Origin of the sequence: Flavonifractor sp. An91 (assembly GCF_002159225.1) — a bacterium.
In the GTDB taxonomy this organism is placed as follows: Bacteria; Bacillota; Clostridia; order Oscillospirales; family Oscillospiraceae; genus Flavonifractor; species Flavonifractor avicola.
Genome location: NZ_NFHA01000001.1, coordinates 226,687 through 339,084, shown reverse-complemented (window position 1 = coordinate 339,084; position 112,398 = coordinate 226,687). Strand labels below are relative to the sequence as shown.

Here is a 112,398-nt window from a genome sequence, read left to right as displayed (position 1 = left end):
GCCAGTCTCTTCTCCAATGAGGAGTTGACAGAGATTTATCGTGCAACGGATCATCTGTTGGCAGAAGACCCAAATTTGAATGACAAACAGATAAGAGCCATTCAAGAAGCCAGAATCAAAATCGAGTTCTCTGTCCCTGACCTGGACACCCAATTGGAACACAGACAGGATTATAGCCCTCAGATGGAGATGTAGGGCTCGGCATTGGAGGAATACGATGAGAATGAATGCTGTGTTATCAAATCCGAAGCATCCCGAGTACGGACAGTTTACCGTTCCCCTCCCAATCCCGCACAACCAGTATGACGGAATCATGGAGGCGCTGAATGCGATGGACATGGGAGATCCCCTGGCGAGGGACTGCCAAATGGACGAGATCCTTGGTGAGTACCCCATCCTGAAGCGACTGGAGGGAAAACCTGTAAATATCGACGAGCTGGACTATCTGGCCAAGCGGCTGGACAGCTTCTGTTATGCACAGGAGGGCGCTCAGTTCCAGGGTGCTGCAGTCAGCTACGACTATTCCGACATGACCGACCTGATCAACTTGACATTTTCCTGCCAGCAGGTCACGGTCATCACAGTTTTTTCTGATTTAGAGCAGGTCGGCAGAGATCATTACATGGTGCTGAATGGCGGCTGCGCCAGCAAAGAGGAGCTGGACGCCCTTGACGGCTATGAAACCGCCTTGCTCCTCATTGATGAGGGCAATGGAGTCATCACACCATACGGAGTACTTCTTGGACCTGGCTGAATAGAGACAGCACCAGTGATTATGACACCTATAAGCGCTATGTGGATTTGAGTGCTGAGATGGGATGGGAGTATCTTCTCCTGGATGATGGCTGGCAGCCTGAATTTGGAGAATACTATGACTGGTTTGATGACTTGCTGGAGTACGCAAAGACTAAAAATGTAAAGCTTCTGGTTTGGGTCGATCACAATAAGATCAAAGACCAGGATACTCGGCGGGCTACTTTTGAAGAGTGGGCCGATATGGGAATTGCAGGGGTAAAACCGGATTGGTTTAATAGTGATTCTCAGGAATATATGCAGCTGTATGATGGGATTATGGAAGATGCAGCCACCTATCACTTGTTGATCAATCTGCACGGCTGCCCGCAGACTCATGGTGAACGGCGTACATATCCCTTTATGCTTACGCGGGAAGGACTGCTGGGCGGCGAGACGCCGAGCCGGCTGACAGCATTCCACAATTGTATGCTGCCCTTTACAAGAATGGCTATTGGCCCTGCAGATTATACCCCGATGTTCCACATTTACAGCGATGTAGACTTCAGCGTAGCGCAGATGGCGGCGATGGCGGTCGTCTATGAATCTGGTATTCAGTGTTTGGCGGATAAGCCGGTATATTATCTCGCCAGCCCCGCCAGAGAGTATTTCCAGGATATTCCTTCCGGTTGGGACGAGTCCAAAATGTTGGCGGCTGATCCGGGCAATCTTGTTATCATGGCTAGGCGCAGTGGGGAAGAGTGGTATATCGGCGGAATGTGCGTGGAACAGCACAACGCAGAAATTGACCTGTCTTTCCTGGGCGAGGGTGATTATTATGCGGTCATCTGTAAAGATGGTGCGGATATATCTGAGTTGGTCAGTGAGAAAAAGATTGTAACAAACCGTGACGTCCTGACCGTGCCGATGCTAGAAAATGGCGGATTTGCCATTTGTATCATGCGTGAAGATCCGTCTCCGGACAGTCTGGTTTTGGATTATGCTGAACTGACGATGGAATTGAATGATTCCCAGACAATTACTGCCACAGCATATCGGGACGGCAATCCGGTTGCGGCCTCTGTTAATTGGTCGAGCAGTGATCCTACTGTTGCTACCATAAACAATGGTGAAATCAGAGCGGTAGGAGCAGGTACGGCAACCATTACTGCGACGGTTGATGCGTATGGGAAAACGTTAACAGCCAAGTGCGAGGTGAAAGTGACTCTGCCCGCGTATATTCCTGCAGAGGGGTGGACTGTAGTAAATCAGAATGAATACTGCAAGGTTGAGGCAGAAAATAAAATTCTAATTACTACACAAGTAGGCGATTTTGCAAAGAATTACCAGGAACCGAACAACTATTGGCTGTATGATGCACCGGAGGGGGATTTCACCCTGACCATTAAGGTGAGCGGCGGGCTGAATGCACATGCGCAAAAGGTAGGTGTGATGGTGTTTGACAATTGGCAGGCCATTGCATCGGTTACCAGACGCTACCATAACAGCCTTGGCAAAAACATCTTTGGAATGTTCCAGAACCTGGATGGAGTCTGGGGCGAGAATGCAGTAGCGGATACTCAGAAAGATGTGCCTGCATATCTTAAGCTGGAGAGAACCGGGAACACCTTCAAGGGTTGGTACAAATATGAAGGGGAAGAGGATTGGACTGCTGTAGGCGAGCTGACCAATGAGACGGTTGGTCAGTCTGCAGACATGAAAATCGGCGTGTTTGCAGTCAATGGCAGTACCGATGCAAATATTCCTGTTACCATCGAAGACTTTAACTGCAATGGCGAACAGATTGCTTTTGGCGCAAAGACGGTAGAGGGCGTAACGCTTAACAAATCTGCACTGATTCTCGAACAGGGGGACAATGAAGTTCTGGTTGCCACTGTGCTGCCGGAAAATGCGGTAGATAAGACGGTTACTTGGTCCTCAGATAATGATTCTATAGCTACGGTAGATCAATTTGGCAATGTCGTTGCGGTAGGCGAAGGAACAGCGGTGATCACTGTCACCACTACAAACGGAGGATATACTGCTTCGTGTGTTGTTACAGTTACAGGGAGTTCCAGCAGCAGCGCCTCCGTGACCCGCTACGACGTGACAGTTGAGGAAACATCCAACGGTACTGTGAAGGTGTCCAACAGCCGTCCTTCTGCCGGACTGACAGTCACTGTGACACTGACTCCCGACGAGGGTTACAAGGCCGATGGTGTTACCGTTACCGATGCCAAGGGGAACGCCGTTGCCGTGACTGACAAGGGCGACAGCAAGTATACCTTCAGAATGCCCAGAAGCAATGTCACCGTGAAGGCGTCCTTCACTAAGGACGATACCCCCGTGGAGACCGGCCTGCCCTTCACCGATGTGGAGAACGGTGTGTGGGTACACCGACGCTGTGAACTGGGCCGCCTCCAAGGGCATTGTCAAGGGCTACAGCGACACCGTCTTTGCTCCCAACGACACCGTGACCCGCGAACAGCTGGCTACCATCCTGTACCGCTACGCTGAGAGCAAGGGCTACGATGTGTCTGACAAGGGCGACCTGACCACCTTCGCTGACAGCACCGGTACCTCCTCCTGGGCCGCTGAGGCTATGGAGTGGGCGGTTGGTTCCGGTCTGCTCACCGGCAAGGACGGCGGTAAGCTTGACCCCACCGGTACTGCTACCCGGGCTGAGATTGCAACCATCCTTATGCGATTTGCGGAAAACGAGAAATAAGCAGCTGCCAATAGGCGTTTCTCCTCCGAAAGCGGGGCGGAAGTTTTTGACTTCCGCCCCGCTTTTATTTGAACTCCGCAATGGGATTTCGCAGAGTTTTCTTGCTGTGCGAAGAAAGGGGATAGTTGTAGAAAGGACAAAGGTGTAGTATAATAATTGACAATCTGTAAAATATCGGAAGGCCTTGTGGCGAGAATCATTTGCTGCATATTGGGTCGGGAGCAGCAACCAAATGGGAAGGAGAAGTGAGCACTCATGGAAATTGATGTATTTGTCAGCCATCATACCGCGTCCTCCTTGCATATTGTGGAAGGTATTGTCAATAAATTGGAGGCCGACGGCGTTCGCTGCTGGTATGCGCCCAGAAATACAGAGGGCGCGTATGCCTCCAGCATTGTAAAGGCGATCAACCAATGCGCAATTTTTCTCCTGATCCTGAATCGTCAGGCATCGGAGTCTGTTCATGTGCTGAACGAAATCGACATGGTGAGCCGCAGACTTACCCGGAATGAAGAAGTAAAGATTATCCCCTTCCATGTAGCCGATGATGAGATCGGTGAGGAGGCCCAGTATTACTTGGGCCGGCTGCACTGGATCGATGCTATGACGCCGCCCATGTATAAGCGCATCGATGAGCTGGTGGAGCGCCTGGAGATGCTGCTGGGCAAGAAAAAGGGAGAGCGTACACAGCAGACGCAAAGCCCCATCCGTCAATATCGACTGCTGGCCCGTATGCCCCAGGCCAGAGATGTATTTGAGGGCAGAGAGACACTTTTGGAGCAGATTCACGCCCACTTTGCTCAGGGGAAACGTTGCATCTTTCTGGAGGGGATCGGCGGCATCGGGAAGAGTGAACTAGCAAAGCAGTATGCGTTAAGATTCCAAAAGGAATACGAGCAGACGCTGTTTGTCAGCTATCAGGGCAGCCTCCAGCGCCTGGTTTGCGACGAAGAGGCGGTCTCCATTGAGAATCTGGAGCCGCAAAAGCCCACAGAAGATGAGCGGGCCTTTTTCCTGCGGAAACTGCGGGTGATGCAGAGCATTACCAGCGAGAAAACCCTGCTGATCGTAGATAATTTTGATGTGGATGGGGACCCGGACCTGGACAAATTCCTGGAGGGCAGCTACCATGTGATCTTTACCACTCGCAATGCCCATCCGGGATATCCGGCGCTCCGGGTGGAGGCCATGCAGGATTTTGATGTGCTGCTGGACATTTTCCAGAAAAACTATGGCGAGTGTGTGGAAGAGGGCGACAAGGACAGCCTGAAGAAGATTTTTGACAGGATTGCCTGCCACACTTATACGGTGGAACTGATTGCCAAGCAGATGAGCGCCAGCTTTCTCAGTGCGGACGAGATGTTGGCACTGTTGGAGCAGGGAGATATGCAAAGCGGACTGGCGGAGACCGTATCCGGCCGACAGTCTGTAAATACCGCTTTTGGGCATATCTGCTCGGTGTTCAATACCAGTAACCTGAGTGACGAGGAGAAGCAGATCCTGCGCTGCCTGTCTCTGATGGGGCACAGCGGTGTGCCTGCGGTCCGTTTTCGGGAGTGGATGGATCTGCCCTCCTTTGAACCCATCAATCAGCTGATCCGCAAGAGCTGGGTGCTGAAAGGGGCGGAAAGACGGATCTCTCTGCATCCGCTGGTGATCGAGGTGGTCCATGCGGTTTTACGGCCTGATGTGGATCAGTGCGGCAAATTCCTGGACAATATGTCCCGGTTCCTGTTCACTGCCTGGCTGCGGCCTTATCAGGAAAATCTGGCGGTTACCGACAGTGTGCTGGCTCTGGCGGATTATTTTCCGGAGCCGGATACCCGGGCAATCGATGCCTTTGAGCCGATCTCCGGCTTTCTATGGCAGGTCGGGCGTTTTGATGCATCTATTGAAAATGCCCATCGTTTTTATGATGCCTGCCGCAAACAGCTGGGAGAGGACAACCCCATGACCGGCTACGCAGCGAAAAACCTGGGAGGATGCTACTTCAACAGCCGCCGCAATAAGGAATCCATCCCCTGGTACCGACTGGGACTGGAGCTAATGCTCCGCAGCGGTATGCCAGAAAATGAGGATCTGGCTATGGCTTATGAAAAGGTGGCCCGCTGCTATACCTGGGAGTACGACCAGGACTTTGACAAGGCGCAGACCTATTTTCAACAGGCCCTTGACATTCGCCAGCGCAACATTGCAGCCCTGGAGCGGGGAGAGAAGCGGGATATGCTCATGAAAAATGAGCAGTATGACCTGGCGCTGGCCCGGGAGCGGGTGGGCGAGACCTATATGGAAATGGGACGGATGTACCAGAGACAGGGAAACTATCAGAAGGCGCTGGAATGTACCCTGCTGCATGAGCAGACACTGTCAGAGCGAAACCCGTCAGGACTTGCTTATTCGCTGTACGATCAGGGTGTATCTCATTATCACCTGGGCCTGGAAGCGGAGGCGGATGGGCGCGGAGAGGATGCGCGGGCTCAGTGGGCACAGGCGGAAGATAAACTTGTCCGGGCCCTGGAAATCAACCAGCATATGCGGGGCGCCCTTGCGGCGGATACCATTGAGAATCAGGAGATGCTTGGCGACCTGTATGCCGCGCAGGGGCGCTATGGCGAGGCCTCCAACGCCTATATGGCGGTTATTTCCATGGTAGAAAAACTGTTTGGAAAGGATTCAGACAGGATTGAGTCGGTAAAGCAGAAAATGGATTTTTTCGGGGCGGATATTTAAACTGCAAAAAGCCACCTGCGCACCAAATGCTCCGGCCGCACAAGGGTATCATCAAAAACCGTCCAGGGCAAAGGAGGACTCGCCGCTTTTAGTGGCGGGTCCTCCTAAATATTTAACTTTTATTCATACTGAGTTCATGGTATGATGTCCACGAGGTGATGTCCGTGGAACTGAACTTGGAAGGCGTTGTCGTGGGAGCCGCGTCGCTGCTGGTGATTGGCGCCTTCCATCCCCTGGTGATCTGGTGCGAGTACCGCTTCACCCAGCGAGCTTGGCCGGTGTTCCTGATCGTCGGCCTGCTGTGTCTGCTGGCGGCCCTTCTGATCCAGGGGTTTTTGTCCATCCTTTTGGGGCTTCTGGCCGCCTGCCTGGAGGAGCACTTCCCCCACTCTATGGCTAACGCCGTGGTGGAGGAGGCCCGCCGCCGGGGTCTAAACCATGAGGAGCGCCACGCCAAGGTAGAATACCTGGTGGCCCATGGCATCGCCAGTTCGGTGGACGGAGAGCAGGTGCGCATCGGCATCGCCCACTTCATCTTTGAAGACGAGAAGTGCGTAGTCCCGGAGGGGGAGCAGTCTAAGTTCGACGCCCTGTCCCCGGAGTATTCCCAGCTGTATCTGGCCATCGATGGAGTGCTCTCCGCCGTGCTCTGCATCTCCGATCCCCTGCGGGAGGAGGCGAAGGACGTGCTCTGCCCTGCGGGATCTGGGCGTGAAAAACGCCGTCATGCTCACCGGGGACAGACCCCGCACCGCTGCTGCCATTGCGGAGCAGCTGAGAGTGGACGATTTCCGGGCCGGCGTGCTCCCAGCGGACAAGGCGGAGTATGTTGCTGCTCTGCGGCGGGAAGGGCACACCGTTCTCATGGTAGGGGACGGCATCAACGACTCCCCAGCCCTCTCCGAGGCGGACGCGGGCATCGCCATCAGCGACGGGGCGGCCATCGCCCGGGAGATCGCCGACATCACCATCGCCGCCGACAGCCTGTGGGAGTTGGTGCGCCTGCGGCAGTTGTCCATGGCCCTGATGCGCCGCATCCAGAACAACTACCGCTTTGTTATCGGCTTCAATGGGGCGCTCATCGGCCTGGGCGTAGCGGGCATCCTGCCACCGGCTACCTCCGCCATGCTCCACAACTTGTCCACTCTGGGCGTGAGCCTTCACAGCATGAGCGCACTACCCCTGCCCAAAACAAAATAATGTCTCCCGACAGAGCCCGGCGCGAGTGCCCCGCCCTCACAAGGGTATCACTAAAACCGTCCAGTGCACAGGAGAACTCGCTACTAAAAGTGGTGAGTTCTCCTTAAATATTTACGGTTAGTTCTATCCACTTAAATGAATGCAGCTGTGCCTTTTAGATTTTGAAACGGATGAAACAATGAAATCGTGGAAGGTTAATTCAGATATGTGGTATCACCTTGTGTGGAGAAACCCCAAAATATTTTTTGAAGGCCTCTGAAAAATGACTGATATTTGTATATCCGACAGTAAAAGCGGCCTGACTCACATTATAATGACCATCCTGAAGCAATACATATGCTTTCTTCATTCGTTCTTCTCGAAGATACTGATAGATTGTTTTTCCGTAATACTGCTTGAAAAGACGCTTCATCTTATAGTCATTCATTCGGATTAAGTAGGAAAGTTCCTGCAGGGAAGGCGGGCAATCCAATCGACGGATGAGAATCTCGTGGGCGTTATGAAGACATTCCATATCAGCGGCTGAGAGAGGCAACGGACGATCTTCTTTCCAATCGGGGCATAAAAGCCGTTCAATATTTATGGAAAGCAGTTCCAACACTTGGCTTTCTAACAAAAGGCGATTCAACTGGCCCGTCGACATTTCCATTTCATTGTCAAGTTTGCTCAGCAGTATTTCTTCACGTGTATCATGACGAAAGGAATAATATGGGCAAGCAAAATTTTGGAAAGCAGAGAACTTTTGCCCCTTTTCCCCACAGACTGCTTCACAAAAATCATCAAAAATATGAGGCTCAACCCAAATAGAGTATGTCCTGATTTCTTCTCCGCATTGATACTCTGAACGACTTCTGGTTTCCCCTAAAAACCCAAGGTTGGAATAGCCAGGTTTGATTTCAACAGGAACATTCCCTAATTCGCTGTATAAAGAATTCTTTTGACTATATGCAAGTTCAAAGATAGGACTAGTGGTAGCTGTTACCCACTGCAGTTTTCGATCTATGATCCCGGAAGAAAAGAAAAGCTGGACACCTGGGCGAACTTCGATCTGTTTGCGCAATGGAAATCCAGATGACGATTTGAATTTCAGAGATAAGTCGGACACATTTCCCCTCCCCTTTTTCACAAACTAACTAAGTCAAAAATTGAAGTACACAGATCTCTGTAAAATAGATTATAGTTAGTTAGTGCTAACGTGTCAAGTTGCTGTTATCCCTTTGGGGGCAAAAAAAATCCCTCTTGGGGCTGAGAGTGATATGGCAATGTGCTAATATTCACATAGGTTAGTTTGTGCTAACCGATGTATATCAAACAAGGAGGACAAAACAATGAAAAAAATGTTGAGCGGATTGCTTTGTTTTGCGATGTTATTCAGCATGGTGGCTTGCTCAAGTACAACAGAAACGTCCGGCAATTTAGAATCACAGCCGGGTGAAATGGAAACTTCGCAGACGGGGCAGAACGGCGACACGATTACAGTAACAGATATGAAGGGAACAGTTGAAATCCCCGCAAATCCGCAGCGCATTGTAGATACATCCGGATCTGCCGACGAACTGATTATTTTAGAGATGCCTTTTGTCGGATCAGCCAATACCAGTATGTTTGATCCCACCACAGTTCCTGAATATCTGCAGGAATACTTTGCAGAAAACAACGTGGAAACCGTAGGTAATTATTCCGGCTCCGCCGGCGACCTGGATCTGGAAAAAATTGCAGAGTTGGAACCGGATCTGATTATTATGAATATCCGTCACGACAATGTTTATGATCAGATGTGTGAAATCGCCCCTACTGTTATGCTAGACGATGATATTAGCTATGTAAACTGGAGGGGGCGCTTCCAGCAACTGGGGGAATGGTTCGGGAAAGAAGATGTGGTCGAGGAATGGCTAGCGAACTATGATGCACAGGCTGCTGAATATGCAGACCAGCTCAAAGCGGTCACGGGAAATGACACTTTTGCTGTCATTGAGGACAACTCCGTGCGTTCTGGTACATATTATGTCTACAGTACGGGTGGCCCTGGAGAACTGATTTATGACGCTTTGGGGCTTCCGGCATCTTCCGGAGTCCCTGAGAATGTCTGGGGTGCAGAAGTAGATGCGGAATATTTTTCTCAGATAGATGCCGACCACGTTCTTTACTTCAGCGATGACGGGACAGTAGGTGATACAGCAGATCTTCCTACCTGGAAGAATTTGAAAGCTGTACAGAACGGGAACGTATACTGCGGCATCAACGAACAGCAGTATGATTTGGCCTATACGCCTAACGGTAAATTGATTTACATGGAGCGAATAGTCAATGCAATCCTCAACCACCAAAACATTGATGAGTAAAAAGCGCTTTGCGGGTGGGTCCACTGCTTCTGGGCAGTGGATCCACTCCAAGACCGGATACATCCTTTTTTTGCTGATTTTAGCTGCACTTTTAATTGTTTCTGCACTTATAGCGGTAGGCGTAGGTATTGCCGGGGGGAGCGTTTCGGAATTGATCCATGCGCTTCTACACTTGGATCTGTCCACATCGCTTTCACAGATCATGCTGGAAATGCGCTTGCCAAGAGTTGCTGCCGCCTGTATCACCGGGGCGGCTTTTGCACTGTCAGGCACTGTTATGCAAGGAATCACCCGCAACCCTCTGGCTGACGCCGGCCTTTTAGGTATCAATGCGGGGGCTTGCTTTGCTGTTACACTTTGCACTGCGTTCTTACCGACACTATCTTATAATGGGTTGATGGGTGCAGCGTTTCTGGGCGCAACTGTAGCGGCCCTAATAGTTTACGGATTCGGCGCGAAGAAGAAAAAAGCCGATCCGATTCGGCTGATTTTGGCAGGTTCGGCTGTTTCATCTTTTTTAACAGCACTCAGCCAGGGAATATCTCTTGCATTTGGCCTTTCTAAAGACCTTTCCTTTTACACGGCGGGTAGCCTTTCCGGAATACTCTGGCCTCAGGTCAAAGCAGTGACTCCCTGGCTGCTGATAGCCGTTATAATCGGACTTCTTCTTGCACCTAAACTATCCATCTTGGCGCTGGGCGATGAAAGCGCTTCAGGCCTCGGGGTAAATGTCGGCCTTGTCCGTGCATTTGGCCTCTTTGCCGTGTTGCTATTGGCCGGGGCAAGTGTATCGCTGGTTGGAGGCATATCCTTTGTCGGGATTATCATTCCTCATGTGGCACGAAAACTGGTAGGGGCAGATTATCGACGGCTAGCCCCTGCTGCCGCACTGATGGGCGCCGTTCTCTTGGTGCTTTCTGACGTTGCGGCCCGCATGCTCCAAGCACCTTTTGACACCCCGACAGGAGCGCTGGTTTCTGTGATCGGTGTGCCGATTTTCCTATTGCTGACCTATCGGAACAGGGGGACTAAGTTATGAGAAGAAAGCGCGCATGCCTGATACAATTCATCTTAGTCCTTGGCCTCATCGCCACCGTGTTGCTTTCACTTAACAGCGGATACTTACAGATCGGCCTCGCTGATCTGTGGGGGGCAATTACCGGTACGGCAGAGAAAACAAGCACACTGATTCTGTTAAAGATGCGGTTGCCAAGAATCATATTGGCCGTTTTATGCGGTATGGGACTGGCTCTGTCTGGCTGCACTTTGCAGGCCGTGACAGATAATTCTCTGGCAGATCCGGGGATCATTGGTATTAACGCTGGGGCAGGCTTTTCCGTCATGATTTTTATGTGGATGTTTCCGTCCCTGCATATTGACACCAAGTTCTATCGCCCCTTGTTTGCGATGATGGGCGGTCTGCTGACAGCATTTTTCCTTTATAACTTCGCCAAACGAGACGGCAGAATACGCCCGGCACATTTCCTTCTTGGTGGCATTGGCGCCTCAGCTGGCTTCACTTCTATGATGACCATATTGGGAACAAATATCAACAGCTCCATTTATCAAATGGTTCAGCGCTGGCTTGTGGGCAATATTTGGGGTACTGATTGGTATCAGATCAAGATCCTGTTGCCCTGTCTGCTCGTATTGGTTCCGCTTCTCTTCTGGCGGGTTAATGTTCTCGATCTTCTTTTGCTGGGAGAAGATTCAGCGTCTGCATTAGGCGTTAGAGTCGGACAAGAGCGCAGGGTGCTACTCTTTCTTTCTGCCGCACTAGCCGCAAGTTGCGTTTCGGTCAGCGGAGGAATCGGGTTTATCGGTCTGGTTGCGCCTCACATTGCCCGAAGGATTACGGGGGTGCGGCATCGCAATTTGCTTCTTACTTCTATGCTGACTGGCGGAATTCTGCTGGTGCTGGCAGATACAGTGGGGCGCGTCCTGCTTTCTGGGATAGAAGTTCCGGCAGGTATCGTCATCTCCATATTGGCAGCGCCATATTTCCTGTATCTACTGCACAAGCAAATTTAAGGGGGTGAATTTGATGCAGCAGGGAATCGTAGCGGAAAAATTGTCGGCAGGTTATGGGGACACACCTGTTTTTCAAAATCTTAATTTGAAAATATTGCCTGGCAAAATCACAACGCTGATCGGAACAAACGGTTCTGGTAAATCCACAATTCTAAAGACGCTGTCCAGATTGCTGACACCTGCAGAGGGTACTGTCTGCTTGGATGGCGATTCGATCTTTCGTATGTCAACAAGAGCAGTGGCACAAAGGCTGGCAGTGCTTCCACAAGGGGCGCAGGCCCCCAGCGGCATTACGGTGAAAGACTTGGTCGAATATGGAAGATATCCTTACCGCAAAAGACTATCTGGTCTGACAAGCAAGGATGAAGAAATTATCAAATGGGCACTGGATAGCACAAATATGCTGGATATGGCTGGCCGGGAAATGGACCAACTTTCCGGCGGGCAGAGACAGCGAGCGTGGATCGCAATGGCTTTGGCACAGAAAACAGGAATCCTTTTTCTGGATGAACCTACGACATACCTGGACATTTCTCATCAACTGGAAATCTTGCAACTGCTCAAACAATTGAACAGGAGGCAAGGTGTGACGGTGGTTATGGTGCTGCATGATTTGAATCATGCGATAATGTTTTCTGACCATTTGGTGGCGATCAAAAACGGAGAAAAATATCTGGAAGGCGCGCCGGAGCAGGTTATTACCCCGCAGATGTTGCGGGAAGTTTTTGATGTGGAGGCAGAGGTTATACAGCATCCTGTGTTAAATGTGCCAGTATGCCTGCCTTATGGTGTGCGTGGCCAGATGTTTGAAAATCACAAGGAGGAAAAGAGACTATGAAGGCAAGAAAATTTTTATCTATGGCAGTGATCTGCGCTTTTAGCAGTGTCCTGCTTCTCTCCGGATGTTCTGAATCCAGAGGTTCTGGCAGCGCGTATCAGGCGGGCACCTATACGGCCAGCGCTGAAGGGTATGGAGGGGATGTAACTGTCGAAGTAGAATTTGACAACGAAAGCATCCTGTCCGTTACAATTTTGAGTCAAAATGAGACAGAAAGTGTAGCAGGTCAGGCCCTAAAGGAAATCCCGGAACAGATTGTAGAGGCACAGACCAGCGAAGTTGACGCTATTACGAGTGCAACTATTACAAGTGATGCGATTATGACCGCCGTAGCGGATTGTATCCAGCAGGCTACACAGGGATAAGAAAGGGATGCGCAAAAGGACTTTGCAAGGGGATGGAGACTTATATGTCTGATAAGAAAAAGAAACATACTGCATTTATAGAATTTGCGAGCTCTTATCAGAATGTGTTGATCTTGGTGCGTATTCCTTTTAGTATCAGCTCTGCCCGATGCATTTAGATGGCATGACCCGTGATAATTTTGCACCTTGGAGCGGGGGCGATGCTGATCCCGCCAGGAAATGACACGACTTCACTTTGGCACGTAACCAGAATATGATCGACCTGATGCCAAATCCCGCAGTGGTCATCGATCTGACTGGTGGCCGCTTGGCGTTGATGGTACGATTAGAACGGTACGTCCCAATAGTCATAAGATTTATTGACGGGTGCGTGCAGGAGTGTTCCACATGCACCCGCCCAAAACTGTCATGTGTGAACATGGACGCCTCTTGACAAACCTCCTTGCAAGCCGTAATATAACATTGATATATAACAATGTTATAAGGAGATGCTCCATGGAAGAAAAATCTACTACCACATTGGAAAAGATCCAAGAAGCAGCCATGACGGAGTTTCTGGACAAGGGCTTTCTGGGGGCCTCCCTGCGGCAGATCGTGAAGAACGCCGGGGTGACTACCGGGGCTTTCTACGGCTACTTCTCCAGCAAAGAGGCGTTGTTTGCCTCTATCGTGGAGCCTCACGCCAAGGCGCTGATGGGCCGGTTCATGGAGGCCCAGACCACCTTTGCCGAACTGCCTGAAGAGCAGCAGCCTAACCACATGGGGGTGGAGTCCAGCGACTGCGTCCACTGGATGGTAAACTACATCTGTGCCCACCGGGAGCCGGTGAAGCTGCTCCTGTGCCGCTCGGAGGGTACCGGCTATGAGCATTTTGTCCACAACATGGTGGAAGTCGAGGTCGAGTATACGCTCCGATACATGGAGGTGCTCCGTCGTCTTGGACGAAATATCCCGGTGCTGGATCACTCGCTGTGCCATATTATTGCCAGCGGAATGTTTAGCGGCATCTTCGAGATCGTGGTCCATGATATGCCCCGAGAGCAAGCTCTTCGAGACGTAGATCAGCTGCGGGACTTCTACACCGCGGGATGGATAAAATTGATGGGGGGATAACGCCTGTCTTTTTGGGGTAATAGTTAGTTTTTGCTAACTTTTAGAAGGAGGTTTTTTCCATGAAGCAGAAGAAAAAGAGCGATATAGCGGCCCTGCTGAATTATGCGGGGAGCCACAGGGGGCTAACCTTCTTGGGTCTCGGCCTGTCGGCGTTGTCCATGCTATTGAGTATGGCGCCCTACCTCTGTATCTGGCTGGCGGCTCGGGATCTGATTGCTGTGGCGCCCGACTGGACGCAGGCACAGACCGTCGCACGGTACGGGTGGGTCGCCTTTGGAACAGCGTTCGGCGGCATTGTGCTATACTTTGGAGGACTCATGTGTACCCATCTGGCGGCCTTCCGCACAGCGGCCAACATCCGAAAGCGGGGTGTAGCACATGTAATGAACGCCCCTCTGGGCTGGTTCGACGCCAACGCCTCCGGCCTGATCCGCGGCCGGCTGGACGCGGCGGCGGCCGATACCGAGACCCTGCTGGCCCACAATCTGGCGGACATCGTGGGCACTATCGTCCTGTTTATAGCCATGCTGGTGCTGATGTTCGTCTTCGACTGGCGGATGGGCTGCGCCTGCTTGCTGGCAGCGGTAATCTCCATCCTCAGCATGTTCGCCATGATGGGCGGCAAGAACGCTCAGTTCATGGCGGAGTACCAGGCGGCCCAGGATCGAATGACCAAGGCCGGCACCGAGTATGTCCGGGGTATCCCGGTGGTGAAGATCTTCCAGCAGACGGTCTACTCCTTCAAAGCCTTCCAGCAGGCTATTGAGGAGTACAGCACCAAGGCCGAGCGCTATCAGGCGGACGTGTGCCGGGTGCCCCAGTCCATCAACCTGACCGTTACCGAGGGTGCCTTCATGTTCCTGGTGCCGGCGGCCCTGTTCCTGGCTCCAGGGGCCCTGGTCGCCGGGAGTTTCGCTGGATTCTTGACCGACTTTGCCTTTTACGCGGTGTTCTCCGCCATCATCTCCACGGCGCTGGCACGGATCATGTTCGCCTCCTCCGGCATCATGCTGGCCAGCACCGCCCTGGGCCGCATCCGCATGGTCATGGAGGCCCCGGAGCTGAAAGCACCAGAGCGCCCCAGGGCGCCTCAGGGCAGCCGGGTAGAGTTCCGGGACGTGAGCTTCACCTACGACGGGGCAGAGACGCCCGCTCTCAGCCATGTGTCTTTTACAGTAGAGCCGGGACAGACCGTGGCCCTGGTGGGCCCCTCCGGCGGCGGCAAAACCACCGCCGCCAGCCTGATCCCCCGGTTCTGGGACGTGTCCTCCGGCGCGGTGCTTGTGGGCGGCGTGGATGTGCGGGACATGGACCCCCACGCGCTCATGGATCAGATTGCCTTTGTGTTCCAGAACAGCCGGCTGTTCAAGACCTCCATCCTGGAGAACGTCCGGGCCGCAAGGCCAGAGGCCACCCGGGAGCAGGTGCTCGCCGCCCTCATGGCCGCCCAGTGCGGAGACATTCTGGAAAAGCTGCCAAAGGGCATGGACACTGTGATCGGTACAGAGGGCACCTACCTCTCCGGCGGAGAGCAGCAGCGGGTGGCCCTGGCCAGGGCCATCTTGAAAGACGCCCCCATCGTGGTGCTGGACGAGGCCACCGCCTTTGCCGACCCGGAGAACGAGGCCCTGATTCAGAAGGCCTTTGCCCAACTGACGAAGGGCCGCACGGTCATCATGATCGCCCACCGCCTGTCCACCGTGGTGGGGGCGGACAGGATCCTCGTCATGGACCAGGGGCGCATAGTGGAACAGGGCACGCACGAGGAGTTGACTGCCGCCGGCGGGCTGTATGCCAGGATGTGGGCGGACTACAACCGGGCGGTCCAGTGGAAGATCACCAGCGAACGGTGAGAAAGGGGGAAGGGAAATGTTCAGCAAAGCGTTTCAGCGCAAATACGCCCTGACCGACCAGGGCCTGAAAAACACCAAAAGCGGCGCGTTCTGGACCGTCGTCACCAACCTGGTGGTCATGGGCGGCATGGGCATCCTTTACCTGCTGATGGGGGGCTTTATGGGCACCCTGACGGACGGCGCGCCCCTGCCGGGGGCGGCGCTGCCGGCAGTCCTGACCGTGGGGTTCGTCCTGCTGTCCTTTGTGACCCACCTGCAGCAGTACCGGGCCACCTACGGCCTGGTGTACGGTGAGGTCAAGACCACCCGCCTGCGCCTGGCGGAGCGGCTGCGGAAGTTGCCCCTGGGCTACTTCGGTAAGCGGGACCTGGCGGACTTAACTGAAACCATCATGGGGGACGTAAACCGGATGGAGCACGTGTGGAGCCATGTGCTGGGATACCTGTACGGGGCCTACATCTCCACTGCCATCATCGCCCTGTGCCTGCTCTTCTACGACTGGCGGCTGATGATCGCCTGCCTTTGGGGTGTGCCGGTGGCCTTTGGGCTGCTGTTCGGCAGCCGGAAAATCGCGGCTCGGAGTTCCGAGGTCACAAAGAAAGCTGCCCTTCGGGTCTCCGACGGCATTCAGGAGGCGCTGGAGAACGTCCGGGAGATCCGGGCCGCCAACCAGGAGGAGCGGTATCTGGCCAGCCTCTATGAGAAGATCGACCAGCACGAAAAAGTCACCATCCGGGGCGAACTCACCACCGGATTGTTCGTCAACGCCGCTAGCGTCATCATGCGCCTGGGGGTGGCCACCACCATCCTAACGGGAGCCAGCCTGATCCTCTCGGGGCAGATCGACTTCATGGTGCTGTTCCTGTTCCTGCTGGTCATTACCCGGGTATACGCTCCCTTCGACCAGAGCCTGGCCCTTATCGCGGAGATGTTTGTCTCCCAGGTGTCTGCCGACCGCATCAACGAGATCTACGAAACCCCCATCGCCAAAGGAGTGGAGACCTTCCAGCCACAGGGCCACGACATCGTCTTCGACCATGTGGGCTTTGCCTACGACAAAAAGCAGGTGCTCCGGGACGTGAGTTTCACTGCCAAAGAGGGAGAAGTCACGGCTCTGGTAGGGCCCTCCGGCTCTGGAAAGAGCACCTGCGCCCGCCTGGCCGCCCGGCTGTGGGATGCCACCGAAGGGACTATCCGGGTGGGCGGCGTGGACATCGCCACCGTGGACCCGGAGGTGCTGCTCACCGACTACTCCATGGTATTCCAGGACGTGGTACTTTTTGATGACACGGTACTGGAGAACATCCGCCTTGGCAAGCGGGGCGCAACGGACGAAGAGGTACGTGCCGCTGCCAGGGCTGCCAACTGCGACGAGTTCGTCAGCCGTCTGCCCCAGGGCTACGACACGCCCATCGGGGAGAACGGAACGAAACTCTCCGGCGGGGAGAGGCAGCGGATTTCCATCGCCCGGGCCCTGCTGAAGGACGCCCCCATCGTCCTGCTGGACGAGGCCACCGCCAGCCTGGACGTGGAGAATGAGACGAAGGTGCAGGAGGCCCTGTCCCGCCTGCTTCAGGGCAAGACGGTGCTGGTCATCGCCCACCGAATGCGTACCGTGGCGGGGGCCGACCACATCGTGGTGCTGGAGGACGGCCATGTGGCCCAGCAAGGCACACCGGCGGAGCTGATGGAGCAGGGAGGCCTCTACCACCGCATGGTGGAACTTCAGAGCGAGAGCGCCCAGTGGCGGCTGAACAGATGAGTAGCATTGTATCATAAAGATATTATTATTTACAGAAATTGCATTGGTGCATTAGAAAAGTCCTTTGCACCACAAAAATCAGCGGCTAGGAGGTAATGATGAAACTTCATGCATCGGGAGAAGATTACCTGGAGGCTATCCTTGTCCTCCACAAGAAAGCGGGCATGGTGCGCTCCGTGGATGTCGCCCGGCATTTGGATGTATCCAAGCCCAGCGTGTGCCATGCGGTGGCGACCCTGCGGGACGGAGGCTTTCTGACGATGGACGGGGACTACTTCCTGCACCTGACCGACATTGGCCGGGAAGTAGCGGAACAGATCTATGAAAAGCACCGCTTTTTTACTGAGCGCCTGATCGCTGCTGGCGTAGCACCCGAGACAGCCGAGCGGGACGCCTGCCGCATTGAGCACGTAATCAGCGACGAGAGTTTCCAAAAATTAAAGAAACAACTCATGTAATCTGTGGAGATTGAACTCATTCCACCAAGAGTGTCTTTGAAATTGAGGATGACCAATATGCAAAACGCTCCGCGCTCCCGAATTCTCCTATTGCTGCAACTTCTCCTGGAGCAGACCGATGAGCACCACTACGCAACTGGCGCAGATATTCTCCATTTTTGGGAGACTCATGGCATCCAGGCCAACCGGAAAAACGTCTACAGCGATATCCAGCTGCTCATGGAATTTGGGTTGGACATCATCTGCATCAAAAGCACGCAGAACCGTTACTTTATCGGCTCCCGGCTGCTGGAGCTGCCGGAACTGAAACTGCTGGTGGACGCCGTGGAGTCCTCCCACCTCATCACGGAGAAGAAAAGCGCCGCCCTCATCGAGAAGTTGGGCCACCTCACAAGCCGGCACAACGCCGCGCTCCTGAACCGCCCCGTCTACATGGACGGCACGGCCAAGCCGGACAACGAGGCCGTGTACTACGCCATCGACGCCATCCAGACGGCGATCCACGAACAGCGGGCCATCTCCTTCCAGTATTTCGAGTACACGCCGAAAAAGGAAAAGATCCTGAAACATAAAGGTCCGGCCGCACAAGGGTATCACCTCAAACCGCCCAGAGCAAAGGGAGGACTCGCCACTAAAAGCGGCGAGTCCTCCCTGAAACATTATGGTATGCATTGCAACCATAATCATAACCACCGGCCGTGCCGGTGGTTTGCACAGGACCCCTTAGGGCCTTTTGCCTGCCAAACCTACAGGCTCATCGAAATATTTTCGCTCGCATGAGGTGCCCTACTGCTATTGAAATAGCGGTAGGGTGCTTCTTTTCCCTACTTTCTAAACCATCAGAATCCTATCCTATCGTTTTGTTGTGTTCCTCGCCTCGCTCGGATATTTTATTCCGGGCATAGCTAAAACTTTTTGGAACCACCAGCTTTGCTGGTGGTTTTCTTTACAACAAGAGTGGCTTTTGTTGTAAAATAACTCCATCGGGCCGTGAATGTCTGCTTTCCATCGGCGGAGCGGCCGTTTTCCACATTTCCATAGCGCAAAATTGCAGGATGGCATCAATGGTGCATTGCTTTTTCATGCGGGATAAGATATACTGAACATACAGGTTAGTTATTGCTAACCTATTGATTTGCTTACAAGTGAAAGGGGATGTATATGAACTGGACGCGCACCATCCTGGACGGGCTCGCCATGGCGGCCTATTTTAACCTGTTCGCCGCGGCGGTGGCACTGTATAAGCCCCGGTTGATGTTTCCCTGCTATCCGCCCGCCATCATCAAGGCGGCGAAAGAACCGCCGACAAATGCCGAAAATCATTTTTACTGGCTTTGGATCTGCTTTGGAGAATTGCTGCCCCTCCTACTTTATGGCGCGGCCAGCACTGCGGAGGGCGGCACAACAGGATTCTGGCGTCTGGCCCTGACGGGGTATATCCAGTGGATGATCGTCAATGTCTGCGACCTGTTTTTTCTGGACCTCTGGCTGATACAGAAAAAAGCAAAACCCCACTTTGTCATCCCAGGAACCGAAGGGCACCCCGGCTATGCGTTCAAAGTCTGGATGAAGGGCTACGCTCTGCCGGAGCATCTGCTTCAGTGGCCGCTCTTGCTGTGCCCGCTCATGGCGGCGGCCCAGGCGGGATTGTGTCTGCTGTTGCAAAAAATATGATAATAAGGAGATGGTTCAAATGAAGCAAAATCAAGTCCAGCAAAAAGAGATTCGCCTTGGGACGCATGGGGAGAATTACGGGAGCTGGATGTCAAACCCTGTTTTCTATGTGATGGGTGGCCTTTTGGCGCTGTCTGTGGTACTGGCGGTGCTGTCCTTTGCGGTGTTCCATATCACGGCGCTTGGTGTGGTGTTCGTGATTGCCGCAGCGATCCTGCTGGTGCTGCTCCTGTGGTGCGCCTGGATACGGCGTCAATATGCCTTTGGAGGCGGCGGTATGATGGATCGGACCCACATGGTTGTCCTCTCCCATCTGGATTTTGACGGGCAGGGGCAGCTTCTGGAAGTGGGCTGCGGCTCCGGGCCGCTGTCAATCCGGGCGGCCCTGATGTGGCCGGAGGCAAAAGTAACGGGCATTGACTATTGGGGCGCGGACTTCGGCTACAACCAGGCTATGTGCGAGAAAAATGCCGCCAGTGAGGGCGTTGGCTCCCGGTGCCGGTTCCAGCATGGGGACGCCAACAAGCTGGACTTCCCGGACGAGAGTTTCGACGCCGTGGTGAGCAACTATGTCTATCACAACATCATGGGCGCAGACAAGCGGGCGTTGCTGCTGGAGACCCTGCGGGTGCTGAAAAAGGGCGGCGTGTTCGCCCTCAACGATGAGATGAAGCCCCGCATGTACGGGGACATGGAGGCCTTCGCCCAGGAGCTGCGGGACATGGGATATGAGAATGTGCAGCTCATCGACACGGCCCAGGAGGCCTTCGGCTCCCGCCGGCGGGCGGGCATGATGATGCTGGGCGACTCCCGGATGCTGGTGGGGCGGAAGTAAGACGGAGGTTTGTCATGACCTATACATATTGTGAAAGGCTGATGTGGGCTGCCATCGCTCCTGCCGCATTTCGGTATCTGGCAAGGCAGGAGTTGGGATGGGATATTTCTGCGTTGAAGCAGCTCTCTAAGCAGATTTACCGGCAAATGGTATCCCGTACCCCGGATATTGGCTCCATGATGGAAAACCCGTTGCGGGTCTGCCTGACTGGTGGAATTCTATGGCTGTCTATCTATAAGGCGGCAGAAGAAAAAATGAGTGAAAAGCGCTTTGAGGGCATGGTAAGTGCCAGTATGCGTTCTCCTCTGGTTGTGGCTGCCTTCCGGGGCAAAGCCAAGACTGCATTTACTTTGAAGGCTCAATATAAGCGAGCAGCGACTGCATCTTTGGCGGATGCAGATAGGAACCCCTTTCAGTGGAATGCCGAGGTCATCTTCGGCCGGGATGCAGAGGAATATACGATCCTTTACCACCAGTGCGGTCTGTGTGCCTTGGGCCGACAGGAGGGCCTTCCTCATCTGGTTCCCTATCTATGCGCTCTGGACACGATGTCCGTCGACTGGATGGGTGGGCGGCTCTACCGTACCAAAACACTGGCTACCGGCGGAGACTGTTGTGACTTTTATATCTGCAAAAAGGGTTCCCGTTGGGACAAAGAACGGCAGGGAAAATAGAAAGAGGAAGATTTGATGACGCTTGCGGAGTTTCGCCGGGCCTATCTCGCCGCCACCTTCCTCCCGGCCTGCCGGGAGGACCTGATTGCCTTGATGCCGAGTCCCACGGTGATCACTGACCTGGCCGGCGGCCATCTGGCTCTGATGGTAAGATTGGAGCAGCACGTCGGCCTTGTGACAAAATTTATTCTGGAGCGGACACCATGAGGAAAGCCGGCTGGTTAATTCCAGCCGGCTTTCCTATACCATTATTCCATTTTAATGCCCCACGATCAGTCGGTAGATGGTGAGGGGCACATACCATACCGCCACCAGCAGGCGCCACACCAGAACAAGGCCCCCGATGAGACCACCAATGATGAAGTTCAGTATGAACAGCGCGGCGCCGCCGCCCAGGGAGCCGCCACCCGGCACGATCCAGACGCACATCCGATGGATGCCGAAGGGCAGGCCGCAGAGTATCCAGAGCCAGAGAAGATCCAGCTCCCCATTCCTCATACAGGCGGATTTGAAAATGCAGTACAGAAGCCCGGCGATGGCAACGGGCAAAACTGCCTTCTTGAAAAAATCCTTGATGGCCTCGGTCCTCGTCATTTGCGCCACCTCCATTCATATCACCATTATACAGGCAAAATCCAAACAAGCCCAGGGGCTTTTGAAAAGTCTGGAAAAGCGCACAACCGCCCCTATTCCAATTCGTTGCTCCGCTGCCTCTGCGGTTCCGCCTCTCTCGGCTTTTCCAGCAAGGCTTCCACATTCTGGCGAAGGGTGTCATACTCCCGCTCCTCCCGCTGGGCTTTTCGATATTCCGATTGCAGTGCGATCCTTCTGGCGGTGAGTTCATCCATTTCGGCACGGAGCCGCTGGGCGGCGGGCAGGGGTACAGCGTTCAACCGTTTCAGTTCCCTTGCTGCCGCCTCGAACAGGATGATCTCACTCTCATGTCCCCGGAGAAATTTCTCCTTGTCCCTGGACTGGCGGTATTGGTCATACAGGGGACGGAGCTGGCGATAGGTGGCGGCGTGCTTCATGGTGAGGGTCAGCCGCTCCATTTCCTTTTCAGTGGCCCGGAGATCCGCCTTTACTCTGTCGGTGGCGGCCGCTGCCCCATCGCACCGCTCGGACAGTTCCTCTAAACTTCCAATGCCATGCTCCGTCAGGAAGTTCAGCGTTTCCGCCGCCCGCTTCAAGTTCTCGATGGTTGCCCAATGCTTGTAACCGGCGCTCTGTTGGGCCTTGATATTGTTCTGGATGTCGATGAGCAGGCTGGGCTTCCCGGTGCGCTGCTTCGGCTGGCGGGAGGGGCTGGGCCTGCCGGCGATCCGGGCGGTCAGGGCCTCCTCTGCGTAGTCGGCGCCCAGGGCCTTCAATCGGGTGAACCGCTCCTGGCCCGGTGCCCTGGCGGAGATGTACTTGCCCCGTTTCAGTTCGTACCCTTCCCGCTGAAGGCGGCGGAGCAGGTCCTCCAGGCCGGCGCAGCCGGGCAGGAGCCGGTCGATGGCGGAGCGCAGCTTCGCCTTGTAGCTGGTGCCGTTCTGTTCCGCCTGGTGTTCGATGTAGCTCTTGCCCTTGTCCCGGCCTGGGACGATGACGGACAGGCCATGCTCCTTGCAGATTCGGTCGCTGGTGCGGCGGATCTCATGGTAGCTCCGCTTATTGGAGTGGTAGTGCCGGTGATCCTGGAAACTGACCGCATTGAAAATCAGGTGGTTATGGACGTGATCCCTGTCTATGTGGGTGGTGAGGACAAACTCATATTTTCCCCCCAGGACCTCCCGCGCCAGCTCCATGCCGATCCGGTGGGCCTCCTCCGGCGTGACCTCCCCAGGCTCAAACGCCTGGATGAGGTGCCGGCCCAGGTTCGTGCCCTTGTCGATGGCATGGCGGCGGGTCCATGCAAATTCAATATCGGCGGTCTCCACGGTGCAGCCGAAGGAGGACACCAGCAGCTTCCCGTCCGTCTTGTCTGGATTGCAGATATAGTCGATGGCCGCTTTCAGCATTGACTTAATAGGATGCGTCTTTGTAACTGCCATATCTGCTCCAATCTCTCCAGGATCTCCTCCATATCGGCTTGATAGGTTGGACCGCCGGCGTTCACCCGCCTGGCGATTTGATTGATGTTCCGGCCGATGGAGCCCAGGGCCTTTGTCATCTCCTTGATGTCGGTGGTGTCCACCTGAATGATGTATCCGTCAATCGCCATCTTCCGCAGATATGCCTCATACCGCTTTGTGGGGAGCTGCGCCATCTTCTCGTCAATGAGCCGCTTCTCCTCCTCCGTCACCCAGAACTTCATCTGGATGTTCCGCTTTCTGTTTACCATTCCGCTTCGCCTCCGTTTCTCATAAGGGTCTGGGATTATCCCAGCAAGCAATTTTGCGTTTAGGGGCAGGGGTCCCCCTAAACACAAAATTCGCAAGCGGGTACTCGCTTGCTGTGCTTGCTACCGTAACCCTTCCCTCGTATTTACCCTCTACTAATACTACAATTCGGAGACCGCATTTTGGCCATATCTTGACTGGAGAGCAAAAAAGTTGTATCATGGTTAGCATAAACTAACCAACTCGCTAAAGTGGGTGTTGATATGATAAAAGATAACAATTTTCTCGATAAATTATATAGCGAAATGATTGCAAATTCTCCGAGGACTTGCTCTATGAACGTGCCATCAGAAATGGGGACGGGGAGGATTACTCAAACAACGACAAAGCAAGGAGTCGTACTTTCTGACTGGCAAATGTGCTATTCATCTGATGTGAATGTGCAAGGTAGTAATAATGAAACATTTCTTCATATTATTTTTTGCTTAAATGACGGCATTTCGTGGAACTTAATGAAGGGTGAACATGCTGTTAGTATATAGCTGTGCCAGTGCGTCACAGTTTACAATATCCGGCACAGACTCGCCAGATTCCCATTTTGCCACAGCTTGACGGGAAACGCCAATCTGCTCGGCCACATCTTCTTGGGAGTATTTATTAAGCTGCCGCAATGTGGTTAAATTGCGGGCAATATTACTTTTCAGCGTTTTCATACTTTTCACACCTCCTTAGACCATTATAACCTTGGGCTTCTAGAAGTTCCACCAACCACTGCAAACAAAAAATGTTATGTTCAGTTGCAAAAGCCTATTATCGTTTGGCTGCTATTTGCTGGCTTCGATGTTTCGTATTGGCCAACTCACCGAACCAACTGTTTTAGTTCAAACAGAAACGCAGAGGCAATTACTTGCGTGCGGCTTCTCTTGAGCTTTGAGATATCAACAGCAGATAAGTTCATGTAGTATGATCTCATCTACCTGCGCCTTTAATTCGTTCATCAGCCCTACCCAGCGCATGGGATCATGGGCTTTCAGTTCCTCAGTCACACCTGCCGCCTCCATCATACGGGGCAGCATGGCGTCCATCCGTTCCCGCGCCGCCCGGTCAATCTCCAACAGGTGCGGGTACAGCTTTTCGCTTAAAATCAAGCTGCTGTAAAGGCCGGGCCGGTGTTCCTTCAGATAGCGTTGTCGCATAGCCCTGCAGGCGGCCCTCAACGGAGGGCCGCTCATCACTCGTCGTCCTCGCCGCGCTCCCGGCGTGCATAGGAGAGCTGGTGCTGGTATCGCGCGAGGCGCGTCCCGACCGGGAATCTTTTTTTGGCGTTCCAGGTTCCTTCTCCGGTTGCCGCTCCCGTTCCGGCTGCTCCTTCTGGGGGGCCTCCGGCTGCTGGTACATCATCTTCTGGAACACCAAGTTGGCCCGTTCCACCTCTGTGGCCGGCATGACAACATCTACCATGCTTTGGTGGTCATTGGGATCTCTGGAGTTTTGGATGGCCGCATAGAGCAATTTCGGTTCCCGCGCCTTGTGCCTGAACTCCCGGTATTCCTCCTGCGTCATGGGGAATACCCGCAGATCCCGTGTCTGCTGCAGCATTTTGCCCATGCGGACCTTGCCGCTGATCTTCTTGTGGTTTTTTGCTAAGGCCAGCGACATGGCCAGCAGGTTCTTGGCTGCCGAACCGCCCAGCCGGACGGCCACCTCTCCGCCGGAGAGCAGCATGCGGACCAGCTGGTCCGCAGCCTCACCGCCTCCGATATTCATCTCGTTCCACCTCCTTTGCCTTGGCCTCGGCCACATGGATGTCGTGTTCCATCTGGGGCCGGTTCCGTTCAATGGTTTCGCACAGGGAAATCTCCTTCCGTGCCTGCCGGATCTCACGGTTGACGTCCGCCAACTGCCGGTACAACTCCGCCTTTTCCGCCATGAGCTGCTCCCTATGGATCCCACACTGCTCCAGCGCGGAGACGGCGTCCATGTAGCGGGCGAAGGGTTCCTCCATGCCGGGCATGCCGGACTCATAGCAGTCCTTTGCCGGGGCGAGGGCCTCCGCGTCGGAGAGGGCGTCGTAGAGTGCCCGCCGTTTCTTCTTCCGCACGTTGAGGATGGTGCGCTGCTTGTTGAGGCTGGCCAGCGTTTCCTCTGCGCGGGCGCGGACGGCCTGCAGGTCCTCTGCCGTGGAGACGCCATGCGCCCGCAGGAAGGCGAATTGTTCCTTGTAGCTCTCAAACTTCATGATCTCCCGCCTGAGATGGGGCGTCATCTTCGGCGGGTACTGCCGCTGCCCGGCCTTGCCCAGCAGATAGAGGTAGTGGACGTACAGGGCCATAAATCCGGTGTACTTCTGGGGGTGGCGCCTGCGGTACGGCTCATACCGGGGCCGGTAGATGATGGCAGGGCGCGTGCCCGCCTCGATGGCGGTGAGGTTCCCCTCGATAGCGGCGCGGATGCCGTCCTCGGTGAACAGCGGGTTTTTTCGGCCCGGTACCATGAACCGATCTTGGCCCCGTAGGCGGAAACTGAGACGGGTGCCATGCTTTATCTCATACCCCTTGTGCTCCATGATGAGGAAGAAGTGGCCGATGTCGTTGGCGTCCTCTATGGCCTCCCGCAGATCCGCCTCCAGCATTGCCCGGAAGGTGGGCTGGCCCCTGCTCTGCCGCAGCCACTCAATGTAGCTGACGGCCTTATCTGCTTTTCCCTCCATGATGACGGACAGGCCATGTTCCCGGCACAGCCGGTCTGAGATGGCGCGAATCTGGCTGTAGTAACTGCGGGCATTGCTGTGGTACTTCTCGCCGGTATCCGCATTCACGGAATTGAAGATGGTATGGGCATGGATGTGCTCCTTGTCCACATGGACGCCGATGACCGCCTGGTAGCCGGGCAGATGCTCTGCCGCGAACTCCCTGGCGATCTCCAGCGCCAGCTCCGGGGTGACCTCGCCGGGCTTGAAGGACTGGATGATGTGATAATACTGGACGCCGTCTGTTTTGCCCATTGCACGTTTCGTATCCAGCATCTGCCTGCATGCGTGGCCGGGATCGCAATTCAGATAGGCTGTAAGAATCTGTTCGTTAGTCTTATCGCCATTGAGCACATAGTGGATGCCGACATCCAGACGACCTTTCCTGGCAAGAACTTTTGTAACAGCCATTTACTTTTTCGCCACTTGGTACATGAGTTCATAGACACGATCCAGCATATACAGCCCGTGTTTGGCATCGTCCGGTTTGGCAATTCCAGCATTGACACTGCGGGCGATTTGATTGATATTGTTGCCGATATGATGGATCTCCGTGCGGAGGGCTTTGATCTCCTGAGAAGGGAGCGCGCGAACCTCCGCCCCCAGAATGAGGCGCCGGAGGTAGGCGGTTTTGGAAAGGCCGCAACATCGGGCGCTGTTCTCCAGCAGCGTTTTTTCCTCTTGGGACAGCCGTAGGCAAATCTCGTATTTCTTCTGCATGCTCACTCCTTCCACGGCTCACAGCCGGCAATTTTCCGCCTGCAGGCGGCATTGGGGCCAGGGGGATCCCCCCTGCAAGCGCGCAAAAGATATCTTTGCGCTATGCTTGCGCCATCGCCGCCGAAGGCGGCGGTGGCCTCGCCGCGCAGGGCGCGGCCATTTTCAAGCGGTAGGTGGATTTCAATTCCCTCTCCTGCGGAAAAGAAAAATGCTCACCGCTCATGGGCCTTGAAGTCCAGGTTATCCCGCGGGACGCCGGCCAGATCCAGTTCGCGCTTGTCCCGCACATACGCCGCATAGCGGGCGTAGGTGTAACCTTCGCTGTCAACGAGGATGCCGTCCTGCCGCCTGCGGGCGGTGACCAGCAGGCAGCGGAAGCGGCCGAACTTCTCGCTGTACCCGGTGAGCTGGGTCCTTGCGGCGATGAAAGGGGCCTCGGCCAGCAGGTCCGCTTGAAAGCGGCGGTATTTGGATTCCGGCAGGATGATCTCCCGCACCACCGTAAAAGGCGCGGTCTTGATGATCGGGGTGTCGTTTTGCAAATCAGCAACAGAAGCCGCCTTTCTGAAAAATCGTGCTTGCTGCTCTTTTGCTATGGTGCAGACCTCCCTTCAATGGCAGGGCGTGTCATTGGACGTCCTTGCCGTCCACGGTTGAAAAGCAAGGGCGTGTCATTGGACGTCCTCCAGCGCCTGGCGGATCCGGCCTCTGGCCAGTGCGGCATAGGCGTCCGTGACTTCGATGCCGATGGCGGAGTAGCCCTCCAGCACAGCGGCCAGCACCGTGGTGCCGCTGCCGGCAAAGGGGTCCAGGATCCGTCCGCCCGGCTCGGTGATCTTCACGATGTCCCGCATAAGTTGCAGGGGCTTTTCCGTCAGGTGGATGCGGTTCTGGGGGTTGCCGTACTTGAACACGCCGGGCAGGCAGGGCACAGGCCGGCTGATGGGCATGTCCCCGTTGGATCCCCAGACGATGTACTCCGCCTGCTGGCGGAAGCGTCCCTTCTGGGGCCGGCTGTTGCCCTTGTCCCAGACGGCGGTGCCGCGCCAGATCCAGCCAGCCCACTGGAGGGCGTCCGTAGCTGCGGGAAGCTGCCGCCAGTCGATGAACATACACACCGGGGCGCCGGGCTTACAGATTTTTCTGGCGTCGTACAGCCACTCCGCCGCCCAGCGCGTCCATGACCGCTGGTCCTTGGCGTCCCCGTCAAAGGGCGGCGGAGCATGGTCGCCCATGTTGGAGTATTTCTTGGCCGTGGACTTGTTCTTTTCCGCCTGGGTGCGCCCGCCGGATGCGTAGGGCGGGTCTGTGATCACCGCGTCGAAGGTCCCAGGCGCAAAGCCGGACAGCACCTTCAGCGCGTCGCCTTGGATGATTTCCCACTGGGGGTTATCGCTCATAGGCAGGTTTCTCCTTCTTCTTATTCTTTTTGGGTGTTTGCAGTACAGGTTCCTGATATTCTTCCAAATGCACTGTTCCGTCTTTTTCCGTTATGATTGCAGGCCGGTGGACCCGCTGGCCGAGATCCAGCAGTGTTCCTTCGATGGCATCCGCTACTTCGCCTATATAATGCATATCCCAGGGAAATTCATCTTCCGTCTTGTTGAGGAAGGTGAGGATCGTTTGGTAAACGGCATTGTCAATCGCATCTAACTGCTCGATCTGCCTGCCTGATAATTCGATCTCCAGTTCTTCTGGCGGAATGTTGTCCACCATCACATCATCGCTCCTTCCCTTGCTTGGTTCGCCGGCGCGGGGGCTTTCCCAGCTCCTTTTGGTCTGTCAGGACAGGGATCCCCAGCCTCTCGGCGTGGTTGATCTCCGCCCACATGCCCTCCGTCCAGACGGGGCCGTAGACGTTGACCTGCTGGCAGGACTCCACCAACCGCAGGCCCATCTCCCGTGCCGCCTGATCCTGTGCCGGGTTTTCCGGGTCGGCAATGGGCGGAAACATCAAATGGGGGCAGATGGGCACGTTGCCCTCCACGAACACCTCCCGGGCTCTATCTCTGGCAAAGGCGATATTTTTCTCTACCTCGCCACGGAGCGGGGCGCAGATGTAGACGAGTCTTGGGCCATCCTGCCGGCGCTCCGTCACACGATCCCGGAACACTCCCAGGTACTCGCTCACAGCCTGCCGCATGGCGGAATAGTCCGCCGCGGATGGGCGGAAGGCGTACCACTCCGCTTTCCCGCTATCTTCCCAGATATGCGGCGCTACGCCATTACGGAAGTTGGGGTTGCCTGGCACCTGCTTGACGCCGAGGATATCCTTCAGCCGGAGGCGGAGCTTATCTACTACGCCGTCTGTGCGGTTCAGCACCGTAACGCTGATGACGTCATAGTGGTCCGCGTGGCCTGATGTCACAAACTGCACACGGGCACGGAGATCCTTTCCCAGCGTTCCCAAACAGGCCCGGCCTGTAAACTTGGGGCTGCCGATCACCGTGCCGTCTGCAAACAGTTTCCGAAGTTCCTGTTCGTAAAATGTCATCTCGCCGGCCCATCCTTGGTGCGTTTTGTTTTGGGTGGGTCCTCATGGTACTCATAGGTGCTTTTATCCGCAGAGAGATAGAGGTCAAAGTCTGCAAGGTCGATCCCCATGATATCCGACGCCAGTTCATACGCCTCTCTGGATCCGGGTTCCGGGATGCTTGCATCGATCATTTCTCCGTTTTTGTATACAGCCTCTCCCACATTGCTCCCGATGTCCTCGTCTGCCCAGCAGTAGGAGATAGTCTGATCCGGGTACTTTCTCGAAAGGGCCTCCAAAATTGTCGGGACGCTGCTCCAGGCAGTAAAGAACTCCAGGGTATCATCATCCTTACCCAGTTCCACACAGGAATACGCATTCCATTTGGTTCCCCAATTTTTATTACACCACTCGTACCAGGTGGGGGAACCGTACTGCTGAATATTCTCATACGCCTGTTTCCCAAGCGCCCATTCCTCCGGATGTTCTTTTTGGAAAGCTTCCGCGCCGGCTTTGTCACCAGTTATAAACCGGCGATATGCGTCAAGGCCGTTGGTTGTCTTGGTTCCGGATTCAATGTCTAAGGCTTTTGGCATAGGGATGAGTTTGTTAAAATCGATGCTCCCGTAAACACCATCCTTCTGGCGCAGATCCCGCAGCATTTGATGGAAAGCGGCGACCTGCTCCGGCTGATCTCCAAATGAGATCAAATTTGTGATATGATTTGGCATGAAACCTCCCTTCACCGCTATGCGGCGTTTTTCCATAGGCTGAGTTGTTCATCTTCACGCCGAAAACCTGCGTCAATTTCCGAAAATGTCGTGGTCCGGTTAAACTTCTCAGTGACCTTTCCCGGCAGGGCCTGCAGTTCCAGCATCCTGGCCCACAGATCCGGGTGGTGGTCATAGAGATGGCGGAGTTCCCGTCGCCTGGCGTTGGGGCAGAAACAGCAGCCGCCCCTGTCGGTGAAGTCATAGACAGGAGAAAGCAGCCCCGCCTCCCGGCAGAGCTGCTTTGCGTCCTGTTCCGTATAGCCATACTTGTCCAACAGGGAAACACGGCGTCCGTCCAGCCGGAGCAGCCGCTCCTGCTCATCCCTGGCGATGCCGATGTATTGGACCGTGTCCGGCGGGAGGCTTTTCTGGTACCGTAAAATCGGTTTCAGTTTGCAGTCCCGCTGGACGGCGCATCGCCCACAGATGGGAAAGGAGCGGAGCAGGCCCTTTTTCGGCCCGCGGGTGATCCGCCCGGTGAACAGCCCCACATAGGTCTGCAGCCCACGAAGAATGCGGATCTTTACGCCCATGCGCTCCAGCGCGGGGATGGCCGTGCCATAGATGAAGTCCCGGTGTTCCGGCACCTCGCCGGAGATATGGCTGTCAAACATAACTTCGCAGTACACCGCCTCATCCAGCGGTTCCCCGTAGCGGAGCGCCAGCAGGATGGTGGCGATGCTGTCCTTACCAAAAGAACAGGATGCTATATATTTCAGCCGCCACCATCTCCGTGATCCAACTGCGCACACAGCTCCGCAAACTTTCCGGCCTGACCGGTCTGCTCCCACGGCAGGTTTGCCCTGGTAAAGTGGCCATAGTTGCAGGCGTCCGCAAAAATCGGCTGGTTCAACTGCAGGGTATGGATCATACCTGCGGGCGTGAGGTCAAAGAAACAGCGGACCGCCTGTTCCAGCAGTTTGTCCGAGTATGTACCGGTGAGGTGGGTATCCACGTCGACGGCCACCGGATCGGCCCGCCCGATTGCATAGGCCAGAGCGACTGTGCATTTCTCCGCGAGGCCGGCGGCCACAATATTCTTGGCGATGCAGCGGGCCATGTAGGCGCCGCTGCGGTCCACCTTGGTCCCATCCTTGCCGGACAGCGCGCCGCCGCCGTGGGGGGCCAGCCCTCCATAGGTGTCCACCATCAGTTTGCGGCCGGTCAGGCCGGTGTCCGCCTCGATCCCACCCAGTACAAAGCGGCCGGAGGGATTGATGAAAATCTCCGTGTCCTCATCCGCGGGGAAGATGCGGAGGGCTGGCTGGATGACGACTTCCAGCAGTTCCTCCCGCAGTTGGGACAGATCCTTATCCTCCGCATGCTGGCAGGAGAGGACGATGGCGGAGATCCGCCGGGGTGCGCCGAAGACATACTCCACAGACACCTGCGCCTTTCCGTCCGGCCGCAGGCCGCTGATCCTGCCCATCGTCCGCGCACAGGTAAGCAGGGCGGTCAGGCGGTGGGCCAGCACTACCGGCAGTGGCAGGAGATTTTCTGTTTCACTGCAGGCGTAGCCGTACATGATGCCCTGATCGCCGGCACCTGCTTGGCCGCTGTCTGCGACAGCGTCTGCAATGTCCGGGCTTTGGGGGTGGATGAGAACCTCCACATCAAAGTCCCTGCAGTTGTATCCGGCCCGGCGCACCGTGTCGCGCACGATGGAAGAGATATCCGGGATCGTCAGCGCGCTAATCTCGCCGGCCACCACAAATTTGCCCGACGTCGCCAGAACTTCACAGGCGACGCGGGCGTTGGGGTCGTGTTCCAGGCAGCAGTCCAGCACAGTATCCGCTATGGTGTCGCACAGCTTGTCCGGGTGGCCCGCTGTGACAGACTCCGCTGTCAAAATGGTCTTATCTTTCATGCTCATTCTTTCTCTCTTTCTTTTTGGGGAGCGGGAACAGCATCTCCCGGCTATACAGGGATTCATATTTTCGGAGCTGCTCCGGCGTCAAAGACACAAAGGTTTCCCCACCGAGGCCAGCCAGAAAAAAGGTGCCGCACACAACATCATAGGGATCTCCGTTTTCCAGCCGGAGGAGGCGATTCGGCTGCAGACCGGTAAACTTGCCGCTGCTGTTAAATACAAGCGCCACGGGATCCTCGTAGGGATATGTGGCCTCAATGTCCCCGCCGATAATCTCCTGCATGGCATGCAGGGTGTCCTGGATCTGCCGGGGATATGGCGGTTTCCCCGGCTCTACAACGAGGACTGTCAAAAGGTTATCGCTCATGGCGGCCCTTCTTCCTGCCTGGCTTTTCGCCGGAAAACAGGTCCACCTCCTGCATGCGCTCGAAGTGCCGGACCTGCCGTACCTCGTCATGCACATTCTTCAGCGCGGCCTCCAGTTCCGGCACCGGCAGGCCGTTTTGGCGGTATCCCTCCAGAATGCCGCCATAGTAGGCGGGAGAAGGGATAGTGGGATCCCGCCATAGTTCCCCTGTCATGATGTAGGCCATGACGACCACGTCTTTGCCGTCCCCGGTGCGGACCGTGATATTCTCTTTCTCATACAGGCGCGGGTATCCCTCATAGACGTCCAAGGATCGCTCACACTCCGGCGTCAGCTTCCACAGAAGGCCGTGGACCTGGCTGCCAGGCAAAGGCTCGATGGTAGCGACGCCGGTTCCGCGCCGGTTGCCGCGGAACAGCAGTTCATAGCCATCCAGCACCGCAGGTCCAACCACTTGAGCGGCGGGACAGCGGACAGCCATCTGCTCCAGATTGATATTGCTGCCATAGGCAAAATACAACCGTTCCGCCATATCAGTCCTCCAGAATCGTGAGGACACCTACTTTCGCCAACTGGGAGAACATCATGCGGGCCTGCTGCTCCACATCCCCCTCTGGCAGTGGGAAGTCCAGGCCGGTAGTACGCACCACATTGTTTCGCAGGAACCAGATGTAACTCTCCGTGTCAGGGAACTCCGTGGGGTCAAATACACGGGCGCGCAGCTGGTCCATGATCTCCGCCCCGGTACCGGACAGGATATCTTCTTCAATGCGGATCTTCATCTCGTCACCTCTCCATCTCTCGGTTCTTTTTCTTCTTTTTGTTGACTTCGTAACTGTCCTTGTCGTAGCGCCAGGCACGGTCACCATCTAAGTTGGCCAGCAGATGGTCGCGGGTGTTCTTAAACTCCGGCCCGTTGAGGCCCAGGCGCACCAGCCATACACGGAAAGTGAATAGTTCATTGTCGCTGTGGGTTTTCCGCATGACAGTGCTGCGCTGGGCTATGGCCTGGGCCGATATGGCGAGGCACAGGTTGATGTACGCCGCGGCACGGCCTGCATGGAGGGTGGAGTTGAAACAGCGCCACTCCACCGTGCCGCGATAGAACACCGAGTGCAGGTTTAAGGCATAATAGCGTGTCCAGTTGTAATGCTCTCCTGCGCTGACCTCCCCTTCATACCAAATGCTCTCCAACTGCGTCAGATCCTTGGTTTCCTCGGCAGAGAGGGTGCGGGCCTGCAGCAGCATGGGTTCCCGCACCTTTTGGCACCAACGGGCGGCACGGGCCTCATTCACCTGCAGGGCCTTGAACAAGATATCCTCCTTGGAGTACATGATGCTCAGAAGGTTTTTCAGGCTCTGGCGGTTGTGGTTGGCCGCGTCCACATGGATGTGCAGGCCGCAGGACTCATTGACTTTGGCGCCTGCACGGCGGCCCTGCCGCACACACTCCTGGAACTTGGGCAGCTCCGCATAGGCCAATTTGGGCGAAACCATCTCTACCTTATATTGCCTGTTATTTGTCTGTTCGTAGCCATGTAATGTCTTTCGCTCTGCATGGATGCTCCCGTCGCTCATCAGTTTCCACTCTTTGTTCTCTGTATCTTTGACGACCCATGCATCATAGGTACCGCCTTTGTACCGCGGCACCGTCCCGAAATAATCTGCCAGTGCCTGCGCGGCCTGTTCGCGGGTGATGCCCGTCATCTCTACTTCGACACCGAAGCACTGGTCCTTCAGTCCGGTCATGCTGCCGCCTCCTTCCGCAGTTCTTCATCCACAGCCCGGATCCGCCGGCCGATGGCCTCGATCATTGTGACCGTGACACTGTTTCCCGACTGCTTATAGGCTTGAGCGTCCGAGTTGATGGCGAGGATCCTGTCGATCTGCTCATCTTCGAACCCTTGCAGGCGCAGGCACTCCCTGGGCATGAGGCGGCGGATGCGTCCGCCGCGCTCCACGATGCCCTGCACACTGGCGGCATCATGGGCGACCCCGGCCCCGACCCGTCCGGCGCGTGTGGTACTGCCCGGATAGCCCAAGTCCACGCTGTCGCCGGGGGCCGCCGCCTGATAGCCTTTTTGGGTGGCTTCCTTGATCAGCAGCGCCCCGGAGCGTTCCGCCTTATGATTGGACAGCGTCGTCTGCCCATAGCGGGCAGTGATGCATCGGGATTGCTGCGTCCGTTTCGGATGCCCCGCACACAGATCCACAAAAGGCGCGTCCGGCGGCAGCAGGTATAACCCGGTTTTCACACCGAGACCGCCACCACCGGCTGTCTGGGTACAGGCTACTCCTTCTGGGTCATAGACCCGGTGTCCTTGCGCCCCGCCGATGAGTTGTATAAGAGCTTTTGCACCATTTCCGAAGACAGGTAATATTTTTCCGGCGCATCGGGGATCAAGATAGCAGATAAGGAACACCCTCCTCCTTGACTGCGGGACTCCAAAATGTTTGCTGTTAAGCACAGCCCATTCGACATGGTACCCCAGGTCAGAAAGCGCGGAGAGGATGGCCGCAAACGTCCGGCCGCCGTCATGGTTAAGCAGTCCTGGCACGTTCTCGAGCAGAAGATACGAAGGCCGTCTGGTTTCAGCCAGGCGGGCAATTTCAAAGAAGAGAGTACCTCTTGCATCGTCAAATCCTTTTCTGCGGCCAGCGAGAGAAAACGCCTGGCAGGGGAATCCCCCACATAAAAGGTCGAAGTCGGGCAGGTCGTTGGGGTCAATGGCTCGGGCGTCTGGATAGTATCGCTCCTCCTTCCTGATGTCGTGGATCGCGCGGTAACTGGCTTCGGCATATTTGTCGATCTCGCAGTGTCCGACGCACTGGAAGCCGCCGGCGCGGGTCAGCCCCGCCCGAAAGCCGCCGATCCCGGCGAACATATCAAAATATCGAATCAGATGGTATCATCTCCCTCCTGCAGCGCACGGAGAAAGCCGAGGACGTCCTCATCGACGGCCCCGGCCTGCTCCTGCTGCGTAGTGGTCTTTGGGAAGGAAACGCCTGCCAGTTCCTCCCGGATAGCGCCGCGAATGGCCTCCAGCAGTTCCTGTTGTTCCATATAGCCGTTGATCATCCTGCACACGGCGTCCATGCGCTGTCCGGGCGCAACGGCGGACAGGCGCTCCCATGCGTTCCGCTGCTCCCGCTGAGTCAGGGAGAAGGAAAGACTGAGCCGTCGCTTTTCAGGCATGGGCGCCGCTCCCCGACATCTGCCGTACAAGCCGTTCATAGCCCTTGGCGTTCAGGGATACATCATCGAGGATCACGGGCCGACACAGGCCGTTTGTGGCCGAAACACGCCGCTTCATGAGCGCCGCTCCGCCGCCTATAAAAATAGTAGGCATGGCGCGGGTGTCCAGGCCGCACTCCGTGATGGTGGAGAGCAGGTTCTGCACATACAGGTCCGCCTGGGCATGGATGATGCCTTTCGCCTCGTCCGGGAGGCTGCTGGTATCACCCCGCAGGACGCACTCGATCTGCGCCGTTGTCAGAGAAAGACCCAGGACGCGTCGCACCTGTTCGCTGATCTCATCGATGCAGCGGATCATGCCCCACTCCAAGCTGCGGCAGGTGGCGGCATTGGGGAGGCGGTTGTCCAAGCGCATCAGGTCCACTGTCCAGCCACCGATGTCCGCCACGATGACGGACGGTTCATCCAGCAGCTCCGTCTGGGTCAGCACAGCGGCATAGCCCTGGGGGAACAGTTTCACATCCCGGACGGTGACGGTATAGTCCCGGCCCTCATAGCGGAAGGGCACCGGTTTGCCGTCCCGCAGCAGATAGGCACGGAACTTCTTCTTGTCCCGGCCAAAACTGGTCAGGGGCAGACCGGCGGCCAGGGTGATGGAGCAGTTCCGCCCCGCATGGCGGTATTCCAGTTCCTTTGCGATGGCCGCCAGCGTCAACAGGTAGTAATCCTCCGTCCGGGTCTTGTCTTTCTGCAGAGGCTGCCTGCCGCTGCCTACCACATAGTACGTACCGCCGTATTCCAACACATTCTTCTGGGTGTACGGCTCATGCTCATAGGCCACCAGCCCCGAGGGGAAGGAACCGTGGACAGTTTTCATGGCTGCGTAACCGTGGTCCACGCCGATGACGTATTCCTCGCTCACCGAGCGCCGCCCCCTTTCTCTTTTTTGGTAGCCATGTCCTGGACCTTGCCCTCGTCCAGCAGACGGCGGATCTCGTGTAGGTCGAAATTCCAGGTGGAAGGCGTCACCTGGAAACGCTCCGGTCCGCCGTATTTCTCACATAGCCGGGGGAGGAACCGCGGCAGGTCCTTCGGTTTTCTGGGGTATTGGATGCCGTCCTTGTAGACGATATCCTTTTTTAGCTCATCCCGTAGATTTTCCATCTTTCCCAGATCCATCTCATCGTAGGCGCTGCGGCCGGTGAGCTGCTCATAGGCGTAATCGCCCACATAGGACATACACTCGAAACAGCAATCGCCGTATGGCTCTACCTCTGCCAGCGTGTCCGGGTCCCTCAGTGCGTTCAGATATACCTCTTTCCCCTGGGCAATCAGCCAGGCGCGGAAATCGATAAAACCGTCAGCCGAACAGCCATACTCCTTGATCACGCTGGCGGCGTCCCACAGGCCGTATTGGTCCGCCAGATCCTCATAGGCGTGCAGAATGTCATGGAAATCTTTCGCCGCGGCAGGCCCCATAGACACAAGGCGCTCCCGCAGGTAGTCCTCCATCGCGTCCATATCCTGGCCGCAGGCGGTTCTCGCCTCCTGAATCAGCGCCCAGAAGGCTTCCTTGCTCATCCCGTTGTCAGGTTTCTGTTCTATCGCTCAGCACCTTCCTTCCGTTTTTCTTTTTGTTTGCCGATCCGCCGTTCCTGCTCCTGGGGCAGAAGGCCCTGAAAGCCCAAGTCACGCAGGGCCTGCGTATAGAGCTGCTTTTCAAAGGCCCGGTATTCCGGGGTGGCGGTATCCACATCCAGCAGGACAGCCTTTTCATAGGTCGTGCCGGGCACGACCTCCCACCGGACAGCATGGAACCGCAGGGCAGTCAGGTACCGCAGGAGCTGGTGTCCGTCAGCATAGTCAAAAACGCCGCAGTTGTCCTCATAGGGGAACTCGCCGGGGAGATTGGGATAGCCGGAGATCGCCAGGGCGGCGTCGTAGAGGCGGAAACCACCATCATCAAAATCCGGGGCGATGGTGTCATAGAACCGCCGGAGCTGCTCCGTGCTGTCCAGGGCCGGGCAAAAGGACGCAAGGGCTTTCTTCAGTGCTTCCACTTTCTGGCGCTCCAGATTGGCGGCATATTCCTTACCGCAGCTCTCCTGGTAGTATTCGTCGACCAGAGGTTCCAGTTCGTTGATCTTGCTCTGGAGCTGCGCGCATTCCATCCGGCTGAGATCCAATTCGGTGTTGGATTCCTCCAACGCCTGCCGCAGAGCGGGGTAGTTCCGAATCGCGGCGATCAAGTCCCTGATTTTCACGTCACGCCGCCTTTCTGAGCCGGGCGATCAGGAGGTCCAGCACAGCGATGCGGGATCTCACCTTGCCGGCGGAGGCGTTCAGGCCATGCGCCTGATTTTGGATGCGGCGGCGGATGGCCGCGAGCTGCTGACGGTCCCGGCAGCACTCCAGCACAACATACCGGCCCCGCCCGTTAGACAGAACCTCGCGCTCACCGGAGGCGTCCCGGAGGCTGGCCATGAGGCGCTGGCCCAGCTGCCTGCGGTAGCGGTCCTGCAGGACGTCAATGTCGCAGGAGACATGGTGCTTTTTCAAAATGGCCGCGATCTCATCGCCGCTGATCTCCATGTTGGCGAACAGCACCTCCAGGATCTCGGCCTTGGCTTTGGGCGGCAGCGCGGGGCGGTCGTGGGATCTCCTGGTCATCGCGTCTGCTCCTTCCTGCGCTGTGCGCGCTGCACCATGTCGGCCCTGTCCAGGGCGGGCGCCTCGCTTGGGAAAACATAGAGCATGCCGTGCTGCTCGGCCTGCTCCGCGGGGAAGCCCTGGGGGACATTCTCCAGAGAGTCCGAAACCGCGACCGTCCGGTACTTCCAGTCACGGGGGGACTGGTAGGCGAACAGGTGATCCCCCGCCCGCCGGATGCTGTAACTGCTTTTCCCCTCATGCTGCCGGACATATTCGCCCACAGCCGCTTTCTCCAGCACGAAACGAGGCTGGATCCCCTGCGCCAGCTCCGGGGCGATGGCGTTGATGTATTTCACCATGTCACGGACATTGCCGCATTCAAATTCCGGCGCGTCGTAGCCATACCGCTCTGTAACGAGCGCCCACTTCATACGCTCATGGGGGCTGTCCAAAGAAACGACAAAGTATTTCCCGTCGCGCTCCCCGGTGAGAGGCTCAAACCGGACGTCGTCGTAGAGAGGCCCGTTGACCGGACAGTTGTTCTTGAACCACACATAGTAATTGTCCAGAATGAAGGGATCCGTGATTCCCAGCACAACGCCGGAGATTTTCTTCAGGCGTCCGGCCAGGGCGTCATCCCTGCAGAACCAGTCGTACCAGCCGGCCTCACACTGCACAGCGCGATCCCGGCTGCTGAAATCCCCGGCACGGAACCGCTCCTGCCACGTCCGCACACTCATCTCATTCATAGCGTCCCCCTCTCCGGCAGGAGGCGTTCCATGAAACCGGCAATGGCGGTAAACACCCCAGCCAGCTCACGGGACTCCTTGATGGTATCCTCCATTTCTTCCCTGGTCATGCGGGTGCATTTGACCCAGATCCGCACGTTTTCCTCTGTGGGCGTCAGCAGGACAGCCTTTTCATATGCCTTGCAGAACACGCCGGCGATCTTGCTCTGGCGGTCGATCTCCGCATCCTTCTCCCGGATCTCCTTTTTCGCTTTTTCCAGCTCCACCAGGTCCAATGCCGCCTGCCCCTGCTCGTCCTCCGGCAGATCCTGTACCTGCCGGGTGATCTGATACCCTTGGTTGACGGACAGTTCCTTTTTATCCAGGGCCTCCTTCACGGCGGCGGGGGCGTGTTCGTCGATCTGCATCACCTTGCCCATCGTGCGCTCCCCGAGGCCAACGGATGCAGCCAATTCTTTGCGGGTGTCCACAGGTGCGGAACCTTCCGGCAATGTTGCCGAAAGGTCTGTACGGGCACCCTGGTTGGCCTTTGCCCTGGCCTCGATCTCCGGCCGCAGTTTCAGGGCGATCTTGCCCAACTCCCATTTGTCCAGGTTGCGGCGGCCCTTCTGGGTATCCAGCGCCCACTGCTTGGCCTCCAGCAGATCGTCAAAGGCAAACACCGCCATCTTGTAGGGCAGGTCGTGCCGGGTGCAAATCTGTTGGCGGTTGTGGCCATCTACGACAACGAGATCCTCATTGACGATGATGGGCGCATAGCAGCCGTTTTGCAGGATGTCCTTCTCCAGCGCGGCAAGCTGCTCCCCGCTGAGAGGAGGGAGCAGCTCCGCCAGATCCGGTAGAATGGTGGGGGTGCGTTCCGCACTGGTGTATTCAATGCCTGTATTACGCATGGCGCTCAGGCCGCAGCCTCATCCATACCGTCCGCAGGCATGGACACGGCGCTTTCCTCCACGCGGCGGGGAGACAGGAACTCCACCTCCGTGGCTTTGATGAGGAAACCGGGCTGACGCTCCGGCTCGTCCGCGAAAGTGATGGTTTCAAAGTCGCCGGAGGCGGCCAGCTTGCAGCCCTTCCAGGCAAACTCTGCGCAGCGTTCCGCCAGCGGGCCGCGGACCTTGATGGAGATGAAATCCGTCAGGCGGTTGCCCTCCTTGTCCCGGTAGCGGCGGTCCGAGGCGATCCGCAGGATGGCATAGGGCTTGCCAGTGGCCTCATGGACCTTCAGCTCCACGTCGTTGGTCAGGTTTCCGATTGCTACGATCTTCAGCATAGGTGCATTCTCCTTCTTTCATTTCATGTAGGGTGGATTGTGGTATAAAAGCGCCGCGGCCCACAGCGGGGCCGCGGCACGCAGATAAATCACTTCTCCCAGGTTTCGGGATTGGTGAGGTTGGCGGTGTGGGCGTTGGCGGCCTCCAGCACGTTGTAGTAGGCCCAATGGCGGGAGGACACGTCGGGGAACATCACCAGACGGCGGTGATTATCGGCAATATAGTCCTCGTCAGCCTCGCGGCCCAGCAGGCGGTTGACAATGGTGACGACTTCCGCCCGGTCAATGGGATCGTCGGCCCGGAAGGTGCCGTCGCCGTAGCCCTCTACCCAGCCGTGGATGGCGGCGTCCTTGATATACTCAGCAGCCCAGTAGCCGTCGCTCACATCGTCAAAGCCCTCGTACTGCTCCATGATTTCCTCGGCTCCATCGCCGTACACATCAAAGAACCGCGCCGCCATAGCGGTAAACTCGGCGCGGGTGATGGCCTTATCACCCCGGTAGGTGCGGTCATTGTAGCCCACGGCCACGCCGTAGCCAGTGAGATATTCCACATAGCCCGCATACCACATATCCGGGTCAATATCCTTGAACTTCACATTATTTCCGCTGGGGATGCGCTCATCCAACTTGTCAGAGAGCAGGCGGGCAAAGATGGCCGCCGCCTCGCTCCGGCTCATGCTGCGCTCCGGGCCGAAGGTGCCGTCTGTGTAGCCGACAATATAGGCCCCGTGATATTCGGTTTCGGTGACGGCGGGAACCGTGAGTTTCCCGTCCTCGTCTGTTTCGCCGGTTTCCCGCTGGCCGAGGTCGCCCTTGACGATGACGGTCACGTCCTCCTGCGGGTCGCGCTCATTGTCTGTGACCGTGACGGTGATGCGGTTGTCCTCGTCCATATCGGTGCCGTCCGGCAGGGTGACGGTAATATTGCCGCCCTTACCGATGGACACCTCTGCGTCCTCGATGGGGCGTCCGGTTTCGTAGTCCTCTACAGTGACGGTCAGTGTCCAGCGGTCGCCGTCCTCGTCCTCCCAGCCAACGGTGGTATTGCCGTCCTCATTGGTCTTGCCGCTGGTGCCGGGAACAGTGACCTGCCCATTGCTGTCAGTGTTACCGGCACAGTAGTTATCGTGCTTGTCAGTCATAGTAACGAACATACCCTCCACGGCGCTCTTATCCTTGGTGAGCAGGACAGTCACGGTAGTCTGGTCGGCATAGTCCAGCAGGCGGGAATTGGGGAGACGGATGGACAGGGTATCGTCCGCATGGAGAGTGACAATAGCATTGGAAACGGGGTCTTTAGTGTCGGTATCCGTGACAATTACCAGATAGCCGCCCACAACGGCCTCGCCCTTACTGTCCGTAGTGGCCTGATTGTAGATCTTCTCAATGGTTTCTTCCTCTAACTTCTCACCGCAGACCTCGCACTCCTTATGCTTGCTGCCCTCGCTGTCGGTGGTAGGCTCCTTGTCGATGATCCAGTCGCCGGGCTTATGGCCTGCCGCCTCGGTGTAGTCGCCCTTGTAGGCGTCGCCGCAGCGGGTGCAGGTATAGGTGGTGTAGCCCATCTCGGTGCAGGTCGGCTCGGTCACTTCCTCGGCATAGTCATGCCCCAAAGCGTTCTCAATGACGGCGCCGCAGCGGATGCAGAGTTGAGGATCGGTGCAGGTGGCCGGATCGCCGGGGATATGACCCGCGGCCTCGTCACCCTCCAGCCGGGTGGCTCCACAGCGGATGCAGGTGTACTCGGTCATGCCCTCGCCGGTGCAGGTGGCCCCGGTGATCTCCTTGCCCTCATCCCAACTATGCCCCAGCGGGTCGGTGTAGTCGGTGATGAACGAACTGCCGCAGCCCTCGCAGATATGGAGGGTGCGCCCGCCGCCCTCACAGGTGGCCGGGGTGGTCTTGCTTACATAGTTGTGAGGCAGCGCGGCGGTGATGTCCTCGATGTGGCGCTCCCCACAGACGGTACACTCCCGCAGGGTGTAGCCAGGGCTGGTACAGGTTGCCGGAATGACGGTGGTGGAGAACTCATGCTCGGTCTGGGGCAGGTCGGTTTCTTTCACATTGCCGCACCGCTCACAAATATCAATGGTCTTGCCGGGGACTTCACAGGTGGCGTCCCGGATGACCACACTCTGATAGGCGTGGCCCAGCGCGGCCTCATAGTCCCGCTTTTCAATCATGCCGCAGTCCACGCACAGATAGCGGTCATAGCCGAGGGTCAGGCAGGTGGGGTCTACGCTATCCAGCAATGTCCAGTTGCGGTTCTCGCCGCAGCCCTTGTCGTCACAACAGCAGCCGTCGCAGTCCGGGTCCTGGCAGCCACAGTCGGGATTGCCGCAGCCGCAGGTGCAGGAGCCGTCCTCGGTAGTGGTTTCATCCCTGAGATGGACATACGCCACGCCGTCCTCCACCATGTCGGTGTCGTGGTAGGTGTAGGTGATCTCGTAGTACACGGGATAGTCCCCGGCCTCGGTGTAGTTGGGGGCGCTGGTCAGGGTGCAGGCGTCCGCACTGTGGCCGTAGCGGATGGCAGTGGTCACACCGGCCTCGGACAAGTCCGACACGGTGACGGTGTGGGGCTGGCCGTCCACCACGCCGAAGTAGTCCGCAATGACGGCCTTGGCGGCGGTGTAGGAAGTTTCAGCATAGCCGCAGTCGGCGCAGGTATCCATCTCCACAAAGCGGTCATGGGCCAACTCGGGCCGGATGGCATTCTCCATGTGGTGACGCTCCAACGTGGAATTTTCCTCCTTGAATGTGCCGTAGCAGAACCCGCAGTATTCGCCGCTGGTGGTGATGACGCGGTGATACTCGCTGTCCGCTTGCTCAATGGTCTGGGTTTCCGGCAGTTCCTCGAAAAAATTGTTCGCGCAATCGTAGAGCCAATAGACGTTCTTCAGGTAGCCGTAGTCCGTCTTGGCCATGTTGGTGTTGATGCTGCCGCAGGTTTCACACACGGCTTTGGTCCAGTGATAAGCCGTGTAATAGGCGTCCTGTCCCGGTACGCCGTCCAGAATGGAACCCTTGCCGGAACCATCTACAAAGGTGCCGTCCGAGTATTTCACATTCCGGCTCATGGCCGTCTGGCCATCCCTGGTATATTCCGGGGTGCGGAACACGATAAAGGAAGTCTGCTGCTTGCAGACTTTGCAGTTAAAGGTTTCGTGGGTCACGGTGGCGTTGGCGTCCAGTTCGTTGGTGCGGTTGTTGGCCTCCTGCCAGTTCTCAGCGGGGTCGTGGTAACTGTCCTGCTGGGCGGCAAAGGCGGTGGGCACCATGCCGACGCACAGAACCACGGCCAGCAGCAGGGCCGTCATGCGCTTCAGGCCATGCCTGGTTGTCTTGCTTTTCAAGCGTTCTTTCCTCCTTTTGTGTAGAAATTGCTGGTTCAGGTTTTTATTTTCGTTTACTTGGTCACCGCCCCCTTTCCCGGAACTGCTGCACAAAGGTCAGATAGGCGTTCCAGTCCTTCCGGGAGGGAGGGGACAGCGTCTGCACGACATATCCCTCCGCCGCGTATTTCCGGCCCATGCGCTCCGCGGCCTCCTGGCCGGGGCGGTCGTGATCCAGGCACAGGACAACCTTCCGCACTGTGGGATGCTCCCGAAGAAACACCGACAGGGCGCGGTCATCCAGGCAGCACAGGGCAAGTGCATTGCTGTGGAACTCCCGGTGCAAAGTGCAGTAACTCATGAGGTCGATAGGTGCCTCGAACACATACACGCTCCTGCTGTCCGGGGCATACGGCAGTCGGAAACCGATGGATTTGTCGCTGCCGGCGGCGTCGCCCTTGAAACCGCTGCCGTCCCGGTCGTAGGTGCCCCGCAGGCTGGCGAAGGCAGCCTTGCCGTCCCTGTCATACCCTACGAACACGCAGTTGTGATGCTCGGAGTCCTCATACAGCAGTCCTGCGGAAATAAAACTCCGAATAATCTGGGGAGAAACCCCGCGCTTTTTCAGGTAGGCGTACACTCGGCGGGCATCGGTGTGCCTGGGCGGCAATGCAAACGGTTTCGGCGGTTCCGGCGCCTGCTCAGTTTGCCTGCTCCGCTCCGCGGGGGCGTCCCTGGCGCGGCCGTGGAATGCCAGCAGATCCTCCACCGCCTCCGGGAAACTTCTGCCGCAAAAATGCTGTAGGAAGGTGATGGCATCCCCGCCCACTCTCTCGGAGTAGCGATACCAGGTGCGGCGGTTCTTGATCCGCAGGCTGTCCATCTCCTTGGTGGAGTAGTAGCGGCCTATCCGCGTCACGGTGTAGCCGAGAGACGCCAGCAGGTCCGGCAGGTCCGTCCCACGGGCAATCTCCAACTCCTGTTCTGTGAAACGATTGGCTCTCTGTTCCGACGTTTTCTTACCTCCGGTTCTCTTGTGAAACAGACCGCCCGGAACGTCCCTGTCGGGCGCTCCGGGCGGTTCTGGGATCCTGATTTACTTGGTTGTTCTCTTCCTGGGTGGCCGCTCCACATAAGCTTATTGAGATGACCCACCTGAACGAGACCCTGTACTGCTGCGGCATTGCCTGCTCCGCTGAGGGCCACGCCACCGCCAGCGGTAACTACATCATCGACCTGCTGCTGGCCAACGTGTGCAAGCAGAACGTGACCCGCTTCCCCTATGAGATCGCCCGGCTGGCTGAGGACATTGCCGGCGGCGTGGTGGTCACCGCCCCCGCCGAGGCCGATCTGAAGGACCCCAAGCTGGGGCCCTATGTGGAAAAGTACTTCAAGGCGGCCCCCGGCGTGTCGGTGGAGAACCGCTTCCGCATCCTGCGCCTCATTGAGAACCTGACCCTGGGTACCGCCGCCGTGGGTTACCGAACCGAGTCCCTCCACGGCGCCGGTTCTCCCCAGGCCCAGCGCATTATGATCGCCCGCCAGGGCAACCTGCCCATGAAGAAGGAACTGGCTAAGAAGATCGCCCATGTCAAGGAGTGAGGAAACGTGTCTGAGTACAGTGAGATCCTGGACCGGATCGAAGAGGTTTTGGAGGATAAGGTGCGCCCCAACCTGGCCCTTCACGGCGGCAATATCCGCAGCCTGGACTGCAAGGACGGAGTTTACCGCTTCCAGCTCACCGGCCAGTGCGCCGGCTGCCCCTCTGCCATGCTGACCACGGAAAACCTGATCCGCTCCGCTCTGCTGGAATCCATTCCTGAGCTGAAGGATGTGGTGCTGGTGGGAGGCGTGAGCCAGGAGCTGCTGGACCAGGCCAAAGCCATTCTGCGGGGGGAGCGTCCGTGCAGATCGGAGTAAAATACTGCGGCGGCTGCAATCCCCGGTATGACCGGGTGGCCCTGGTGGAGCGCATTCAGAGGGAGCAGCCGGAGGATACCTTTGAGCGGGCGATCCCCGGAGTCTGCTACGACCAGCTGCTGGTGGTATGCGGCTGCTCCGCCCAATGCGCGGATTTGACAGGGCTGACAGGACGGGAGATCCGCAGCCTGTGGCAGGACCATCCCTGAAATTCCAATCAAACAAAAGAAAGCCTGTAACCATTGTGGTTACAGGCTTTCTTTTGTAGGCTGGTTGCTATTTTCTGCGTGGACGAAGGCCGATAATGAAGAGGACCGCCGCAGCGCACAGCAGGGCCAGCAAAGCGGGCCAGGTGCCCCGGGAGGCCTCCAGAGCCAGGCCAGGCGGGGTCAGCAGGGAGACGGTCCGCAGGGCGGGGGAGAGTTGGGACAGGTCCATAAAGCACCCACCCAGCAGGCAGAGGATCAGAGCCAGGAAGGGGGCCAGTCCGTCCACCCGCCCATCGGTATTGGTGAACCGGATGAGCATCAGGGCCAGGGCGGAGACGCACAGGGTGTAGGCCAGGGTGGCCGCGGCGGTCCATAGGTCGGTACAGCCGCCGAAGAGCAGAATGCACAGGGAAACCAGAAGCCCCAGCCCTACCAGGGCCAGACAGTCGCTGCCGTAGGACAGCACCCGGCCAAAGGGGAGGGACCACATCCGACGCTCCACCAGACGGCCGTCCCGGCCTCCGGTCCAGGCCGCCGAGGTCAGCAAAGTAAACAGAACCATCAGCGCTGTAAAGCTGATCTGGCTGGGGACGAAGGGCAGGGGAGCGGAGGCACCGTTTTGCATCTGCATCTGGTAGAGAGGCGGCATGGAGGCTTCGGCCTCATCCATCAGGGTCTGGAGCTGAGCAGATTCCTGGGCGGAAAGGGCCCGCCCCAGATGAGCCTCCGCGTTGCCGCCGGCCTGGGCCCGGCTGCGCTGGAGGGAGACCTGCCCGGCGATGATCTCCCGGGCGCCCTGGAGGGAGACGGACGCCGAAGCGCCCTCATAGCGGAGGGGGATTTGCTCCTCAGTGGTCAAAGACTGGCTATAGCCCTCTCCAATTGTGAGCAGACCTTCCACCTCTCCCAGCAGGAGCAGGTGAAGCCCCTCCTCTTTGCCGCAGCTGCGTACCGAGAGCTCGGCATGCTGTCCCAGACGCTGGACCAGCTCCTGGGACATAGCGCTTTGATCCTGGTCATAGACCGCTAGGCACAGCTGCTGCCTGCCACCAGACTGAACGGAGGAGGCGGCCATCCCGCACAGCAGCGCCACTGCCAGCAGAGCAACCAGTCCCCGCAGACCGCCGGACATGGCGGTGAGCTTGATGCCGGACAGGCTGGCCAGCCGGGCTGGGAAGGGAAGCAGGGCGGGGACAGCTGTGGGTTTGGCAGGGTTGCCGTGGGTGGTGCGGGCGGATTTGCTCCTCTTGTTGCGGTGCAGCATGAACAGGGCGAACAGAAGGCCGGCGCCTCCCATGGCCAGAATGGGCCAGAGCAGACCCAACAGCTTCACTGGCGGCAGACCGTAGGCGGCAGCCTCCAGTCCTAGTCCGGCGTAGTAGGGCAGGGTGAATTTACCCAGCAGAGGCAGGGGCATGGGGAGAAGCTGACGGGACCAGAGGGTGCCCCCCAGTACCAGGGAGAGAAAGAGCAGCAGATTGCCCCACCGCTGGACCGAGGCGGGATTGCCCAGCCATGTGGCCAGCCCCAGCAGAATCCCGAAGGCGGAAGCCAGTAGGAGAAGGGCAAGGCCTAGAAACAAAATGGGGTGTTCCGGCTGAAAGACTGCCAGCATCAGAATCTGGGTGGGCAGGGTCAGCAGATAGGCCACCAGGAATTTGGACAGTACAAAGGCTCCCGTAGAACCGCCCAAAGCCCTGTAGCGGGGGAGAATACCCAATCCCAACTCCTCGGGTAGGGTTTTGACAGCGGCAATGGAGAAGAAGAGGGCCAGTACAGACAGCACGCAGGCGGTCAGCCGCCGCTCCAGCGCTCCTTGAAGGTCGGCCTGGACTGCCTCATTTTCAAAAACATTCTGGCGGCCCAGGGCGTCATGAAGCAGATTGACGGAGGATTCCTGGTAGAGGGCCCACTGCTGCTCATTGTCCAGGTCGCCGTAGCACAGTTGATATACGGCTGTGTAGGCCACCTGATTGCCCCGAATGATGTCCATCACAGAGCCGAAGATGGAGTAGATCAGGGTGGACTCCAGCTGCATATCTCCGTTGAGGACGATGGAGACTGGGCAGTCGGTCATGGTGTACAGATCGTAGAAAAAGTCCTTGGGGATGGTGATAACCGCCGCCGCACCCTGGTCCAGAGCCTGGGCGTCACTGGTTTCCTCCTCCAGAACGGCCACATCGGAGAACAGCTCGATGCGCTTCATCTGGGCGATGAGGGAACGGGACATGATGGTATCGTCCTCATCCCGTACCGCAATGGGAAAAGGCTGCACATAACTCTGGGTGGTGAGATCGCCCAGCCCGATCCGGAAGGCCGCCAGCAGCAGGAAAGGCAGCAGTAGGGCGGCCACCCCGGCGCCGCTGAAAAACAGCTTCAGGTCTTTACAGAGGGCGGCTTTCAGTCCGGACATGGGTTTCCCTCCTCCGGGACAGGCCGGCCGGCTTCCAGGGTGAGGATCCGGCTGCATACCCGCTCCAGCTCGCCGGGCTGGTGGGAGATGATGGCGATGGCACAGCCCATGTCCCGCAGGTGCTCCACCATGGACAGGATAAGCTCCACCGAGCGGGCGTCCGCGCCTACGGTAGGTTCGTCCAGCAGCAGCACCTTAGGTGTGATCATCAAAGCGCTGGCCAGATGGAGGCGACGCTGCATCCCGCCGGAGTAGGCGGAGACCGGCTGCTTTCCCTTGTCGGTCAGGTCCAACTGCTCCAACAGCCAGCGGCTGCGGATAGAGATGGCCTGCCGGGGCAGGCCGCAGGCCCGCCCCCAGAACCGCAGGTTATCCAACCCAGTAAGGGTGTGGTAAAGGGAGAGCTCCTGGGGCACATAGGCCACCTTGCCCACGGCCTCCGGAGCCAGATGGTATTCTCCGGCGTCAGGCCGCAGTACCCCGGCCAGGATGGACAGCAGGGTGCTCTTGCCCGCGCCGTTGGAGCCACGGACGCCCAATACCTCCCCTTGGGGCAGGGTTAGGGAAATGGGACCCAGCACAGGGGCGGCATGGCGGGAGTAGCGCTTTTCCACCTGCCGCAGGGTACATAAAACCGCGTTACCATCCATAGGAAGTATCCAGCAGCGGCTCCAGATTGCGGATCAGATCCTGCTCCACAGCCATACCCAGTTCCTGGAACAGCTCATAGTAGTCCTCATAGGTGAAGTCACTGATGTCGTAGGGAGGCACATCGGGGGCTTTGACGGAAGAACCATCGGTGGTATTGATGTTGATCTCCAGAGAGCTGAACGCACCGTCAAACACATAGGAATCACCCTGGATTTGGAGGGTATGGTCCACGCTGTTGTCCTGTCCCTGGGTTACATCCAGCGTCAGGTTCACAGGCAGCATATCCGAGTATACTTGATAGGAGCCCTGGGGGATGCCCAGAGGAGATTTTTTCTCCGAATCCATATCGTACCGCATTTCCAGAGAGCCGCCGTAAGGCTGGGTAAGGCTGATGATGCCATCGGAAACGCTGCCGTTTTTGGTGTAGGAGTGAGTCAGCAGGAACTGGGGCTCACCATAGGCCTCTACATAGAAGGCCTCCTGCCGCCGGTCGGACTCCGCGCCCTGGGACTCATAGACCAGAGTGGTATCGGAATAGTCGGTATACAGACGGATCATACGGACCTGGTTGCCCTCCACATAGAGCTCCCAGGTAAAGCCGGACTCCTCCACCTCGCGGCCTGCATCGGCGGCGCTGTATTCCAGCTCATCCGCCAGAGAGAGCAGGGCATTGTCCAGCTCCTCCTCCAGGTCATAGCCGCTGAAAACATCGTAACCAAAGGCGGCGGTCAGCATATCAGGGTTGATGAGCTTCAGGATCAGCTGTCGCAGGGTTTCGTCCTCCCGGAGGGTCTGGGCCAGCTTGAGCAGCATGGCCTCCACATCCTCTGCCCGGGGCTGGAAGGTGTAGCGGGTACCCGTCATGGAGCCGCCCAGCTGAGGCAGGGTAAAGGATACGCCATCCTCCACAGTCACATTTTCTTCGTTTACTACGGTATAGACAACATCCAGATAGGACTCCAGCAGAGAACGCCACTCCTTGCCCGAAATCTCAGGCAGAGCCAGCGCACTCAGGTCTACGTCCTGACCGGTGAGGGCCTCCACAGTTTGGGAGAGATCCATGGTGTAATAGGTATCCTGGATCTCGGGCAGATAAAAGCCCAGAGTTCCTTTGTCATAAGACAGCAGGCCTGTGAGGATGGGGCTGCCCATCAGGGTGAACTCTCCGTTGGCCAGTAAGGTGTCCCGGTCCAGATCCACCTTCAGGCTGACGGAGGAGTCCTCCAGGTACTGGTTGATCTCTGCGCTGTCCGTGATGGCGGTGATCGTCAGATCGGAAGAGAACGCGCCGCTGCCGATGGTGTCCACGCCTTCCTCCAGCATACCAAGCGCGCGATCAGCAAACAGGTCCTGCTGATAAGAGACGAATTGCTTGGACGGAGCGGAAAAGAGCCGGGGGATCACCAGAATACCCGCAGCCACCACGACTACAGCGGCAATGGCGCCGGCGATTATTTTCCCTTTGGGACGGCGGGCGGCGGGGGCAGCTTTAGCCTCAGGCTGGGGTTCCTGAGATACAGCAGATGCCTGCTCTACGGGAGTGCCGCAGTTGACGCAGAATTTTGTATCCTGGGTGAGCCGCTCGCCGCAGTTTCTGCAAAAGGCGGGGGTGTTGGCGGGGGCGGGGTCCTGAGGAACCGGGGTACCGCAGTTTTGGCAAAAGGCGGCCCCGTTGTGCAGCGGATGGCCGCAGTTGAGACAATTTTTCATGGTTCTTCCTCCCTCGATAAGATGGCAGCAGTTCTGCTGCGCAATGGATATTTCCTCTTGTATCCACACATCACGATTGTACGGTCAGCAGAAACAGAAGTCAACAGGAAGTTACAAATTGTTCCATAAAAGGTAGGTGGTGATTTGATTATGATTCTGACAGTGTATCTGCCTGGGCTTCCAGTTCATCGATGCGGGCGGCCAAACGGTCCGCTTGGTCTCTCAGACGAAGAATCAGTGTCTCCTGGGAACTGTTACCGGCGGGCTCCTCCGTCAGCCGGGCCAGATCATCCTCCAGATTGTCCAGCTGTACCTGCAGTGTGCTGATTTGCCGCTCCAGGACCCGCAGCGTCTCGCTGTTGTCCGGCTCATCTTCCAGAATGGAAAAGCCGGTGGATGCCTCCAGCAGTTCGGTTTCATCTGCGTCATCCAGTTCAAAATCATGGTTCCAAGATCCATTCATATTGGCTACGTCCTTCCGGTTAGAATTGATTTGATAAGATCGACGGTATTCTTGTTTCAGTTCTATTGTAGCAGAGAGCTGCGATCATGAACAGACAGACAAAAATGAAAAAATTTTTTTGCCTGGTATAAAACCAGAGGCCATGTTGGTGGCTCTTACTATTGACATCGCGAGATGGACCGAACGACAGGAGGAAAGAAAATGAAAAAGAGAGTGGTTATGATTCTAATGGTGCTGAGCATTGCCTGTACGGCTACAGCCTGCTCTTCTGGTGGTAATCGAGTCATGGAATGGTGTGAGGAGGCCTTTTACCAGACGGATGACCAAGGGTATCAGATACTTGAAGAAATTATGACGGAAGAGGAGTCTCTGGATGGCCTGCTGGAGACGGGCCCTGTGGACGTAGATCAGCTACCTTCCATCCTGGAGCCCATCCCTGGATATTACCCCTATGTAATCCGCTTCTATGATCAAGAAGGAGAATTGGCGCGGGATTTGGTACCTGGCTTTTTGGTGGACGGAAAGCGCTATACCATCCAGAACGCGATAAAAGAGGATATCATTACAGGTGTGGCTGCCTATACGGCGGATGGGTACCCCTGCAAGGTAAGTGAATTGGCAGAAGTGGTAGATTGGGAAACAGGAGCCCACCGGGTAACCTGGAGCGCGGTCTATGTATTTTATGTGAAGGAAGGTCTGGACGTTGAGATTGTGCCCTACGCGGGTGATGATTTGCTCATGGCAGGCAGCCTGACCAGCTTCACCATGTATTGGGGAAGAGCAATGCAGGAGAAATTTGGATACGGATGGACTTATCAGGTCTGTGCTCTGGCGCCTGAGGTGGGAAGTGGATTGGCCGGTACGGTAGGCGTGATCGAGGATCATATGGACTGGATACAGGGGCCCAGTGCTACCAGTGGAGTTGTCCACTACTATTGTTATTTGGCCAGAGAGAACTTTGAAACCGTAGAAATGGGTGGCTGGTAAACTGTACCACCCCGTAAAAAACGCCTGTGGCCAAGAGGCCACAGGCGCTTTCAGAGCAAATTTTACTTGAGGTCGGGCAGAACGGAGAGGAACCCGTCCACGTCGGCCTCGGTGGTGTGGAAGCAGCACACAAAGCGGACCACGGTGTGGTCCTCATCGTAGGGACACCAGTCCTCATACTGGCATACCTCATCCAGCACCGGCTTTTTGTCATTGGGAGCAATGACGAGCACCTGGTTGGTGGGGGACTCCACCCACAGCTTCCAGCCTTTGGCCTTCAGGCCCTTCTGGAGGCGGGCGGCCATCTCGTTGGCCTGACGGCCCATCTTGAAATACAGATCATCCTCAAAGAGGGCCAGGAACTGGGCACCCTGAATCCAGCCCTTTTCCATAACAGCCAGCATACGCTTCTTCATCCGGAAGAAGCCCTTGGTCAGCTCAGGCCGGGTGATGACCAGGGCCTCGCCGAACATGGTGCCGTTCTTGGTGCCGCCGATGTAGAAGGCGTCGCACAGGTGGGCAAACTCAGGCAGGGTCAGGTCGTTGGCATCGGAGGACAGGGCGCAGCCCAGACGGGCGCCGTCGATAAAGAGGAACAAACCATTCTCACGGCAGAAGGTGTACAGCGCGGTGAGCTCTGCCTTGGTGTATACAGCGCCATTCTCGGTGGCGTTGGAGATATACACCAGACCGGGCTCGGTCAGGTGCACGTCCTGGTGGAGCTTCAGCAGGGGGATCAGCTGCTCGGGGACGATCTTACCGTCGGGAGAGGCGGGAACGGTGAGAATCTTGTGGCCGGTGGCCTCAAAAGCGCCCACCTCGTGGCCGTTCAGATGGCCGGAGTCGGGGCAGATGGCCGCCTGCCAGGGCTTGAGCAGAAAGGCGCAGGCCAGCACGTTGGCCTGGGTACCGCCCACAACAAACTCTACCATGGCGTCGGGGCAGCCGCATACCTGGCGGATGCGGTCTTTGGCCCTGGCGCTGTACTTGTCGTCGCCGTAGCCGATGTTGCCCTCCAGGTTGGCGGCGCACACCGCCTCCAGCACCTTGGGATGGGCGCCAAAGGAATAGTCGTTGCGGAACCAGTATTTCATGTCTATGACCTCCATACAGGCGGCCCGGGGTACATCAGTCCCGCCGGGCCGTCTCAAATTACACTTTAAAATTTAAAGCTGTCTTTCAGGCTCACAGAACGGTTGAACACCAGATGGCCGGGCTTGGAGTCCTTGTTGTCGGCGCAGAAATAGCCCTGGCGCAGGAACTGGAAGGAGGCGGGAGCCTCCACGTTGGCCAGACCGGCCTCCACCTTGGCGCCGGTCAGCACCTCCAGGGAGCCGGGATTGAGGCAGTCCAGGAAGTTCTTGTCGCCGGCATCGGGATCGGCATCGGTGAACAGGTTGTCGTACAGACGCACCTCGGCGTCCACGGCAGTGGCAGCGTCCACCCAGTGGATGGTGGCGCCCTTCACCTTGCGGCCGTCGGCGGGATCGCCGCCCTTGCTGTCGGGATCGTAGGTGGCAAAGATCTCGGTGACATTGCCGTTTTCATCCTTGGCGCAGCCGGTGCACTTGATGAGGTAGGCACCCTTCAGACGGCACTCGGGGCCGTCGGGATAGAGACGCTTGTACTTGGGCACCGGGGTCTCCAGGAAGTCCTCGGCCTCCACATACAGGTTGCGGGAGAAGGTGATCTCACGGCTGCCGGCGGCAGGATCGTTGGGATTGTTCTCCACGGAGAAGGTCTCGCTCTGGCCCTCGGGATAGTTGGTGATGGTGAGCTTGACAGGGCGCAGCACCGCCATCACACGCTGAGCCGTCAGGTTCAGGTCCTCCCGCAGGCAGTGCTCCAGGAAGGCATACTCCACGGTGGAGGCGGCCTTGCTCACGCCGTTGCGCTCGGAGAAGTTGCGGATGGCCCGGGGGGTGTAGCCACGGCGGCGCAGACCGCACAGGGTGGGCATACGGGGATCGTCCCAGCCGGACACCCGGCCCTCCTCCACCAGCTGGCGCAGCTTGCGCTTGCTCATGACGGTGTAGTTGATGCCCAGTCGGGCGAACTCGATCTGCCGGGGCTTGGCGGGCACGTCGCAGTTGGCGATGACCCAGTCGTACAGGGGCCGGTGATCCTCAAACTCCAGGGAGCACAGGGAGTGGGTGATCCCCTCCAGGGCGTCCTCCAGAGGATGGGCAAAGTCGTACATGGGGTAGATGCACCACTTGTCCCCCTGACGGTGATGGTGCATATGGTTGATGCGGTAGATGACGGGGTCGCGCATATTGAAGTTGCCGCTGGCCAGATCGATCTTGGCGCGCAGGGTCATGCGACCGTTCTCAAACTCGCCGGCCCGCATCCGGGCAAACAGGTCCAGGGACTCCTCGATAGGACGATCCCGGTAAGGAGAGCGGGCGGGGGTGTTCACATCGCCGCGGTATTCCTTGAACTGCTCGGGGGTGAGCTCGCACACATAGGCCAGACCCTTCTTGATGAGCTCCACGGCATACTCATACATCTTGTCAAAGTAGTCGGAGGCGAAGTAGAAGCGGTCGCCCCAGTCGTAGCCCAGCCAGTGGATGTCCTCCTGGATGGCCTCCACATACTCCACGTCCTCCTTGGTGGGGTTGGTGTCATCCATGCGGAGGTTGCAAAGACCGCCGTACTTTTCGGCAGTGCCGAAGTCTACAAAAATTGCCTTGGCATGGCCGATGTGCAGGTAGCCGTTGGGCTCCGGGGGGAACCGGGTGTGGACGGTCATGCCTTGGAACTGACCACCCTGGGCGATGTCCTCGTCGATGAAATCATGGATGAAGTTCTGCGTCATGGTGGGGTTCAGCTCTTCTGGCATTTGGTTTCACTCCTTTATCTTAATACGAACCAATATTTTACCCCGGAACTGGAAAAAAAGCAAGAGCTCAACAAAAAAGGAGGCGGGTTATTCCGCCTCCTCAAGGGACATCTGTTTTTTACGGCCAGCCAGCAGGAAACCGCTGGTGAGGGCGGTAAAGGGAGCCACCGAGACCAGACCAAAGGAGCCAACGATGGTGTGGACGATCTCGGAGGCCACATATTTATAGTTAAGGATGTTCCAGATGGGGGTGCCCTGGGCCATAAAGACCATCAGCAGGGCGATGTAGCCGCCGGAATAGGCCAGCAGCAGGGTGGTGGTCATGGTGCCCATGGCGGCCCGGCCCACATTCATGCCGGAGCGCACTGCCTCCCAGCGGGAGATGTCGGGCCGCTTTTCCACAACCTCGTGGACGGCGGAGGTAATATCCACGCTCAGATCCATCACCGCGCCGGAGGAGCCGATAAAGATGGAGGCCATAAAGATCTGGGTCAGGTTCAGATCCTGATATCCGGCATAGAGCAGGCTTTCCGAGTAGGCCATCACTGCGCCGTGGATCTGGAACAGGTCGGTAAACAGAATGCCCAGTACGCAGGTCACCAGCACACCCAGAAAGGCGCCGGATACAGCGGACAGACACCGGCGGTCAAAGCCGTAGACCAGGGCGATGATGAGCAGGGTAAGCACCAGGGTTACCAGCAGGCCCATAAAGATGGGATTCCAACCGTTGAGGTAGAGGGGGACCAGCACCTTCCACAGCATGAGCACCGTCAGCACGAAGGAGGCGATGGCCCGCACGCCGGTGCGTCCGGCAAAGAGAATGAGGAACACGGCGAAGATGCCGGCCAGGATGGCCTCCTTGCCGATGCGATAGTGGTCGGTCATGGTCACCGAGATGATCTCGTCCCCCTGGTAGCTTACCACAACCATGGCCTTGTCGCCGGGGGCAAAGAGCTTGTCCTGCTCCAGAGAGCCGTTGAGCATATTGACGCCGGTGGCAGTCTGGCCCTTGAAGCGGCCGCCCAACAGCTCCAGGGTGCAGCGCTGCTCACCGGAGCGGACCAGGCCGGTGTCGATGATGGCGGAGTCGTCCACCGCTGTTACCAGGGCGGTGCAGCGGTCGGCCTGCTGATATTGCAGGGCTCCCTCAAAGCCGGTGGGGATCAGAATCAGAAAGAGGATCAGAGCCAGACAGATGGCAAGGGGCGCGTAGTAGCGGCGCTTGTTGGAATCCAGGAGAAGGGATGTCATGAAACGGATCGGTCCTTTCGTATGGGCAAAAAGGATGCGGCATGAGCCGCACCCTTTTTGCTGTCTGTAAACAGGGGTGGGAAGGGAAGAGGAAGTTACTGCACGTTCAGCATACCGGCCAGCTTGTTGAAGATCTCGGTGTTGTCGTAGTAGCCGTTGAACTGTTCGGCGTTGACACCGTGAGCCAGCACGGCCACGGGCAGGCCGGTGTGGCTGTAGGAGGTGAAGGACACACCGGACTTGTTGTTCAGGATGTGGGTGATGGTGACGGTGAGGGGCTCGTAGGTGCCGTACATCACATACTCCTGCTGCTCATCCATGCCGGTGGCAGTCTCGTTGATGCTCTTCTCATAGGCGGTCTTGATCTGGGACAGCTCGTAGGGGGTAAGTACCAGCTTGTCGCCCTCCTCGCCCTGGGTCTTCAGTCCAAACAGGGTCTCGATGTCGGCCAGCACGTCCTCAAAGGAGGTTTTGTTCTCCTTGTAGGCGGCAACATAGTCGCTGTCATACTTGGCGAAGGAGATCTTCTGGGACTCCAGCAGGTTCAGGTAGGTGTCGTAGTCGGTGCCGGCAAAGCCGATGGTCAGACCGCCGGTCTCGTGGTCGCCGGTGACCAGGATCAGGGTCTCCTCGGGATGCTCGGAGGCGAAGTCGATGGCTACCTGCACCGCGTCAGCCAGAGCCTTGGTATCGTGAATGGAGGAGGCGGCGTCGTTGGCGTGGCAGGCCCAGTCGATCTTGCCGCCTTCGCACATCATGAAGAAGCCGTCCTCATCCTGCTCCAGCACCTCGATGCCCTTGGAGACGTGGTCGGCCAGGGACCACATATCGTCGGTGCGGTCCAGCTCGTAGGCCATGGCGTCGCCGTCGGCCAGATGCTCGTCAACAATGATCACAGGACCCTCGGTGACCTGCTCGGCCTCGGCCTGGGTCTTGACCACATTGTAGCCGGCCTGCTCGGCCAGGGCGTACAGGTCCTCCTGGTCCTCGTCGGCGCCGGTGGGCTTGAGGAGACCGCCGCCGGCGAAGTACTCAAAGCCGGAATCCACCAGCTCCAGGCCGATCTCGTAGTAGTCGTTGCGGCTGGCCTGATGGGCATAGAAGGCGGCGGGAGTGGCGTGGTTCAGGTTGACGGAGGAGATGACGCCCACGCTCATGCCCAGCTGGTCGTGGACCTTCTCGGCGATGGTCTCATAGGGGGTGGTGCCGGTCTCATCCATGTTGATGGTGCCGGAATAGGTTTTGTGGCCGGTGGAAATGGAGGTTGCGGTAGAGGCGGAGTCGGGGCAGAAGCTGTTGGAGTCGTAGGTAACAGCGGAACCGGCAGCCTCAAAGTTCATAAAGTTCAGGTAGGAGGGGCCGTCCAGAGTAGCGCCGCCGTTGTCGTCCAGGCTGGGCTCGGCCTGCCAGTAGTCGGCGTCATTCAGAGCGCCCAGGTAGTCGGCGGTGGACTGGATCTGGGGATAGCTCATGCCGTCGCCGATGAACAGAAACACATACTTGGGGGCTTTAACGGACTGATTGGACAGATTCTGTGCCTCCACCGTGGGGGTGGCGCTGGCTTCGGGGGTAGAGGCAGCAGGGGCGCTGCAGGCGGCCAGAGCGGTGCCAAAGGACGCTGCGGCCAGGGTAATTGCCAGGGGACGCTTCCAATTCATGTTTGATTCCTCCAAAATCGGGTTCAATCTTAATCTCTCCAGAGACATATGCATCATACCCGAAGGAAAAATTAAGCGCTATCATCCTACGGTAAAGGTGTGCAAAATCAAGGTAAGGCATTGTAAAGAGCCGGAAAAGTAGAGCGGCATACCAGAAAGGAAAAAGCATAGGCTGTAGGCGAGGTGACACTATGGTGGGAATCATGGAATGGAAGGCGGAAAAGGGCCGCAGAGTCCGGGTGGAACGGGATTGGCTGCTGGGGCTGCCCTGTCAGCGGGCCACAGTGCCGGTGCGGGAGGGGATGAGGGAGGGGACCAGGCTGCGGCGGGTGGCCCGGGGAGCCAGAGAGCTGGTCCGGAGGGGGGTGCGCCGGGTGCTGACTCAGGCGGAATTTCCCTGCTGGGAGGCGCTGGAGGAGGCGGGATTGCGTTCGGTGGAGACAGAGGCCTTTTGTCAGATGCTGGCCCCTGCGCTGGCATTGGCGGCCCTGCGTTGCCAGGACCGGCGGCCGGAGCAGGCGGCGGTGCTGCTGTCCGGGACGGGGGTAAGTCCGGCCCTCTTCCGGGCGGCAGAACAGCTGTGTCCGCAGGTACGGGATTTAGTGGTGGACGCCGGGGAGGAGGGGGAAGAGCTGGCTGCCTGGTTGAGAGCGGAGTTTGGGGCCGCGGTGCGCCCGCCGGACGGGGTGGAGGCCGATGTGGCCCTGTGCTTCGGACCGTCTCCAGCGGCAGGGGAGACTGTGTTTCGCCTCTGTGGTCCCACACCTGATCTGGCAGGCTTTTTGCCCGCTGTCAGGGGAGAAATGCTGCCCGCCGGGCTGGACCGGCTCCCCCTGTTGGCCCTGCTGTGGGAGGAGGGGCGGATCGGTCAGGAGCAGCTCAATGTTCTGCCACCTAATACCAAATTATTGACTTGACAGGAGGTGGTAAACTACATATAATATCGTATTAACGTGGCGGAGTGTTTCCGTTCTGAATTTGCGGGAGCCCATATCGGCTCCATCCTGATAGAGTAAAAGCAATCAAGGAAAGGTGTGCACGATCGACATGGCAAAAGAATTCAAACTCAGCGCTGAGCGCCTGGAGGAATTGAAACAGGAGCTGAATTATCTGAAGACCGTCCGTGAAAAAGAGGTGGCCGATCAGATCAAGGAAGCCCGTTCCTTCGGCGATCTGTCTGAGAACAGCGAGTACGACGAGGCCAAAAACGAGCAGGGCAAGCTCTACTCCCGCATTGCGGAGGTGGAGAATATCCTGGCCAACTATGTGGTTATTGAGGAGCATGAGACCGACCCCAACTCCGTCCGTCTGGGTTCCACCGTTAAGGTGCTGGATCTGGAGTTTGACGAGGAGGAGACCTATCAGGTGGTAGGTTCTCAGGAGGCCGATCCCATGAACGGCCGGATTTCCGAGGATTCTCCCTTCGGAAAAGCCCTTCTGGGCTGTGCGGTAGGCGAGGAGGTCCAGGTGGAAGCTCCCGCCGGTGTATTAAGGTATCGTATCCTAGAGATTCAAAAGTAAGGAGCAAGAACAATGAGTACTGAAGAGAGAAGCGTCAATCAGCCCGAAGAGCAGAATCTGTCCGAACAGCGCCTGATCCGCCGCGCCAAGCTCAAGGAGCTGCAGGAGGCGGGCCAGGACCCCTTCCAGATCACCAAGTATGTGGTGAAGCACCACTCCACCGACATCAAGGAGAACTTCGAGGCCCTGGAGGGAACCGAGACCTCCATCGCCGGCCGCATCATGTCCAAGCGGGGCATGGGCAAGGCTGTGTTCTGCGATCTGCAGGACGGTAAGGGCCGCATCCAGCTGTATGTCCGTATCGACGAGCTGGGCGAGGAGGCCTTCGCCAAGTTCAAGAAGATTGACATCGGCGATATCGTGGGTGTGGAAGGCGAGGTCTTCAAGACCAAGCGGGGCGAGATTTCTGTGAAGGCTCACAAGGTGACCCTTCTCTCCAAGTCCCTTCAGCCCCTGCCTGAGAAGTTCCACGGCCTGACCGACAAGGAGATGCGCTACCGCCAGCGGTACGTGGACCTCATCATGAACGAGGACGTGCGCCGCACCTTCCAGATCCGCACCGCCTTCATCAAGCACGTGCGCAAGTATCTGGACGACCGGGACTACCTGGAGGTGGAGACCCCCGTCCTGAACACCATCTCCGGCGGCGCCACCGCCCGGCCCTTCATCACCCACCACAACACCCTGGATATCGATATGTATATGCGCATCGCCACCGAGCTGAACCTGAAGCGGCTCACCGTGGGCGGCTTCGAGCGGGTGTATGAGATCGGCCGCATCTTCCGCAACGAGGGCATGGATCCCAAGCACAACCCGGAGTTCACCACCATCGAGCTCTACGAGGCCTACGCCGACTTCCACGACATGATGGACATCGCCGAGGGCATCTTGTCCACCGCCGCCCAGGAGATCCTGGGGTCCTATCACGTCAACTGGCTGGGGGTGGACATCGACCTGACCCCCGGCTGGCCCCGCCTGACCATGATCGACGCGGTCAAGCAGTACGTGGGCGTGGACTTCGACGCCATCTCCGACGACGAGGAGGCCTGCAAGGCCGTGGAGGCCAAGGGCATCGACATGGAGGGCTGCGAGCGCACCTGGGGCACCGCCCTGTATGAGGCCTTTGACCAGCGGGTGGAGGAGAAGCTGGTGCAGCCCACCTTCATCACCATGTACCCGGTGGAGGTCTCCCCGCTGACCAAGCGCTCCCCCAAGGATCCCCGCCTCACCGAGCGCTTCGAGCTGTTCATCAACCACTGTGAGTTCGCCAACGCCTTCTCCGAGCTCAACGACCCCATCGACCAGCGGGGCCGCTTCGAGCACGAGCTGGCCCTGCGGGACATGGGCAACGACGAGGCCGGCATGATGGACGAGGACTTCATCAACGCCCTGGAGTACGGCCTGCCCCCCACGGGCGGCATGGGCATCGGCATCGACCGCTGCGTCATGATGCTCACCAATTCCGACTCTATCCGGGATGTGATCCTGTTCCCCACCATGAAGCCACTGGACAAGGTGGAGGCCCCTAAGGCCGCTGCTGCTCCCGCCGCTTCCGTGGACGTGCCCCGCGCCGAGGCCGGTCCCATCGACTTCTCCAAGGTGGAGATCGAGCCCCTGTTCAAGGACGAGGTGGACTTTGACACCTTCTCCAAGTCCGACTTCCGGGCCGTCAAGGTGAAGGAGTGCACCGCGGTGCCCAAGAGCAAGAAGCTGCTGAAGTTCGTTCTGGACGACGGCACCGGCACCGACCGCGTGATCCTCAGCGGTATCCACGACACCTATGAGCCTGAGGAACTGGTGGGCAAGACCCTGATTGCCATCACCAACCTGCCCGCCCGCAAGATGATGGGCATCGACTCCTGCGGCATGATCATCTCCGCCATCCACTATGAGGAGGGCCAGGAGAAGCTCCACTGCCTGATGGTGGACGACCACATCCCCGCTGGCGCCAAGCTTTATTGATTGTAAAAAATGGGCTGCTGCAAACCTGCAGCAGCCCATTTTTTTGCCTGAAACAGAAGGGCCTGTTGCAAAATGCGCAGCTCGTACAAAGACCCGTCATTCCGAGAAAAACGGCCGCCCGGTGGGCGGCCGTTTTTCGTGGGAATCCGCCCCTTTTGCCGGGGAAACGGATTGCCACGCCAGTGTGCGCACTGGCTCGCAATGACAGGCTTGTGCAAAACAGCTATTTTGCAACAGGCCCTTGTAAGAGTGGCAATTAGCAGCTGGCGCCGCCGATTACCGTCTTGTTCATGATAGTATCCTTGTCAATGGAGCCGTGGAGCAGCTTATCCTCCACATAGTCGAAGCCCAGGCGGGCGATGGTGTCGGAGAAACGCTCACCAGTCTGGCCCTCATCCCGGAAGAAGAGAATGGCCTTTTCCACCAGGGCGATGACCTCCTCCTCGCTGGTGAAGATCTTGGACATGGGCCGGCCGGCGGCAACCTTCTTGCCCCAGCGGCCGCCCAGATAGATCTTGTAGCCGTAGGTGCTTTCGGTGTAGGCGCCAAAGGGGCACTTCTCCAGGCAGCGGCCGCAGTGGTTGCATTCGCTGGTATCAATGACGGCCTTGCCGTCCTTCATGGACACGGCGTGGATGGGGCAGGCCTTCTCGACCTGACACACCTTACAGCCCTTACACTTGTTCAGATCGGGCTCAGGCAGGCGCTGGCCGATGATGCCCAGGTCGTTCAGGTCGGGCTTGACGCAGTTGTTGGGACAGCCGCCTACGGCAATCTTGAACTTGTGGGGGAGGGACACATCGTGGTAACCCTTGTAGAACAGCTCGTGGAGCTTCTCGCTGAGAGCGAAGGTGTCGATCAAACCATACTGGCAGGTAGTACCCTTGCAGGAAACCACCGGACGTACCTTGGAGCCGGTGCCGCCCACGTCCAGACCGGCGGCGCTGAGGAACTCGATGAGGGGCTCCACATTCTCGTAGGGCACACCCTGGATCTCCAGGGTCAGACGGGTGGTCATGGTGACCTCGCCGGAGCCGAACTTCTCGGCGGCCTCGGCCACGGCGGCGTGCTCGGCACCGGTCAGCTTGCCGTTGCGGGTAATGACCCGGACATTGAAGCAGTCAGGGGTACGCTTATCCCACAGGCAGCCCAGACCCTTGAGGCGCTTGACCTCGGTGGGAGGCAGAGCAGCACCGGCAGGACGGGGGACCTTCACCTGATTGAAGGTGACGCCGCCTTCCAGAACCTTGGTGTTGGTGTAGCCATAGAACTTCAGCTTGCTCTGGAGGAAGTAGCCACGCTTGCCACGGTTGCACACCAGCAGCAGCTTTTCGTCCTTATCGATGCCTTCCAGAGGTCCGTTGACCTTGCCCAGCTCCACCCAGTGGGCGCCGGGGATGGAGGGGGTAGGCAGCACATCAATGACCTTGTAGTCCTTGGCAGCGCCGGCCAGATACTCGGCGGGTGTGAAGGACTCCAGCACTCCGGCCAGCTTGTTTTCCAGCACATAGCAGGCCTGAACAAAGGGGTGGATGGCGGTGGAGAAGGGGGGTGCATAGGCCAGATCCAGATCGTTAAAGGCGTCAATGGTCAGACCGGCAGACAGACCGACAACAGCAATATCCACCATTTTGTCCACCGCGCCGGCACCCAGGACCTGGATACCCAGCAGTTTGCGGGTGTTGCGGTCGGCAATTAGCTTGGTGAGGAAGCTGGAAGCGCCGGGATAGTAGTGGGCCTTGTCGTCGCAGGCGCACACCACAGTGATGGGGTCAAAGCCTTCGGCCTTGGCCTGAGCCTCGGTGAGACCAGTGCGTCCAGCGTTGAGCTGCGGCAGCAGCTTCACCACGCCGGTGCCCAGGCAGCCGCCGTAGGGGGTGTCGGTACCGGTGATGGTCTTAGCCAGCGCACGGGCGGTGATGTTGGCGGTGGAGCCCATGGCCGACCACTGGGGCTTGCCGGTGAGACGGTTGTACACCATGGCGCAGTCACCGGCGGCGTAGATGTCGGGCAGGTTGGTGCGCATCTCCTTGTCTACCACCACGGTACCCTTGAAGAGCTCAATACCGGTGTCCTTCAGGAAGTCGGTGGCGGGGCGCACACCGATGGCAAGCACTACCACGTCAGCAGCAATGGCGTCGCCGTCGGTGACGATGCCGGTGGCCTTGTCAACGCCGGTAACGGACTGGATGCGCTGGCCGGTAATCACGCGAATGCCGGCGTCTTTCAGCTTCCGGCGGGCAAAGTCGGCCATCTCGGGGTCAAAGGCGTTGGGCATGATCTGGTCGGCAAAATCCACCACAGTCACGTCCAGGCCCTGGGAGAGCAGGTTCTCGGCAATCTCCAGGCCGATGAAGCCGGCGCCCGCCACCACGGCCCGGCGGCAGTTGTTGGTGGCCACATAGTCCCGCAGGCCCACCGCGTCGTCGGGGGTGCGCATGGGGAACACGCCGGGCAGATTCTTGCCAGGCATATCGGGCACCACAGGAGCAGCGCCGGTGGCAACGATCAGCTTGTCGTAGTGCTCGGTAAAATTCTGGCCGTCCCGCAGACCGCTTACCGTCCTGGCGGCGGGGTCAACATGGGTGACCTCGCAGCCGGTGATCACCTGAGCGCCGGTGAGTCCGGCATATTTCTGGGGAGTGTTGACGATCAGTTCCTCACGGCTGCCGATGGCGCCGCCTACATAGTAGGGCAGGCCGCAGCCGGCGTAGGAGATGTCCTGACCTTTATTCAGAATGATGACTTCCGCGCTGCGGTCCTCCCGCTTGATTTTAGCAGCGGCCTTCGTACCGGCGGCCACGCCGCCAATGACCAGAATACGCATCTTTGTTCCCCGTCCTTATTGACAAATTTTTGTGTCACGCTTGTAATCAGTATAGCACCCCAGTATAATAAAATAAAGTTTTTAAAACTTATTGATTGATCGAAAAAAATTATAGGGGTGACGGACCATGGTGGACTATCGCATCCGGACCTTTCTGACTTTGTACGAGACCATGAATTACCGGAAAACAGGGGAGAAGCTGTGCATGAGCCAGCCGGCGGTAAGCCAGCAGATCCGGGGTCTGGAGGATAAGTACGGCTGCAAGCTGTTTGTATATGATGGCCGACAGCTTCATGCTACCCCTCAGGCCCAGCGGGTAGCGGAGTACGCTCGTACGGCTCTTTACAATGAGCAGCGCCTCCAGCAGGAGCTGGTGGAGACAAAGGTCCGGGAGATACGGATCGGAACTACAAAAACCATCGGAGAATTTGTGGTGGCCGAGGCCCTGAGCCGGTATATCTGCCATTCTGACAGCAATCTGAAAATCTCCGTGGATAATACTGCCGCCCTGCTGGGACAGCTGGAGCATGAACAGCTGGATTTTGCCCTCATCGAGGGGGCCTTCGACCGAAGTCGGTTCGGCAGCCGCCTGTTTCGCCGGTCCAAATTTGTAGGTTTATGTCGGAGGGACCATCCCTTTGCCGGCCGTACAATTCCACTGACGGCACTGGAAGGCCAGTGCCTGGTAGTACGGGAGGAGGGATCGGGGACCCGGGGTATTCTGGAGAATGTGCTGGCCGAGCGTGGTTATTCCCTGGATCTGTTTTCCCGGGTAATTTGCGCCAACCAGTTTTCCCTCATTACCCGGTTTGTGGCGGAAGGGTGCGGTATCACCTTTGCCTATGAGCCGGTGGCGGCAGGTCAGCCGGAACTGGCCTTTTTCCACCTGGATTGCCTGGATGAAACCCGGGAATTCAGCCTGGTTTACCTGAAAGGGACCCATATCTTCCCGTTGGTGAGGGAGGTGCTGGGTGAGCTGACCCCGTCTGACCTGGAAGAAGGGGCAGAATGATCAAAAAATGCTTGCAATGAATGCCTTGGTATGGTAAACTATACCGGTACCAGAAAGTGCGGCCAATATTCCGGCAGGAAGCCGGAGCACCCGACCAGAGTCGGGACACACGCAGAAACGAGCCTGGTGCATGATTTGACCTTTTATGTAAGGATACTAGGAAGGTATCCGTTCCCCCAAGGGGAGCGGATACCTTCTTTTTTTGCAAAGGAGCGCGGATATGACGCTGGAACAGTTTTTCAAGGAGGTCCCCCGGGCGGCACTGGCCTTTTCCGGCGGGACAGACTCCGCCCTGCTGCTGTGGGCGGCCAAGACCTACGGCTGTGACGTGCGGGCCTATTACGTCAACACCGTTTTTCAGCCCGCCTTTGAGCTGGCCGACGCCCAAAAGCTGGCGAAGGAGCTGGAGGTACCCATGACGGTGGTGGAGGCCGACGTGTTGGCGGTGCCTGAGGCGGCGGTCAACGGACCCCGGCGGTGCTACTACTGCAAGAAGGCCCTGTTTACCACCCTGTGGAAGCGGGCGGCAGAGGACGGCTATACCGTGTTGCTGGACGGCACCAACGCCTCGGATGACGCCGGGGACCGGCCGGGAATGCAGGCCCTGCGGGAGCTGGAGGTGCGCTCCCCCCTGCGGGAGTGCGGCATCACCAAGGATCAGGTGCGGCAGATGTCCAAAGAGGCGGGGCTGTTTACCTGGGACAAGCCGGCCTACGCCTGCCTGGCTACCCGGGTGCCCACCGGCACCGCCATTACCCGGGAGGCTCTGGAGAAGGTGGAGCGGGGAGAGGACGCCTTCTTCAAGCTGGGCTTCACCGACTTCCGGGTGCGGCTGATGGGGGACGCCGCCCGCATCCAGCTGCCGGAGGCACAGATGGAGAGAGCCGTTCAGCTGCATGATACCATTGCCAAGGCGCTGGAGGTGGATTTCTCCGCCGTCCTGTTGGATCTGAAGGGGAGGTAAGCAAATGGATAACAAGCATGACATTCTGGAGCTGCTGCGGGCGGTTTCGGCGGGAAATACCAGTCCGGAGGACGCCCTGTTGGAACTGAAAACCAAGCCCTTTGAGGACCTGGGGTACGCCAAGGTGGACTTCCACCGCTCGGTGCGCCAGGGCGCGGCGGAAGTGATCTACGGTGCGGGCAAGACCCCGGAGCAGATTGCCGGGATTGCCGCCGCCATGGGGGAGCGGGGCTGTAAAAATATCCTTATCACCCGCATGGGGGAGGAAGCTGCCCGCTTCGTGGAGCAGTCGGTCCCTCTGGACTACCGTCCCATCCCCAAGCTGGGTATTGCCTTCCCCGGCCCCCGGCAGGAGCTGGGACACATCGTGGTGGCCACCGGTGGTACCAGCGATATGCCGGTGGCAGAGGAGGCCGCCCTCACCGCCGAGGTAATGGGCAACAAGGTTACCCGGCTGTATGACGTGGGCGTAGCGGGACTCCACCGGCTGCTGTCCAACCTGGACGTCATGATGAGCGCCCGGTGCGTTATCGCGGTGGCGGGCATGGAGGGGGCCCTGGCCTCCGTGGTGGGCGGCCTGGTGGACTGCCCGGTGGTGGCGGTGCCCACCAGCGTGGGCTACGGCGCCAGCTTTGGCGGCCTGTCCGCCCTGCTGGCCATGCTTAACTCCTGTGCCTCCGGGTGCAGCGTGGTCAATATCGATAACGGCTTCGGCGCGGGCTATCTGGCCAGCATGATCAATCAGATGGAGGGATTAAAATGAAAACCTTATATATTGAATGTAATATGGGTGCGGCGGGGGATATGCTCATGTCCGCTCTGTACGAACTGCTGGAGGACAAGGAGAGCTTCCTGAATACCATGAACAGTCTGGGTCTGCCTGGCGTTCATCTGGAGGCGGCCTCCGCCGTCACTAGCGGCATCAGCGGCACCCATATGAAGGTTACCGTCCACGGCGAGGAAGAGGACGAGCACCTCCATCATCACGAGCACGATCATGACCATGACCATGACCATGAGCACGAGCATGAGCATCATCACGACCATGATCATTGCCACGACCACGAGCATGAGCATCATCATGAGCACGATCATGACCACCATCACGACCATGACCATGACCATGAGCACCACCACCATCACCACGCCACCCCCGGCCACATTGCCCACCTGATCGACCATCTGCCCCTGCCGGAGGAAGTCAAGACCCACGCCAAGGCGGTGTATGACGCCATCGCCCAGGCGGAGGCCAAGGCCCACGGTTGTCCGGTAGGCGATGTCCACTACCATGAGGTGGGTGCTCTGGACGCGGTGGCCGATGTGGCCGGCGTGTGCTATGCCCTCTATCTGCTGAAGCCTGACAAGATCGTGGTGTCCCCCATCCATGTGGGCAGCGGCACGGTAAAATGTGCTCACGGTATCATGCCGGTGCCTGCCCCCGCCACCGCTGCCCTGCTCTCCGGTGTGCCCACCTACGGCGGCGAGATCAAAGGCGAGCTGTGTACCCCCACCGGGGCCGCTCTGCTGACCCATTTTGCCCAGTCCTTCGGCTCCATGCCGGTACTCAATGTGGAAAAGGTGGGCTACGGTGTGGGTACCCGCCAGTTTGAGCAGGCAAACTGTGTCCGGGCCTTTTGGGGTGAGAGCCAGGAGGGCGGCAACGGCGAGATCGTAGAGCTGGTATGCAACATCGACGATATGACCGGCGAGGCCCTGGCCTTTGCCGGGGAGCAGCTGCTGGCGGCAGGTGCTTTGGATGTGTATTCCGTTCCCGGTACCATGAAGAAGGGCCGTCCCGGCCATGTGCTCACCGTGCTGTGCGATGCAGGCAAAGAGCGGGAACTGGCTCAGGCTGTCCTGCGCCACACCACTACCAACGGCCTGCGGGTCCGCCGGTGCGAGAAGTATTTCCTCACTCCCGGCAGTAAGACGGTGGATACCCCCTGGGGGGCTGTCCGGGTCAAGACGGCGGAGGGCTTCGGCATCTCCCATGCCAAGCCGGAGTATGAGGATGCCGCCGCCCTTGCCCGCGAAAACGGCCTGCCCCTGGCGGCGGTGCTGGAAGCAGTGAAAAAGGGCCTGTAACGGAAAGGAGCCACCCATGAAACGAATTCTGACTCTAATTCTGAGCCTGGCCCTGACCGCCGGTGTGCTGGCGGGCTGCGGCGGCGGAAACACGGCTGTCACCACCACTCCTCAGACCGGCAGCAGGGACAGCGTGGTCATTGCCATGGGCACCACCTCCGAGCCGGAAGCCGGTTTCGATCCCGCCTACGGCTGGGGCGCCGGTGAGCACGTCCATGAGCCCCTGATCCAGTCTACTCTGACAGTGACCAACACCGATCTGACCATTGGCTACGACCTGGCCACCGATGTACAGGTCAGTGACGATGGCCTGACCTGGACGGTCAAGATCCGGGATGACGTGAAGTTTACCGATGGGGAGCCTCTGACCGCCTCCGACGTGGCCTTTACCTACAATACCGTCAAGGCAGCCAGCTCGGTGAACGACTTTACCATGCTGGACAATGCCGAGGCGGTGGACGACACCACCGTAGTATTCCATATGGCTACCCCCTTCTCCATCTGGCCCTACACCATGGCCATTGTGGGCATTGTGCCTGAGCACGCCTACGATCCCGCCACCTACGGCTCCAATCCCATTGGCTCCGGCCGGTACATCCTGAAGCAGTGGGACAAGGGCCAGCAGGTGATTTTGGAGGCCAATCCGGACTACTATGGCGAGGCTCCTGAAATGAAGCAGGTGACCATCCTCTTCATGGAGGAGGACGCCGCTTTCCTGGCGGTCCAGGCCGGTCAGGTGGATCTGGCCTATACCTCCGCCACCTATTCCGACCAGAGCCCTGCCGGGTATACGCTGGCGGCCTACGACAGTGTGGATAACCGGGGCTTCAACCTGCCGGTCATCGAGGGTACCCTTACCGGCGACGTACTGGTGCGCCGGGCTATCAACATCGGCATCGACCGGCAGGAGATGATCGACAACGTGCTCAACGGCTACGGTACCCCCGCCTATAGCGTGTGCGACCAGATGCCCTGGTACAATCTGGCCTCCGAAGTGGCCTATGATCCCGAGGGAGCTTCCGCCCTGCTGGACCAGGCGGGCTGGATCATGGGGGCCGACGGCGTCCGGGAGAAGGACGGCGTGAAGGCCACCTTGAATCTGCTCTATCCCACCAGCGACTCGGTGCGTCAGGCCCTGTGCGCAGACTTCGCCAACCAGCTGGGAGAGCTGGGTATCTCCTGCACCATGGAGGGCGTGGGCTGGGACACCGCCTATGACCGGGCCCAGACCGAGCCACTCATCTGGGGCTGGGGCGCCCATACCCCCATGGAGCTCTATAACATCTATCACACCATCGGGGATACCGGTACCGCCCAGTATTCCCCCTATGCCAATTCCACTGTGGATTCCTACATGGATCAGGCCCTCCAGTGCTCCGATCTGGAGGAGTCCTATGAGCTGTGGCAGAAGGCTCAGTGGGACGGTACCACCGGCGTTACCCAGGACGGGGATATCCCCTGGGTGTGGCTGGTGAATGTGAGTCACCTGTACTGGGTGAAGGATGGCCTCCAGGTGGCCGAGCAGAAGATCCACCCCCACGGCCACGGCTGGTCCATCGTCAACAACGTGGACCGGTGGAGCTGGAGCTGATATTCCACCGGAAAGAAGGAATTCCCTTGAAACACCGCCTGATATTCACGGGCAAAAAATTGATCCGCATGGTGCTGCTGCTGTTGGGTGTCAGCCTGGCCGCCTTTCTGCTCATGTCGGCCTCGCCTCTGGACCCTCTCCAGACCAATGTGGGCCAGGCCGCCCTGGGTACCATGAGTCAGGAGCAGATTGCCAAGCTGGAGGAATATTGGGGAGTCAATACCCCGCCGGTGGAGCGGTATCTGGGCTGGCTGAGTGACTTTGTCCGAGGGGACATGGGCACCTCGCTGCTCTACCGCCAGCCGGTGAGCCAGGTCATCGGCCAGCGGCTGCAAAGTTCCCTGTGGCTCATGGCCTTCGCCTGGGTGATCTCCGGCGTGCTGGGACTGACCCTGGGCGTCATTGCCGGTGCCAACCGGGGAAAACTGGTGGATAAGCTGATCCGAGGCTACTGCTGGCTGATCTCCAGTACCCCGGCCTTTTGGCTGGCCCTGGTGCTGCTGGTGGTCTTCTCAGTGTGGCTGGGACTGTTTCCCATCGGCCTGTCGGTACCCATTGGGGCGGACGCATCCAGTGTCACTCTGGCCGACCGGCTCTACCACGCCTTCCTGCCCGCCCTTACCCTGAGCATCACCGGTGTGGCCAACATCGCCATGCACACCCGGGAGAAGATGGCGGACATTATGGAGAGCGACTATGTGCTCTTCGCACGAGCCAGAGGGGAGTCCAAGCGATCCATCGTGCTGCGCCACGGTCTGCGCAACGTGGCCCTGCCCGCCATCACCCTGCAATTTGCCTCCATCAGCGAGATCTTTGGCGGCTCGGTGCTGGTGGAGCAGGTATTCTCCTACCCCGGCCTGGGCCAGGCTGCCGTCAATGCCGGTCTGGGCTCCGACCTGCCTCTGCTGCTGGGCATCACGGTGGTGAGTGCCGCCATCGTGTTCGGCGGCAATCTGATCGCCGATCTGCTCTACGGCGTGGTGGACCCCAAGATCAGAAGGGGGGTGGCCCGAAAATGAGACGTTGGAACGGACGAAAAAATGCCCTCTTTCTGTTGGTTGCCGCCGCTGTGGTGCTGTGCGCTGTGGCAGTGGCTGGAGGCCTGCTCAGCGGGCAGGCCATGGTTACCGACTTTACCCGCAAAAATTTGGCTCCCTGCGGTCAGTTCCTCTTCGGAACCGACTGGATGGGCCGGGATATGCTCTCCCGCACCCTCACCGGCCTGTCCCTCAGTATCCGCATCGGCCTTTTGACCGCCGCCGTCAGCGCCGTCATTGCCCTGGTGCTGGGTGTGGCTTCCGCCGTCCTGGGAGGTTGGGTGGACGCGGTGATCTCCTGGTGCATCGATCTGGTCATGGGCATCCCCCATATCCTGCTGGTCATGCTCATCTCTCTGGCATTCGGAAAGGGCTTCGTGGGCGTGGTGGCAGGCGTGGCCCTCAGCCACTGGCCCTCTCTGGCCCGGGTCATCCGGGGTGAGGTGCTCCAGCTGCGGGGCGCGGTGTATGTCCGTACGGCGGAAAAGCTGGGGGTGTCCCGGCTGACCATTGCCCGGCGGCACCTGCTGCCCCATCTGCTGCCCCAGTTCCTCACCGGACTGGTGCTCCAGTTTCCCCATGCCATCCTCCACGAGGCCAGCGTCACCTTCCTTGGTTTTGGCCTGTCGCCGGAGCAGCCTGCCATCGGCGTGATTTTGTCGGAGAGCATGAGCTACCTCACCACCGGCAAGTGGTGGCTGGCGGTGTTCCCCGGCCTGAGCCTGGTGCTGGTGGTAGTGCTTTTTGCCGCCATGGGGGAGCAGCTGCGCAAGCTGCTGGACCCTGCCAGCGTACATATGTGAGGAGGGATGGAGTTGGAACCGATTTTGGAAGTCAAAGACCTGTCTATCTCCTTCACCCAGTATGGACGGGGCACAAAACAGGTGCTGCTGCCAGTGATTCAGGATTTGTCCCTCACCATCCGGCCTGGCCAGGTGGTGGCGGTGGTTGGGTCCAGCGGTTCGGGTAAGAGCCTGCTGGCCCACGGAATCCTGGGTATCCTGCCTTATAACAGCCATATGGCCGGGGAGATCTCCTTCTTGGGCCAGCCCCTTACCCCCAAACGGGCGGAGAAGGTGAGGGGCAAAGAGATTGTCCTGGTGCCCCAGGGCGTGACCTACCTGGACCCGCTGATGAAGGTGGGGCCCCAGATCCGCAAGGGCCGCCGGGACCAGAGTGCCCGGGAGGCCAGTCGGGCGGTGCTGGAGCGGTACGGCCTGGGAGCGGATACCGAGGAGCGCTATCCCTTTGAGTTGTCCGGCGGCATGGCCCGGCGGGTGCTCATCGCTACCGCGGCGGCGGCCACCCCCAAGCTGGTCATCGCCGACGAGCCCACTCCCGGTCTGGATGCCCGGGCGGCGAAACGGGTACTGAGTCACTTCCGGGAGCTGGCTGACAGCGGCGCGGGGGTGCTTCTCATCACCCACGACTTGGAGCTGGCCCTCACCATTGCCGACCGGGTGGCGGTGTTCTACGCCGGTGAGACGGTGGAGGAGGCCAACGCCGCCGATTTTGAGGCGGGGAAACTACGGCATCCCTACACCAAAGCTCTGTGGAATGCCCTGCCCCAGAATGGCTTTGTCCCCATTCCCGGCGCCCAGCCCGGGCCGGGCGAGGTGGGGGAGGGGTGCCCCTTTGCGCCCCGCTGCCCCAAGGGGCGGCCTGAGTGTCTGGGCCCGGTAGCCTATCGGGAACTGGACGGCGGACTGGTGCGCTGCTTATATCCGGAAGGAGGGGAACAGCCGTGAGTCTGGAGGCAAAACAACTGACTTTCGGTTATCGCCGGAAAGGAAAAGAGCCGGTGCTGGACCGCATCGACCTGACGCTGGAGCCGGGGGAGCGGCTTGGGCTGCTGGGCCCCAGCGGACGGGGCAAGACGACCTTATGTAAACTTCTGGGGGGCTATGAGAGGCCGGACGGCGGCACGGTGCTGGTGGACGGCAAGCCTTTGAAGGAGTACCGGGGGATCTGCCCGGTACAGATGATCTGGCAGCACCCGGAGACGGCAGTGGACCCACTGATGAAACTGGGAGATACGTTAAAAGAAGGTGGACCGGTGGAGGAAGGACTGCTGGAGGCCCTTCATATCCAGCCCGCCTGGCTGGAGCGGTATCCCACGGAACTGTCTGGCGGTGAGCTTCAGCGGTTCTGCATTGCCCGTGCCCTGCGGCCCGGGGTGCGCTATCTGCTGTGCGATGAGGTCAGCGCTATGCTGGACCTCATCACCCAGGCCCAGATCTGGACCTTTCTGCTGGACCAGGCGGAGAAGCGGAACTTGGGGCTGGTGATCGTCAGCCATAACAGCCCCCTGATGGAGAAGCTGTGTACACGGGTACAGAATTTGGCATAAGAGAACGGCCTGCAAGTGAGTAAAATCACTTGCAGGCCGTTTTCTGCCCCTAGTTGGGGCCCTGATTCTCATATGTGAGGATGGAGTCCTCCAGCATCAACAGGCCGGACTGATCGGGTTCCCGGCCTTCATACGGCGTCCTGTCCACATACAGCAGGGCGCTGTCCGGGTCAAACCGAAGGGCATAGTCATAGTTCATCCGGTCCTCCAGCTCATAGGTGCGGCCGTTGGTGTAGTCACAGACCGCGATCCGGGTATCTACGATGCCGGACCCCATGCTGAGGGTGGCGCACAGCTCCGGCAGGCCGTCGCCGTTCAGGTCGCAGAAATAGGCGTTCCAGATGGGCATACCGGAAATCAGCTGGACCGGTGTCTCCTCTCGCTTTTGCTGTGCCGTGATCTCCTCTGGCGTATAGCGGAAGGTCACATCGGGGAAGGCCGTGTGGGTGATGGCCAGTTCCCCATCCCAATCCATTTCGCTGGGGGCGGTGGTATAGTCAAACCATTTGGTGGCGGTGGCCGCCGGAACGGGGATTTGGCTGTTTTTGGAGAAGACCGCCCCATCGGCCACCTTCACATAGATGAAATTAGTGGAACCATTTGCCTGGAAGATCAGATCGTTTCCCTCCATGCGGAAGTGATTGATAATAGGAGGCTCGATGCCGGTCTCATCCTCCAGAGTGAGGATATCGCCGGATACAGACCACTTGCCCGCCCCGATATAGCTGCTCAGGTGTCCTTCATAGTAGGTGAAGGAGCCGTCCTCCCGGAGGGTGATGGTAAAATCACCGCCGAACCCATCCCCCTCATAGAGGTAGAGCCCGGCGGGGGAGAGCTGACTCCCGGATATTTCATAGCCCTCTTTCGTATACTGAACCTGGTTGCATATAATGTCGATCATCAAAGTATCTTGGGCGGCCATGCAGGCATCTTTGGACACATAGAAGGTAAACTTGGCGTCGGGGCCGTAACCGCGCAGGCTAAGGGCGTCTGGGTAGGTGGTGGTCCCGTCTCTGAGGATCTTGCTTCTCAAAAGGATCTGGGGGCTGACGGAGGAATCTTCTGTGGCCTGCAGTGGGGTGACAAAACTGCCGTAGTTGGAGAAACGGTAGGAGCAGTCGAAGGTCATATACAGCAGCTCATCGCTCTCGTTGGAGAGCATTACATCGTGGAGATAGATGGTGGTGGCGTTATCCTGCCACACCACCACCTGGCCGTCAGCAAAGGTGTGGCCCTCCCCGGTAAAGCAGTCGTCTGTCAGAGCAGACTTGGGTACGGTCAGGGTCAGATCCACCTGCTTTTGACTCAGAACCTCATAGCCGTCCTGAGTTAAGACATCGTAAACGGTGGGCTCCTTGGGGCTGGTCAGAAAGCACAGGGCGGCAATGACACAGGCAGCGAGGGCGATGACCACCACCCAGAAGGCGGGCTTCTTGTAGTGCATCACCGCCTTCACCCGGCTCTTTACCCCCGCTTCTCCAAAGGCCAGGGGGCAGGGCGCCACGGGCCGGCGGCGGATGCTACAATTCAGCAGGGCGGTGGAATAACCCCGCCGCTCCTCCTGGTTCAAAGCCCGGACGGCCTTCTCGTCGCAGGCTCCCTCCAGATCCCGGCAGAACAGCAGATATGCCACCCACATCAGGGGATTGAACCAGTAGATTGCAAGCAGTACAAAGCCCAGCAGCTTCCACCAGTGATCCAGACGGCGGATATGGGCCCGTTCGTGGGTCAGTACATAGGTCAGGTCCTGCTCCGGAATGTGGTAAGGCAGATAGATGACCGGGCGGAACAGCCCCAGTACAAAGGGGGAACCTACCTGCTCGCTCTGCCGGATGTTGTCCTCCCGCAGGGTGGCGGTGGCCAGCCGCCGCTTCAACAGCAGCCAGCTGATCAGCGCATAGAGCAGCAGAACCACCATTCCCGCCAGCCAGATCCGGGACAACAGGAAGGACCAGACCTGGGTGGGATTGACGCTGGCTCCCGCAGCCGGCGCCAGGGCTTCTTGCAGGATGGGATTAACAGCACTGTTGACAGCGGGAATGCCGCTTTGGATCTGAGGCGTGGCGGTGTGGAGAATCTCCCGGGGCAGAGGCTGGGTACTGGGGACCAGACTGAAAGGGCTTTCCAGGGAAAAGGGAAACATCAGGCGAAGGGCCACCAGGCCCCAGAGCAGGCAGAAGCTCCACCTGGGAGCTTTCCGCAGGATCAGTCTCAGCACCAGAACAGCCAGTACCAGCCAGCTGGCGGTGAGGCTGAGATTGACCAGGGTCAGGAACAGCTCTTCCATGGCAGGACCTCCTTATTTTTCGATGATGCGGCGGATTTCCTCTACCTCTTTCTCAGTCAGAGACTGCCTGCGGGCGAAGGCAGACAGAAAGGCGGGAAGGGAGCCCTGGAACTTCTTCTCCATCAGTTCGTCCAGCTCGGACACCTGGGCGTCCTCCCTGGAGATCAGGGCGATCACCAGCCCGTCCTGATTTTTCAGCACGCCCCGTTCCCCCAACCGCTTGATGACGGTGTAGGTGGTGCTGCGCTTCCAGCCCAGCTGGGCCTGACACAGCTTTACCAGTTCTGTGGTTGTTACCGGTTCGTGCTCCCAGAGAATGAGACAGAACCGGTATTCGCTTTCAAAGATTTTGGGCGTCTCCATAGGAACCTCCTTTGTCTAATGGGATAGACTTCTTGCTTGTAGTCTATCTTATTAGACAGGCTTTGTCAAGGACATAAAAAAATTCCTGTGTTCCGAAGAGGAACACAGGAATTTTGGATTCAAACTCAGGCCAGCTGAGCCTTCGCCATCTCGGTCAGAGCGGTGAAAGCGGCCTTGTCGTTGACAGCCAGCTCGGCCAGCATCTTGCGGTTGATCTCCACGCCAGCCTTCTTCAGGCCGTTCATAAAGGTGGAGTAGTTCATGCCGTTCATCTTGCAGGCGGCGGAGATACGGGTGATCCACAGAGAGCGGAAGTCACGCTTCTTCAGCCGACGGCCGGTGTAGGCGTAGGTCAGGGACTTCATGACCTGCTCGTTGGCCATCTTGAAGTGCTTGCTCTTGGCGCCCCAGTAGCCCTTGGCCAGCTTGAGGATCTTATTTCTTCTCTTGCGCGTCATCATCGCGCCTTTAACTCTAGCCATTGTAAAAAGCCTCCTATGTTAAGGTAAAATCGGAATTATCTTATTTGTAGGGGATCATGCGCTTGATGGCGGGCTCGTTGGTCTTGTCCGCATAAGCGCCGGCGCGGAGGCCTCTCTTACGCTTGGTGTCCTTGCCGTGGCCGTTGAGCAGGTGGGACTTGAACGCATGGGCGCGCTTGACCTTACCGGACTTGGTCAGGCTGAATCTCTTCTTCGCGCCGGAGTGAGTTTTCAGTTTAGGCATGGTGGTTAACTCCTTTGTCTTTGGATTTCAGGAAATGGGTCAGGACTTTTTGTTGTCCTTGGCCACCTTGGGGGAGAGGAACATGGACATATGCCGTCCGTCCAGCTTGGGGTCCTTATCCAACGCGGCCACCTCGCTGCACTGTTCCGCAAACTTGAGCAGCAGGCCCTTGCCGATGTCGGTGTGGGCCATTTCGCGGCCGCGGAAGCGGACGGTGACCTTCACCCGATTGCCCTGGCTCAGGAACTTCTGGGCGTTGCGGAGCTTGACGTTAAAATCGTTCACGTCGATGCCCGGCGACATACGGACTTCCTTGATCTCCACGACGTGCTGATTTTTCCGGGCCTCTTTTTCCCGCTTGGTCTGCTCGAACTTGTACTTGCCATAGTCCATGAGCTTGCACACGGGGGGCACGGCGTTGGGAGAGATCTTCACCAGGTCCAGGTTCTGCTCGATGGCGCGCTCCAGCGCCTCACGGGCGGACATGATACCCAGCTGCTCGCCGCTGTCGGAAACGAGCCGGACTTCTTTGTCGCGGATCTCTTCGTTGATCTGATGACCCTGTTTGCTGATACGAAAGCACCTCCAATTCTTTGCTGCATACAAAAACGCGGTTACCGCATTCCGGTACCCGCGCCACAACAGAACAGCCACGCCGAACATACGGCGCGCCGCTGACCATGTTGACCTCTTTGCTGATGCTGGAGGTGAGGACGGAGGTACCTTCCTGCTTTATTGTGCCCAAACAGTATATCAAAGGAATGATGCAATGTCAAGTAGAAAACGGAAGAAAAAATCCAGACTATTTTTTGCTTTCCTTTTCATTGGAATTATGGCAGAATGGGGACAAGGAGGGAGTATTATGGTGCATCATGGCCTGAAACGGCTTTTTTTGACAGTTCTAACCCTTATTTTGTTGATCTTCATCTGCCCAGCCTGGGGAGCGGCGGAGAACAGCCACGACGCCGTGATTCTGTTCACCCACGATACCCATGATCATTTTTATCCTGCGCCCTCGGAAGATGGCGGGGAATATGGTGGCTATACCCGGCTGGCGACCCTTCTTGCGCTGGAACGGGTAAAATATCCCGATGCCATCACGGTGGATGGCGGCGACTTTTCCATGGGAACGCTGTTTCAGACCATCTATGCCACCCAGGCGCCGGAGCTGAAGGCACTGGGGGCTATGGGGTATGATGTGACCACCCTGGGCAACCATGAGTTTGACTACCGTGCCTCGGGCCTGGCCCAAATGCTGGAGACGGCAGCCGCCAGCGGCAGTCAGGTGCCCGCCATTGTGCAGTCCAACGGCACGGTGCTGGACGGGGAAGGCGCCGAGGAATTGCGGGCCGCTATGGAGGCCTATGGAGTGCAGAACCATATGATCCTCACCCGGGGCGGCATCAACTACGGTATTTTCGGCCTGATGGGGGAGGACGCGGATGCCTGCGCTCCCATGTCTGGCATGGAATTTGAGGCTGTGGCCGATGCTGCCCGGCGAGAGGTGGCTGCCCTGGAGGAGGAACTGGCCCAGCTGGAGGGGCCCTCCATCATTGTGTGCCTCTCCCACACCGGTACGGAAAACGGAAAAGGGGAGGACTATGAGCTGGCTAAGGCGGTGGATGGCATCGATGTGATTATCTCCGGCCACACTCACTCCACCCTGGAGGAGCCGATTCAGGTCAATGATACCCTGATTGTTTCCTGCGGAGAGTATACCACCAATCTGGGTGTGCTGGCTCTGGAGCTGGACGATGCCGGTACTGTCACGGACTATGATTACCGGCTGGTGCCGGTGGACGAGACAGTAACGGCTAATACTGAGATGGAGCGGTTGGCCCAGTCCTTCCAGCCCATCATCGAGGAGGAGTACCTCTCCCAGTTCGGACTGACCTTCGATCAGGTGTTGGCCCGGTCGGAGTTTGACTTCACCCCAATCTCCCAGTTTGGCAAGGAGCATAAAGAGGATACTTTGGGCAATCTCATTGCCGACTCCTACATCTATGCCGTGCAGCAGGCAGAGGGGGAGGACTATGTGCCGGTGGATTTCGCCGTGGTGGCAGCGGGCGTGATCCGGGAGTCCTTCTCTGCGGGAGAGATTACCACATCGGATGTGTTTAACGTCTCCTCTCTGGGCTCCGGTGCCGACGGAACCCCAGGCTATCCGCTGATCTCGGTGTGGGTCACCGGCCGGGAACTGCGGGATGCCTTTGAGGTGGACGCGTCTGTGACCGGCTTGATGCACGCCGCCCAGATCTATGGTTCGGGAATGACCTGGACCTGGAACCCCTATCGGATCATCCTCAATCGGGTAAATGACTATGCCCAGGTGCTGCCTGACGGTACTACCGTGCCGCTGGAGAATGACAAGCTCTACCGAGTGGTGACCGGATTGTATACCGGACAGATGCTGGGTACCGTCAATGACCAGTCCTTTGGTATTCTGACCATAACGCCCAAGGATGCCCAAGGTAACCCGGTGACCAATTTTGAGGACCAGATCATTTATACCCCAAATGGCTCGGAACTGAAGGAGTGGTATGCGCTGGCCACTTACCTCCAGTCCATGGGTACGGTGGACCAGCGTTATGCCGCACCAGAGGGACGGAAGGTGGAGGAGGCGTCCCTGAATCCGGTGAGCCTGCTGAAAGGGCTGAACCTGGTAGGCTGGATCGCTCTTGTAGTCTGCCTTGTAGTGCTGGCTCTGATCGTATTTATTGTTTATCGCATTGCCACCAGAGGACGCCGCCGCCGTTATGGAGGACAAAAGGGACGTGGTTACCACCGCTATCGTGGATAAAGGAATCAGGGCCTGCCGCAACAAGCGGCAGGCCCTGATGGTTATGACTCTGCATTTTTGTGGGAGACAGGCAGGGGAGCGATGGAACCTACGCACCGATTGATGGGGGTGCCCAGGTTGTGGAATTTTTCCTCATAGTCGGTCATAACGCCGCAGATACCATTGGCATGGAGATCGCGGGTGACCTGAGAGAGTTGGAACCCGGCCTTGGGGAACTGGAACAGAGACCACTCAAACAGATCGTGGTTATCTGTCTTAAAGTGGATCTCACCCTTCCGGGAAAGAATTTGACGGTAGCGAAGCAGAAAATCAGGGTGAGTCAGGCGGCGCTTGGCGTGCCGGTTGCCGGGCCAGGGATCACAGAAATTGATATAGATGCGATCCACCTCGCTGGGGGCAAAGAGTTCAGTTAGGTCGGCGGCATCGCCGTCGATAAAGAAGACATTGTGCAGATCCATGGCGCATACCCGCTCCATGGCGATGACCATAGCGTCAGGCACCCGTTCCACCGCAATGTAGAGGGCCTGAGGATTTTGTGCGGCGGTCTCGGCAGTAAAACGGCCCTTACCGCAGCCCAGTTCCAGGTAGAGAACGCTTGCCTGGGGCATCAGGCTCATCCAACGGCCCCGCAGGGCAGCAGGATCAGAGATCAGAACACGGGCACACCGCTCCATCCGGGGGGCCAGGTTGGGCTTTTTTCTCATTCGCATCGATTTATTCACCTCACAAAGAGCATCATAACATATTTGATTGGATACTTGCAATCCTTGGCGGCATATATTATAATGATACCTGTTATGCAGGTAAACCACATATCCGGGTGTAGCGAAGGTGGTATCGCGCTTGATTTGGGAGGATACGCCCGGGCCACCCCACAACTTAATATCCGGGTGTAGCGCAGCTGGTAGCGCGCCTGCTTTGGGAGCGTGAGGCCGGAGTTCGAGCCACATTTCCCCAAAATCCTGGAAACCTCTGGGACGCTAAGGCCGACGGAGTTTTGCCCCTCGCCGGGAACGGGTCAAAAGCCGGCGCTGACCCCATATTTGACCACAGTTGAAAAACTTCATAACCGGGTGTAGCGCAGTTGGTAGCGCGCTTGCTTTGGGAGCAAGATGCCGGGAGTTCGAGTCTCCCCACTCGGACCAACTAAGGTTGCTGAAAAAGATGCAACCCCTGAAACCCTTGCTGCGGCAAGGGTTTCAGCCGTTTCAGAGGACAAAATCGAGCACCAGACGAGATGGAGATGCAAAAGGCCATTTTCGTGATGTGGGGTGATTCGAACCTCTGAGCAAAGAGAAAACAGCGAGAGAAGCCCCCGCTGGTAGTTCAAATCGAACTGCCAACGGGGGCTTCTCTCTTTTTATTACATTATTACATAGCTGTTTCAGTTGGTGGTATTGCTTGCTTTGTCCTTGGTTCCTTGGTGGTCTTGGTAATAGCTTTCTGACATGGTTTTGGATATACTTGCGTTGCAAAACGAGGAAAGGAGAGCAGACCATGGCAGACAAGAAAAACCTATGCGCTCAAATCGACATCGCCCTGCACAACCGGGTAACAGAAGAAAAAGACCGCCTGGAGATGACCACCAGCCAGTACATCGCAGCACTGCTCACTGAATACTACAAGATGAAAGATGAGAATGGAGGAATCAACATGACAGGCAGCAGAACGATGGCATTTCAGATCCCCGAGGAACTCTTCCAGCGCATCAAGACCCACCTGGCCAGAGAAACGGCTCGGACCGGCGTAAAGCTCACCCAGCGGGACTTCGTCCTGGGCCTGATCGAGCAGGCGCTGGCGGAAGCCGAAGCCAGCCTGGCCCCACAGGAGGCCCCTGAGAGCACCGAGGAAGCCCCGGAGGACAACGGAGCCGCCGGTACCACCCCAGACGCCAGCGAGGCCAGCACGGAGGCGGAGAGAGACACAGCGGACATCGAACAATAACACAAGGCGTCAAAGCAAGGGGCCGGAGGACACATCGTAAGCAGATGCGTCCTCCGGCCCCTTTTTTGTTTTTTCTAAGAAGGGGGGTGAACATGATACAAACGTCAGAAAAAACTCGTTTTACAGAGGCTGAAATGGCTACTGTCCGAGACACGGACCTTCCGGATCTGCTGATCTCCCTGGGCTACCAGGTGAAGCGGATCGGCAGGTACTACACCACGCAGGAGATGGACAGCATCCGGATCAAGGACAGACGTACCTGGTTCCGCTACTCAGAGGGCATCGGCGGAGATGCCATCACATTCCTCCAGCGGTTCTATAACAAAAGTTTCCCGGAGGCCGTGGAGTACCTGCTGACCTGGCATGGCCGCGCCCGTGACTCTCCCCCGGTGAGCACTCCGCGGCAGACCAAGGAAAAGGAGGAAAAGGTCCCCTTTACCCTCCCCCCTGCCAACGTGGATCACCGCAGGGTGTTTGCCTATCTCCGCAAGCGTGGGATCGCACCCCAAGTGATCCGGGGCTTTGTGGAGGCTGGATTGCTGTACGAGGACGCCCAACATCACAACTGTGTCTTTGTTGGCCGGGACCAATCAGGAGCGCCGGTATTTGCCAATCAACGAGGAACCTATGATTGGAACGGCAGCAGCTTTAAGGGGGATGTCCCAGGCAGCAATAAGGACATCGCATTTCGACTTTACTGCAGCAAGAAGCATGATGCAGTTCTTGTCTTTGAGGCCCCAATCGACCTGATGAGCTTCTGCACCCTGCACCGGAAAGTAACCTCCAACGCGGTGGCACTGTGTGGGCTGTACGAAGGAGGACTGCGGACCTATCTGCGAGACAACCCACACATACGCAGGATTATTCTGTGCCTGGATAACGATGAACATGGTCGGCAGGCAACCCAAAAGCTCCGAGAAATGTTCTCCGCAGAGGACTATGAGGTGTCTCAACAACTTCCTCCACAGGGAAAGGATTGGAATGAGTATCTGCTGCAACGAAATGTGCTCCGGGAAAGGGGGTGACAATTTCCAAAAGAAGAAATAACAATATGATTTCCGGCAAATCAAAAGAAAAATTGTTGTAGGAGGAATCCAGTATGAAACGCATTTTGACCACGATGTGCGCCCTGACCCTGCTCCTGGCGGCATCTGTCCCTGCTCTGGCCGTTGAACCGGAGCAGAGTGCCAGTTACTACCCCACATCGGTGGAGGAGTATATGGAGGGAGACAGCCCCAGGATCAAGAAAGTGTACCAGCTGTCCCTGGCAGATGACCCATCCCAGATTCCCACCGAGGATTTTGAGCGGGATGGCCGCCTCTATTATCTGCTGGATATGACGCGGAAGGACGAGGTTGGGGTGGACATCCAGACCATCACCCAGACCAAAACTCTGGCCAGCGAGACCAACAATATGGAGAAGATCCTCCAGAGTCTGGAACCGCAGATGGAGGTAACCACAGAGGACGGTTATACCGGCACTCTGACACTGGATCATACCACTGTTAAGGTAGCGGCAGACGGTTATGCTACCCGGACAAAGGATCTCTCCGCCACCCGCACCTATCCCAATCTCTCGGAAGCGGATCTATCTTTGATTCCAAAGAGCATTGAGGACAATGGAAAAAGCCTGACTCTGGCAGACGTCCAGTGGGCCGAGACCAGTGAAGCCGGGGCGGATGGGGCCGTCACCCGATATACTGCCACCGTCAAATATACCGGCACTACCAGCAGCACCTATGCTACCGGCTACACTGTTACGGCAGACTATACCGGCCAAGTTTCCAAAACCAACTGCTCTGTGTTGACCTATACCGCCATTTTCGGCAGCATGGAGGTCCCCGAGGCGCAGACAGACCCAGCCCCCACAAATACCCCTTCCAGCGAAAACTCAAATGGGGCCACGGCAGAAATTGACATCAAACAGCCCCTCCTGATTGGCGGTGCGGTTCTCCTACTGACTGCAGGTGGGGTTTTCCTGTTCAAGCGGTACAAAGGAAGGAGCTGATTCAACTGAAGCTGAGAGCACTTCTGCTGGCCACCATGCTATGCGCCCTATGTGTGGGCCAGGCCAGCGCCCTGGAATATACCATGGAGGCCCCGGACGATTACCTGTTCGGCAGACCTACCAGCGATGACACCATCTACGAATGGGAAGATCCCAATGTAGACCGGAGTAAGAACACCGCCCTGATCCCGCCTGGATTTGGCACACCTACCAGTTACCTCCCCGGCAGCGGCGACCCTCTGACGCCCAATCTTATCCCCAGCGCTCTGGATGGCGGCGGGCTGGTGTCCCAGACAGGGAGCGTCAACTATCCTGTGATCGACACAGAAAATGGGGGCAGTTCTGGCCAGGACGTCGGCTATACTGCCGTCACCAGCGATCTCTACTACTCCGGCGGACATCTGGGGACGCTCAAGATCCCGGCTATCGGCCTGTCTACCAAGGTCTACGAAGGGACAGACAGCAGCACTCTGGCAAAAGGGGCCGGTCATTTCCCTGGCACTAGTATCTGGGACGGCAACTGCTGCATTGCGGGTCACAACCGCGGGGTCCGGGATGATTTTGGAGACCTGCATACCCTGGAGCCAGGCGATACCATTACCTGGACCACCAAGCTGGGCACACGCACCTATCAGGTGGTCAGTGTAGAAAAGGTATTGGAGACAGATACCAGCGGCACCGCCACTACCAGTGACAACCGTATCACGTTGTTTACCTGTGTGCGGGATCAGCGGGCATACCGCTGGTGTGTCCAGGCTGTGGAATACTAAACGCAGTGCATCTCCCAAATTGGGAAATGCACTGCGTTTTTTTCGCTTAGTTTCTGCGAAACCCTGACTGAATTACTTCCAGAAAGAGGTGATGAACAGATTGTTGTTCATGCCTCTTTCTGTCCATTTTAAGGAGGGCTTATGAAAAAACTGCTTTCAATGTTTTTGGCCTGCGTTTTGCTGCTTGGAATTCTTCCGACCTCCGCTTGGGCCGCGGATAGTGTAGAAGCGGCGCTGGGCGAAGTGGACATTTATAACGGCGGATATGAGCTGGGTTATCTGTCCATCAACGGCGCTGTCAAGAAGCAAGACTACACCTATTTCATGTATAAGAGCAATGATGGGACAACCAAAGAAGTTCCGGCATATTGTGTGAATCCGTATCTCAAAGGTGTTCCCCAAAAGGTAGAACCCGGCGAAAGCATTAAATATCTTGCGGAGGAACGCTCCAGCGATCCCAAGGTCGTGGGCATTATCTCCAACGGTTACCCCCACCGCAGTCTGGGTGAACTGAATTTGGATAACAAGTATCAGGCGTATTACGCCACAAAGATGGCCCTCTGGTGTTATTTGCTTTCCACCTGGGACATCAACAATCTAAAGGTGGCCCCCGGCCTTTCCGGTTCTGAACTGGACATTGGCAACCGCATCCTGGCCGCCGCCAAGGACATCTACAAGCGCGGCACCACCTACAACTATATGCTCACGCCCAAAATGACAGCCACCCCAGACCATTCCGTGGCCTATCCTGTCAGTGTTGAGGGTAAGGACTACTATCAGCAGGTGTTTACGGTTTGGAGCGAGACATGGGTCTACGATTACGACATTTCTGTCGCCTTTCAGGACCCCTCTGCCGTTCCCAATGGCACCCGGATCGTCAACATGGACAACCAGGATGTGACCTCTGTTGCTGCGGAAGGAACCGGAGACGGCTACTCCGCTCAATTCAAGGTGCTGTACCCCGCGGAATCCATCCAGAACCAAAGTGGCAGCGTCCAGCTTGCACTGTCCGCCTCCGTGGCGCAGTATGCCGCCATGTATGCCATCTGCCAGGAGAAGGATAAGTACGGCGACCTGCAAAATTATATCTGCGACCTGGATAACAATGTACGTCTGGATGTGGCTGCTATCAGTAACTATTATGACGGTCAGGACCCCGACCCGGATGAGACCGCGCTGAAAATCGTAAAGCTGGAGGAGGGCACAAAAATCCCACTGGAGGGCGCGGTGTTCTCTGTGTACGATCCAGAGGGACGCAAGGTTGGCTCTTTCTCTACTGGCCCGGACGGGACCGTGGTAATCCCTCTGACCCTTGAGGGCCACTATACGGTAACCGAGGAGATCCCGCCCCGGTATCATCTTTTGCCGGATGAGCGCACCCAGCACGCGGATGTGGAGTACAACAAGATTGCAACCCTGACTTTCTGGAACGCCCCCTACGGCTCACTTCGGGTGGAGAAAAAGAGTGACACTGGAGATCTGCTTTCCGGTGTAACCATCCAGATCAAGCACTTGGAGAGCGGCCAGACCCGGAGCGGTCAGACCACCACCGGAGGTTCCATCACCTTCGACCAGCTTGAACCCGGCGCATGGGAAGTGCGTGAGCTGGCAGGAATCGAGGGCTGGAAAGCTGTGACCGATACCGTTCAGACGGTCAATGTGGTGTCAGGCGAGGAATCCACCGCTACCATTATCAATGAAGAACTTCCTGGTCTGCGGATCATCAAGTATGACCGAAAGACGATGGAGCTTATGCCGGATGTGGCGTTTGAAATCTTCCGGGATAATGTTTCCCTGGGCATCTTCCGTACCAATGAACAGGGCGAAATTCTCCTGGTCAACCAGCCCGAGGGCAGTTATCGGATCGAGGAACGAAACCCCGGAGACGATGAGCATATTATAGATACCACCCCCCAATATGCGGAGTTGACCACGGGCATGGGCATTGTGGAACGGGTGTTTTATAATGACCAGCTGCCCGGCATCCATCTTATCAAGGTAGACAGTGCGGATCTCAGTAAGCCGATTGCCAATGTCAAATTCCGCATTGAGGCGGTGGACGGCTCCTGGGGACCGGAGGAATATACGACTTCGGAGGATGGGACCATCGACCTCTCCAAGCTCCCCGTGGGCGCTTATGTGGTGACTGAACTGGAGTGTCCGGGATATGTGATTGACGAGGCACAGAGGATCATCCACCTGGATGGAAATGAGACGGCCCAGTTTGTCTTTACCAACAGCAAGCTGCCTTCCCTCCGCCTCACAAAAATCAGTTCGGATGGCTCCGCCCTGGCCGGAGTGACATACAGCCTGACCCGGATTGAGGATGGCAGCCGGTATATGGATCAGACCACTTCCAGCACAGGTACGATCATTTGGGAGGGCTTACAGCCTGGAGTATATTCCCTAAAGGAAACCGACACAGTATCAGACCACATTTTGGACGAAAAGGAATATCATGTAGAATTATTCCCCGGTAAGGACAGCACCATCGTTTTGGAGAACGATAAGAGGCCAAACCTCACCATTTGGAAGCGTGACGCAGACAGCGGCGCTCCCGTGGAGGGCGCAGTTTTCCTTGTAAAGACAGCAGACGGCCACAGTGTGGCCGAGGTGACCACTGGCCCGGATGGTTCCGCCAAGGTCCCCAACCTCCTGCCTATGGTCTATGAGGTAATCGAGAAGTCTGTGCCGTCGCCTTACCTGCCGGACGCTCCCAGCCAGCTTGTCACTCTCTATCCCAATCGGGACAGAGAGGTATATTTTGAAAACCACAAAAAGCCGTCTGTCACCATCCAGAAGGAAAACTCCGTCACGCATGACCCCATTGAATCCGCCGAGTTTCACATCACATGGTCCAGCAATAAGACGGAAACTGGGGAACAGCGGGATCTGGGAACCTTCCAGACAGATGAGGCGGGTCAGATCATCCTGGAGGCCATTGAGGATGGCTGGCTGAAAATTGAGGAGACCAAACCTGCGCCTGGCTTCCAGGCTCCCGACAATCCTGTTACGGAGGTCTATGTCAAGGGCGGCGAAAACAAGACCATCACCATTTCCAACATCCCCCTGTCAGCGTTGGTGGTCTACAAGCAGGACAGCGTGACCGGGGCTGGAATCTCCGGCTGCCGCTTCCAACTGAAATATCTGGGTGGCGAGGTCAGCGGCAGCGGTGGCACCGTGATCGGCACTTACACGACTTCGGCCAACGGCTCCTTCACTGTCACTGGGCTCAAAAAGGGCTACTACATCTGCGAGGAGTTGGAGAGCGACAGCAGCCACGTGATTGACGCCGCGCCCCAGTCCTTCTATATTTCCGGCGAGGATCAGGACATCGTGACCCTCTACTTCTCCAACGCCCCCAAGGGAGGCGTCCTGGTCAAGAAGGTATCGGCAGCAGACAATTCCCCGCTCTCCGATGTGGAGTTCCTGGTGACAAAATCGGACGGCTCCGTGGTGGGTGATGCCAACGGCAAGTTCGTGACGGATTCCACCGGCAGTTTTCTGGTGGAAGGGGTAGAACCTGGAACTACACTGGTCATCAAGGAAACCCGTGCCAAGCCCGGCTTCCTGCTGGATGATGCACCTCAGACCGTTCAGGTCAAAGAGGGCCAGACCGTCACCGTAGAATTTCGGAACCAGCCTTTGGGCAATCTGGTAATTGAGAAGTGGGGACGGAACGGCTCTACGGAAGTCCCCCTGGAGGGCGTCAAATTTGAGATTAAGTACGCCAATGGGCAGTATGTGGATGCCGCAGGAGGCACGTTGTCCAGCAATGGTATCTATTATTCCGACTCCACAGGTAAGGTCATCCTGTCCGGGATCACTGGCACGGTGGTAGTGACTGAACTTGAGAGCGTGCCTGGGTACACTATCGACCCGGATAGCCAGAGCCAGACTGTCACCATTAACCCCAATGACACACAGACGATCCGATTTTATAACAATGCTGTGGGCGGCGTGGAGTTGATTAAAGTCTCCGAAGCGGACAAGACGGAGCGCATCCCCAATACCACCTTTGAAATCCGGCGGGTGTCGGATGATGCCCTGGTGGACACCGTGACCACCGGGGAGAGCGGCAGCGTCTTTGTAACACTGGAGGATAACAATTATTATGCCGTGGAGATCGAGAGTGCCGAGGGGTTCAAGCTGGACAGCACGCCCCATTATTTCACCATAAAGAATGGGCAGACCACGAAACTGACCGTAACCAATGCGCCCATGTCCGGCATCCTGCTTCACAAAATTTCTACTGCTGATGGTAAGGGCATCCCTGGTGTGTCGTTCATCCTGTATGACAGCGGCCACAACCCCATCGACCAGCAGACCACCGACGACCGAGGCTATGCCTGGTTTGAGGACTTGACCGAGAGTGGCCGGTACTATCTGCGCGAACTGGAGAATGAGGGGTATATCCCAGACACCCAACTCCGTACAGTCTATGTCAAAGCTGGGGAAACCACATTGGTAGAGTGGGAAAATACCCCCATCACAGGACAAATCCAAATCGTCAAGAAGTCCGCCGACTACAACCCCACCAACGGACTGCCTGCTGGAACACTGCTGGAGGGGGCCGTGTTTGAGATCTATGATAAAGCGGGTAACCTGGTAGACACCATCCGCTCTGATAGCCGAGGGCTGGCCGTGTCCAAACCTTTGCCTCTCTCCCGCTATACCATACGGGAGGTCAAGGCTCCGGCCAATTACGGCGTAAATGAAACGGAACTCACTGCCTATCTTGAACATGAGGGACAGATCGTCAAATTTGAGGTGACCAACAAGAGCCTAACTACCGGCGTATCCATCACCAAAACCGGCCCCAAGGAGATCATGGCAGGCCAGCCGGTACGCTATACCTTCTCCGGCATCGCCAATAGCTCCAATGTCCGGCTGGACAACTTTTATTGGCGCGATACCCTCCCCGCAGAGGTACGGCTGGACACGGTGGTCACCGGAACCTATAACTTCCCCGGCACCTATAAGATCACCTACCGTGTGAACGGTGGCGAGTATCGGACCCTGGCAGACAACCTGTCCACCAGCAAGAACTACACCCTGGCTGCCTCGGCCACCGCACTGGGCCTTGCCAGCAATGAACGGGTCACAGAGGTCATGTTCGTCTTTGGACAGGCCCCTGCTGGCTTTGCCCAGGTAGAAAAGCCGTACCTCCACTGCACCGCCGTGGCCAACCTGGCCTCCACCTCGTTTGTCAATGTGGCCGACGTGGGCGGCGTCTACAACGGCCAGTGGGTGCAGGCTGTCAGCCGCTGGGTGACCACGGTGTACGGCAAACCTGCCATTCCCACCCTGCCCCGGACGGGGTATTAAGCCCTTGGGGGACTCACAGAAGCTGTGAGTCCCCCTCCTTCTTACAACCAACTATTCTAACAGAAAAAGGAGAAATGAACGATGTTGAAGATCACTGCCACTGGAAATCTGACCAATGATGTGGAGCTGAAGATGAACGAAACCACGGGCAAGCCCTATGCCATCCTGCGCATCGCCTCGGACCGCCGCTATCGGGATCAGGAGGGCAACCGGCTCACCGACTTCATCTCCATCAAGGTGCGCGGCCCCCTGGCCGAGTTCTGTGCTGCCTATGCCTGGAAGGGCTGCAAGCTGGCCGCCACCGGCGACTTCGAGACCATCACTTTTTCTGACGATCCCACCCGCCAGCCCGGCTTCCTGATCAAGGCTACGGAGGTGGAGCTCCTCTCCCCCCGTCGGGCAGAGGAGGCAACCGCTGCCGAGCAGAACCAGGCCGAGTGTGAGGCCGCCTGATGAAGAACACTGGGATCATTTACAGCAGCACAGAGCGCACCCCTGTTGTGCTGCCTGAGATGGCCGAGCTGCTCCCGCCTTTGAGCGAGGAGCAGCTCGGCGCGCTGGAGACGGACCTCCTGAAAAATGGGTGCTATACCTCCATCATCGTCAATGAGGATCTGGTCGTCATTGACGGGCATAACCGAAAATCCCTGTGCGACAAGCACGGCCTGCCCTATCAGATGCTGGTGTTCGCCTTTGACGATCTGCTGGAGGCCAAGCAGTGGGCGCTGGATACCCAGAAAGGCCGCCGTAACCTGGACAAGTGGGAACTGGGCAAGATCGCCCTGAAGCTCAAGCCGGAGATCGAAGCCAGGGCCAAGGCAAACCAGGGTACGCGAACTGACCTTTCGGCAACATTGCCGGAAAGTTCCGTTCCTGTTGACACCCGCAAAGAACTGGCAGACTCCGTTGGCCTGGGTGAGCGGACCATGGGCAAAGTGATGCAGATCGACGAGCACGCCCCTGCAGCGGTCAAGGAGGCGCTGGACAAGAAGGAACTGTCCATCAACCAGGGCTACCAGATCACCAAGCAGGTGGAGGATCTGCCGGAGGAGCAGCGGGAGCAGGCCGCTCAGGAGGCGTTGGACATCCTGAGAGCAAAAAAGGAAATCCAGGAAAAGGACGCGGAGATCGACCGTGAGGGGAAGATCGCCGGGGTCTTCTGCAAGGCGTATGAAAAGGCGGTCCTGCTGGACCCCACAGAGGAAAATGTCCGGATCTGGGCTAAATGCACCCGCATGACCAGGGACGAGATGGAAGATACGGTGAAAGAATCCCGTGAATTGGCGGAGGTGTTTCGGACCATTGCCGACCTCATGGAGCGCCTCCTGCCGGAAAGGGGGACGCTATGACGGAAATGAGTGTCCGCCAGTGGCAGGAGCGGTTCCGTGCCGGGGATTTTTCCTCGAAAGATCGTGCCGTTCAGTGTGAGGCCGGGTGGTATGACTGGTTCTGTCAGGATGACGCGCTGGCCGGACGGCTCCAGAAGTTGAGCAAGGTGGTCATGGGGATCACCGACCCCTATATCCTGGACCACTACTATGTCTGGTTCAAGAACAACTGCCCGCTGTCCGGCCCGCTCTATGATGACGTGCGGTTTGAACCGCTGCATGGTGACCGCAACGGGAGATATTTTGTGGTCATCCGGGACAGTCCCCATGAGACCCATAAGTGGACCATCTACACGGAGCGCCATGGATTTGAACAGCCGGAATTCACCTGTGCAAACGTGTGGGATATGCTCCGCCATATCAACACCATGGCCCCGGAAACCTGGCGCGGTGATCCGCAGCCTGCAAAAGCGCCGCATTCCCCTCAAAAGAAGCGAAAGGAGGCAGAACGATGAACCGGGAAAACGCGGGTGCCAAGCCGACTGCTCCGCCCAGACTGCCGCCAGAGGCTGAGCAGGAGATCCTGGAGGCGTTGTTCGAGGGGATGGAGATCCACTCCAGCGAGATCGCTGCGATCCTGAAAAAGCATGGCGTGTGCGGGGATGTGGAGGCCCTCCAGGATAGCTACCGCAAGCGCCTGGGCCAGCGTCTCATGGCCAGTCTCCGGGATGATACCGGGCGGCGTGAGGTGCTGGCCAACGGAAAAGGCAGCTATGTAGTGCTGGAGGGCTGCGGCGACAGGCGGCAGCTCAAGCAGATCCACCGCCGTATCCAAAACCAGATGAAAGGACTGGATCTCTCGGCGCGGAAAGTGTCCGGCAGGCTGACTGTTCTGGAACGGCTGACCCAAAAGTGGAGAAGGGCTGGTTGAGATGGACGCAAAGACATTCTATGAGCAGCTCGCCCCAGAACTGGACCCAGGGGGCTTCAAGCTGTACTTCACGGCCCAAAGACTGACAGGCTTTGAGCTATATAAGCAGTTCCCTTATGAGGACTCCTGCGGGATGTTTGAAATGATGAACGGCCATCAGCTCATGCGCTATCTGCTGGCGGATCAGTTCCAGGCCATCCGCTGGGAGATCGTACCTGGAACCTGCTACGAACGGGCTGTCCTTCTCCCTATCGACCACACCACACCGGCATATCGGGCATTTGAGCAAAAGCTGTACACAGCAATACTGCAAAACTACCATCTAAATCCTCAGAAACAACATGATCGGAAGGAGCACGATACCAGATGAATGATGCAATTGTGATCGGCGTGGATCATGGCTATGCAGCCATGAAAACTGTCCACTTCTCCTTTCCCACCGGGTTAGTAGAGTACGAACACGAGCCGTACACCCAGAAAGATGTACTGGAGTGCGGCGGCAGATACTATGTGGTGGGCAGCGGTCGTCAGCCCCTTCAGAGGGATAAGACCCAGACGGAGGACTACTATCTGCTTACCCTGGCAGCCATCGCCAAGGAGCTGGAGCACCGGGGTGCGGAGCACACCGCCAGCATCCACCTGGCGGCAGGTCTGCCCCTGACCAGCTTTGGCAGGGACAAGAAGTCCTTCCGTTCGTATCTGTACCGGGATGGGAGCGCCATTCCTTTTCGCTATGAGGGGCAGGACTATACCATCACCATCCAAGAGGTGTCCCTGTTTCCCCAGGGCTATGCCGCCGTCCTGACCCAGACGGAGCTGCTGGACGAGCCGTCCGTCATCGTAGCTGACATAGGCGGCTGGACGGTGGATCTGATGCGTCTGGACAACCGCATCCCCAACGCTGCCTCCTGCCGGAGTCTGGAACTGGGCATGATCCGCTGTATCGATGAAATCAGCGAACAGGTGCGCCGGTTGTTTGGGCTGTCCATGACTACCGCTCAGATCGAAAGCGCCCTGCGGGGCAGCTCCGGCGGGATGGACGAGCGGATCAGGGCGGTTATCCACGCCCAGGCAGGCAAGTACGCCCGAAACCTGCTCTCGGCAGTCACAGAGAGCGGCCTGGACATCCGAGCCATGCCCGCCATTTTCCTGGGCGGCGGAGCGGCGCTCTTAAAGCGCCACCTTTCGGCCACAGACGGCCTGTGCCGCCCGCTTATCCTGGATGACGTATCCCTGAACGCTAAAGGATATGAGCGCCTTGTGGGGCAGATGTCGCGGGGTGTCGGCAATGGCAGGTAAGCGGCGGCTCAACCTTTCTTTTTCTCTGACATCACCCCAACAGCGTGAGGCGTGGCACATTCTCAGCTCCATTCCTGCCGGGAAACGGACAGACGCTGTGTGTCGGATGGTGTGTAAAGCCCATGAACAGGATACCCTCCTGTCTGCCATCCGTGGGCTGATTCGGGAAGAGTTGCGCAATTTGGATCTGACAACAGAAAAAAGCCAGCAGGCACAGGCCGAGGACATGGATGAGAATGTCCTCGGCTTTCTTCTTGCCCTGCAGCAGGAAGGAGATGAGATCACCTGATACGCCATTTTGATATGTTCGCCGGGATCAGCGGTTTTCGAACGGATACAGTGTTTACAAGGTTTTGAAATATCTTTTAGAAGGGAGCAGTGACATGAATGAAGTAGGACTAAAAGATCAGTGCTTCGGCGTGGAAGTGGAACTGACCGGAATTACACGTGAACAGGCGGCACAAGCCTTGGCAGATTATTTTGGGACGGAGCCTCGCCGTGGGGATGACTACTACGACAGCTGGTATGTGCGGGATGGTGAGGGAAAAGAGTGGCGGCTGATGAGTGACAGCAGCATCCGTGGAGAACAAAAAGTGGGTGCCAGATACACCTCCACCTCAGATCCGAGATACCGTGTGGAGATGGTCACGCCCAAACTGACCTATGCGGAATTGCCCAAATTTCGGGAATGCGTCCGCCGTGTCCGCACCGCAGGAGGAAAAGTCAATTCCTCCTGCGGTATCCATATCCATGTGGATGCTGCAAACCACAACCGGCAGTCGCTAAAAAATCTCATCGGGATCATGTATTCCAAAGAGGATATTTTGTTCAAGGCATTGCAGGTCAATGAGTCTCGGGCCTCCAGGTGGTGTCAGAAGGTACGGGAACCCATGCTACAAAAGGCACGCAAGCTTTCATCCGAAGAAACCAAAAACCTGACACAGCTGGAAGCCATCTGGTACGAGGGGGACAACGGCAGTACAGAGCACTACAACTGGACGCGGTACTATGCGCTCAATCTCCATTCTGTGTTTTACCGAGGGACCGTGGAATTTCGCTGTTTTAACTCCACTCTCCATGCGGGCCGGGCTGCCGCTTATGTGAATCTGTGCCTTGCCATATCGGCCCAAGCCATCGCCCAGCGCAGCACCGTCATGCGCAAGACGCAAAGTGACAACGAACTGTTCACCTTTCGGGTGTGGTTGGTACGCCTTGGGTTGAATGGACCGGAGTTCAAGCACACGCGGGATCATCTTCTGGCCAACTTGGACGGGGATCGGGCATGGCGCTATGACAAGGACAGTTACGATGTCAATAAGAAAAAGAAAAACCGAAGCAGTGAGGTGGCACGATGAAAATACGCATTGAAGATACCGCGTACGAGGGTACCGGGACAGAGATCATGGACCAGCTTCGGAAAGCTGCCTTTGACCCCACGGAGTTTCCGGACACAGAAAGCTATATCTGGCAGCTTCGCAGCAATTTCATCCGCATGACAGATCAGGACTGTCCCCTGCCGGATCGTGGCGTAGAGGCGCAGGCGCAGACCATGATCATGGCGCTGGCGAAGATCGGCGCACTGGAGGTGTTGGACCATAGCTGAAGATAAATTGTATTTTGCCTACGGCAGCAACATCAACCTGGATCAGATGGCCTACCGCTGTCCCGCGGCCCAGGTGGTGGGGCCGGTCGTGCTGGAGGGATATGAACTGCTGTTTCGCGGCAACGCAAGCGGAAATGGCGTTGCCACCATCAAGCCCAAGGAAGGGCAGCAGGTACATGGCCTGCTTTGGCGGATCACACCGGGCTGTGAGCGGTCTCTCGATCTCTATGAGGGATATCCCCACCTATACGAAAAAGAGTCTGTTGCTGTGCGGGATCATGCGGGGCGGCAGCTGACTGTCATGGCCTACGTGATGACGGATGGGGATCGGTGGCGCTCTCCTGCTCTGCCCTCGGAATATTATTACCAGGGCATTCGGGAGGGCTACCGGCAGAACGGACTGCCACTGTCCAAATTAAAACAGGCGTGGCAGCATTGTGCCAAAGAACTGGATCAAGAGAGCAGTAGACTCAACCGTATCTGCGGCGGGCAGGCCAAATCGCCCAAGAAGCAACGTGGGAAAGAGCGATAGGGGGAATGAGCGCACATGAAAGTATTAGTTGTAGAACCGCAAAAGCCCTGCCGTGTGCAGGAGATCGATGGTCTCGCAGCTATGCAGCAAATCGTAGGCGGCGACATTGAAGCTGTGTACCCATTCCAGGATTCGGCAGCCCTGGTGTGCAATGCCGAGGGGAAGCTCCTTGGCCTGCCGATGAACCGCCCGCTGCTGGATGAAGATCGCCTGCCCTATGACATCATCTGCGGCACCTTCTTCATCGCTGGGCTTGGTCAGGAGGACTTTGTTTCCCTGACGGATGAGCAGATTCAGCGATACAAGTCCCTGTACGACAACATGCAGATCCTTCCTGTGCGAACGGCAGCCGGAGAACAGGGACGGATCGTTGGCGACCAACACATAAAAAAGAAAGGGAAAATCGACCATGAGAGATAAATACATTTTGACCGCAGAGTCTGTTACCGAGGGCCACCCTGACAAGCTCTGCGACACCATCGCGGATTCTGTTCTGGATGCCTGTCTCAAGGGTGACTCCTCCGCCCATGTGGCCTGCGAAGTACTGGCCACAGCTGGCAAAGTGCTGGTGGCCGGAGAAATCTCGGCAAAGGTCATGCCGGATATCCCCTCCATTGCCTGCCGAACTATCCGGGAAGCTGGGTACACTGGGCTGGACTATGAGATCGAGGCCATCACCCACGACCAGAGCGACGATATTGCTTACGCTGTGCGGGAAGGAGTCCAGACCGGGGCTGGCGACCAGGGGATCATGTATGGCTTTGCCTGTGATGAGACAGAATCCTATCTTCCTCTGCCGGTCATCCTGGCCCACCGGCTCACCCGGCTGCTGACCAACGCCAGAAAAACCGGGATGATCCAGGGCCTGCGTCCGGACGGCAAGGCGCAGGTGTCTGTGGAGTACAACTTCGATATCCCCGTGCGTCTTGCATCGGTGGTTCTGTCCTGCCAGCATGACCCGGAGAAAGACCTGGACCAGCTGCGGGAGGAACTCATGGACCATGTGATCCAGCCCGCACTGCAGGAGCTGCCGCCCGATGCGGATACAGAGATCCTGATCAATCCATCGGGGCGGTTTGTCTACGGCGGATTTGAGGCGGATACCGGCCTCACGGGCCGCAAGCTGATGGTGGATACCTATGGCGGACTGGCCCCTCACGGCGGCGGCGCGCTGTCTGGAAAAGACGCCACCAAAGTGGATCGCAGCGGAGCCTACATGGCCCGCTATATTGCTAAGAACATTGTATCTGCCGGTCTGGCGGATCGCTGTACCGTCACTCTGGCCTATGCCATTGGCAAGGCTGAACCCGTGGCGGCCAATGTGGACACCGATGGGACCGGCGAATACCGGGATGAGGTGCTGGAACAGGCCGTCCGGGCAGTCTTTGACTTGACCCCCGCCGGGATGCGTCACACCCTCGGACTGGACAAGCCCATCTTCGCTCAGTTCTGCAACTATGGACACTTTACCCATCCAGACGCGCCCTGGGAGCAGACGGAGAAAGCGGAGGTACTGTGCAACGCCTGTCGCATCAAGGAAGCAGGTGTGTCGGACCGTTGAAACATGTCGCCTCCTGTTCCTTTGGTAAGGACAGTCTTGCCACCATATTACTGGCTCTGGAACATGGGGAGCCCCTGGATGAGGCAGTATATTGTGAGGTCATGTTCGACAAGGAGATCTCCGGCGAGGTGCCGGAACACCGAGATTTTATCTACACCACCGCCATTCCGGCTTTAGAACGCAGGGGTGTGAAGGTAACCGTCCTGCGCAGTGAGAAAACGTATGTGGATCTCTTCACAGGCAAAATCACCCGCGGTCCCAAGAAGGGCCTTCTGCGTTCTTTTCCCATCTGCGGACGGTGTGCTGTTCAGAGAGACTGCAAGCTGAAGCCGATCCTGCGATACCAAAAATCGCTGCCGCCCGACACAGTTCAGTATATTGGGATCGCCAAGGACGAGCAGGAACGGCTGCTTCGATTGGCCGGGAACCGGGTCTCCTTACTGGACAAGTACAACTGCACAGAGGAAGATGCAAAGCAGCTCTGCCAGCGGGCAGGGCTGCTTTCGCCTGTCTACACATTTACAACCCGCGGGGGCTGTTGGTTCTGCCCTAACGCCAAAAGAAAAGAACTGCGCCATCTCTATGACTACCACCCGAACCTGTGGAAACGGATGTTGGAGCTGCAGGCCTTGCCCAACAAGGTGAGCGAGAAATTCAATCGCAGCGAGACCTTCTCCGACATTGACGCGGAGTTCCGTCTGGAAGATGCGCAGGAGAGTCTGTTCCAAAATGCTGCATAAAAAGGAGATGAGAACAACGAGCAATCAGAAATATGAAATCACGGAGATCTCGCACGAAAAGTACCCCTTCCTTCATCGTATCCGGGCACTCCGAGATGTGAGTGCGGAGGTCAGAGCCGGTGATTTAGGTGGCTTCGTGGAGAGCGAGAGCAACCTTTCCTTTGAGCCGGACGATACCGCATGGATCTTTGACGATGCCATTGCCTGCAATGACGCCTATGTTGACAAGGGGGCTGTTCTGCGTGGAGAGGCGGTCGTCTGCGACAACGCTTATATCTCTATGGGCGCTGTCCTTTCCGGCCATGCGCGGGTAGAGGACAATGCCTATATACGCGGCGCTGTACTCAGCGCCTCTGCCAGGGCCTCCGGTTTTTCCATGATCCTCAATGACAAAGATACCATGGGCGTTCCCATTCTGTCCGGCCACTGCGCGGTCTATGGCAAAGTATCCGGGGATGTGCGTCTGACAGGCAGCGCATTGGTGATCAGCGGTGAGGAAATCCGCAACGATACACTGGACACCCTGGTGATCAGCGGGAAAAACCGTTCTGTGATCCGGAATTCGTCCCGAGATGAACTGGCTCCTCAACAGCCAGCTCCTTCTCCCCCCAAGAAACAGAAAGGCTGTGAGATGAGCAGATGAGCAACTTTTTTGAGCAGGAACTCCGCAAACTGTTTGCGGACGGGGCTGTGATCCATGATCCGGTCTTTGTAGGCCGTGCCTGCCTGGGTGGCTTGGACAGAAACCGTCAGGTGAGGGCTGAATTTGTTACACTGGGTCATGCGGATCACTATGCGGCTCTTCGCCTGACGCTGCTGGACAGCAATCAGGGTGTGGTGGACAAGCTGACTCTTCGGTTCAAGGATGTATGGGGAAAACAGAAGATCCCCAACAACCCCTACCTGCGGGATGGCGTTGATCCGCATATTTGGGTAGATGGTGACCGGATCGATTGGTATGCCTACCATCCCTCCCAGGAGGACTACCGGCAGCTCCGGCAAATGGCCAGCGACTATGTGGAGACTTTTCGCATTCAAGTCCCGGCAAAAGACCACGGACCCAAATTGGTGTACATCTGCGCGCCCCTCCGAGGTGAGGTAGAGAAAAACATTGAGTTCGCCAGACAGAAAGCCCAGGAAGTCTTTCAGGCGGGCGACATCCCAGTCTGCCCCCATCTCATGTTCCCGCCCATCGCAGATCCGGGCAATCCGGTGCAGGATCAGGCCGCACGGGAGATGGGCCTTCGGCTGGTAGAAAAGTGTCAGCAGGTCAATGTCTATGGACCGGTCACGGAAGGGATGTGGGCGGAGATCCATCGCGCCAATAAACTGGATATCCCAGTGGTAACCGATTTGAAAACGAAGGGACGCACTTCGCCCAGAAGAAAGAAAAGCGCCAAGCGCGAGGAGGTCAAATGATCCAAGAAAAGACCACGGAGGACCTGCGGCACATGACCAACGAGGAGGGGCTGATCCTCCAGGGCTGCGGCGGCGACCTTCAGGAATGGGTGGACGGCATCAATGATCTGCTCACCCAGGAAGGAATCCTGCTGAATGGGACCAAATTTGAACATGCAGCCACATTTCAGCACGACGGTCTCACAAACCTGATGTTCTCTTTTGAGGGGGTACAGCTGAATGTGGGAAAGCTTGCGCTGTGGCGGATTCAGACGCACAGTCAATTTGGCGGCACTTGGCTCAGTGATTATGTACCCAACCGGCTGGGCGGGTTTATCCAGGAGCAGAAGCTCGTAAAGCCCAAAATGGAGCTGTTGGGCCGAGATGGCAATATCTTCTCTATTATGGGTACTGCCTCCCAACTGCTCCAAATGGCAGGCATGCATGATCAGAACAAGGAGATGATTGATCGCGTCACCTCCTGCCGTGACTATGATCAGGTGCTGCATATCATCAGCGAGTATGTGGAGACGGAGCTCTCCGCTGAACAACCCCCAAAAAAATCCAACAAAAAGAAAGGTAGGGATTCTCATGAACGATAAATGGGAGATCATCCACGGCGACGCGCTGAAGGTTCTGCGCGAGTTCGCCCCTAACACCTTCGATGCGGTTATCACCGATCCCCCCTATGCCTCCGGGGGCCGAACCCAGGCTGAGAAAAACAAGTCCACCGACAAGAAATATTCCAGCATGGGAGAAAGCGCGCCCCCTCCCTTTGACGGCGACTCCAAGGATCAGCGATCCTGGACCCGTTGGGCCGCTGAATGGCTCTATGACGCCCGCAAGGTCTGTAAACCCGGTGCCCCTGTGTGCATGTTCATCGATTGGCGTCAACTCCCCGCAGCCACCGATGCGCTCCAGTGGGCGGGGTGGATCTGGCGCGGCACAGCTGTCTGGGACAAAGGTAACAGCCGTCCCCAGAAGGGCCGTTTCCGCCAGCAGGCCGAGTACATTGTCTGGGGTTCCAATGGGGATATGCCTATCAGCAGACCCGTCCCCTGTCTGCCCGGCGTATTCAAGTACGGCAATCCCCAGAACCGCATCCATCTGACGGAGAAGCCATTGCAGCTCATGCGGGATGTGGTGAAGATCACCGAGCCAGGCGGGCGCATCCTGGACCCCTTTGCCGGTTCCGGCAGCACGGTGCTGGCCGCTGTGCTGGAAGGATATTCTGCCACCGGCATCGAGGTCACCGATGCCTATGCTGCTTTGTCTAAGGAACGGATTGTGCGGGAGCTGGCCCAGAGCGCGTGACGGCCCACTGTCTGCCGATTGCCCTTGATAACTTCCCAGTAGGCAGGTATAATGAGACAACAGGAGGAGGTGCGCACATGAAAGTCGAGTTCACCTTTGACAAGGAACAGATCCAGCAATACGGATATACTGTGGAGGCTGTGCGGCAGACGATCCAGAAAAGCTTTGCAGCAAAAGGATTGCACTGCATTTCCAATGGAGAGAGGCTGTCCTTTGCGGGCTGTGGCGGTGAAGAAGATTTCTCCAATATGTGGGCCATTTTGATGGCATTGCTTCGGACAGATTGGTTCCCCAAGTTTGCAGCTTCCTGCACTTGGCATGATGATGATGGCACTCAGGAGGATGTGCTGTCCCAAGCGTGGAAGATCCAAAGACGGAAGATGGCCTAATATGTCCAACACCGGCAGTAGAAAGCAGATTACATTTGATCTGCACCAAGAGTCATTGAAACAGCTCTACCCGCATACGGAGCCGCCTCAAAATGCGCAATACTATAAAAAGGCGTATCAAGATATCCGCCGATTTATGACGGCCAACGGATTTGAACATCGCCAGTATTCTGTGTATGTCTCAGCAGAAAAACTGACTACATTGGATGTGATCGGTCTGATGGAGCAATTGGCGGAACAGTTTCCCTGGTTGAGTCAGTGTGTCAATGAGATTGACGTGACCAATATCGGAGTCCAGCACAGCCTCAAGCATGTCTTGGAAAATGCGTCCAAACCTTTGGACGTGGATCTAAGCGAGATATCCTTGGAGCCACTGCCCAAGATCGAGCGACCAAATCCTCCAACGGAATCACGGACAACACGGAAAAAGAGCCGTTCCCCGGAACGATAATTGAACAGGAAAATCCAAGCAGGGTGTCACAACAGACACCCTGCTTGGATTTTTTTACCTTCAGGGTGTTTCAGTAGACACCCTTGCATCGTAAGCGTCAAGGCTGAGGACGGATTAAAAAGGCAAAGAAGATATGAGATACTAATTCTCGAGAAGTCTTGAGACTTCTCGAGAATTCTCATTTTGGGAGGAGCCTGGAAAGATGAGTGCGTGTGAATTGAAACGACAGGCAAAACTGGAGCATTGGAGGACGCAGATCATAGACTGTCGCAGCAGCGGCATGAGTGTAAAGGGATGGTGTGCGGAACACAATATTTCGACAAAGACCTACTACCGCTGGGAAAAGGAAATCCTTTCGTCGGCAGCCACGGAACTTGTGCCCACAGTCTCAGCACCGCAGCCGCCTGCAGCTTTTGCAGAACTCCCATCGCAGCTAGAGCGGCAGACAGGAGGCAGAGTGATTGCCAGCATCCAAATTGGGAAAGGGAAAGCGGACATCTATTCGGGTGCGGATGCGGCTGTGGTGAGGGCAATCTGCCAGGTACTGAAATCATGCTGAGTGACTTCACCGGAGCAGACAAGGTATATATCGCCTGCGGCTATACGGATCTGCGGAAAGGGATCGATGGGTTGGCGGCTATGGTGCAGCAACAGTTTCAGCTGGACCCATTCACCAATACGCTGTTTCTGTTCTGCGGCAGACGGCGGGACCGCATCAAGGGACTCTACTGGGAGCGGGATGGATTCATCCTGCTGTATAAGCGGTTGGAACAGGGCTCGTACCAATGGCCGCGAACGGAAAATGAAGCGCGGCAGTTGACACTGCAGCAGTACCGCTGGCTGATGGAAGGGCTGAAGGTAGAGCAGCCAAAGGCCCACCGTCCGGTGGACGGCCTTCGTATCATTTAGGTGGGAGGACAGCTGAAAGCCTTGGAAATACTGGACTCTTTAGTTCAAATATGGTATAATTTATCCATGAAAAATGAAAGAAATCATGGAACAAGCACCCCGGAGATGGTAACCATTTCACGGGCTGAATATGAGTCACTGAAAGCGGAAAGAGACGAGCTGAACCAGAAGCTGGACTGGCTCCTGGAACAGGTGCGCCTGAGCCGGAAGAAGCTCTATGGGGCGTCTTCGGAGCGGCTGGAAGAAGAGCTGATGGGACAATTGAGTCTCATGTTTGACGAGACGGAGGCCTGGCTGTCCAAACGGAGGTCCAGGGAGACGAAGGTGGCTGCCCATACCCGGCGTTCCTCCAGACTGGAGGAGGTCCTGCCGGACAATGTACCGGTTGAGGTGGTGGAACACCGTATCCCGGAGAACGAGCTGGACTGTCCTGTGTGCGGCACTGCCATGATGGAGATTGGAAGGGACGTCCGGCGCACATTGGTGATGATTCCGGCCCAGGTGAAGATCCGGGAAGACGTCTACTTCACCTATGCCTGCCCAAAATGCAAGGAGGAAGGGACGGAGACGCCGATCCGCAAGGCGGAAAAGCTCCCCGCCCTGATCCCAGGCAGCTATGCCTCGGCGGAGGCGGTCGCCCACATCATGGTGCAGAAATTTGTGATGTACGCACCGTTGTACCGGCAGGAGCAGGAGTGGAACCGGGCAGGAGTGCGGCTGAGCCGGCAGACCATGAGCAACTGGGTGCTGCGGGTGGCGGAGGATTGGCTGAAACCGGTATACGAGGAACTGCACAGGCGGCTCCTCCAACGGCAGGTGCTCCACGCGGACGAGACCACGCTGCAGGTGCTGAAACTGGAGGGCCGGACAGCTCGGAGCAAGTGTTATATGTGGCTGTACCGGACAAGCGGGGATGCGGAACATCCCATTGTGCTGTATGAGTACCGGCCTACCCGGAGGGCGGAGAACGCGGCTGCCTTTCTGGAGGGGTTCTCCGGTTGGCTCCATGCGGATGGCTACGCCGGTTACCACCGGCTGCCTGAAAATATCCGGGTGGTTGGCTGCTGGGCGCACCTGCGGCGAAAATTCGATGAGGCAGTGAATGCCCTGCCGAAGGAGCAGCGTGTGGGTTGTGCGGCGCTGGAGGGGCTGGAGTACTGTAATGCCCTCTTCAGGATTGAGCAGGAATTGGCGGGGCTGCCGCCGGAAGAACGGTATGAACAGCGTCTGGCCCGGTCCAAGCCGGTGATGGACGCTTTATTGGCATGGGCTGAAACGAAGAGCGCCGCTGCGCCGAAGTCCGCGCTGGGCAGGGCACTGCATTATCTGCGGGAGCAGTGGCCATACCTGATCCGGTTTCTGGAGGATGGGCGGTTGGAGATCTCCAACAACCGAGCGGAACGCAGTGTGAAACCATTTGTAATGGGACGGAAGAACTGGCTGTTTGCAAATACGGAAGGCGGGGCCCAGAGCAGCGCGATGATTTACAGCTTGATTGAAACCGCGAAGGAAAATGGTCTTGATCCCTACCGCTATTTCGTTTATGTGCTGACGGAAGCCCCCAGGCTGGCAGCTGAGGGCAGCTGTTGGGCGGAGAAACTTCTGCCGGAATCCGTAAGGGAGGGATGCTGTGGTATATTAAAAAGTAACGACTGATTTGTACGGAGCAGACCTGTCATGTATGTGGGCCTGCTCTTGCTTTTTGCGCAATCCGTAGCGCGCTCCGTGGAAAATTTTCCCACCTTCTGTATAATTTTGTACGATGAGGTGGAAAAATGCCTGAATTGACAATTTTTGCTGTGAGGATGAAGAAAATCCGTACCAAAATGGGACTGACACAAGCGGAGTTCGCGGCTATGGTGGGCATTAGCGAAGAGGAAGTGAGCCTGATTGAACGTGAAAAGCTGACTGATATAAAACTGAGCACCTTGCAGAAGGTGGCTGCCATGACTGGCCTTACCGTTTCAGAGCTGTTGAGTGTTGAACCAGAGGAAGACTCTGAGTTGGTAGGCGGCTCAGTATAACCGGGCAAAATCTTGTGGTTTTGGAGGGAAGAACCTTGTGCCGTTTCGAAGTGATGGAACTGTACAGCCTGGGCAGCCGCCAGCTATCTTACGGCGTTCTGGCATCTGTACTGGAGAATGGTGCTTGTACTTACCTAGCCTACATCCCAGACATCTCCTGTAACAGGGCCTTTGTTGAAGAACTTGCTCACCGATGCAACGAAGAACAGCTCAGTCCTATGCATCTGCTGGATGTGGTGCTGGATGCGCTGTCCTGACGTATTCTCCCAGAGAGGGCGTGGCTACGGCCACGCCCTCTCTCCTTTATTGCTACTTCATTTGACGTTTACCTTGCATCGAAATGGAGATGATTATGACAGAGAAAATAGCTTCTGCAAAATTCTACCGGAAGCCAAACCATGTTCGGGCGTTGCAGGAGGACAACAGCATGGTAGGCTTCACACCCTTCCAGGTCGTGAAAGTCATCCATCTGACCGAACAGCAATACCGCTGTTTTTCCGCCAATTTACAGGAGGATGTCCCCTTTCTGAGAGACAACAAGGCACTCACCGGCGTAGATCCGCATAACGGTGCGCTTCGCTGCCTGTTGATATGCTGTCGAGAGCAGCAGGACGGCATCCTTGTGAACAGTGATGGATACAGTTACGCCAGATATGCCGCCTACATCCCCCGCCGTTCCGCACTGGAACTGAAGTATATCGAGTATGCCAGGCCACAAAGTAAGCATCGCCGCTCCGGTCCAGAGCGGTAATTTTTCTTTTCTATGGAGTTGGCAGGCCCGGCCTGCCATGATCATAATCCACCTACCGCTTGAAGGCAGGCCCCGCTTCGGCGGGGCCGAGCCAACGCCGCCTGGGCGGCGTTGGGCAAGCATAGCGCAAATGTACATTTTGCGCGCTTGCAGGGGAAACCCCTGACCCCAATGCCGCCTGCAGGCGGAAGGTTTGCGGCAGAGCCGCAGAAAGGAGGCACGCTTGGGGCTCCCAAAAGAAAAACACCATCTGCACATCGAGCTGACGGCGGAGCAGTATCAGCAGCTCTGTCGTCAGGCCAAACTCTGCGGGCTGTGTAAACGAGCTTATATCGTCCGGCTCATCGACGGGACTCCGATCCGGGCCAGACCCTCCCAGGAAATCAAAGACCTCCGCACGGAGATCCATCACATCGGCAATAACATCAACCAGATCGCCCGCAGCGTCAATGCCGGTATCGCCACGTCAGAGGATGCCAGGCGTGGACTGTTCCTGCTGGATAAAGTCTATGAGTTGATGTACCAGGTGGCCAATCCGTAATGGCTGTCACCAAGATCCTGGCCCGAAAAGGTCGGCTGGATATCGGGATCGACTACATCCTCAACGGCGATAAGACGGAGCAGAAGATCCTCACCGCCCATCAGGGCTGTGAGCCAGGCCGGGAATGCCGTCAGATGCTGGAGACTAAACGGGACACCGAAAACATGGGGGGCGTCCAGTATTACCATATTGTCCAGTCCTTCAAGCCCGGTGAAATCTCTCCCGAGCTGGCTCTGAAAATTGCCAAGACTTTCGCTGCGGAGTATCTGGACGGTTACGAGGCGGTAATTGCCACCCATGTGGATCGGGGGCATATCCATTCGCACATTGTGTTCAACTCTGTGAACGCGGACACCGGCGAGAAATATCATAGCAATGCCAGAAGCTATTACTGCCAGATCCGGGCCATCTCAGACCGGCTGTGCCGGGAGCACGGCCTCTCTGTGATCCTATCCGGAGAGACCTCCAAATCCATGAGCTATGTGGAGTGGCTGCGTCAATCCAAAGGTCAACCCACCTTCCGCTCCATGCTGGAGGCGGATCTCCGGGAGTCCATTGAGGACGCCAATGACCTGGGGCACTTCTTCCTGCTCATGGAACACAAGGGCTACGAGATCCGCCACGGAAACCGTCTGGGATTCCGTCTGCGGGGCCAGGAGCGGTTTCAGTATCCAGGCAGAAAAAATGCCACCTTCACAGAGAACGGTATCCGTGCCGCCATCCTGGGCAATTTGGAGGAAATCGAGACGGGTCAACGGGCCGCATTTTCTGACAGGCCTATGTTTCGTCCCTACCGCAGACACCCCAAATACACGGGCTTTTTGGCCCTGTACGTTCATTATCTCTACCTGCTGGGAAAAATCGAACAGCGACAGTATCCCCCCAGGATGACGCCGCACCTGCGGCAGGAAGTCATGAAATTTGAGCAGTACCGGACACAGTTTGCTTTCCTGCGAGAGAACAACATTTCCACCACTGACGAAATGACCGCCTATCAAAGCCGCACAGAGGAAACGCTGGCCAATCTGATGAAGCAGCGCACCATCCTCAATGTGCGCAAAAAGAAGCAGCAGGCGCTGTACGACGCCTTGGCGGATGTGGAGGCCCTGGCACCGGCCAAGGCACTCTATGAGAACGGGCTGTCCGGCATGGAAGATGAGTTTGCCCGCTACATGGAGGCCGTGCGTCTGCTGGAGCGGTGCGGCGTCCCATCAGAGCATCTGACGCAAGAAAAAACGGAGGTGTATAACCAACTTGCCGATTTGAACCGGCAGATCCGCGCAGAACGCAAAAAGCTGGCCTTGTGCCGGGAAATCCAGACGGCAAGCCAGCAAATGGGAGAAGATATCCGCAAAACCGAAACAAGAGGAAAAGAGGTGGAACACGATGAACATCGGAGGCGGTGAGGCTGCCGACCAGATGGTTCGCATGATGTTGACCGGCACAGAAGTGACGGTTCGGCTGGGCGCGTTCGCTCTCAAAAATCTACTGGCCATCACGCTGGCTTTGGCAAAGCATCACAAGGCCCTGTCCGGGAAGGTCAACATGGGAAAAATGCTCCGGGAGACACGGGATATCCGAATGTTCCCCATGTCGCCGGAACAGTATCAGGCATTCAAGCAGAGGGCAGTCAAACAGAAGATCCTGTTTTCTGTCATCCGGGATTCGGACGGGCGGGGCAAGGTGGTAGATGTGGCCATGCCAGTCACAGAGCTGGAGCGCGCCAATCTCATTTTTGAGCGCATCCGATACCTTCCGCAGGTTCGCCAGAGTACACCAGTCAAGGAGCAAGCCCCCGTGCGGGATTCCGTGATCCGGGAGGAAAGAACGCCAAAAAAAGAGTCTCGGTCGGAGTTCGACTTGGCCGGTATCAGCGGCAGCTCCAGTATCTCCAAGAGCGAAATCAGTACGGAGACGACCCATGAGCGCCCCTCTGTTCTGGCACAGCTAAAGGGATACCGGGAGCAGCTGAATCGGCAGCACAAAGCGGCTCCGGCCAGAAGTAAACAAAAAGGACACCCCAAACAGAGATAATGCCCCTACTGTTGGGGAGTATGTTCACACTCACAATCGATTACAAACAAGTCATTTGGTGTGCAGTTTAGCAATAAACACAGGGTTTCAATTCGATCCAATTTGATAGACTGAGTTTCATTGTTTACCATTCGATTAAAATTCTGATAGCTCATTCCAAGTTGCTTATAGAGCCAATATTTTGTTCTGCCCTGTTTCTCCAGCAATTCCAACACATTTAGTTTTACCATATCTCATGCTCCTATTATCTAATGTTGTAGTTAGATAATATGGAATTGCCCGCTCGAAGGTATAGACTATTACATTAGATAATGTTATAGTCTACGCCGAAGGAGGAGTGGTTTATGCATGAGCAAGAACTACGGCAGCACCGTTGCTGCTTTACGGGACACAGACCAGAAAAGCTGAACATCTCAGAAGAACAGTTATGTGTACGATTAGGACTGGAAATCGACCGAGCGATAGAAGATGGGTTTACTACCTTTATTTCAGGTATGGCAAAGGGGGTAGATATTTGCTCAGCAGAGCTGGTTCTTAAACGCAGAGTATCAGATGACCGACTGAAGCTGATCTGCGCACTTCCGTATGAAAATTTTGGGCTTCATTGGAGTGCGTCTTGGACTAGTCGTTATGTGGAGGTGATACGGCACGCAGATCTGGTGCGCTGTATTAGTCAGGAGTTCTCCTATTCCGCATACCAGCGCCGCAATGAATGGATGGTAGATCACTCTGGGCGGGTGATCGCGGTCTATACGGGTGAGCGTGGTGGAACCAGAAATACCATCGCTTATGCCAAACAACAGCACATTCCGTGTGTTGTCATCACACCATAAATAAGGGGACTCGGCAGACGAATCCATCCGCTGAGTCCCCTGTGTTTTGTCTGGAGGTGAGTTTTCCTGAAGCAAAGCTCCAGGGCCGGGGACATTGTCCTGGCCCTGTTTTTCTATGTTCCGGTGGTCTGGGGCGCATTGCTCATTGCCCAATCCTTGGGGCGTGGATTGCCGGAACTTCTTACCAATCTGGCAACGGCGCTCCAGCACCCGCTGGATATCCATTGGACAGACAAAAGCATGCTGTCCATCCTGATCTGCACCGGCCTCTATATCATGGGCCTATGCGTCTACGCCTCGGAACAGCGGCGTACGCGGGACGGCGAGGAGCACGGCTCCGCCGCCTGGGGCTCTCCCCGGCAGGTCAACGCCATGTTCCGCCAAAAAGAGAACAAGATCCTGACCCGCCATGTCCGCCTGGGCCTGGACACCCACAAGCACCGCCGCTCCCTCAACGTCCTGGTTATTGGCGGCAGCGGCGCGGCTAAGACCCGCAGCTATGTCAAGCCAAACATTCTGGAGGCCAACACCAATTATGTCATTACCGACCCGAAAATGGAGGTGCTCACAGCCACCGGAGGGTGGCTGAAAAGCAAAGGGTATGACATCCGGGTGCTCAACCTGGTCAACCTGGAGGAGTCGGACGGGTATAACCCATTCCGCTATCTGAGAGATGAAAAAGATGTCCTCAAGCTGGTTAATAATCTCATCCAGGCCACCACACCAAAGGGCAGCCATGAATCTGATCCGTTTTGGACGAAAGCTGAGACGGCGCTCCTTCAGGCCATCATCCTCATGCTGTTCCAAGAGGCCCCGGAGTATGAGCAGAACTTCTCCATGGTCATGCGGGTGCTGGAATACGCAGAGGTTCGAGAGGAGGATGACGAGTATCTCTCCCCCCTGGATCTGCTGTTCCAGGCCATGGAACGGGAGAATCCGGAGAGCGTGGCTCTCAGGCAGTACAAAGTATTCAAGCAGAGCGCAGGCAAGACAGCCAAGAGCATCCTGGTATCCGCCGCGGTTCGTCTGGCCCCCTTTAACCTACCCCAGATCCGGGCCATCACAGACCACGACGATATGGACCTCTATACTCTGGGAGAAAAGAAATGTGCTCTTTACGCCGTGATCCCGGACAATGACAACACCTTCAATTTCTTGGTGTCCCTGCTCTATTCCCAGGCATTTCAGACACTTTATTACAGCGCGGATCAGATCCATCATGGGGCGCTGCCCTGGCACGTCCACTTTGTATTGGATGAGTTCGCGGCCATGCCGCTGCCAGGGTACACTCGTGAATTGGCCACCATGCGTTCCCGCAACATTTCCTCCAGCACCATCATTCAGAACATGGCCCAGATCAAGGAGCTGTACAAGGACTCCTGGGAGACCATCCCCGGCAACTCGGACACCATCCTCTATCTGGGCGGCAACGAGCAGAGCACCCATAAGTACATCTCCGAGGCCCTGGGCAAGGCCACCATTGATACAAAGACCCATGGGCAGACCAAGGGCAAATCGGGCTCCTACTCCACCAATTTCCAGATGAGCGGACGGGAGCTGCTTACCCCCGATGAGGTTCGTGCGTTGGATAATCGCTATTGCATCTTGTTTATCCGGGGAGCAAAACCCGTCATGGACCTAAAGTATGAACTGACCGAGCACCCCGCTATCCGCTACACCGTGGACGGAGGCGGAGCGCCGTATATTCACCATGGACACAACACCACACCGGCCATTCCAGGCACACCGTTCTTCCAGGTTATTTCTGCCGATGAAACCAACAAAGAAAAGGAGACTGCAGCATGAAACATGATCTGACCACCCGTAAGCATGAGCGCCGCGCACGGAAACTGTACGCCCTGTTTTCCTGCCTCGTTCTGGCGCTGACCGTTATGGTTGTCCCGGCCTTTGCCGCAGACGATCCGCTGACGGTCGTCAACAACCTTTCCGAGTTCATCTTCTCCCTGATTCGAGCCATCGGCCTGATCCTGCTGGGCTTCGGTGTCCTCCAGCTGGGCCTGTCCCTCAAGAGCCACGACCCCTCTCAGCGGGCCAACGGCATGCTCACCATTGCTGGCGGTATTGTGATCACCTTTACCAAGGAGATCCTCACTCTCATTACCGGATAAAATTATAAATTTAAGTAAAAATGCTGTGGATATCAGCATCCACAGCATTTTACTAATAATTTAAGAGGCCGGTAAAAGAGCAAGAATTAAGCAACAATTTTGTCAGCATGAGAACTGCAAAAGACGCAACTGTTAAGAAATCCGAAATCATCGGCAACACCTCCGCGATAGTCAGTGACAGTTGCCCCATATATGGTCGCCCTGCTATCCGATGGCTCTCTCTACCGTGCCTCCTGGGGCCAAGTGCAGTATAGCATTTGTAGCACAATTTTTCAATCACAAGTCTTTTATTGAAGGAGGTGATGCAACATGGGCAGTGGAAACTGGATCGTAGACAATCTGAATTCCGCCCTGCAGACCTGGAACGACAAACTCGCAGAGATCTGGACCCTGATCAGCACGACCCCAGAGGACTTCAAAGGCGGCGGGATCTGGAACGTGATCGTCAGTATCAACGGGGCGCTGCAAGCCATTGGCTATGCGCTGTTAGTGCTGTTTTTTGTGATGGGCGTAGTCAAGACCTGCGGCAGCTTTACCGAGATCAAGCGCCCGGAGGTGGCCTTCAAGTGCTTTATCCGCTTTGTGCTGGCACAGGCGGCAGTGACCTATGGCATGGAACTAATGAACGCCCTGTTCCAAGTGGCCCAGGGGGCAATATCCACCATCATGGACGCATCCGGCATGACTGCCATGTCACCCACCACACTGCCGGAAGAACTCATTACCGCTATTGAAAGCGTGGGGCTGTTGGAGTCCATCCCCCTTTGGGCGGTGACTCTGCTGGGCTCCCTGTTTATCTGGGTCCTGTCCCTCGTTATGATCCTGACCGTTTACTCCCGCTTTTTCAAGCTCTACATGGCCACCGCCATCGCGCCTATCCCCCTGGCCAGTTTCGCGGGACAGCCCTCCAGCAGCATTGGCGTCGCTTTCCTCAAAAGCTATGCCGCCATCTGCCTGGAGGGCTGTATCATTGTGTTGGCCTGCGTCATTTTTTCGCAGTTTGCCTCCGCTCCGCCCGCTGTGGGCGACGCTTCCACAGCACCGGCCACACTGGTCTGGAACTACATTGGCGAGTTGATCTTCAATATGCTGGTGCTGGTTGGTTCCATCAAGATGAGCGACCGGATCATCCGGGAATTGATGGGGCTTGGTTAATCATCGTCAAACAGGTCGTCCACCCGGATCTTATATCCGCCATCCGCTTCTGGTTCCCCGTACATTTGGGCCTCGCGCATCCGGTTGAGCACGATGAGTTCCAGCATCTTGTCCTCTCTCCTCCGGAGCAGGATGTCCTGAACCTTCCGAACCAGGGAGACCACCCAGGACAGGACTACCACCGCCAGCAGCGCATACCAGATGACGTTGGCCAGCGTTTGATTGGCATAGTACCATTCATGAAAAATGGTGGGAACGATCAGCGCATAAACCAGTGGGATGGTCAGGCGAAACACCGCTGCCAGGCGGAACACAATGGAGAGCAAAATCATTGCGCTCCCGAGCATCAGATATGCCATACGCTCAACTCCCTTCCTAAGTTGAGCAAATGGTACCATAGCCGGACAGGCTTTGCAACGGTCTGTCCATGAAAACCAAACAGAAATGCAGGAGGTGATACCTTGGAGGTACGCATCAATAAAGAGGTGCGGAATTACCAGGAAAGTCTTTTTTTCGGCCTGTCCCTGCGGCAATTTTTGTTTGCCCTGCTGGCCGTTCTGGTGGCGCTGGCCGTGTACTTTTGCCTGCACCCGGTGCTTGGAACAGGCGAGATCGGCTGGGTGTGCATCCTAGCCGCGTTTCCCTTTGCCCTGGGCGGCTTTTTCACCTACAACGGCATGACCCTGGAACGCTTTCTCATGGCTTATATCCGCTCGGAATTTCTCATGCCCAAACGGCTCTTATTCCGAACGGAGGATCTCTATGTCAAACTTATGGAGCACACATCAATAAAGGAGGCCATCCGACTTGATTAAGACCCTTCAAAACACACTGAAGCAGGACAAAGAGCACCTTTCTGTGCCAAAGTCCGTACAGGATACCATCCCCATCCGCCGCCTCTGGCCGGATGGGCTTTTCCAGTTCGGCGGGAAATTCTCAAAAACCATCCGCTTTTCCGACATCAATTACGCCATCGCT

The 112,398-nt window shown here is 57.1% G+C and carries 121 protein-coding genes, 1 tRNA gene and 4 pseudogenes (2 of these 126 cut by a window edge); 78 read left to right on the top strand and 48 right to left on the bottom strand.

All coding sequences use genetic code 11. The features are described from left to right. The 7 genes and pseudogenes from B5G42_RS01710 to B5G42_RS01680 form a co-directional block, all read left to right on the top strand. Positions 1-195, top strand: partial view of a hypothetical protein gene (locus tag B5G42_RS01710; RefSeq protein ID WP_055270295.1) — the 3' portion only. The gene continues 468 nt to the left of window position 1, outside the view; only the last 195 of its 663 coding nucleotides appear in the window; its start codon lies beyond the left edge, outside the window; its stop codon occupies positions 193-195. Positions 196-217: 22 nt separating this feature from the next. Then, positions 218-754: a hypothetical protein gene (locus B5G42_RS01705; RefSeq protein ID WP_140399768.1), complete on the top strand. Its 537-nt coding sequence runs from the start codon at positions 218-220 to the stop codon at positions 752-754. Beyond that, positions 727-3,249, top strand: a complete 2,523-nt coding sequence (locus B5G42_RS18555; protein WP_343286679.1) for a glycoside hydrolase family 97 catalytic domain-containing protein — start codon at positions 727-729, stop codon at positions 3,247-3,249. The genes B5G42_RS01705 and B5G42_RS18555 overlap by 28 nt, the downstream gene beginning before the upstream one ends. Further along, positions 3,137-3,460, top strand: coding sequence for an S-layer homology domain-containing protein (locus tag B5G42_RS18550; protein ID WP_242958700.1), 324 nt, complete (start codon positions 3,137-3,139; stop codon positions 3,458-3,460). The genes B5G42_RS18555 and B5G42_RS18550 overlap by 113 nt, the downstream gene beginning before the upstream one ends. Positions 3,461-3,715: 255 nt before the next feature. Continuing rightward, a complete protein-coding gene (locus tag B5G42_RS01685) occupies positions 3,716-6,190 on the top strand; it encodes a tetratricopeptide repeat protein (protein ID WP_087266043.1) in 2,475 nt (824 codons plus the stop codon). Positions 6,191-6,348: 158 nt separating this feature from the next. Further along, positions 6,349-6,498, top strand: a pseudogene (locus B5G42_RS18910) (DUF4491 family protein); the annotation flags it as partial. A 48-nt stretch (positions 6,499-6,546) separates the two neighbouring features. Further along, positions 6,547-7,390 (top strand): annotated as a pseudogene (locus B5G42_RS01680) (HAD-IC family P-type ATPase); the annotation flags it as partial. A gap of 199 nt (positions 7,391-7,589) precedes the next feature. Here the strand turns inward: B5G42_RS01680 and B5G42_RS01675 are convergent. Beyond that, positions 7,590-8,495 carry a helix-turn-helix transcriptional regulator gene (locus B5G42_RS01675; protein ID WP_087266041.1) on the bottom strand — a complete coding sequence of 302 codons (906 nt, stop codon included), beginning with the start codon at positions 8,493-8,495 and terminating at the stop codon, positions 7,590-7,592. A gap of 223 nt (positions 8,496-8,718) precedes the next feature. Between B5G42_RS01675 and B5G42_RS01670 the strand changes: the two genes are divergently transcribed. The 14 genes from B5G42_RS01670 to B5G42_RS01605 all read left to right on the top strand — a co-directional run bounded on the left by B5G42_RS01670 (position 8,719) and on the right by B5G42_RS01605 (position 21,542). Next, positions 8,719-9,732, top strand: coding sequence for an ABC transporter substrate-binding protein (locus tag B5G42_RS01670; RefSeq protein WP_087266039.1), 1,014 nt, complete (start codon positions 8,719-8,721; stop codon positions 9,730-9,732). Then, a complete protein-coding gene (locus B5G42_RS01665; protein ID WP_242961096.1) occupies positions 9,698-10,771 on the top strand; it encodes a FecCD family ABC transporter permease in 1,074 nt (357 codons plus the stop codon). Before B5G42_RS01670 ends, B5G42_RS01665 begins: the two co-directional genes overlap by 35 nt. Continuing rightward, a complete protein-coding gene (locus B5G42_RS01660; RefSeq protein WP_087266037.1) occupies positions 10,768-11,763 on the top strand; it encodes a FecCD family ABC transporter permease in 996 nt (331 codons plus the stop codon). The genes B5G42_RS01665 and B5G42_RS01660 overlap by 4 nt, the downstream gene beginning before the upstream one ends. A 13-nt stretch (positions 11,764-11,776) precedes the next feature. After that, entirely contained in the window at positions 11,777-12,601 is an 825-nt protein-coding gene (locus B5G42_RS01655; RefSeq protein WP_087266035.1) for an ABC transporter ATP-binding protein, read from the top strand. Continuing rightward, the gene (locus tag B5G42_RS01650) at positions 12,598-12,966 is read left to right on the top strand and encodes an FMN-binding protein (RefSeq protein ID WP_087266033.1); all 369 of its coding nucleotides are present in this window, start codon (positions 12,598-12,600) and stop codon (positions 12,964-12,966) included. The genes B5G42_RS01655 and B5G42_RS01650 overlap by 4 nt, the downstream gene beginning before the upstream one ends. Before the next feature lie 495 nt (positions 12,967-13,461). Beyond that, positions 13,462-14,079 (top strand): TetR/AcrR family transcriptional regulator, encoded by a 618-nt coding sequence (locus B5G42_RS01645; RefSeq protein ID WP_087266031.1) that lies wholly within the window; start codon positions 13,462-13,464, stop codon positions 14,077-14,079. A 59-nt stretch (positions 14,080-14,138) separates the two neighbouring features. Further along, positions 14,139-15,932: an ABC transporter ATP-binding protein gene (locus B5G42_RS01640; protein WP_087266029.1), complete on the top strand. Its 1,794-nt coding sequence runs from the start codon at positions 14,139-14,141 to the stop codon at positions 15,930-15,932. 16 nt (positions 15,933-15,948) lie between these two features. Further along, positions 15,949-17,694 carry an ABC transporter ATP-binding protein gene (locus B5G42_RS01635; protein ID WP_087266027.1) on the top strand — a complete coding sequence of 582 codons (1,746 nt, stop codon included), beginning with the start codon at positions 15,949-15,951 and terminating at the stop codon, positions 17,692-17,694. 98 nt (positions 17,695-17,792) lie between these two features. Beyond that, positions 17,793-18,152, top strand: a complete 360-nt coding sequence (locus B5G42_RS01630) for a metal-dependent transcriptional regulator (protein ID WP_087236166.1) — start codon at positions 17,793-17,795, stop codon at positions 18,150-18,152. A gap of 90 nt (positions 18,153-18,242) precedes the next feature. Continuing rightward, a complete protein-coding gene (locus tag B5G42_RS01625) occupies positions 18,243-18,932 on the top strand; it encodes a hypothetical protein (protein WP_206406153.1) in 690 nt (229 codons plus the stop codon). A 381-nt stretch (positions 18,933-19,313) separates the two neighbouring features. Further along, positions 19,314-19,826, top strand: coding sequence for a hypothetical protein (locus tag B5G42_RS01620; RefSeq protein ID WP_087266025.1), 513 nt, complete (start codon positions 19,314-19,316; stop codon positions 19,824-19,826). Positions 19,827-19,845: 19 nt separating this feature from the next. After that, entirely contained in the window at positions 19,846-20,661 is an 816-nt protein-coding gene (locus B5G42_RS01615) for a class I SAM-dependent methyltransferase (RefSeq protein ID WP_087266023.1), read from the top strand. A gap of 14 nt (positions 20,662-20,675) precedes the next feature. Continuing rightward, positions 20,676-21,335: an L-2-amino-thiazoline-4-carboxylic acid hydrolase gene (locus B5G42_RS01610; RefSeq protein ID WP_164475005.1), complete on the top strand. Its 660-nt coding sequence runs from the start codon at positions 20,676-20,678 to the stop codon at positions 21,333-21,335. A gap of 15 nt (positions 21,336-21,350) precedes the next feature. Then, positions 21,351-21,542 (top strand): hypothetical protein, encoded by a 192-nt coding sequence (locus B5G42_RS01605; protein WP_087266021.1) that lies wholly within the window; start codon positions 21,351-21,353, stop codon positions 21,540-21,542. A gap of 51 nt (positions 21,543-21,593) precedes the next feature. Here the strand turns inward: B5G42_RS01605 and B5G42_RS01600 are convergent, their stop codons facing one another. The 30 genes and pseudogenes from B5G42_RS01600 to B5G42_RS01450 form a co-directional block, all read right to left on the bottom strand. Next, on the bottom strand, positions 21,594-21,929 hold the full coding sequence (locus B5G42_RS01600) for a DUF6050 family protein (RefSeq protein WP_087266019.1): 336 nt from the start codon (positions 21,927-21,929) through the stop codon (positions 21,594-21,596). Positions 21,930-22,021: 92 nt separating this feature from the next. Continuing rightward, positions 22,022-23,371 carry a relaxase/mobilization nuclease domain-containing protein gene (locus tag B5G42_RS01595; RefSeq protein WP_087266017.1) on the bottom strand — a complete coding sequence of 450 codons (1,350 nt, stop codon included), beginning with the start codon at positions 23,369-23,371 and terminating at the stop codon, positions 22,022-22,024. After that, positions 23,332-23,661 carry a plasmid mobilization protein gene (mobC, locus tag B5G42_RS01590; protein ID WP_087266015.1) on the bottom strand — a complete coding sequence of 110 codons (330 nt, stop codon included), beginning with the start codon at positions 23,659-23,661 and terminating at the stop codon, positions 23,332-23,334. The genes B5G42_RS01595 and mobC (B5G42_RS01590) overlap by 40 nt, the downstream gene beginning before the upstream one ends. Before the next feature lie 507 nt (positions 23,662-24,168). Next, on the bottom strand, positions 24,169-24,372 hold the full coding sequence (locus B5G42_RS01580; RefSeq protein ID WP_206406152.1) for a helix-turn-helix domain-containing protein: 204 nt from the start codon (positions 24,370-24,372) through the stop codon (positions 24,169-24,171). 225 nt (positions 24,373-24,597) lie between these two features. Beyond that, positions 24,598-24,855, bottom strand: a pseudogene (locus tag B5G42_RS01575) (TnpV protein); the annotation flags it as partial. Next, positions 24,764-25,426, bottom strand: a complete 663-nt coding sequence (locus B5G42_RS01570; RefSeq protein ID WP_140399767.1) for a DUF3801 domain-containing protein — start codon at positions 25,424-25,426, stop codon at positions 24,764-24,766. The pseudogene B5G42_RS01575 and the gene B5G42_RS01570, both read right to left, overlap by 92 nt. Next, positions 25,407-26,819, bottom strand: a complete 1,413-nt coding sequence (locus tag B5G42_RS01565; RefSeq protein ID WP_087266009.1) for a relaxase/mobilization nuclease domain-containing protein — start codon at positions 26,817-26,819, stop codon at positions 25,407-25,409. The genes B5G42_RS01570 and B5G42_RS01565 overlap by 20 nt, the downstream gene beginning before the upstream one ends. Beyond that, positions 26,820-27,128, bottom strand: coding sequence for a plasmid mobilization protein (gene mobC / locus B5G42_RS01560; RefSeq protein ID WP_009258923.1), 309 nt, complete (start codon positions 27,126-27,128; stop codon positions 26,820-26,822). Positions 27,129-27,340: 212 nt separating this feature from the next. Further along, positions 27,341-27,670: a DUF6329 domain-containing protein gene (locus B5G42_RS01555; protein ID WP_087266007.1), complete on the bottom strand. Its 330-nt coding sequence runs from the start codon at positions 27,668-27,670 to the stop codon at positions 27,341-27,343. Between the two features lie 129 nt (positions 27,671-27,799). Continuing rightward, complete coding sequence (locus B5G42_RS01550) at positions 27,800-28,528, bottom strand: DNA-methyltransferase (protein ID WP_087266005.1); 729 nt, start codon at positions 28,526-28,528, stop codon at positions 27,800-27,802. Continuing rightward, positions 28,518-28,844: a hypothetical protein gene (locus tag B5G42_RS01545; RefSeq protein WP_087266003.1), complete on the bottom strand. Its 327-nt coding sequence runs from the start codon at positions 28,842-28,844 to the stop codon at positions 28,518-28,520. The genes B5G42_RS01550 and B5G42_RS01545 overlap by 11 nt, the downstream gene beginning before the upstream one ends. 4 nt (positions 28,845-28,848) lie before the next feature. Further along, entirely contained in the window at positions 28,849-29,622 is a 774-nt protein-coding gene (locus B5G42_RS01540; protein ID WP_087266001.1) for a DUF4406 domain-containing protein, read from the bottom strand. After that, complete coding sequence (locus B5G42_RS01535) at positions 29,619-30,368, bottom strand: hypothetical protein (RefSeq protein WP_162611025.1); 750 nt, start codon at positions 30,366-30,368, stop codon at positions 29,619-29,621. The genes B5G42_RS01540 and B5G42_RS01535 overlap by 4 nt, the downstream gene beginning before the upstream one ends. Then, a complete protein-coding gene (locus B5G42_RS01530) occupies positions 30,350-31,093 on the bottom strand; it encodes a phosphoadenosine phosphosulfate reductase (RefSeq protein WP_087266084.1) in 744 nt (247 codons plus the stop codon). The genes B5G42_RS01535 and B5G42_RS01530 overlap by 19 nt, the downstream gene beginning before the upstream one ends. After that, positions 31,090-32,241, bottom strand: coding sequence for a methionine adenosyltransferase (gene metK, locus B5G42_RS01525; protein ID WP_087265998.1), 1,152 nt, complete (start codon positions 32,239-32,241; stop codon positions 31,090-31,092). Before metK (B5G42_RS01525) ends, B5G42_RS01530 begins: the two co-directional genes overlap by 4 nt. Further along, complete coding sequence (locus B5G42_RS01520; protein WP_087265996.1) at positions 32,231-32,611, bottom strand: DUF3846 domain-containing protein; 381 nt, start codon at positions 32,609-32,611, stop codon at positions 32,231-32,233. The genes metK (B5G42_RS01525) and B5G42_RS01520 overlap by 11 nt, the downstream gene beginning before the upstream one ends. Continuing rightward, positions 32,601-33,143, bottom strand: coding sequence for a gamma-glutamylcyclotransferase family protein (locus tag B5G42_RS01515; protein ID WP_087265994.1), 543 nt, complete (start codon positions 33,141-33,143; stop codon positions 32,601-32,603). Before B5G42_RS01515 ends, B5G42_RS01520 begins: the two co-directional genes overlap by 11 nt. A 1-nt stretch (position 33,144) precedes the next feature. Further along, complete coding sequence (locus tag B5G42_RS01510) at positions 33,145-33,393, bottom strand: hypothetical protein (protein WP_087265992.1); 249 nt, start codon at positions 33,391-33,393, stop codon at positions 33,145-33,147. A 4-nt stretch (positions 33,394-33,397) separates the two neighbouring features. Next, positions 33,398-34,360 (bottom strand): amidoligase family protein, encoded by a 963-nt coding sequence (locus B5G42_RS01505; RefSeq protein WP_087265991.1) that lies wholly within the window; start codon positions 34,358-34,360, stop codon positions 33,398-33,400. Beyond that, positions 34,357-35,496 (bottom strand): DNA (cytosine-5-)-methyltransferase, encoded by a 1,140-nt coding sequence (gene dcm, locus B5G42_RS01500; protein WP_087265989.1) that lies wholly within the window; start codon positions 35,494-35,496, stop codon positions 34,357-34,359. The genes B5G42_RS01505 and dcm overlap by 4 nt, the downstream gene beginning before the upstream one ends. Before the next feature lie 14 nt (positions 35,497-35,510). After that, positions 35,511-35,807: a hypothetical protein gene (locus tag B5G42_RS18435; RefSeq protein WP_009258909.1), complete on the bottom strand. Its 297-nt coding sequence runs from the start codon at positions 35,805-35,807 to the stop codon at positions 35,511-35,513. Continuing rightward, positions 35,800-36,729, bottom strand: a complete 930-nt coding sequence (locus B5G42_RS01490) for a ParM/StbA family protein (RefSeq protein ID WP_087265988.1) — start codon at positions 36,727-36,729, stop codon at positions 35,800-35,802. Before B5G42_RS01490 ends, B5G42_RS18435 begins: the two co-directional genes overlap by 8 nt. Continuing rightward, the gene (locus tag B5G42_RS01485) at positions 36,726-37,388 is read right to left on the bottom strand and encodes a DUF4240 domain-containing protein (protein WP_087265986.1); all 663 of its coding nucleotides are present in this window, start codon (positions 37,386-37,388) and stop codon (positions 36,726-36,728) included. Before B5G42_RS01485 ends, B5G42_RS01490 begins: the two co-directional genes overlap by 4 nt. Positions 37,389-37,408: 20 nt before the next feature. Next, entirely contained in the window at positions 37,409-38,071 is a 663-nt protein-coding gene (locus tag B5G42_RS18430; RefSeq protein ID WP_206406151.1) for a hypothetical protein, read from the bottom strand. Between the two features lies 1 nt (position 38,072). After that, the gene (locus tag B5G42_RS01475) at positions 38,073-38,477 is read right to left on the bottom strand and encodes a synapsin-1 (Synapsin I) (RefSeq protein ID WP_087265983.1); all 405 of its coding nucleotides are present in this window, start codon (positions 38,475-38,477) and stop codon (positions 38,073-38,075) included. Next, entirely contained in the window at positions 38,474-39,208 is a 735-nt protein-coding gene (locus B5G42_RS01470; protein ID WP_087265981.1) for a hypothetical protein, read from the bottom strand. Before B5G42_RS01470 ends, B5G42_RS01475 begins: the two co-directional genes overlap by 4 nt. Beyond that, positions 39,205-40,101, bottom strand: a complete 897-nt coding sequence (locus B5G42_RS01465; RefSeq protein ID WP_087265979.1) for a hypothetical protein — start codon at positions 40,099-40,101, stop codon at positions 39,205-39,207. The genes B5G42_RS01470 and B5G42_RS01465 overlap by 4 nt, the downstream gene beginning before the upstream one ends. Before the next feature lie 5 nt (positions 40,102-40,106). Then, positions 40,107-40,481 carry a single-stranded DNA-binding protein gene (locus tag B5G42_RS01460; protein ID WP_087265977.1) on the bottom strand — a complete coding sequence of 125 codons (375 nt, stop codon included), beginning with the start codon at positions 40,479-40,481 and terminating at the stop codon, positions 40,107-40,109. Between the two features lie 89 nt (positions 40,482-40,570). Continuing rightward, complete coding sequence (locus B5G42_RS01455; protein WP_242961095.1) at positions 40,571-43,840, bottom strand: S-layer homology domain-containing protein; 3,270 nt, start codon at positions 43,838-43,840, stop codon at positions 40,571-40,573. A gap of 61 nt (positions 43,841-43,901) precedes the next feature. Next, the gene (locus B5G42_RS01450; protein ID WP_087265975.1) at positions 43,902-44,795 is read right to left on the bottom strand and encodes a DUF3991 and toprim domain-containing protein; all 894 of its coding nucleotides are present in this window, start codon (positions 44,793-44,795) and stop codon (positions 43,902-43,904) included. Positions 44,796-44,953: 158 nt separating this feature from the next. Here B5G42_RS01450 and B5G42_RS01445 point away from each other — a divergent pair. The 3 genes and pseudogenes from B5G42_RS01445 to B5G42_RS01435 form a co-directional block, all read left to right on the top strand. Beyond that, positions 44,954-45,421 (top strand): annotated as a pseudogene (locus tag B5G42_RS01445) (4-hydroxyphenylacetate 3-hydroxylase C-terminal domain-containing protein); the annotation flags it as partial. 6 nt (positions 45,422-45,427) lie between these two features. Then, entirely contained in the window at positions 45,428-45,739 is a 312-nt protein-coding gene (locus B5G42_RS01440; RefSeq protein WP_242961094.1) for a NifU family protein, read from the top strand. Next, entirely contained in the window at positions 45,724-45,948 is a 225-nt protein-coding gene (locus tag B5G42_RS01435) for a hypothetical protein (protein WP_087265972.1), read from the top strand. Before B5G42_RS01440 ends, B5G42_RS01435 begins: the two co-directional genes overlap by 16 nt. 67 nt (positions 45,949-46,015) lie before the next feature. Here B5G42_RS01435 and B5G42_RS01430 read toward each other — a convergent pair whose 3' ends face one another. The 4 genes from B5G42_RS01430 to B5G42_RS01415 all read right to left on the bottom strand — a co-directional run bounded on the left by B5G42_RS01430 (position 46,016) and on the right by B5G42_RS01415 (position 51,185). Beyond that, entirely contained in the window at positions 46,016-48,361 is a 2,346-nt protein-coding gene (locus B5G42_RS01430; RefSeq protein WP_162611024.1) for an ABC transporter permease, read from the bottom strand. Next, a complete protein-coding gene (locus B5G42_RS01425) occupies positions 48,349-49,011 on the bottom strand; it encodes an ABC transporter ATP-binding protein (protein WP_087265968.1) in 663 nt (220 codons plus the stop codon). Before B5G42_RS01425 ends, B5G42_RS01430 begins: the two co-directional genes overlap by 13 nt. Further along, positions 49,001-50,722 (bottom strand): zinc ribbon domain-containing protein, encoded by a 1,722-nt coding sequence (locus B5G42_RS01420; RefSeq protein ID WP_087265966.1) that lies wholly within the window; start codon positions 50,720-50,722, stop codon positions 49,001-49,003. Before B5G42_RS01420 ends, B5G42_RS01425 begins: the two co-directional genes overlap by 11 nt. Positions 50,723-50,870: 148 nt before the next feature. Beyond that, positions 50,871-51,185 carry a hypothetical protein gene (locus B5G42_RS01415; protein WP_087265964.1) on the bottom strand — a complete coding sequence of 105 codons (315 nt, stop codon included), beginning with the start codon at positions 51,183-51,185 and terminating at the stop codon, positions 50,871-50,873. Positions 51,186-51,386: 201 nt separating this feature from the next. On the opposite strand from B5G42_RS01415, the gene B5G42_RS01410 reads away from it, so the two are divergent. Next, positions 51,387-52,172, top strand: coding sequence for a hypothetical protein (locus B5G42_RS01410; RefSeq protein ID WP_087265963.1), 786 nt, complete (start codon positions 51,387-51,389; stop codon positions 52,170-52,172). A gap of 62 nt (positions 52,173-52,234) precedes the next feature. Here B5G42_RS01410 and B5G42_RS01405 read toward each other — a convergent pair whose 3' ends face one another. The 4 genes from B5G42_RS01405 to B5G42_RS01390 all read right to left on the bottom strand — a co-directional run bounded on the left by B5G42_RS01405 (position 52,235) and on the right by B5G42_RS01390 (position 57,923). After that, positions 52,235-53,266, bottom strand: a complete 1,032-nt coding sequence (locus B5G42_RS01405) for a threonine aldolase family protein (RefSeq protein WP_087265961.1) — start codon at positions 53,264-53,266, stop codon at positions 52,235-52,237. Between the two features lie 65 nt (positions 53,267-53,331). Beyond that, complete coding sequence (locus B5G42_RS01400) at positions 53,332-55,014, bottom strand: glutamine--tRNA ligase/YqeY domain fusion protein (protein ID WP_087265960.1); 1,683 nt, start codon at positions 55,012-55,014, stop codon at positions 53,332-53,334. Positions 55,015-55,101: 87 nt separating this feature from the next. Beyond that, positions 55,102-56,265 carry a YibE/F family protein gene (locus B5G42_RS01395; RefSeq protein WP_087265957.1) on the bottom strand — a complete coding sequence of 388 codons (1,164 nt, stop codon included), beginning with the start codon at positions 56,263-56,265 and terminating at the stop codon, positions 55,102-55,104. A gap of 95 nt (positions 56,266-56,360) precedes the next feature. Beyond that, positions 56,361-57,923, bottom strand: a complete 1,563-nt coding sequence (locus tag B5G42_RS01390; RefSeq protein WP_087265955.1) for an alkaline phosphatase — start codon at positions 57,921-57,923, stop codon at positions 56,361-56,363. 191 nt (positions 57,924-58,114) lie between these two features. Between B5G42_RS01390 and B5G42_RS01385 the strand changes: the two genes are divergently transcribed. The 3 genes from B5G42_RS01385 (at position 58,115) to lysS (ending at position 61,406) form a co-directional block, all read left to right on the top strand. Next, on the top strand, positions 58,115-58,840 hold the full coding sequence (locus tag B5G42_RS01385) for a hypothetical protein (protein ID WP_087265952.1): 726 nt from the start codon (positions 58,115-58,117) through the stop codon (positions 58,838-58,840). A 130-nt stretch (positions 58,841-58,970) separates the two neighbouring features. Next, positions 58,971-59,444, top strand: coding sequence for a transcription elongation factor GreA (greA, locus tag B5G42_RS01380; protein ID WP_087265950.1), 474 nt, complete (start codon positions 58,971-58,973; stop codon positions 59,442-59,444). Between the two features lie 12 nt (positions 59,445-59,456). Continuing rightward, positions 59,457-61,406 (top strand): lysine--tRNA ligase, encoded by a 1,950-nt coding sequence (lysS, locus tag B5G42_RS01375; protein WP_087265948.1) that lies wholly within the window; start codon positions 59,457-59,459, stop codon positions 61,404-61,406. Between the two features lie 256 nt (positions 61,407-61,662). Here the strand turns inward: lysS and B5G42_RS01370 are convergent, their stop codons facing one another. Beyond that, entirely contained in the window at positions 61,663-64,233 is a 2,571-nt protein-coding gene (locus tag B5G42_RS01370; RefSeq protein WP_087265946.1) for an FAD-dependent oxidoreductase, read from the bottom strand. Between the two features lie 127 nt (positions 64,234-64,360). Between B5G42_RS01370 and B5G42_RS01365 the strand changes: the two genes are divergently transcribed. The 9 genes from B5G42_RS01365 (at position 64,361) to B5G42_RS01325 (ending at position 73,272) form a co-directional block, all read left to right on the top strand. Further along, a complete protein-coding gene (locus B5G42_RS01365) occupies positions 64,361-65,245 on the top strand; it encodes a LysR family transcriptional regulator (protein WP_087188817.1) in 885 nt (294 codons plus the stop codon). Positions 65,246-65,465: 220 nt separating this feature from the next. Then, entirely contained in the window at positions 65,466-66,209 is a 744-nt protein-coding gene (gene larE / locus B5G42_RS01360; protein ID WP_087265945.1) for an ATP-dependent sacrificial sulfur transferase LarE, read from the top strand. A gap of 4 nt (positions 66,210-66,213) precedes the next feature. Next, positions 66,214-66,972 carry a nickel pincer cofactor biosynthesis protein LarB gene (gene larB, locus B5G42_RS01355; RefSeq protein ID WP_087188815.1) on the top strand — a complete coding sequence of 253 codons (759 nt, stop codon included), beginning with the start codon at positions 66,214-66,216 and terminating at the stop codon, positions 66,970-66,972. Continuing rightward, positions 66,969-68,294, top strand: coding sequence for a nickel pincer cofactor biosynthesis protein LarC (larC, locus tag B5G42_RS01350; RefSeq protein WP_087265943.1), 1,326 nt, complete (start codon positions 66,969-66,971; stop codon positions 68,292-68,294). Before larB ends, larC begins: the two co-directional genes overlap by 4 nt. A 16-nt stretch (positions 68,295-68,310) precedes the next feature. Further along, a complete protein-coding gene (locus B5G42_RS01345; RefSeq protein WP_087265941.1) occupies positions 68,311-69,885 on the top strand; it encodes an ABC transporter substrate-binding protein in 1,575 nt (524 codons plus the stop codon). 26 nt (positions 69,886-69,911) lie between these two features. Then, entirely contained in the window at positions 69,912-70,904 is a 993-nt protein-coding gene (locus B5G42_RS01340) for an ABC transporter permease (protein WP_242961093.1), read from the top strand. Beyond that, positions 70,901-71,725: an ABC transporter permease gene (locus tag B5G42_RS01335; protein WP_087265939.1), complete on the top strand. Its 825-nt coding sequence runs from the start codon at positions 70,901-70,903 to the stop codon at positions 71,723-71,725. Before B5G42_RS01340 ends, B5G42_RS01335 begins: the two co-directional genes overlap by 4 nt. Before the next feature lie 6 nt (positions 71,726-71,731). Beyond that, complete coding sequence (locus tag B5G42_RS01330; RefSeq protein WP_087265937.1) at positions 71,732-72,670, top strand: ABC transporter ATP-binding protein; 939 nt, start codon at positions 71,732-71,734, stop codon at positions 72,668-72,670. Next, on the top strand, positions 72,667-73,272 hold the full coding sequence (locus B5G42_RS01325; protein WP_087265935.1) for an ABC transporter ATP-binding protein: 606 nt from the start codon (positions 72,667-72,669) through the stop codon (positions 73,270-73,272). The genes B5G42_RS01330 and B5G42_RS01325 overlap by 4 nt, the downstream gene beginning before the upstream one ends. Before the next feature lie 49 nt (positions 73,273-73,321). On the opposite strand, the gene B5G42_RS01320 is transcribed toward B5G42_RS01325, so the two are convergent. The 5 genes from B5G42_RS01320 to infC all read right to left on the bottom strand — a co-directional run bounded on the left by B5G42_RS01320 (position 73,322) and on the right by infC (position 77,254). Next, entirely contained in the window at positions 73,322-75,559 is a 2,238-nt protein-coding gene (locus B5G42_RS01320; RefSeq protein ID WP_087265933.1) for a M56 family metallopeptidase, read from the bottom strand. Between the two features lie 12 nt (positions 75,560-75,571). Further along, the gene (locus B5G42_RS01315) at positions 75,572-75,922 is read right to left on the bottom strand and encodes a BlaI/MecI/CopY family transcriptional regulator (RefSeq protein ID WP_087265931.1); all 351 of its coding nucleotides are present in this window, start codon (positions 75,920-75,922) and stop codon (positions 75,572-75,574) included. A gap of 125 nt (positions 75,923-76,047) precedes the next feature. Then, positions 76,048-76,404 (bottom strand): 50S ribosomal protein L20, encoded by a 357-nt coding sequence (rplT, locus tag B5G42_RS01310; RefSeq protein ID WP_087188807.1) that lies wholly within the window; start codon positions 76,402-76,404, stop codon positions 76,048-76,050. Between the two features lie 40 nt (positions 76,405-76,444). Continuing rightward, on the bottom strand, positions 76,445-76,648 hold the full coding sequence (gene rpmI / locus B5G42_RS01305; protein ID WP_087188806.1) for a 50S ribosomal protein L35: 204 nt from the start codon (positions 76,646-76,648) through the stop codon (positions 76,445-76,447). Positions 76,649-76,687: 39 nt separating this feature from the next. After that, positions 76,688-77,254 carry a translation initiation factor IF-3 gene (gene infC / locus B5G42_RS01300; RefSeq protein ID WP_242961092.1) on the bottom strand — a complete coding sequence of 189 codons (567 nt, stop codon included), beginning with the start codon at positions 77,252-77,254 and terminating at the stop codon, positions 76,688-76,690. Between the two features lie 307 nt (positions 77,255-77,561). Between infC and B5G42_RS01295 the strand changes: the two genes are divergently transcribed. Then, positions 77,562-79,448, top strand: a complete 1,887-nt coding sequence (locus B5G42_RS01295; protein WP_242961091.1) for a bifunctional metallophosphatase/5'-nucleotidase — start codon at positions 77,562-77,564, stop codon at positions 79,446-79,448. Between the two features lie 41 nt (positions 79,449-79,489). Here the strand turns inward: B5G42_RS01295 and trmB are convergent, their stop codons facing one another. Continuing rightward, on the bottom strand, positions 79,490-80,158 hold the full coding sequence (gene trmB, locus B5G42_RS01290) for a tRNA (guanosine(46)-N7)-methyltransferase TrmB (RefSeq protein WP_087265925.1): 669 nt from the start codon (positions 80,156-80,158) through the stop codon (positions 79,490-79,492). Between the two features lie 359 nt (positions 80,159-80,517). On the opposite strand from trmB, the gene B5G42_RS01285 reads away from it, so the two are divergent. The 34 genes from B5G42_RS01285 to B5G42_RS01120 all read left to right on the top strand — a co-directional run bounded on the left by B5G42_RS01285 (position 80,518) and on the right by B5G42_RS01120 (position 107,303). Further along, a tRNA-Pro gene (locus B5G42_RS01285) sits at positions 80,518-80,593 on the top strand. A 352-nt stretch (positions 80,594-80,945) separates the two neighbouring features. Then, positions 80,946-81,392, top strand: coding sequence for a translation initiation factor 2 (locus B5G42_RS01280; RefSeq protein WP_087265923.1), 447 nt, complete (start codon positions 80,946-80,948; stop codon positions 81,390-81,392). A gap of 134 nt (positions 81,393-81,526) precedes the next feature. Then, positions 81,527-82,417 carry a toprim domain-containing protein gene (locus B5G42_RS01275; RefSeq protein ID WP_242959898.1) on the top strand — a complete coding sequence of 297 codons (891 nt, stop codon included), beginning with the start codon at positions 81,527-81,529 and terminating at the stop codon, positions 82,415-82,417. A gap of 74 nt (positions 82,418-82,491) precedes the next feature. Then, entirely contained in the window at positions 82,492-83,400 is a 909-nt protein-coding gene (locus B5G42_RS01270; RefSeq protein ID WP_087265918.1) for a hypothetical protein, read from the top strand. Between the two features lie 35 nt (positions 83,401-83,435). Continuing rightward, positions 83,436-84,170 carry a class D sortase gene (locus B5G42_RS01265; protein ID WP_087265916.1) on the top strand — a complete coding sequence of 245 codons (735 nt, stop codon included), beginning with the start codon at positions 83,436-83,438 and terminating at the stop codon, positions 84,168-84,170. A 141-nt stretch (positions 84,171-84,311) separates the two neighbouring features. Further along, positions 84,312-89,498, top strand: a complete 5,187-nt coding sequence (locus tag B5G42_RS01260) for a SpaA isopeptide-forming pilin-related protein (RefSeq protein WP_087265914.1) — start codon at positions 84,312-84,314, stop codon at positions 89,496-89,498. Positions 89,499-89,579: 81 nt separating this feature from the next. Beyond that, positions 89,580-89,951: a single-stranded DNA-binding protein gene (locus tag B5G42_RS01255; RefSeq protein WP_087265912.1), complete on the top strand. Its 372-nt coding sequence runs from the start codon at positions 89,580-89,582 to the stop codon at positions 89,949-89,951. Further along, positions 89,951-90,847 carry a hypothetical protein gene (locus tag B5G42_RS01250; RefSeq protein WP_087265911.1) on the top strand — a complete coding sequence of 299 codons (897 nt, stop codon included), beginning with the start codon at positions 89,951-89,953 and terminating at the stop codon, positions 90,845-90,847. The genes B5G42_RS01255 and B5G42_RS01250 overlap by 1 nt, the downstream gene beginning before the upstream one ends. Continuing rightward, a complete protein-coding gene (locus tag B5G42_RS01245) occupies positions 90,844-91,341 on the top strand; it encodes a hypothetical protein (protein WP_087265909.1) in 498 nt (165 codons plus the stop codon). Before B5G42_RS01250 ends, B5G42_RS01245 begins: the two co-directional genes overlap by 4 nt. After that, complete coding sequence (locus B5G42_RS01240) at positions 91,338-91,757, top strand: synapsin-1 (Synapsin I) (RefSeq protein WP_087265907.1); 420 nt, start codon at positions 91,338-91,340, stop codon at positions 91,755-91,757. The genes B5G42_RS01245 and B5G42_RS01240 overlap by 4 nt, the downstream gene beginning before the upstream one ends. Before the next feature lies 1 nt (position 91,758). Then, positions 91,759-92,127, top strand: coding sequence for a hypothetical protein (locus B5G42_RS01235; RefSeq protein WP_087265905.1), 369 nt, complete (start codon positions 91,759-91,761; stop codon positions 92,125-92,127). Then, positions 92,124-93,056 carry a ParM/StbA family protein gene (locus B5G42_RS01230; protein ID WP_087265903.1) on the top strand — a complete coding sequence of 311 codons (933 nt, stop codon included), beginning with the start codon at positions 92,124-92,126 and terminating at the stop codon, positions 93,054-93,056. Before B5G42_RS01235 ends, B5G42_RS01230 begins: the two co-directional genes overlap by 4 nt. Continuing rightward, on the top strand, positions 93,046-93,345 hold the full coding sequence (locus B5G42_RS18545; RefSeq protein WP_242961090.1) for a hypothetical protein: 300 nt from the start codon (positions 93,046-93,048) through the stop codon (positions 93,343-93,345). Before B5G42_RS01230 ends, B5G42_RS18545 begins: the two co-directional genes overlap by 11 nt. Positions 93,346-93,439: 94 nt before the next feature. Further along, positions 93,440-94,411, top strand: a complete 972-nt coding sequence (locus tag B5G42_RS01220; RefSeq protein WP_087265899.1) for an amidoligase family protein — start codon at positions 93,440-93,442, stop codon at positions 94,409-94,411. Beyond that, on the top strand, positions 94,408-94,659 hold the full coding sequence (locus B5G42_RS01215; RefSeq protein WP_087265897.1) for a hypothetical protein: 252 nt from the start codon (positions 94,408-94,410) through the stop codon (positions 94,657-94,659). The genes B5G42_RS01220 and B5G42_RS01215 overlap by 4 nt, the downstream gene beginning before the upstream one ends. A gap of 7 nt (positions 94,660-94,666) precedes the next feature. Beyond that, positions 94,667-95,191 carry a gamma-glutamylcyclotransferase family protein gene (locus B5G42_RS01210; RefSeq protein WP_087265895.1) on the top strand — a complete coding sequence of 175 codons (525 nt, stop codon included), beginning with the start codon at positions 94,667-94,669 and terminating at the stop codon, positions 95,189-95,191. A 15-nt stretch (positions 95,192-95,206) separates the two neighbouring features. Further along, positions 95,207-95,611, top strand: a complete 405-nt coding sequence (locus B5G42_RS01205; RefSeq protein WP_087265892.1) for a DUF3846 domain-containing protein — start codon at positions 95,207-95,209, stop codon at positions 95,609-95,611. After that, entirely contained in the window at positions 95,601-96,752 is a 1,152-nt protein-coding gene (gene metK, locus B5G42_RS01200; protein ID WP_087265890.1) for a methionine adenosyltransferase, read from the top strand. Before B5G42_RS01205 ends, metK (B5G42_RS01200) begins: the two co-directional genes overlap by 11 nt. Then, positions 96,749-97,492, top strand: coding sequence for a phosphoadenosine phosphosulfate reductase (locus tag B5G42_RS01195; protein ID WP_087265889.1), 744 nt, complete (start codon positions 96,749-96,751; stop codon positions 97,490-97,492). The genes metK (B5G42_RS01200) and B5G42_RS01195 overlap by 4 nt, the downstream gene beginning before the upstream one ends. Then, positions 97,482-98,135, top strand: coding sequence for a hypothetical protein (locus tag B5G42_RS01190; protein WP_242961089.1), 654 nt, complete (start codon positions 97,482-97,484; stop codon positions 98,133-98,135). The genes B5G42_RS01195 and B5G42_RS01190 overlap by 11 nt, the downstream gene beginning before the upstream one ends. Continuing rightward, entirely contained in the window at positions 98,132-98,911 is a 780-nt protein-coding gene (locus B5G42_RS01185) for a DUF4406 domain-containing protein (RefSeq protein WP_087265887.1), read from the top strand. Before B5G42_RS01190 ends, B5G42_RS01185 begins: the two co-directional genes overlap by 4 nt. Continuing rightward, positions 98,908-99,492, top strand: a complete 585-nt coding sequence (locus B5G42_RS01180) for a hypothetical protein (protein ID WP_087265885.1) — start codon at positions 98,908-98,910, stop codon at positions 99,490-99,492. The genes B5G42_RS01185 and B5G42_RS01180 overlap by 4 nt, the downstream gene beginning before the upstream one ends. Further along, the gene (locus tag B5G42_RS01175; protein WP_140399766.1) at positions 99,482-100,204 is read left to right on the top strand and encodes a DNA-methyltransferase; all 723 of its coding nucleotides are present in this window, start codon (positions 99,482-99,484) and stop codon (positions 100,202-100,204) included. The genes B5G42_RS01180 and B5G42_RS01175 overlap by 11 nt, the downstream gene beginning before the upstream one ends. Positions 100,205-100,281: 77 nt before the next feature. Then, complete coding sequence (locus tag B5G42_RS01170) at positions 100,282-100,593, top strand: hypothetical protein (protein ID WP_087187549.1); 312 nt, start codon at positions 100,282-100,284, stop codon at positions 100,591-100,593. Position 100,594: 1 nt separating this feature from the next. Next, positions 100,595-101,044 carry a VapD family protein gene (gene vapD, locus B5G42_RS01165; RefSeq protein ID WP_087265883.1) on the top strand — a complete coding sequence of 150 codons (450 nt, stop codon included), beginning with the start codon at positions 100,595-100,597 and terminating at the stop codon, positions 101,042-101,044. A 202-nt stretch (positions 101,045-101,246) separates the two neighbouring features. Beyond that, the gene (locus tag B5G42_RS01160) at positions 101,247-101,603 is read left to right on the top strand and encodes an IS66 family insertion sequence element accessory protein TnpA (RefSeq protein ID WP_087265881.1); all 357 of its coding nucleotides are present in this window, start codon (positions 101,247-101,249) and stop codon (positions 101,601-101,603) included. Further along, positions 101,597-101,953: an IS66 family insertion sequence element accessory protein TnpB gene (gene tnpB, locus B5G42_RS01155; RefSeq protein WP_087265879.1), complete on the top strand. Its 357-nt coding sequence runs from the start codon at positions 101,597-101,599 to the stop codon at positions 101,951-101,953. The genes B5G42_RS01160 and tnpB overlap by 7 nt, the downstream gene beginning before the upstream one ends. A gap of 105 nt (positions 101,954-102,058) precedes the next feature. Further along, positions 102,059-103,609: an IS66 family transposase gene (locus tag B5G42_RS01150; RefSeq protein ID WP_242961088.1), complete on the top strand. Its 1,551-nt coding sequence runs from the start codon at positions 102,059-102,061 to the stop codon at positions 103,607-103,609. 119 nt (positions 103,610-103,728) lie between these two features. Then, the gene (locus B5G42_RS01145; protein ID WP_087265877.1) at positions 103,729-103,977 is read left to right on the top strand and encodes a helix-turn-helix domain-containing protein; all 249 of its coding nucleotides are present in this window, start codon (positions 103,729-103,731) and stop codon (positions 103,975-103,977) included. Positions 103,978-104,012: 35 nt separating this feature from the next. After that, complete coding sequence (locus tag B5G42_RS01140) at positions 104,013-104,234, top strand: DUF6514 family protein (RefSeq protein WP_087265875.1); 222 nt, start codon at positions 104,013-104,015, stop codon at positions 104,232-104,234. A 170-nt stretch (positions 104,235-104,404) separates the two neighbouring features. Next, positions 104,405-104,728 (top strand): DUF6329 domain-containing protein, encoded by a 324-nt coding sequence (locus B5G42_RS01135; protein WP_087265874.1) that lies wholly within the window; start codon positions 104,405-104,407, stop codon positions 104,726-104,728. Positions 104,729-104,951: 223 nt separating this feature from the next. Next, positions 104,952-105,269 carry a plasmid mobilization protein gene (gene mobC, locus B5G42_RS01130; protein WP_087265871.1) on the top strand — a complete coding sequence of 106 codons (318 nt, stop codon included), beginning with the start codon at positions 104,952-104,954 and terminating at the stop codon, positions 105,267-105,269. Next, positions 105,269-106,675 (top strand): relaxase/mobilization nuclease domain-containing protein, encoded by a 1,407-nt coding sequence (locus tag B5G42_RS01125; protein ID WP_087265869.1) that lies wholly within the window; start codon positions 105,269-105,271, stop codon positions 106,673-106,675. The genes mobC (B5G42_RS01130) and B5G42_RS01125 overlap by 1 nt, the downstream gene beginning before the upstream one ends. After that, the gene (locus B5G42_RS01120; RefSeq protein WP_087265867.1) at positions 106,656-107,303 is read left to right on the top strand and encodes a DUF3801 domain-containing protein; all 648 of its coding nucleotides are present in this window, start codon (positions 106,656-106,658) and stop codon (positions 107,301-107,303) included. The genes B5G42_RS01125 and B5G42_RS01120 overlap by 20 nt, the downstream gene beginning before the upstream one ends. A 5-nt stretch (positions 107,304-107,308) precedes the next feature. Here the strand turns inward: B5G42_RS01120 and B5G42_RS01115 are convergent, their stop codons facing one another. Continuing rightward, positions 107,309-107,533, bottom strand: coding sequence for a helix-turn-helix domain-containing protein (locus tag B5G42_RS01115; RefSeq protein WP_087265864.1), 225 nt, complete (start codon positions 107,531-107,533; stop codon positions 107,309-107,311). A 114-nt stretch (positions 107,534-107,647) separates the two neighbouring features. Here B5G42_RS01115 and B5G42_RS01110 point away from each other — a divergent pair, with 114 nt between their 5' ends. From B5G42_RS01110 to B5G42_RS01095, 4 genes are all read left to right on the top strand, one after another. After that, positions 107,648-108,136: an SLOG family protein gene (locus B5G42_RS01110; protein WP_087265862.1), complete on the top strand. Its 489-nt coding sequence runs from the start codon at positions 107,648-107,650 to the stop codon at positions 108,134-108,136. A 240-nt stretch (positions 108,137-108,376) separates the two neighbouring features. Then, the gene (locus B5G42_RS01105) at positions 108,377-109,942 is read left to right on the top strand and encodes a VirD4-like conjugal transfer protein, CD1115 family (protein WP_242961087.1); all 1,566 of its coding nucleotides are present in this window, start codon (positions 108,377-108,379) and stop codon (positions 109,940-109,942) included. After that, positions 109,939-110,265 carry a formate hydrogenlyase gene (locus tag B5G42_RS01100; RefSeq protein ID WP_087265858.1) on the top strand — a complete coding sequence of 109 codons (327 nt, stop codon included), beginning with the start codon at positions 109,939-109,941 and terminating at the stop codon, positions 110,263-110,265. The genes B5G42_RS01105 and B5G42_RS01100 overlap by 4 nt, the downstream gene beginning before the upstream one ends. A 309-nt stretch (positions 110,266-110,574) precedes the next feature. Continuing rightward, complete coding sequence (locus B5G42_RS01095) at positions 110,575-111,420, top strand: hypothetical protein (RefSeq protein WP_087265857.1); 846 nt, start codon at positions 110,575-110,577, stop codon at positions 111,418-111,420. Here B5G42_RS01095 and B5G42_RS01090 read toward each other — a convergent pair. Next, positions 111,417-111,779: a molecular chaperone GrpE gene (locus B5G42_RS01090; protein WP_242961086.1), complete on the bottom strand. Its 363-nt coding sequence runs from the start codon at positions 111,777-111,779 to the stop codon at positions 111,417-111,419. The two genes, B5G42_RS01095 and B5G42_RS01090, sit on opposite strands and share 4 nt — an antisense overlap. Positions 111,780-111,881: 102 nt before the next feature. Between B5G42_RS01090 and B5G42_RS01085 the strand changes: the two genes are divergently transcribed. Both B5G42_RS01085 and B5G42_RS01080 read left to right on the top strand, forming a co-directional pair. Next, positions 111,882-112,235, top strand: a complete 354-nt coding sequence (locus tag B5G42_RS01085) for a PrgI family protein (protein WP_087265854.1) — start codon at positions 111,882-111,884, stop codon at positions 112,233-112,235. Next, a protein-coding gene (locus tag B5G42_RS01080) for a VirB4-like conjugal transfer ATPase, CD1110 family (protein ID WP_087265852.1) crosses the window boundary here: on the top strand, positions 112,228-112,398 show its beginning. The gene runs 2,166 nt beyond the window's last position; only the first 171 of its 2,337 coding nucleotides appear in the window; it begins with the start codon at positions 112,228-112,230; the stop codon falls past the right edge of the window. Before B5G42_RS01085 ends, B5G42_RS01080 begins: the two co-directional genes overlap by 8 nt.

Excerpts from the sequence above, each read along its gene's own strand:
- B5G42_RS01220 (WP_087265899.1), top strand. The coding sequence starts at position 93,440 with ATGAATGAAGTAGGACTAAAAGATCAGTGCTTCGGCGTGGAAGTGGAA.
- B5G42_RS01505 (WP_087265991.1), bottom strand. The coding sequence starts at position 34,360 with ATGACCGGACTGAAGGACCAGTGCTTCGGTGTCGAAGTAGAGATGACG.
- B5G42_RS01270 (WP_087265918.1), top strand. The coding sequence starts at position 82,492 with ATGAAACGCATTTTGACCACGATGTGCGCCCTGACCCTGCTCCTGGCG.
- greA (WP_087265950.1), top strand. The coding sequence starts at position 58,971 with ATGGCAAAAGAATTCAAACTCAGCGCTGAGCGCCTGGAGGAATTGAAA.
- B5G42_RS01100 (WP_087265858.1), top strand. The coding sequence starts at position 109,939 with ATGAAACATGATCTGACCACCCGTAAGCATGAGCGCCGCGCACGGAAA.
- B5G42_RS01235 (WP_087265905.1), top strand. The coding sequence starts at position 91,759 with ATGGACGCAAAGACATTCTATGAGCAGCTCGCCCCAGAACTGGACCCA.
- B5G42_RS01545 (WP_087266003.1), bottom strand. The coding sequence starts at position 28,844 with ATGGTGGACAACATTCCGCCAGAAGAACTGGAGATCGAATTATCAGGC.
- B5G42_RS01410 (WP_087265963.1), top strand. The coding sequence starts at position 51,387 with ATGAAAAAGAGAGTGGTTATGATTCTAATGGTGCTGAGCATTGCCTGT.
- B5G42_RS01345 (WP_087265941.1), top strand. The coding sequence starts at position 68,311 with ATGAAACGAATTCTGACTCTAATTCTGAGCCTGGCCCTGACCGCCGGT.
- B5G42_RS01400 (WP_087265960.1), bottom strand. The coding sequence starts at position 55,014 with ATGCCAGAAGAGCTGAACCCCACCATGACGCAGAACTTCATCCATGAT.
- B5G42_RS01510 (WP_087265992.1), bottom strand. The coding sequence starts at position 33,393 with ATGAAGATCCGCATTGAAGAAGATATCCTGTCCGGTACCGGGGCGGAG.
- B5G42_RS01665 (WP_242961096.1), top strand. The coding sequence starts at position 9,698 with ATGCAATCCTCAACCACCAAAACATTGATGAGTAAAAAGCGCTTTGCG.
- B5G42_RS01390 (WP_087265955.1), bottom strand. The coding sequence starts at position 57,923 with ATGAATTGGAAGCGTCCCCTGGCAATTACCCTGGCCGCAGCGTCCTTT.
- B5G42_RS01145 (WP_087265877.1), top strand. The coding sequence starts at position 103,729 with ATGCCTGAATTGACAATTTTTGCTGTGAGGATGAAGAAAATCCGTACC.
- B5G42_RS01620 (WP_087266025.1), top strand. The coding sequence starts at position 19,314 with ATGAACTGGACGCGCACCATCCTGGACGGGCTCGCCATGGCGGCCTAT.
- B5G42_RS01660 (WP_087266037.1), top strand. The coding sequence starts at position 10,768 with ATGAGAAGAAAGCGCGCATGCCTGATACAATTCATCTTAGTCCTTGGC.
- B5G42_RS01370 (WP_087265946.1), bottom strand. The coding sequence starts at position 64,233 with ATGCGTATTCTGGTCATTGGCGGCGTGGCCGCCGGTACGAAGGCCGCT.
- B5G42_RS01465 (WP_087265979.1), bottom strand. The coding sequence starts at position 40,101 with ATGCGTAATACAGGCATTGAATACACCAGTGCGGAACGCACCCCCACC.
- B5G42_RS01610 (WP_164475005.1), top strand. The coding sequence starts at position 20,676 with ATGACCTATACATATTGTGAAAGGCTGATGTGGGCTGCCATCGCTCCT.
- B5G42_RS01385 (WP_087265952.1), top strand. The coding sequence starts at position 58,115 with ATGGTGGGAATCATGGAATGGAAGGCGGAAAAGGGCCGCAGAGTCCGG.
- B5G42_RS01615 (WP_087266023.1), top strand. The coding sequence starts at position 19,846 with ATGAAGCAAAATCAAGTCCAGCAAAAAGAGATTCGCCTTGGGACGCAT.
- B5G42_RS01640 (WP_087266029.1), top strand. The coding sequence starts at position 14,139 with ATGAAGCAGAAGAAAAAGAGCGATATAGCGGCCCTGCTGAATTATGCG.
- B5G42_RS01275 (WP_242959898.1), top strand. The coding sequence starts at position 81,527 with ATGGCTACTGTCCGAGACACGGACCTTCCGGATCTGCTGATCTCCCTG.
- B5G42_RS18545 (WP_242961090.1), top strand. The coding sequence starts at position 93,046 with ATGGCAGGTAAGCGGCGGCTCAACCTTTCTTTTTCTCTGACATCACCC.
- B5G42_RS01395 (WP_087265957.1), bottom strand. The coding sequence starts at position 56,265 with ATGACATCCCTTCTCCTGGATTCCAACAAGCGCCGCTACTACGCGCCC.
- B5G42_RS01245 (WP_087265909.1), top strand. The coding sequence starts at position 90,844 with ATGACGGAAATGAGTGTCCGCCAGTGGCAGGAGCGGTTCCGTGCCGGG.
- mobC (WP_009258923.1), bottom strand. The coding sequence starts at position 27,128 with ATGCAGAAGAAATACGAGATTTGCCTACGGCTGTCCCAAGAGGAAAAA.
- B5G42_RS01215 (WP_087265897.1), top strand. The coding sequence starts at position 94,408 with ATGAAAATACGCATTGAAGATACCGCGTACGAGGGTACCGGGACAGAG.
- B5G42_RS01565 (WP_087266009.1), bottom strand. The coding sequence starts at position 26,819 with ATGGCTGTTACAAAAGTTCTTGCCAGGAAAGGTCGTCTGGATGTCGGC.
- B5G42_RS01550 (WP_087266005.1), bottom strand. The coding sequence starts at position 28,528 with ATGAGCGATAACCCCCAGTGGGAAATCATCCAAGGCGACGCGCTGAAG.
- B5G42_RS01135 (WP_087265874.1), top strand. The coding sequence starts at position 104,405 with ATGGTAGGCTTCACACCCTTCCAGGTCGTGAAAGTCATCCATCTGACC.
- mobC (WP_087266015.1), bottom strand. The coding sequence starts at position 23,661 with ATGGTAAACAGAAAGCGGAACATCCAGATGAAGTTCTGGGTGACGGAG.
- B5G42_RS01515 (WP_087265994.1), bottom strand. The coding sequence starts at position 33,143 with ATGGCGGAACGGTTGTATTTTGCCTATGGCAGCAATATCAATCTGGAG.
- B5G42_RS01315 (WP_087265931.1), bottom strand. The coding sequence starts at position 75,922 with ATGGAGACGCCCAAAATCTTTGAAAGCGAATACCGGTTCTGTCTCATT.
- B5G42_RS01630 (WP_087236166.1), top strand. The coding sequence starts at position 17,793 with ATGAAACTTCATGCATCGGGAGAAGATTACCTGGAGGCTATCCTTGTC.
- dcm (WP_087265989.1), bottom strand. The coding sequence starts at position 35,496 with ATGTTCGCCGGGATCGGCGGCTTTCGGGCGGGGCTGACCCGCGCCGGC.
- B5G42_RS01175 (WP_140399766.1), top strand. The coding sequence starts at position 99,482 with ATGAACGATAAATGGGAGATCATCCACGGCGACGCGCTGAAGGTTCTG.
- B5G42_RS01595 (WP_087266017.1), bottom strand. The coding sequence starts at position 23,371 with ATGGCAGTTACAAAGACGCATCCTATTAAGTCAATGCTGAAAGCGGCC.
- metK (WP_087265890.1), top strand. The coding sequence starts at position 95,601 with ATGAGAGATAAATACATTTTGACCGCAGAGTCTGTTACCGAGGGCCAC.
- B5G42_RS01190 (WP_242961089.1), top strand. The coding sequence starts at position 97,482 with ATGCTGCATAAAAAGGAGATGAGAACAACGAGCAATCAGAAATATGAA.
- B5G42_RS01540 (WP_087266001.1), bottom strand. The coding sequence starts at position 29,622 with ATGACATTTTACGAACAGGAACTTCGGAAACTGTTTGCAGACGGCACG.
- B5G42_RS01150 (WP_242961088.1), top strand. The coding sequence starts at position 102,059 with ATGGTAACCATTTCACGGGCTGAATATGAGTCACTGAAAGCGGAAAGA.
- B5G42_RS01110 (WP_087265862.1), top strand. The coding sequence starts at position 107,648 with ATGCATGAGCAAGAACTACGGCAGCACCGTTGCTGCTTTACGGGACAC.
- B5G42_RS01425 (WP_087265968.1), bottom strand. The coding sequence starts at position 49,011 with ATGGATGGTAACGCGGTTTTATGTACCCTGCGGCAGGTGGAAAAGCGC.
- B5G42_RS01470 (WP_087265981.1), bottom strand. The coding sequence starts at position 39,208 with ATGAATGAGATGAGTGTGCGGACGTGGCAGGAGCGGTTCCGTGCCGGG.
- larC (WP_087265943.1), top strand. The coding sequence starts at position 66,969 with ATGAAAACCTTATATATTGAATGTAATATGGGTGCGGCGGGGGATATG.
- B5G42_RS01655 (WP_087266035.1), top strand. The coding sequence starts at position 11,777 with ATGCAGCAGGGAATCGTAGCGGAAAAATTGTCGGCAGGTTATGGGGAC.
- B5G42_RS01520 (WP_087265996.1), bottom strand. The coding sequence starts at position 32,611 with ATGAGCGATAACCTTTTGACAGTCCTCGTTGTAGAGCCGGGGAAACCG.
- tnpB (WP_087265879.1), top strand. The coding sequence starts at position 101,597 with ATGCTGAGTGACTTCACCGGAGCAGACAAGGTATATATCGCCTGCGGC.
- larB (WP_087188815.1), top strand. The coding sequence starts at position 66,214 with ATGGATAACAAGCATGACATTCTGGAGCTGCTGCGGGCGGTTTCGGCG.
- B5G42_RS01460 (WP_087265977.1), bottom strand. The coding sequence starts at position 40,481 with ATGCTGAAGATCGTAGCAATCGGAAACCTGACCAACGACGTGGAGCTG.
- B5G42_RS01485 (WP_087265986.1), bottom strand. The coding sequence starts at position 37,388 with ATGAGCAAGGAAGCCTTCTGGGCGCTGATTCAGGAGGCGAGAACCGCC.
- B5G42_RS01105 (WP_242961087.1), top strand. The coding sequence starts at position 108,377 with ATGCTGTCCATCCTGATCTGCACCGGCCTCTATATCATGGGCCTATGC.
- B5G42_RS01600 (WP_087266019.1), bottom strand. The coding sequence starts at position 21,929 with ATGACGAGGACCGAGGCCATCAAGGATTTTTTCAAGAAGGCAGTTTTG.
- B5G42_RS01180 (WP_087265885.1), top strand. The coding sequence starts at position 98,908 with ATGATCCAAGAAAAGACCACGGAGGACCTGCGGCACATGACCAACGAG.
- B5G42_RS01250 (WP_087265911.1), top strand. The coding sequence starts at position 89,951 with ATGAAGAACACTGGGATCATTTACAGCAGCACAGAGCGCACCCCTGTT.
- B5G42_RS01535 (WP_162611025.1), bottom strand. The coding sequence starts at position 30,368 with ATGGAAAAACGCCGCATAGCGGTGAAGGGAGGTTTCATGCCAAATCAT.
- lysS (WP_087265948.1), top strand. The coding sequence starts at position 59,457 with ATGAGTACTGAAGAGAGAAGCGTCAATCAGCCCGAAGAGCAGAATCTG.
- metK (WP_087265998.1), bottom strand. The coding sequence starts at position 32,241 with ATGAAAGATAAGACCATTTTGACAGCGGAGTCTGTCACAGCGGGCCAC.
- larE (WP_087265945.1), top strand. The coding sequence starts at position 65,466 with ATGACGCTGGAACAGTTTTTCAAGGAGGTCCCCCGGGCGGCACTGGCC.
- B5G42_RS01205 (WP_087265892.1), top strand. The coding sequence starts at position 95,207 with ATGAAAGTATTAGTTGTAGAACCGCAAAAGCCCTGCCGTGTGCAGGAG.
- B5G42_RS01255 (WP_087265912.1), top strand. The coding sequence starts at position 89,580 with ATGTTGAAGATCACTGCCACTGGAAATCTGACCAATGATGTGGAGCTG.
- B5G42_RS01635 (WP_087266027.1), top strand. The coding sequence starts at position 15,949 with ATGTTCAGCAAAGCGTTTCAGCGCAAATACGCCCTGACCGACCAGGGC.
- trmB (WP_087265925.1), bottom strand. The coding sequence starts at position 80,158 with ATGCGAATGAGAAAAAAGCCCAACCTGGCCCCCCGGATGGAGCGGTGT.
- B5G42_RS01280 (WP_087265923.1), top strand. The coding sequence starts at position 80,946 with ATGGCAGACAAGAAAAACCTATGCGCTCAAATCGACATCGCCCTGCAC.
- B5G42_RS01605 (WP_087266021.1), top strand. The coding sequence starts at position 21,351 with ATGACGCTTGCGGAGTTTCGCCGGGCCTATCTCGCCGCCACCTTCCTC.
- B5G42_RS01420 (WP_087265966.1), bottom strand. The coding sequence starts at position 50,722 with ATGAAAAATTGTCTCAACTGCGGCCATCCGCTGCACAACGGGGCCGCC.
- B5G42_RS01580 (WP_206406152.1), bottom strand. The coding sequence starts at position 24,372 with ATGAAAACGCTGAAAAGTAATATTGCCCGCAATTTAACCACATTGCGG.
- B5G42_RS01430 (WP_162611024.1), bottom strand. The coding sequence starts at position 48,361 with ATGTCCGGACTGAAAGCCGCCCTCTGTAAAGACCTGAAGCTGTTTTTC.
- B5G42_RS01120 (WP_087265867.1), top strand. The coding sequence starts at position 106,656 with ATGAACATCGGAGGCGGTGAGGCTGCCGACCAGATGGTTCGCATGATG.
- rplT (WP_087188807.1), bottom strand. The coding sequence starts at position 76,404 with ATGGCTAGAGTTAAAGGCGCGATGATGACGCGCAAGAGAAGAAATAAG.
- B5G42_RS01125 (WP_087265869.1), top strand. The coding sequence starts at position 105,269 with ATGGCTGTCACCAAGATCCTGGCCCGAAAAGGTCGGCTGGATATCGGG.
- B5G42_RS01645 (WP_087266031.1), top strand. The coding sequence starts at position 13,462 with ATGGAAGAAAAATCTACTACCACATTGGAAAAGATCCAAGAAGCAGCC.
- rpmI (WP_087188806.1), bottom strand. The coding sequence starts at position 76,648 with ATGCCTAAACTGAAAACTCACTCCGGCGCGAAGAAGAGATTCAGCCTG.
- B5G42_RS01230 (WP_087265903.1), top strand. The coding sequence starts at position 92,124 with ATGAATGATGCAATTGTGATCGGCGTGGATCATGGCTATGCAGCCATG.
- B5G42_RS01260 (WP_087265914.1), top strand. The coding sequence starts at position 84,312 with ATGAAAAAACTGCTTTCAATGTTTTTGGCCTGCGTTTTGCTGCTTGGA.
- B5G42_RS01095 (WP_087265857.1), top strand. The coding sequence starts at position 110,575 with ATGGGCAGTGGAAACTGGATCGTAGACAATCTGAATTCCGCCCTGCAG.
- B5G42_RS01475 (WP_087265983.1), bottom strand. The coding sequence starts at position 38,477 with ATGACCAGGAGATCCCACGACCGCCCCGCGCTGCCGCCCAAAGCCAAG.
- B5G42_RS01240 (WP_087265907.1), top strand. The coding sequence starts at position 91,338 with ATGAACCGGGAAAACGCGGGTGCCAAGCCGACTGCTCCGCCCAGACTG.
- B5G42_RS01570 (WP_140399767.1), bottom strand. The coding sequence starts at position 25,426 with ATGAATATCGGAGGCGGTGAGGCTGCGGACCAGCTGGTCCGCATGCTG.
- B5G42_RS01405 (WP_087265961.1), bottom strand. The coding sequence starts at position 53,266 with ATGAAATACTGGTTCCGCAACGACTATTCCTTTGGCGCCCATCCCAAG.
- B5G42_RS01685 (WP_087266043.1), top strand. The coding sequence starts at position 3,716 with ATGGAAATTGATGTATTTGTCAGCCATCATACCGCGTCCTCCTTGCAT.
- B5G42_RS18435 (WP_009258909.1), bottom strand. The coding sequence starts at position 35,807 with ATGCCTGAAAAGCGACGGCTCAGTCTTTCCTTCTCCCTGACTCAGCGG.
- B5G42_RS01185 (WP_087265887.1), top strand. The coding sequence starts at position 98,132 with ATGAGCAACTTTTTTGAGCAGGAACTCCGCAAACTGTTTGCGGACGGG.
- B5G42_RS01320 (WP_087265933.1), bottom strand. The coding sequence starts at position 75,559 with ATGGAAGAGCTGTTCCTGACCCTGGTCAATCTCAGCCTCACCGCCAGC.
- B5G42_RS01650 (WP_087266033.1), top strand. The coding sequence starts at position 12,598 with ATGAAGGCAAGAAAATTTTTATCTATGGCAGTGATCTGCGCTTTTAGC.
- B5G42_RS01415 (WP_087265964.1), bottom strand. The coding sequence starts at position 51,185 with ATGAATGGATCTTGGAACCATGATTTTGAACTGGATGACGCAGATGAA.
- B5G42_RS01115 (WP_087265864.1), bottom strand. The coding sequence starts at position 107,533 with ATGGTAAAACTAAATGTGTTGGAATTGCTGGAGAAACAGGGCAGAACA.
- B5G42_RS01265 (WP_087265916.1), top strand. The coding sequence starts at position 83,436 with ATGCTATGCGCCCTATGTGTGGGCCAGGCCAGCGCCCTGGAATATACC.
- vapD (WP_087265883.1), top strand. The coding sequence starts at position 100,595 with ATGTCCAACACCGGCAGTAGAAAGCAGATTACATTTGATCTGCACCAA.
- B5G42_RS01670 (WP_087266039.1), top strand. The coding sequence starts at position 8,719 with ATGAAAAAAATGTTGAGCGGATTGCTTTGTTTTGCGATGTTATTCAGC.
- B5G42_RS01090 (WP_242961086.1), bottom strand. The coding sequence starts at position 111,779 with ATGGCATATCTGATGCTCGGGAGCGCAATGATTTTGCTCTCCATTGTG.
- B5G42_RS01365 (WP_087188817.1), top strand. The coding sequence starts at position 64,361 with ATGGTGGACTATCGCATCCGGACCTTTCTGACTTTGTACGAGACCATG.
- B5G42_RS01335 (WP_087265939.1), top strand. The coding sequence starts at position 70,901 with ATGAGACGTTGGAACGGACGAAAAAATGCCCTCTTTCTGTTGGTTGCC.
- B5G42_RS01330 (WP_087265937.1), top strand. The coding sequence starts at position 71,732 with ATGGAGTTGGAACCGATTTTGGAAGTCAAAGACCTGTCTATCTCCTTC.
- B5G42_RS01170 (WP_087187549.1), top strand. The coding sequence starts at position 100,282 with ATGAAAGTCGAGTTCACCTTTGACAAGGAACAGATCCAGCAATACGGA.
- B5G42_RS01705 (WP_140399768.1), top strand. The coding sequence starts at position 218 with ATGAGAATGAATGCTGTGTTATCAAATCCGAAGCATCCCGAGTACGGA.
- B5G42_RS01160 (WP_087265881.1), top strand. The coding sequence starts at position 101,247 with ATGAGTGCGTGTGAATTGAAACGACAGGCAAAACTGGAGCATTGGAGG.